Below are 115,343 nucleotides of genomic sequence, written 5' to 3' on the forward strand. Positions count from 1 at the left end.
CTGCCGCGCGAGGTGGCACTTCGTGACAGGGGAGCTCTGCTGGTAGGTGGTGCACCGGGGGCGCGGGGGGTCCGCGTTCGCGGCCGGGGGTTTGGGGCGAAGCCCCATCCGGCACGGCATCCCACGCCCCCGGTGGGTCGGGGGCCGGGGCTACGCCCCCCAGCCGGCCTGCGTGCCGCCGACGCGGTCGGCGGCGATCTGCTGCTGGTAGCCGGATGCCGCGTAGGCGGCCATCGGGTCGGCCGCGAGTCCGCGCGACTCGCGCCACTCGGCGAGCGCGGGACGTACGTCGGTGTAGAACGCGTCCATGAAGACGGCGTTCGCGGCCAGCACGTCGTTCGCCTGCTGCGCCGCCGAGAGGGCGTCGCGGTCGACGAGGAGGGCGCGGGCCGTCATCTCCTGGACGTTGAGCACCGAGCGGATCTGGCCGGGGATCTTGTCCTCGACGTTGTGGCACTGGTCGAGCATGAAGGCGACGTCGGGGTTGTTCAGGCCCCCGCCGCGCACGACCTCGAAGATGATGCGGAACAGCTGGAAAGGGTCGGCCGCGCCCACGATGAGGTCGTCGTCGGCGTAGAAGCGCGAGTTGAAGTCGAACGAGCCGAGCTTTCCGAGGCGCAGCAGCTGCATCACGATGAACTCGATGTTCGTGCCCGGGGCGTGGTGGCCGGTGTCGAGGCAGACCATCGCCTTGTCGCCGAGGCTCGCGACCTGCGCGTAGGACGTGCCCCAGTCCGGAACGTCGGTGTGGTAGAACGCGGGCTCGAAGAACTTGTACTCGAGCACGAGACGCTGCTCTTCCGACAGGCGGTCGTAGATCTTCTGCAGGGAGTCCTGCAGGCGGTCCTGGCGGGCGCGGATGTCGGCCTGCCCCGGGTAGTTCGAGCCCTCGGCGAGCCAGATCTTGAGGTCGCGCGAGCCGGTCGCGTCCATGATGTCGATGCACTCGAGGTGGTGGTCGATCGCCTTGTTGCGGATGCGGTCGTCGTGGTGCGTGAGCGCACCGAACTTGTAGTCCTCGTCCTGGAAGGTGTTCGAGTTGATCGTGCCGAGGCTCACGCCGAGGTCCTCCGCGTGACGGCGCAGGTCGGAGTAGTCGTCGACCTTGTCCCACGGGATGTGCAGGGCGACGCTCGGCGCGAGCTTCGTGTACGCGTTGACCTGCGCGGCGTCCGCGATCTTCTCGTACGGGTCGCGCGGCGTGCCGGGCGTCGTGAACACGCGGAAGCGCGTGCCGGAGTTGCCGAACGCCCAGCTGGGAAGCTCGATGCCCTGGCCCTCGAGCGTGGACTGGATGTCGGGTGACAGCGTCGTCATGATGCGGTGCTTTCGTTGTCGGATGCCTCGGCCTGCGCCGCGGTCAGTTGGTCGTGGAGGTTGAAGACTTCGGTGAGGGGAGTGGCGGCCTGGTCGGGCCGGCCCTCGAGGCCGATGAAGAACCTGCCCATCTCGGCCTCCCAGCGGGCGGCGACCTCGGAGCTCGCGAGGTAGGCCTGCGCTGCCTCGTCGTCGTCGGTCTCGTAGTAGCCGATGAGCCGCCCGCCCCCGCCGAGGAAGAGCGAATAGTTTCGGCGGCCGGACGCGGCGATCTCGGCCAGCATGTCGGGCCACACGGGGGTGTGGCGGGCGATGTACTCGTCGAGCAGCTCGGGCCTCACCATCAGCTGGAAGCAGACGCGCTTCGTCGCGGTCGCGCTGGTCATGGGCGGGGCACCCCTCCGGTGGTGGTCGGGAACGGCTGATGCGGGCATCGCCGAGCAATGAATCGTTTCAACGATAAGGCCATCGGACGCGCTCCGCAAGTGGGAGAGCGTTTTCCGTCGAATCGTACGCGGTCGACGTCCTGGTGTCGATAGCGTGAGGAGCGATTCGAGGCGAGGGAGCACGAGTGGAGCATCAGGAGCGGGCGCTGGCCGCCTACGTGGACTCGGTGAGGGATCAGCCCGGCGCACTGGGCGTGGTGCTCGTGGGCTCTGTCGCCCAGGGCAGGGAGCGCGAGGACTCCGACGTCGACGTGTACCTCGTCGTCGACGAGGAGCGCTTCGCCGCGGAGACCGCGCAGGGCCGATTCGCGTGGGTCGAGCGCAGGGATCTCGACTACCCCGGCTCGTACATCGACATCAAGCTCGTGAGCCCGTCCTACCTCGCCACGGCCGTCGACCGGGCCGACGACCCGACGCGCGCCTCGTTCCTCGGCGCCCGCGTCGCGTGGAGCGTGCTCCCCGGACTCGGCGACACCGTGGCCCGCATCGTGGAGCTGCCCGACGACGTATGGGACGACCGCGTGCGCTCCTTCGTCGCGCAGGCGCAGCTCTACGGTGGCTACTTCCTTCGTCAGGCTGTCGAGCGTGGCGACGGATTCCTCCGCCGCCACGCCGGACTGCACCTGACCCTCGCCGCTGCCCGCGCGGCGCTGGCGGCGAACCGTGTGATGCTCCCCGGTCCCAAGTACGTCTCGAAGCTCGTGCGCTCGGTGCCGACGCCCGCCGGCTTCGTGGATGCCTGGGATCAGGTCGTGGACGACCCCGACGTCGAGTCGGGAACAGAGCTGCTGCGCATCCTCGACGAATGGGTCGGCGGCGGCATCACCCCCGACGAGGCGCTGTCGACGTTCATCCGCGACAACGAACTCGCCTGGCTCCGGGGGACCGTCCCCGCGGAGTTCTGGTGAACGCACCGCGCATCACCCCTTGACTGCTCCGCTGGTCAGGCCTGCCACGATCTGCCGGTTGAAGAAGATGTACATGACCAGCGGCGGGATCGTGATCAGCAGGATGTCCATGAACAGCAGGTTCCACTGGCTGAGGTTCTGGCTCTGGAAGTTGTAGAGCGTCAGCTGCACGGTGGCGTTCGCATCGCCGGGCAGGAAGTACAGCGGGCCGGTGAAGTCGTTGAACACGCGCACAGCCTGGACCACGATGATCGTGATCATGACGGGTCGCAGGAGCGGCATCACGACGGAGAAGAACAGGCGCATCGGCCCGGCTCCGTCGATGATCGCCGCCTCGTCGAGCTCCCGCGGGATCGTCGAGACGAAGGCGCGGAAAAGCAGGATGCAGAACGACAGGCCGAAGGCCGCTTCGATGAGGATCATGCCCGGCATCGTCTTGAACAAACCCAGGCCCTGCAGCACCCAGATCGTCGGTACCACGGCCGGCGGCACGATCAGCCCCGCGAACACGAAGAAGTACACGATGCCGTTCCAACGCGACTTCCGGCGCTGCAGCACGTAGCCGACCGCGGCCGAGAAGACCACCATGATGGCGACGCTGACGACGGTCAGGACCGTGCTGTTGAAGAAGGCCCGCAGGATGATGTAGTCCCGTGTCTGCAGGACGGCAAGGAAGTTCTCCCACAGATACCAGCCCTGCTGGGGGAGTGAGAACTCGAAGAGCGACGCCTCTTGTGGGTTCTTCGCAGCGGTGAGGAAGATGAACGCGAACGGGACGATGAAGACCACGATCGAAACGAAGATCGCGATGACCCCGACGACGTACTTCCGCAGGAACTTACGCAGTGTGAGCGGGCGGCGATCCTCGCGAGCGGCGCGACGAGCCGAGCGGGCGTCTGCCGTGGTGATGGTGCGGGTGACGGTCATGATTCCACCTGCCGACGGTTGATGAAGTAGAAGATCGGCACGACGATCGCCGTGACGATGACGAAGAGCACCACGTTGCCCGCCGTCGACAGGCCGAAGAAGCCCGCCTGGTACTGCTTGTAGATGACCGATGCCATGACGTCGCTGGAGAACCCGGGGCCGCCACGAGTCATGGCCCAGATCAGCTCGAACGACCTCAGCCCGCCGATCAGCGAGAGAAGTACGACTGTCCCCGTCGCGGGTGTCACCAAGGGCAGCGTGATGTTGCGGAAGACCTTCCAGGCGCCGGCGCCGTCGACGCGCGCGGCTTCGAAGTACTCCTGCGGGATGGCGACGATGCCCGCGATGTAGATGAGGGTCGCGATGCCGACGCCCTGCCAGACGTCGACCAGTGAGACCGAGTACAGCGCGAGAGCCGGATCGGTCAGCCAGGCGGGGCCCTCGATGCCGAACACTGCCAGCGTCTTGTTGATGAGTCCGTCGAACGGATCCATCAGGATCTTGAAGGTGATGCCGACGCCGATCGTCGACACGAGCACGGGGAAGAAGATCGTCGCGCGCAGATAGCCGCGGCCGAGGATCGAGCCGGTCAGCAGCAGAGCGAGGGCGAGGCCCAGCACGACCTTCAGTCCGGAGGTGATGAAGCCGTAGATGAAGGTGTTGATGAGGCTCTGGTAGAGCATCGGCTCCGTGAAGAACGTCACGAAGTTCTGGAGGCCGACGAACTCGACATCGAACAGCGACCAGCGTGTGAGGCTGAAGTAGAACGACGCGAAGGTCGGTACGGCGAAGAGCACGATGAAGAGGATCCCCGCGGGCAGGTAGAACCAGAGCGGGTACATGCTCCTCATCGAGCGCTGCTTGTGCGGTGGGGGCGCGGCGGTCTCCGGTGGGGCGGGTGCGAGCGTCGTCATTTCATCTCCATTGATGTGAGGAGGGGGTCGCGTCGCGGACGACGCGACCCCCGGATCAGATGCGGTCAGGTCCGCTGACCCGTCACCAGCCCTCGAGGCCCAGCTGCTGCGCCTGCTTGACCACGTCCTCGTCGTACAGTGCGGCACCCTCCTCGGCGGAGTTGATGCCCGAGCCGACCTGGACCGTGATGTTCTCGAGGTTCGGTCCCTTGATCGGGGAGAGGAACTCGAGCGCGGGGTTCGTGTTGCCCTCGTCGAAGTACACCTGCATGTCCTTCAGGAGGCCCGGCACGTCGTCCGGCAGCACGCAGGCATTGGCGTAAGGGCCGCTGGGAACCATGGCGGTGTTCTGGACCTCGCAGCCGGCCTCGCTCTGCGTGAACGCGACGAACTTCTTCGCGGCTTCGAGCTTGTCGCCCTCGGTCGTCTTCGGGATGTAGATCGCGTTCGGCAGCCAGACCGTCAGCTTGGTGTCCGCGGCATCGTGAGCAGGCAACGGGAAGACGCCGACGTTCTCGAGGTCGTCGGGGTAGTTCTGCGCGATCGTCGACACGATGCCCGTGAGGATGGGGTAGTGCGCGCCTTCGCCGGTCGCGATCATGCGTGCGCCGTCGTCGAAGAGCGCCGAGCCGAAGTCCTCATTCCACCAGCCAGCGTCGAACCCGGCCTGCTGGTTGGCGAAGCCCTCGAGCGCAGGCTCATCCACGTACTTGCGGTTGTTCGCCGTGTACTCATCGGCCCAGTCGGGGTCTGCCGCCAGTACGTTGCCGAAGTCGCCCAGGACGAACAGCTGGCTCGTCCACGTGTCGCCGTACGTCTGGATGACCGGGGTGATGCCTGCGGCCTTGATCGCCTCGTTGTTGGCGGCGAACTCGTCCCATGTCGTGGGGATCTCAAGACCGAGGTCGGCATAGATCTGCTTGTTGTAGACCACCGCGCCAGCCTGCGTCGCGCCCCATGGCGCGCCGTAGACGCCGTTGTCGGTGGAGACGACGGCCGTCATGGTGTCGATGAGGTCGTTGGTCCAGTCCTCGTCGTCGAGCGGCACGAGGTTCTGGTCGGGGTTGAGTGCCTGGAAGAGCGAGCCCGAGTTGTAGTGGAAGACGTCCTCCATCTCGCCGGTCGCGAGCTTCGTCTTCATCAGGTTGTCGCCCTCGGTGCCGGCGGGCTGTGTCTCGAGCTTGACCGAGATGTCCGGGTTCTCGGCCTCGAACGCCTCGATGAGCGCCTCGGCAGCCGCGACGTTCGCCTCGGCGTTCTGCGTCAGATACGTGATCTCGACGGTGCCGTCGTCTGAACCGCCGCCCGCGCTGCACGCCGCCAACGGCACCGCGAGTGCCACGATGCCAGCGCCTGCGACGAGCACTCTCCTGGTCGGGGAGCTCTTCATCTTTACCTCCTTGTAAAGCTGAGCGGAATGTCCGCCCACATTGCCGGATTCCCTGGTGCCTGCCGAGTGGTCGTCGCCGCCGTTCGGGCATTGAAACCATTCAACCCTCGTAAGGTACGTCCCGGGCGGCGTGGAGGTCAACCATCGGGTTGATACGGTGCATCACGATCGTGTAACGGTCTACACTTTCGTTGACAGCGCATCGTGAATCGTTTCACGATGGTCACGCGGGCGGCGACGCGGCCGACCGCCGAAAGGACACAGCCATGACGGCTCTTCCCTCTCCCACCGCAGTCGACGTCGCCGTTCGCGCTGTCGGACTGCGCACCCAGCACGGCGACGGACTGCTCGGGGTGCCGCGCACCGGCCTGCGCCTGAGCTGGCGTGCCGAGAGCGACGACCCCGATGCCCGCCTCGTCGGCTACCAGCTCCGCGAGGGCGCCGAGGGTGCCGAGCCGGCCGTGGCGGAGCCCGTCGCCGACCCCCGCACCGCCGGCATCGCCGTCGACGGCGAGCTCGCCGCCCGCGAGCGCCGCGCCTTCTCGGTGCGCGTCGCGACGCCGCGCGGGTGGAGCGCGTGGAGCGAGCCGCTCGTGGTCGAAGCCGGCGTCGACGGACCGGGGCTCGCAGCATCCGTCATCGGCACAGACACCCCCGCCGACGGACCCGTCCCGCTGCTGCGCACCGAGTTCGTCCTCGAGACCGCGCCCACGACCGCCCGCCTGCGCCTGAGCGCTCTCGGCCTCGTCGACGCGTGGATCAACGGCGTCCGCGCGACCGACGCCCTCCTCACCCCGGGCTGGACGTCGTACCAGGAGCGCATCCTCGTCGACACGCTCGACGTCGCGTCCCTCCTGCGCCCCGGCGTGAACGTCATCGTGCTCGCGGTCGCCGACGGCTGGTACCGCGGCAGCTTCGGCTTCGCCCGGCGTCAGGCCATCTACGGCGACCGCACCGGCGCTCTCGCGCAGGTCGAAGCCGACGGCGAGATCGTCGCGAAGACGGATGCCTCGTGGCAGGCCGGCTTCGGACCCGTCCGCAGCGCCGGCATCTACGACGGCACCGTGACCGACCTGCGCCTCCACGACCCCGCCGTGCACGAACCGGGGTTCGCGGCCGAGGGCTGGGTCGCAGCATCCGTCGTCGACGTCGACGCATCGCGGTTCGAACCCCGGTCCGCCCCGCCGGTGCGGGTGGTGGCAGAGCTGCCGATGGCGCCCACCCCGCATGACGGCCGCACGCGCCTGGACGGCGGCCAGAACCTGTCGGGCTGGGTGCGACTCGTGGTGCGCGGCCGGGCGGGCGACGTCGTCACCGTGCGCCACGCCGAGGTGCTCGAGCCGTCGGGCGACCTGCACCTCAAGGCGCTGCGCTCGGCCAAGGCCACCGACGTGTACACCCTCGACCGCGACGGCGAGCACACGCTCGAGCCGGCCTTCACCTTCCACGGCTTCCGCTACGCCGACGTCGAGGGCGCGGAGGTCGTCTCGGCCACTGCCCTCGCGATCTCGAGCGATCTCGCGCCGCGCAGCACCTTCGCCTCGTCGCACGAGGCGCTCGACCGGTTCCACTCGAACGTCTTCTGGTCGCAGCGCGACAACTTCGTGTCGGTGCCGACCGACTGCCCGCAGCGCGACGAGCGCCTCGGCTGGACGGGCGACGCCCAGGCGTTCGCCGCAACGGCGAACACCCTCATGGACACCGAGTCCTTCTGGATGTCGTGGCTGCGCGACGTCGAGATCGACCAGACCGACGAGGGCGGCGTCCCCGCGGTCGTGCCCGACATCATCCGCCCGCAGGACATGCTCATGGGCGGCGTGCCGACCGAGAACATGGGCAGGGCCGGATGGGCGGATGCTGCCACCATCGTGCCGCTCGCGGTCTACGAGTCGTACGGCTCGACGGAGGTGCTCGCGCGTCAGCGCAGCAGCATGCGGCGCTGGGTCGAGCACCTGCGCCGCCGCGCCGGTGACGGCGTCGTGCTGCCCGGCGGCGACTTCCAGTTCGGGGACTGGCTCGACCCGGACGCTCCTGGCGAGCGTCCGTGGGAGGCGAAGGTCTCGAGCGAATTCGTGTCGAACGCGTTCTACTCCTGGTCGGCGCGCCTGCTCTCGCGGGCGGAACGGATCCTCGACGACGCCGAGAGTGCCGACGAGTACGCGGCCCTCGCCGACCGCGTCGGGGCGGCGACCTTCGAGCGCTGGGGCGAGGAGGCCGTCCTCACCCAGAGCGGCGCAGCGATCGCCCTCGAGTTCGCCCTCGCGCCCGCCGGCCGCCGCGCCGAGATCGCGGACGCGCTCGCCGAGAACGTGCGCCGCGAGAACGGCCGCATCGCCACGGGCTTCCTCGGCACGCCGCTCGTGCTGTTCGCGCTGTCGAAGTCGGGCCACCTCGACGAGGCGTACCTCATGCTGCTGCGCCGTGACGCCCCGTCGTGGCTGTACCAGGTGGACCGCGGCGCGACCACCGTTTGGGAGCGCTGGGACGCGATCCTCCCCGACGGCAGCATCCACTCGGGCGCCATGGACGCCCTCCCCACCGAGGACGCCTCCGAAGCGGACACCGGAATGCTGTCCTTCAACCACTACGCGTACGGCGCGATGATCGACTGGGTCTACCGGACCGTGGCGGGCCTCGCCCCGGACCCCGACGACCCGGGCTATCGGACCGTGCACGTGGCTCCGCGTCCCGCCGTGGGGCTCGAGCACGCGTCCGCGTCCATCCAGACGCCTCAAGGGCGCCTGGCGATCGACTGGCGCGTCGACGGCGAGGTGTTCGAAGCCACTCTCGAGGTGCCCTTCGGATCGCGCGCCGTGCTCGACCTCCCGGTGACCGCCGACTCGGCGGCGACCGTCGACGGCGCTCCCGCCCCCGCCGAGCTCGGTCACGGCACGCACCGCATCGCGGTCACGGCGCCCGCCGTCGCGACGCCCGGCGCCGTCGTGCCGGCCTGATCGCGGCATCCGTCAGCAGAACACCGATATCCCCAGATCCGAGGAGTGCCATGAGCGACCCCGTCCCCCACATCGTCATCGACGCGCCCTACCGCAGCGACGTCGTCGCCTCGCCCGCCCCCGAGATCGGGTGGCGCACCGAGACGTCGGCGTCCGACTGGCTGCAGTCGTCCGCCGAGATCGAGGTCACGCGCGGGGGTGAGACGGCGACGCACCGCGTCGACGGTCGCGCCTCGACGCGGGTCGCCTGGCCGTTCGATCCCCTCGCACCGCGCGAGGAGGTCTCGCTGCGTGTGCGGGTCACGGGCACCGACGGCGGCGAGGGCGCCTGGAGCGAGCCGCGGCGGGTGGTGGCAGGGTTCCTGGGCGAGGGGGAGTGGCAGGCCACGACGATCGGCCTCGCTGCGCCGACCGGGTACGCGCAGCCCGCGTACCTGCGCACCGAGTTCGACATCGCCGGCCCGCTCGCCCGCGCCACGCTCTACGCGACGGCCCTCGGCGTGTACCAGGTGGCGATCGACGGCGTCGACGTGGACGACCAGGTCATGAAGCCCGGCTGGACTCCGTACGAGCAGCGGACCATCCACGAGACCACCGACGTCACCGGCCTCCTCCGCGAAGGACGCAACGCGATCGCCGTGCGTCTGGCCGGAGCATGGGCGACCGAGCGCTACGGCTTCCGCGAGAACGCCCGGCCCCTCTACGCGGACCAGCCCCGCTTCGCGGGGCAGCTGCTCATCGAATATGCCGACGGGTCGAGCGAGTGGGTGCGGACGGATGCCTCGTGGCAGGCGTCGACGGGACCGATCACGGCCAGCGGGCTCTACGCGGGCGAGGACTACGACGCCCGACGCGCGCTCGTCGACGGGGAGGGCCGCGGCTTCGCGGAGGCCGGCTACGCCGGTGAGGGCTGGGCGCCGGCGGCCGTGTTCGAGGCTCTGCGCACGCCCGAGGCCCGGGTGTCGCCGTTCGTGCGCCGCCTCGATGACCTCGAGGTCCGCGAGGTCGTCACCACTCCGAGCGGGAAGACGGTCCTCGACTTCGGTCAGAACCTGGTCGGGCGACTCCGGATCCGCGTGTCGGGTCCGGCAGGCACCGAGATCACGCTGAAGCACGCCGAGGTGCTCGAGCACGGCGAGCTCGGCACCCGGCCGCTGCGCGCCGCCGCGGCGACCGACCACTACACGCTGTCGGGCGAGGGGATCGAGGAATGGGAGCCGGAGTTCACCTTCCACGGCTTCCGCTACGCCGAGATCGACGGGTGGCCGGGGGAGTTCGACCCGTCCGCCGTCACCGCGGTCGTCATCCACAGCGACATGGAGCGCACCGGCTGGTTCGAGGCATCCCATCCCCTCGTCAACCAGCTGCACGAGAACATCGTGTGGGGCCTGCGCGGCAACTTCCTCTACCTGCCGACCGACTGCCCCCAGCGCGACGAGCGCCTGGGATGGACGGGCGACATCCAGGTGTTCGCGCCGACGGCGTCGTTCCTGTACGACGTGCGCGGGTTCCTCGACTCGTGGCTGCGGGATCTCGCGCTCGAGCAGGTCGACGGCGTCGTGCCGTTCGTGGTGCCGAACGCGCTCGGAACCGCCCGCCCCGCCGCCGCGTGGGGCGACGCCGCGACGATCGTGCCGTGGGTGCTGCACGAGCGCTACGCCGACGTCGCCACCGTCGAGCGCCAGTACCCGAGCATGAAGGGCTGGGCGGATGCGCTCATCGAGCGCGCGGGTCCGCGCCGCCTGTGGGAGGGCATGTTCCAGTTCGGCGACTGGCTCGACCCCGACGCTCCGCCCCACCTGCCTGCGCGTGCGAAGGCCGATGCCGACATCGTCGCGTCGGCGTACCTCTTCCGGTCGGCGGACGCCGTGGCCCGCGCCGCGGCGCTCCTCGGCAAGGACGACGAGGCGAGGCAGTACGCCGAGATCGCGGAGGAGGTGCGCGCGGCGTTCCTCGCCGAGTACGTGACACCCGCCGGACGCATGATGTCGGACGCGCAGACGGCCTACGCCATGGCCATCGTGTTCGACATCGCGCCGTCCGACCAGCACGAGGTGCTGGGCGCGCGGCTCGCCGAGCTCACACGCCTGTCGGGGTACCGCATCAGCACCGGATTCGTCGGCACGCCGATCATCCAGGACGCGCTGACGCGTACGGGGCACCTCGAGACCGCGCGCCGCCTGCTGGTGCAGACCGAGAACCCGTCGTGGCTGTACCCCGTCACCATGGGGGCGACCACCATCTGGGAGCGGTGGGACTCGATGCTCCCCGACGGATCGATCAACCCTGGCGAGATGACGTCGTTCAACCACTACGCGCTCGGCGCCGTGGGGGACTGGCTGCACCGCGTGGTCGCGGGTCTGGCACCCGACGCCCCCGCGTACGAGCGGATCCGCATCCAGCCGCGTCCGCTCGCGGACTTCGACCACGCGAGGGCCGAGCATCTCACGCCGTACGGCACCGCGCGCGCCGGGTGGGTGCGCGAGGACGGCGTCATCCGCGTCGAGGCGACCGTGCCGCCGAACACGACCGCCGTGGTCGTGCTGCCCGACGGGCGCGAGCTCGAGGTCGGCTCCGGAACCCACGAGTGGGAGGTGGCCGACACGGCCCCGGCGGTCCCTGCATCGCGCATCGGCATGGACTCGACCCTCGCCGCCGTCATCGACGACCTCGAGGCCTACGAGGCCATCGTCCAGGTGCTCGAAGCATCGAGCCCGGCGGGAGCACACGGCTTCCGCACGCAGACGAAGTGGTCGGACGCCCGCGAGCTCGGCGAGGCGCTGTTCATGCACGCCGGTCCCGAAACGCAGCAGGAGATCGCCGCGGCGCTCGCCGCGCTGTCGGCGGAGCGCGAGGGGGCGACGGCAGATGCGTGAGCGGCGATGCCTGCCGGGGCTTCGCCCCAGACCCCCGGGCGCTGGCGCGCACCCGGGGGAGCGGGCGACCGCTTCCCCAGCCGTGCCCTACACTCGCGGACAGCGGAAGGAACTCCTGGGGGTGTCATGGTGGTGAGCGTGCGGGATGTCGCGGCGGCGGCATCCGTCTCCGTCGGCACGGTCTCGAACGTGCTCAATCGTCCTGAGAAGGTGTCGCCCGCGACCGTCGAGCGCGTCACGCAGGCGATCGAGGAGCTCGGCTTCGTGCGCAACGATGCCGCCCGCCAGCTGCGGGCGGGCCGCAGCCGCAGCATCGCGCTCATCGTGCTGGACGCCGGCAACCCGTTCTTCGCCGAGGTCGCCCGCGGGGCGGAGGACCGCGCCGCCGAGGCCGGCATGAGCGTGCTGCTGGGCAACAGCGACGAGCGCTCCGACCGCGAGGACGCCTACCTCGAGCTCTTCCGCGAGCAGCGCGTGAACGGCGTGCTCGTGACCCCCGTCGACGGCGACCTCGCGGGGCTCGCACGCCTGCACGCGGGAGGGGTGCCCGTGGTGCTCGTGGACCACGAGGACTCCGGCCAGGCCTTCGGCTCGGTCTCGGTCGACGATGTCGAAGGCGGCTACCTCGCGGCGTCGCACCTGCTGTCGACCGGCCGTCGCCGCATCGCCTTCATCGGCGGTCCGCGCACGATCCGCCAGGTTGCCGACCGCCTCGAGGGGGCGCGCCGCGCCGTCGCCGAAGTGGACGGGGCGACCCTCGAGGTCGTCGAGATGTCTGCGCTGTCGGTGCTGCAGGGGCGGGAGGCGGGGGAGCTCCTCCGCGGACGCGCCCCGGCAGACCGGCCCGACGCCGTGTTCGCGGCGAACGATCTGCTCGCGGTCGGCGCACTGCAGGCGTTCACGCTGATGTCCGACCTGCAGGTGCCGCGCGACATCGCGCTCATCGGCTACGACGACATCGACTTCGCCTCGGCGACCGTCGTGCCGCTGAGCTCGATCCGCCAGCCCGCGCACCTCATCGGCTACACCGCCGTGGACCTGCTCCTCAAAGACCTCGAAGAGCCCGGCGGTGACCACGAACGCACCGTGCGCTTCCAGCCGGAGCTCGTCGTGCGGGAGTCCACCGCGGGCTGAGCCCGCGGTCCGGCACCAGCCCCGCCAGCTGCCCCGATCCCGTTCGAGTCGCCAAGACACGCCGTGTGCCGACAGGCGCGATCGGCGTGTTCTGGCGACTCCCGTGGCGCGCGGCGAGGCCGCACTGATTCCCTGGCTACGAGGTGTCGGTGAATCGCCGGGCGATCTCCCGGAACGACGGGTGCACCTCGTGGTAGCTGACCAGGCGGACGTCCAGTCCCGCGTGCTCGACGATGCCGAGCGCGCGGACGATGGCGTCGTCGATCCACGCGTCGTCGTTTCCGAAGACGCCCCCGCCGACGCGGGTCAGCAGGACCGTCCGGCCGCGTTCGGCGGCGGCGAGCAGCGTCGCCTCGTACGTCGCCTCCAGGATCAGCCGGGCGAACGCCTCCCACTCCGACGGGTGGCCCGCACCGTAGGCCACCGGCAGTGCCGAGCAGAACGCCTGCGACACGATGCGCCGCCGGTCCTCCCGGACGTCCGTGACCTCGACGTCGCGATGCAGGCCGATCGCGAGCAGTCCGCGCAGCTCGTCGGCCTCGGCGGTCGACAGGTCGGCGACCGCCGTGAGCGCTTCCGGCGTGCACAGCGCGTAGCCGTTGCGCATCGTCCACAGTGCGTCGACCGTGGTGTTCCGCTTCTCGGCGAGCGCGGCGCCGACGCGGCTCAGGCCGTCGATCTGCCGCTCGCTCGTCTGACCCTGCTGACCGTCGACCTCGGCGAAGTAGTTGCGGTAGATGGTCGCGGCGCCCGCTGCGATCGCGCACGCGGGGCCCTGCGTGTGGTCGTGGGCGTACCGCGCGACCCCGTCCTCCGGCGTGACGCTCGGCCCCGCCATCTCCAGCAGGTTGAACTGCGATGCCACCTGGAACAGCGCGCCGGCGAGGCCGGGATCGGCATGCATGGCGCGCGCGTCGCCGGTGACGCAGCGCACGGTGGTGCGACCGCCGGTGGCGATGGTCGTGCGTCGGCGCAGGTCCTCCAGCGTCGGCACTTCGAGCGCGCCGATGCCGTACCGCCGGCCGTCGACGGTAGAGACGAGTTCGTCGCCGTCGACGCGCAGCTTCTCACGCGTGGCGTCGTAGCCCTCGGGGCCGGTCTCCTCGCGGAAGCCGGTGAGCCGTTCGAACCAGTCCATGTCGCGCCCCTCTCGCTGGGACGACGATAGCGCCGGGGCCGCGTCCTGAAGGAACGGGGGCAGTGGCCGGCGCGGCCTCAGACCGCGGCGCGCGGCCGGGTCGCCTCCTCGAGCAGCTCGAGCACGTGGCGGTAGTCCGACCCCGTGGCACGCGTCATGCCCAGCTCGCACGTCCGGTTGCATGACGCGTGCGCGTCGGCGCCGAGCGCCCGGACCTCGGCCGCCTCGGCCGCCGTGGCGGAGGCGGTGAGCTCGGGATGCAGCATCCCGCGGTCGCCGGCGAAGCCGCAGCACGACCACGCGTCCGGAACGACGACCTCAGCCGCGACGGCCTCGGCGACTCGGCGCAGGGCCGGATCGAGGCCGAGCTGCGACGACGAGCAGGTGGGATGCAGTGCCAGGGATCCGACGAGCGGCGTCACCGCGCCCAGGCGGGGGAGGAGCACGCGTTCGGCGAACGCGACGGCGTCCTCGACGCGGGCGTCGACGCCGGCATCCGCGAGCAGGTGGATGAAGCCCTCGGTGCAGCTCGCAGCATCCGTCACGATCGTGAGCTCGCCGTCGCGCGACGCGTTCGCGATCGACGCGGCCACCCGGCGAGCCATCACGTCGCGCCCGCCCGCGTACCCCTTCGAGGTCCAGGGCGTGCTGCAGCACAGCGCATCGACGCCGTCGGGCACCGCGAGGCGCACGCCCGCGCGCTCGGCGAGCCGGCGGAACGCCTCGGTCACGCCGATCCCGTCGCCCGCCGGCCCGAACATGGTGTTGACGCACGCGGGGAGGTAGACGGCGACCGGGGCTCCGTCACCCGCGCCGACGCTCGCGCCCAGCTGGGAGCGCACGCGGCCGCCTCGCGGAAGGTCGTCGGAGTAGCGCGGCACGGTGTCGGCGCCGAGCACGGCGCGACCGACGTCGGTCACCGCCGTGACGGCCGCGGCCGGCAGCTTGTCGGCCACCGTGAGACCGAGACTCGCGACCCGGGTGGCGCCGCCCCATGCTTTCGCGGCGCCCTTCCACGCAGCACTCGCGACGGGATTCGCGCTCTCGCGGCGCAGGCGCTTCACGAGGCTGCCGGTGTTGATCAGCACGGGGCAGGCGGTCTGGCACATGCCGTCGACGGCGCACGTGTCGACCCCCGCGTAGTCGTAGTCGCGCTCCAGCTCGCGCACGAGTGCGTGATCGCCGGATGCCTCGGCCCGGGCGATCGCGCGCCGCGTGACGATGCGCTGGCGAGGGGTGAGGGTGAGGTCGCGGCTCGGGCACGCCGGCTCGCAGTACCCGCACTCCACGCACCGATCGGCCTCCGCCTCGATCGGGTCGGCGAGCTTGATGTTGCGCAGGTGCGCGTCGGGGTCGTCGTCGATGATGACACCGGGGCTGAGGATCCCGGCGGGGTCGCAGAGCCGCTTGAGCTCGCGCATCACGTCGTAGAGCTCGTCGCCGTACTGCCGGCGCACGTACGGTGCCATGGCGCGGCCGGTGCCGTGTTCGGCCTTGAGGTTGCCGCCGGCGTCGAGCACCAGCTCGACCATGTCTTCGGTGAACGCGCGGAAGCGGGCCAGCTGGTCGGCCGACTCGAAGCGGTCGGTCAGCATGAAATGGATGTTGCCGTCCTTCGCGTGCCCGAAGATGACGCTGTCGTCGTAGGCGTACCGCTCGAACAGCGCCTGCAGCGTCGCGCACGTCGGCGCGAGGCGGTCGACCGGCACGACGACGTCTTCGAGCAGCGCCGTCGTGCCGCTCGGGCGGGCACCGGCGACCGACGCGTACAGGCCCTTGCGCAGCTTCCACGCGGCGGCGCGCGCCACCGGATCGGACGAGAAGGATGCTGCGGTCTCGAGCGGCTGTGCCGCGAGGGTCTGCGCGCCCCGCGCGACGAGCCCGGCGACCTCGTCGTCGTCGTGGGCGTGGAACTCCACGAGGAGCGCGGCCTGGTCGCGCACGGTGAGCCCGGTGATCTCGCGCGGAGCGCCGGCGAGCGACTGCCCGACGCGAAGCGACGTGGCATCCATCAGCTCGAGGGTCGCCGCGCCCGTCGCGACCAGGTCGGGGAGCGCGCGGGTGGCGGCGGCGAGGTCGGGGAAGACGGTGAGCGCCGTCGATACGCGCGGCAGGATCGGCACCGTGCGGTACGTCGCCTCCGCGACGAACGCCAGCGTCCCTTCGCTGCCGACGACCAGGTGCGCGAGCAGCTGCGCCGGGCTGTCGAAGTCGAGGAACGCGTTGACGGCGTACCCCATCGTGTTCTTCATCGCGAACTGCCGGCGGATAATCTCGACCGACCGCGGGTTCGACACAACCCGCGCGCGCAGCCGCATCAGACCGTCGACGAGGTAGGGCTCGGCCGCGCGCAGCGCTGCGTCGGCGTCGGGCGCGCCCGAGTCGACGACCGTGCCCGAGGGCAGCACGAACACGAGCGACTCGAGCGTCTGATAGGTGTTCTCGGTGATGCCGCAGGCCATGCCGCTGGAGTTGTTGTTGACGACGCCGCCGATCGTGCAGGCGAGCTCGCTCGCCGGATCGGGGCCGAGCCGGAAGCCGTGCCGGGCGAGCCGCGCGTTGACCTGGCGCACCGTCGCGCCCGGCTGCACGCGCACGCGGCGGCCGTCGTCGAGCACGTCGATGCGGCGGAAGCGCTGCCGCACGTCGACGAGCAGCCCGTCGGTCGATGCCTGACCGGAGAGGCTGGTGCCGCCGGAGCGGAACGTGAGCCGCGAGCGGCTGCGGCCGGCTTCGCGCATGACGCGGCCGACCTCCGCGGCATCGGCGGCGACGAGCACCGCCTCGGGCGTGAGGAGGAAGTGCGAGGCGTCGCTCGCATACGCGACACGGTCGATGGGGCGGGTCCGCAGGCGGGACGGCTCGGCCACGGCGTGCGCGATCGCCTCGGGAACGGCGGCGGGCGGCAGGGTCGCGGGGGCAGCGCTTCTTGCCATGGGAACTCCTTGCTGAGCTAGACTGCAATCACATTCAAGAGAGAATGGATATGCAAGCTCCTATGGACATGCAGACTAGCGGATCCTCCACCGTCATCTCCACCGAGCTCGACATCCTCGTCGCCGGCAGCTCGCCGTACTGGGAGAGCACCGCGCCGGGGGCGGGACGACGGATGCCGCGGGCCGACGCCGTCGGCGACGCCCCGGCCCTGAGTCTCAACCGGGTGTGGCGCTTCCGCCTCTCGCCGACGGCCGCGGGCACGGGGCCGGGCTGGACCACCGACGACTTCGACGACTCCGGCTGGGACGCCATGCCCGTGCCGTCGCACTGGGTGCTCGAGGAGTTCACGCCGCTCGGGGGTGGCCAGGCGCGCCGCATGGTGGGCACCGAGGAGGGGCCGCTCTACACGAACACGGCATACCCGATCCCGCTCGACCCGCCCCGCATCCCGACCGAGAACCCGACGGGCGACTACCGGCTCGTGTTCGATGTCCCCGACGACTTCGGGCCGGCGGTGCTGCGCTTCCAGGCCGTCGACTCGTGCGCGATGGTGTGGCTCAACGGCGAGGAGCTCGGCTGGTCGATGGGCAGCCGCCTCCCTTTCGAGTTCGACGCGCCGGTCCGGGCGGGCCGCAACGTCCTGTGCGTGCGCGTGCACCGCTGGTCGGCGGGCACGTACCTCGAGGACCAGGACATGTGGTGGCTGCCCGGCATCTTCCGGGACGTCGAGCTGCTCGCGCGACCCGCCGGCGCGATCGACGACCACTTCGTGCACGCCGATTACGACGCTGCGACCGGGCGGGGCACGCTGCGGGTGGATGCCTCGACCCCGGCGATCGTCGAGATCCCGGAACTCGGCATCCGTACGCCGGCCGGTGAGACGGTGACCGTCGCCGTCGAGCCGTGGAGCGCGGAGCGGCCCCGCCTGTACCGCGGCACGCTGCGCTCGAGCGGCGAGACCATCGAGCTCGCGGTCGGCTTCCGGCGCGTGGAGATCGTCGACGGCGTGCTCACGGTGAACGGGCGGCCCGTCACCTTCCGCGGCGTCAACCGCCACGAGCATCACCCCGACACCGGGCGCACGCTCGACCGCGCCACGATGGTCAAGGACGTCGTGATGATGAAGCGCGCGAACATCGATGCCGTGCGCACCAGCCACTACCCGCCGCATCCGGAGTTCCTGCGCCTGTGCGACGAGTACGGCCTGTGGGTGATCGTCGAGGCCGACCTCGAGACGCACGGCTTCATCTACGAGGGGTGGGCGCACAACCCGCCGGCGCTGCCCGAGTGGCGCGACGCGATCATGGACCGCCTGCTCCGCACGGTCGAGCCGCACAAGAACCACCCGAGCATCGTGGTCTGGTCGCTCGCGAACGAGAGCATGACCGGCGACGGCTTCGCCGAGATGCGCCGCTGGCTCGATGAGCGCGATCCGTCGCGCGCCGTGCTCTACGAGCGCGATCCCAGCTACCGCGACTCCGACTTCTACTCGCTCATGTACCCGTCGCTCGAACTGCTCGAGCAGATCGGCCGGCACGAAGAGCCGCGCGGCGGCCGGCTCAGCATGCACGGCATGGTGTTCGCCGAATCCGGCGGCGCCGCGCCGCTGCCGGAAGGTGTCGCCGAGGCCGACGAGGAGCGTCGCCGCGGCCTCCCATTCCTGCTCGTCGAATACGCCCACGCGCAAGGCAACGGACCCGGATCGCTGCAGGACTACTGGCGCATCATCCGCGCGCACGACCGCCTCTGCGGCGCGTTCGTGTGGGAGTGGATCGACCATGGCTTGAACGCCGTCACGGAGGACGGGGTGCCGTTCGTCATGCACGGCGACGACGTCGACTACGAGCCGCGCGGCGGGCGCTTCGGTCTCCACGGACTCGTGTTCAGCGACCGCACGCCGACCCCGGTCTCCTCGAGCTCACGAAGGCGCACGAGACGATCGGGATCACGGTGGGCCGCGACACGGTGCGCATCGCGAGCGACCGCCACAGCGCCGACACAGCCGACCTCGCGTTCCGGTGGTCGGTCGAGGCCGACGGCGAGATCGCCGTGAGCGGCGCGCTGTCCGTTCCCGTGCTCGCGCCGGGCGAGTCGGCCGAGGTGCCGATTCCGGATGCTGCCGCCACCGCGCTCGCGTCGGGCACCCGCGACACCGTGCTCACGGTAGAGGCGGCGCTCGCCGCAGACGAGGTCTGGGCGCCGGCGGGGCACGTGGTCGCGTGGGGGCAGCGGGTGGTCCCACCCGCCGCTGCCGAGAAACCTCAGTCCGATCGAGACACCACGCCGCGCGCGGTTTCCTCGCGAGGCGACGGTTTCCCGCGCTCGCAGGCGGAGATCGCCCTCGGCCCCGGGGTTTTCGATGCGGCGACCGGCCGCCTGGTGCGGCTCGGCGATCTCGAGCTCGACGGCCCGGTGCTCGACCTGTATCGCGCGCCCACCGAGAACGACCACGGCCAGGGTGAGACGAACAACATCGCCGGAGTATGGCGCAAGACGATGCTGCATCGGCTGCTGCATCGCATCGACGAGGTCGACGCGGGCGACGGGCGGCTGCGGGTCAGCGGCCGCACGGCCCCGCGCACCCACCCGCACGGTGTGGCGTGGACGATGACGTGGACGCCGGACGGCGACGGCGTCGTGCTCGAGGTCGACGCCGACTTCGTCGGGCCGTGGTCCGACACGCCCTATATGCATCGCGACATCCTCGTTCCGCGCCTCGGGCTGCTGTTCGGGCTTCCCGGAGCCGCCGAGCGGGTCACGTGGTTCGGCCGCGGCCCGGGCGAGACCTACGTCGACTCGTTCGAGGCCTCGCGAGTCGGGCGCTTCGCCGCCTCGATCGACGACCTCCAGGTGCCGTACCCCGTGCCCCAGGAGAACGGCAACCACGTGCAGACACGGTGGCTGGAGGTCGCCGGCGCAGGCATCCCGTCGCTCCGCGTCGACGGTCGTCCCGAGTTCGACTTCACCGCCCGCCGCTGGAGCTCGCACGACCTCGATCGTGCGGCCAAGCCGCACGAGCTCGTCGACTCGGGTCGGGTCTGGCTCAACCTCGATCACGCGCAGCAGGGTGTGGGCTCAGCATCCGTCGGTCCTGCCCTTCCGGAGCAGTACCGCATCCCGCGCGAGCGCACGACGTGGAGCCTCCGGCTCGAGGCGCGCTGACCGCTCCGCCCTCCGCCGCACTGCCCGTCGCCGGCTCCCGTCGGTCCGCTCGGATGTACGCGGGAGGGTATTGAATATCCGGTTCGCACGGCCCGGGAACCCCCGCCGCCCCGCACGACGCCGTCACAGCGCGCGCTTGATCCCGTGTGAGCCGGAAGTTCAATGGTGTTCTCGGCAGTCGCCGCTCCGGGGGGCGGATGTCTCGGTGTCGGGTCGCGTCGCTAGCCTCAGAGGGGTGTTCTCTGCCGCTTCCGTCCTCGACCGGATCGTCACCGCCATCGACGACGAGAAGCTCGGCGCCTACGGGGTCCACGTGCTCGTCGCCGAGGACGAGGCTCAGCATCGCTGGCGCAGCGATGATCGCGTGAACCTCTACTCCGTGTCGAAGGGCATGAGCGCGCTCGCGGCGGGCATCGCCGTCGATGAGGGGCTGCTCTCGCTCGATACCACCGTGGCCGAGGCGTTGCCGGAGATGCGGCTCGGCGACGGCGGCGAGTCCGTCACCTTGCGGCACCTCCTCACCATGACGAGTGGGATCGACTTCGCGTGGTTCGGCAGCCAGGCCGCGCCCTGGCCGGATCTCGCGCAGGAGATGCTGCGCCGCCCCACCCGTGGCGCCGGCGAGGTGTACCAGTACTCCGATGCGAGCACGTACGTCGCGATGCGGATGCTGGGCGCCAGGGTCGGCGATGTGCGCGACTGGCTCCTTCCTCGGCTGTTCGAGCCGCTCGACATCCACAACCCGCAGTGGCATCGGTGTCCGCAAGGATGGATCGTCGGCGGCAGTGGGCTCGAGCTGCGCACCGAGGAGCTCGCCCGGATCGGTCGCGTGCTCCGCGACCGCGGGGAATGGAAGGGGCGGCGCATCGTGAGCGCCCCGTGGATCGATGCCATGCACGCGGAGTGGGTCGTCACGGGATGGGACGGGGACTCAGCGCGCTACGGCATTGCCGCGTGGGCAGGGCCTCGTGACGGCTGGCGACTCGACGGACTCTACGGCCAGTACGTCTACGTCGCCGGCGAGCGCGATGCCGTCGTCACGATCACGGCGCACGAAGAGACCCGCGACCATCGGCTCGTTCAGATCGCTGCGGACGCCGTCGCCGGCTGAACCGTTCCCGGCCCGCCGCGGGCCGTCAGAAGCCGTGAGCCAGGAGGGTCGCGGCGGCGCCGGCGCGCAGCGCGACGAGCGCCTCGCGCTCGTACTGCGGCATGCGGTCGGGGAGCGCGTCGAGGTCGAACCAGGCGAGCTCGGCGCACTTGCGGGGCTCGAGGATCTCGGGCTCGCCCTCCCACTCGTCGCATACGAAGAACCAGTCGACGCGCTGCTCGATCGGGTCGTCGGTGCCGTCCGTGCGCTGCATGACCGCGACCGGTGTCAGCGCGGTGGGCGCGAGCGTCAGCCCGAGCTCTTCGCGGACCTCGCGGATCGCGGCGTCCGCCGCGGTCTCGCCGAGCTCGACGTGTCCGGCGGCGCCGGCGGCCCAGCATCCGTCCATGTAGCCGGTGTTCTGGCGCAGCTGCAGCAGCACCGCCCCGCCGCGGCGGAGATAGACGTACGACGAGGGGACGACCGAGAAGCGGGGCACGGCGACCCAACCTACCGTCAGCCGAGCGCGGCGACGTCGGTGAACAGCGTGTCGGCACCCACCTGACCGCCCTTGAGCAGCAGCTCCAGGCCGTCGATGGCGGGGTCGGCGGCGTGCGCCCGCAGCAGCACGACGTTGTCCCACGGGTTCGCGGCGATCGAGAGCGACTCGACGCCGAGCAGGCGCGTGACACGGCTGGAGGTGTCGCCCCCGCACACGATCACGCGGCGTGCCGCTGCGTCGCGGGCGACGGTGGAGATGACGGATGCTGCCGCCTCCGCGATCGCCTCGAGCACGGGGCGGCCCCCGGCCGAGGTCGCGTCGGCGTCGGCGTCGGCGTCGTCCGACGTGAGCACGACGCCGCGTCCCGAGCCCAGGGCGGCGAGGAGGTCCGGCAGAGCGGCGGCGACCCCGGCATCGTCGAGCGGAAGCGGCCGCACCAGCCAGCCCGCGCCGGCGGCGGCATCCGCCTGCCGGCGCGTCTGCGCCGAGCGGCTGCCCGAGACCACGAGGACAGGACCCGTCGACGGCGTCGACACCGGGATGGCGGGGCCGCTGCGCGGGTTCGCCGCGGCGATGCCGTGGGAGAGGCCGCCCGAGCCGATGGCGAACACCGGAGCGGGGAGAGCCGTGACCGCCGCGCCGATGCTGACGAGGTGCTCGTCGGTGAGGGCGTCGAGCACCAGCGCGGCCTCGGGGGCGCCACGCAGCAGCGGCTCGAGGTCGTCGTACGCCACAAGCGGAATCGCGCCGATCGGCAGGTCGGTCTGGCGGCCGAGGTGCACCGCGAGGTCGGCCTCGGTCATCGGGGTCGAGGGGTGGTGCGACATGGTCGGCTGCCGATCGAGGCGGTACACCGTGCCCTGCTCGGCCGCGAAATGCTGGCCGAACATCGTGTAGCGCCCGAAGTCGGGCTGGGCGAAGAGCATCGGAACGGGGCGCTCGCCGAACGCCTCCCGCGCGAGCTCGATGACGTGGCCGAGGCTCCCCACGTGGGGCGCCGAATCCGCGGTCGAGCACGCCTTGTACTGCACGATCGCCGGCTCGAGCGCCGAGAAAGCCGCGAACACCGGCCGCAGCTCGGCGTCCATCTCGTCGGGCGAGAGCGAACGCGAGATGCCGGCCACGCCGACCACGTCCACCTCGTCCGCGGCGCGGCCCAGGACCGCAGCATCCGGGAGTCCCGTGAAGAGCCGCCCCGTCCAGCCGCGCCGCGCGAACTGCAGGAGCGCATCGACGCTTCCGGTGAAGTCGTCGCCGTAGAAGACGACGGCGCCGTCCCTACGCACGGACCGGCCCGAAAAGCTCTGCCGCCCGGCGGAGGGCCGACGAGCTCTCGTACGCCTCGTCGATGCTCTCGCCGCGTGCCGCCGACGCCCATGCGTCGCGCATGCTCGCCACTCCGGCCGCCGCACCGTCGGGATGACCGTGGATGCCGCCACCGGCGAGCACGAGGAGGTCGGTCGTGCCGACCGCGGCGTAGGTGGCGTGCGCGAGCCCGCCCCACTGACCCGACGACAGCACGGGCACCGTGGGCGTCAGCCCCAGCAGCGGTTCACGCACCGCGGCGATGGAGTCGAGCACCTGGGCGTCCGTCTCGTAGAACTTGTTGCTGATGCCGTTCGTGTGCAGGTGATCGGCGCCGGCGAGCCGCGCGAGCTTCTGCCACGCACGGAACCCTATCCCGACCTGCTCCGAGCGCCCGAATGAGCCGAACATCGCACGGTGGCCGTGGATCGGCACGCTGCTGTGGCGGCGGAGGAACTCGAGGCCCGGCAGGCCGATGAGATTGATGCACGCCATCACGCACGTGCCACCGGCGGCCACGACGAGGTCGTGGTTCGCCTCGAGCTGCCCGATGTCGTCGGTGATGTTGAACGCGTACATGGGCTTGCGACCGGTGCGGTCGGCGTAGCGCTCGAGCACCGGCATGACCGCGGCGACCCGCTCGGCGAGCGGCGCGGTCGGTCCGTTGCCCTGCAGCTCGTCGTCCTTGATGAAGTCGATGCCCGACTCGGCGAGCTGTGAGACGACCTCGGCGAGGTCTTGCGGGGACAGGCCGATGCTGGGCTTGACGATCGTGCCGATCATGGCGCCCTCGGGCCGGCCCACGAGCCGGCGCGTGCCCTCCACCCCGAACGCGGGACCGGGGTAGCGCTCGGCGAACGCCGGCGGCAGCTCGAGGTCGACCAGGCGGATCGCCGCGAGCTCCTTGATCTCGAAGAGGTTGCCCGCCACGGCGGCGAGCAGGTTCGGGAGGGACGGGCCGAAGTTGTCGAGCGGGAAGCGCAGCCGCAGCCGCGCGCGCCGCCGGAGCGCCGGATCGCCGACCGCGCCGGGCAGCGGCGAGGCGCCCGTGAGCGGCAGCTCGTCGATCGACTCCACCTGGGCGGCGAAGCGCGCGCGCAGGTCGTCGGACTCGCGCTCGACGCGGACGAAGGTGCCGGTGGACTGCTCTCCGGCGAGCACCTCAGCGGCCTGCCGCAGCGGCAGGGAGGTCTCGATGATGTACGTCGCGACGACGTGCGGGGTCGTGAGAAGTGAGGAGGACATGCGCGTCACCACACCAGCGGGAGCCAGACCGACATCTCGCCGGCACCGCGGTTGCCCCACGCGAAGTAGGGGACCAATCGCACAGGCGCGGTCTCGAGCGCGGTGTCGGCCAGGTCGTCGTACAGTGCGTCCTCGTCGGCGCCGGGAAGGACGACCGCCTCGGCGTCGAGTGCGATCACGCGGTGCCCCGCGACCTCGGCCTCGACGGGCCTGAACGTCGTGCCGCGCCGCAGCGCGACCTGCTCGAGCACGGCCCCCTCAGGAAGGTCGGCGCTCTCGACGCAGTAGACGACCGGCCCGCGGCGGACGGCGACCTGGTTGGTCGCCTCCTCGGCGAGGCGGTGGGCGCGGAGCACCCGCACCGGCATCGGGAGCGTCAGCGCGACGACGTCGCCCTCCTGCCACTCGCGCTCGATGCGGGTGTACGTGCCGGGCTCGCTCACGGGCACCTCGGACCCGTTGACCGTGAGCGTCGCGCCCGACGACCAGCCGGGAACGCGGAGGTGGAGCGGGAGACCCCCGGCGGCAGCATCCGTCACGGTGAACGTGATCTGCTCGCTCCAGGGGTAGTCGCCGTCCTCGCGCAGGGCGAGGCGGCGCCCGTCGTCGGTCGTCACGTCGAGCGTGCTGCCGCCGTACAGGTGGACGAACAGGCCCTCGTCGCCCAGCGACGCGACGCGCTCGTGGAACCGCGCGAGCGTGCGGGCGATGTTCGGCGGGCAGCAGAAGCAGCTGAGGTAGGGCTCGCGGAGGCGCTCGTCCGACGGCGGCGGCGACGGCACCGGGTGGATGGCCGTGTCGCCCGGGCGCCGGAGCGGGTAGGGGAGGTCCCGCACCTGGCGCAGCGCGTTCGTGTAGAAATACTCCGAGCCCGCGAGGCTGATGCTCGAGAGGAGGCTGTTGAAGGCCACCTGCTCGATGACGTCGGCGTAGGCCGCGTCGCCCGTGAGCGCCAGCATGCGCTCGCCCCACAGGATCAGGCCGATGTTCGCGCACGACTCGTTGTGCGCGGTCGTGTGGGGCAGCTGGTACGCGCGGCCGTACGCCTGATGCACGCGGCTGATCTGGTGCTGCCACGGCGAGCCGTCGGGGGAGGCGCCGTCGTAGAGCGCGCCGGCGCCGCCGGTGATGTAGAGCTTGGTGTCGACGACGTCGCGCCACAGGTGCTCGAGAACCGCCTCGAGCTGCGCGTCACCGGTCTCGGTGACGAGATCGGCGAGGCCGGCGTACAGGTAGTTGGCGCGCACCGCGTGGCCGGCGACGACAGTCTGCTCGCGCACGGGCACGCGGTCCTGGTTGTCGTCGCCGCCTGCGAAGTCGTCGCGGACGCGGATGAACGCCTCCGACAGGCGCAGGTACTGCTCGTCGCCGGTCGCGCGGTAGAGGTCGATCACCGCCATGTAGTGCGACGGGCAGATGGCGCTGCGGGCGAGCTCCAGAGGCTTGGTCGTCGCGAGGTCCTCGAGGAAGCCCGCCGCCTTGCGTGCGGCGTCCAGCAGCGTGCTCGACCCGGTCACCTCGTAGTGGCGGACGCCGGCCGTGATGAGGTGCCCGAGGTTGTACGTCTCGAAGTTGAAACGGTCGGCGAGGGCGATCGCGTCCTCGTGATTGCGCGTCGAGATGATGGTCGGCGTGTGGAGGTAGCCGTCCTCGCGCTGCACCGACGCGATGAGCCGTGCGATCTCCTCGATGCGCGCGGCCAGCTCGGGGTCGGGATCGGTCTCGAGGCGCGCGACGGCCGCCTCGAACCACTTGTAGAAGTCGCCGTCCATGAAGGGCGGTCCGGCGTGCGCGCCCTCCTCGAGGCCGGCGGCGATGCGGAAGTTCGTGAGCCCGGCGCTGATGGCGGGGTCGCTCAGGGAGGACCAGATCTGGGGGATGGTGACGTCGCGCGTCCGATCGTGGACGTCTCCCCAGAAGCCGCTCGCCCATCGCGCGCTGTCGGCGCCGAGGGGTCGCAGCCGGGCGTGAGCCCGCGTCGCGGTCGTGGCGGTCATGCTGTTCCTTCCGAGTGGCGTTCAGTCTCGTGCTCGTCGTCGTCTTGCGGCAAGCCGGGTCTGTTGCGGGGTCAGACTAGACAGCGCTGAAAGTTCTCGCAACGCTGCATGGAAATGCAGTCTAACCCCTGAATCGTCTCAAAGTGAATAGAATTTCAGTACTGACTGTTGACACACGTCGAAATCGTGCCTACTGTCGTGGTCGTACCTTTCACCCGCATGGTCGTCGTCAAGGAGGACGCTATGAACACACGCAGCAACCGCCGCCGCATCGCGGCGCTGGGGATCGCACTGGCCGCGGTGCTTCCGCTGGCCGCCTGCGCCGGCAGCGACAGCCCCGACACCGGATCGTCGGAGGGTGGCGCCGGTGCCGGCGGCACCGACCCCGAAACCTTCACCGTCATGACGGCGAACGAGAACCCGGTGCTCGAGGAGCAGCTCACCGCCCTCTCGGAGGGCGCGTGCAAGGCCGAGAACGAGGCACTGCCGCTCGAGCACCAGAAGGTGGCACAGGCCGACACCGTGCAGAAGGTGACGCTGCTCGCCAGCCAGGGCGCGCTGCCCACCCACACCATCGCGGGCACCGCTCTCATCCGGCCCGATGGCGACCTCAACGCCGCCGGCCTGGTCGGCGACCTCAAGGCCGCGCTCGAAGGCGCCGGCACGTGGGACAACGTGCTGCCCGCCGCCGCCTCCACCGTCGAGCAGGTCTACGGCGGCATGTTCTCGATGCCGTACCAGTACAACATCGAAGGCATCTTCTACAACAAGGAGATCCTCGCCGACAACGGCATCGAGGAGCCGCAGACCTGGGACGAGCTCGTCGACGCGGCCGACACGCTGGCCGACGCGGGCGTCGTCCCGATGACCGAGGCCGGCGCCAACGGCTGGCCGCTGACGCGCATCATGGGCATGTACATCTTCCGCAACGTCGGCCCCGAGGCCATGGCCGCGGTGCGCGACGGCGACGCGAAGCTGACCGACCCGGAGTACGTCGAGGGCGCGCAGGCGCTCGCCGACTTCGCCGAGGCCGGCTACTTCGGCGAGGGCTTCTCGACGCGTGACGGCGACACGTCGTCGAACATGTTCCTCACCGGCCAGGCCGCGATGACCTACGACGGCTCGTGGCTGCTCAGCGCCATCAACGACCCGGAGCGCAACCAGATCGGCGGCGAGAACGTCGGCTTCATGCCGTTCCCCGAGGTCGACGGCGGCAAGGGCTCGATCGACCAGTACGCCGCCAACGCCGGCGCCCCGATGATCATCAACGCGGAGCAGTTCGGCCCGAAGGTCGTCGACTGGGTGAGCTGCATCGCCGAGAACTACGGCCAGCAGGCGCTGCAGGACGCCGGCGTGATCTCGGGCTTCAAGGTCAACGGCGACGTGACCGACATCTCGGAGAACACCGCGGAGATCCAGGAGCGCATCGCGGGCATCAACGAGACCGTACTGTGGTTCGAGGCCCTCATGGACTCGAAGAGCAACTCGCTCGCCTCGACGAACGCCACGCTGCTGACGACCGGTCAGATGACCGCCGAGGAGTACATGACCCAGCTCCAGGCGAGCATCGACGCCAACGGCTGAGACCCCGTACCGGCTCCCCGGGCCCACGCCCGGGGAGCCGGCTCTTCGAGAGAGAAAGCAGTTCGCAGATGAACTCGATCTTCGGAGATCGGAAGACGATCTTCATCCTGCTGGCACCGGCCCTGGTGCTGTACACCCTGCTGAAGGTGGTGCCGGTCGGCTGGTCCCTCGGCCTCTCGTTCTTCGAGGGCAACTCGCTCCGCGGGTTCGACTGGGTGGGTCTGCAGAACTTCGCCACCTTCTTCACCGACCCGAACGCGCTCCAGTCGATGTGGGTCAGCGTGTTCTTCGCGATCGTCGCCACGATCGGCCAGGTCGCCCTGGGCTACGGCCTCGCCCTCCTCTACGTCTTCGTCCTGCGCAAGGGCTCGACGCTCGTGCGGACGTTCGTGTTCTTCCCGACCGTGCTCCCGACCGTCGCCGTGGCGCTGCTGTTCCGCAGCTTCGTCGCCGTCGGCGACAACCAGGGACCGGTCAACGACATCATCAACTTCTTCGGCGGCGAGAGCGTCGAGGTGCTCGCCTCCACGGTCGGCACCATGACCCTGGCGATCCTCATGACGCTGTGGAGCTCGATGGGCTTCTACGCCGTCCTTCTCTACGCGGGGCTGCTCGACATCCCCGAAGAGGTGATCGAGTCCGCACGCCTCGACGGCGCGAACGGCCTCAAGCTCGTGCGCCACATCGTGGTGCCCCTCTCGCTTCCCATCCTCCTGTCATCGATCATCTTCAGCCTCAACGCGACGCTCAAGGTCTTCGACAGCCTGCTCGCGCTCAACGGCGGCGGACCCGGAACGTCCACCGCGCCGATGACCCTGTACATGTACCGCACCGCGTTCGAGTACGCCGAGTACGGGTACGGCTCGACGATCGCCGTCCTCCTCACCGCGCTCTGCCTGGTGTTCACCCTCGCGATCTTCCGATCGTCGCGTCGCAAGGCGGAGGTCTGACATGACTCTGACGCACACTGATACGCCGGCCTACACCGTCGCAACCCCGACGGTCCGCAAGCCCGGCCCGGGCCGCGCTCGCCGCACCTTCGTGAAGGCGCTCCGGCGCCTGCCGGTGTGGATCCTCGTCGCCGTCCTGATGGTCGTGGTGCTCTACCCGCAGGTCTGGATGGTGCTGGGCTCGTTCAAGACGCAGTCCGAGTTCCTCTCGAACCCCGCGCTGTCGCTGCCCGAGACGTGGAACTTCGACAACTACGTCACCGCCCTCACCAACGGCAACGTGGCGCGCAACTGGCTCAACAGCGTGCTCGTCACGATCCCATCCGTCGTCTTCATCGTCTTCATCGGCGTCGCCGCCGGCTATGCGCTCGAGGTGATGATCTGGAAGGGCCGCAACGGGGTCCTCCTCTACATCCTCGCGGGCATCATGGTGCCCGGTCAGATGATCCTCGTCCCGCTGTTCATCACCTACTTCCGCATCGGGATCACCGACACGCTGTGGCCGCTCATCATCACGTACACCGTGATGGGACTGCCGCTGACGACCTTCCTCATGGCGACCTACTTCCGGTCGGTGCCTCGCGAGATCTTCGAGGCCGCGACCGTCGACGGCTCGGGCCCGCTGCGCTCGTTCTTCGTGATCGGCATCCCGATGATGAAGAATGCCATCCTCACCATCGGTCTCGTGCAGTTCTTCAGCGTGTGGAACGACCTGCTCATCGCGCTGACGTTCACGACGCGCCCCGAGCTGGCGACGATCCAGGTGGGCCTGTTGAGCCTCAGCGACGAGTACGGGTCGACGCAGTACGGCCCGCTGTTCGCGGCCGTGAGCATCAACATCGTGGTGCTGCTGATCCTGTTCCTGACGCTCAACAAGAAGATCATGGCCGGCATGTCCGGCGGCGCCCTCAAGGGCTGAGAAGCTGAGAGGCTGGTCCTGTGACATCGCCCGCACCGCGCATCGCGTTCCTCCACACCGGAGCCGTCAACATCGCCCCGTTCGGCGCGCTGGCGGCGGAGTTCCTCCCGGGCGCGACCGTCGTGAACTATCTCGACGACCGGATCGTCGCCGACCTCGGCGATGAGGCGCGGGCGGGCTCGGTGCCCGAGCGCATCGACGACCTCGTGCGCGCCGCCGCGGCAGGGGGAGCGGATGCCGTGATGTTCACGTGCTCGTCGATCTCCGAGCTCGCCGCACCCGCCGCTGCGGCGGCGGGCGTGCCCGTCCTCCGCGTGGATGAGGCGATGGCGGATGCTGCGGTCCAGAGCGGTCGCCGCATCCGCGTTCTCGCGACCCTGCCGACGACGTGCCGCCCCACCCTGGGGCTGCTCCGGGAGCGCGCGGCCCTCGCCGGCGTCGAGCCGGAGTTCACGAGCGAGGTCATCGAGGGCGCGTTCGCGGCCGTCGCGGGCGGCGACCGCCCGACTCATGACCGTCTCGTCGCCGCCGCCATCGAGCGCGGCGCCGCCGAGGCCGACGTGATCGTGCTGGCTCAGGCGTCGATGGCGTCGGCCGCCGACGCCGTGTCCGTCGACGTGCCGGTGCTCACGAGCCCGCGCCTCGGCGTCGAGCGCCTCGCGGAGTCCCTCTCCGCCCGCTGACCGTCCCCACCGACGTCTCCGCCGCGTTCGAGGCGTTTCGTCCCGCTCGCTCAACGACTGGTCGCCGCGGTCAGCGCTCCGCGAGGGCCTCGGCCGAGCGCAGGTCGGTCACGAGCGCCGTGACCCAGTCGCCGGCCAGGGCGCCGTGGATCGCCTCGAGCTTGCGCTCGCCGCCGGCGATGCCGACGCGGCGAGGGATGCGCCGGAGGTTCTCGACGGTGATCGCGATGATCCGGTCGTCGAGGGCGCCGCGCACGAGCGAACCGTCGGCGCGGAAGATGCGGTGGCAGATGTCGCCGACGGCGCCCTGGTCCAGCAGCGCCTGGCGCTCCTCGGCCGCGAACGCGTTGCCGCTGGCGGCGAGGGCGTCGGACGGCTCGATGCTGCCGATGCCCATGATCGCCATCGTGAGCTCGTTCCAGTGGCGCGCGACCTCCTGCATCGAGGGGTCCTGCAGCAGGCTGTCACGGATCGCCGGATCGCCGACGACGCCCGGAGCCTGCACGTACACGGGCTCCGCGCCCAGCGTGCGCGCCAGCTCGCCGAGCAGGCGGTTCGAGTGGCTCTGGGCCTCGGGGGCGCCGACGCCGCCGAGCAGCTGCACGACCTCGGTCGCGCCGCGCACGGTGAACGGGCGCATGCGGTCGACCATCGCGAGGATCGTCTGGCTCCACGATGAGACGCCGATGCGGTCGGCGCCCGAGAGGGTCGCCTCGAGGTACGCGGCGGCCCCCGCTCCGAGCGAGGCGAGCAGCTCGCCCTCGTCGGCCTCCGGGTCGACGTCGACGATGACGGCCTCGGCGAGGCCGTACTTCTCCTCGAGCTGCTCCTCGAGCTCGGCGTACACGCCCGGGGCGACCGTGACGATCGTGCGCACGATGCCCACGGATTCCGCGCGCTTGAGCAGACGCGAGACCTTCGCCTGTGAGATATTGAGCGCGGCCGCGATGTCGGCCTGGCGGACGCCGCGCTCGTGGTACATGCGGGCGACCTTCGTGAGCAGGCGCACCTGTCCGTCCGCGGGCCGGGTGTAGGGCGTCAGGGGCACGGTGTCTCCGATCGTGGCGATCCGAAGGGGTGTATTCGGATTCGCTAACGAAAGGATATTCACTCTCCGCGCATTACGCCAGTGCCGAGGCACGCGGATTCACACAGGGACCGGGGATTTCGGATGCTGCGGCCCGCAGCATCCGTATCGAGAAGCGTTCAGCTCGTCCTCAGCGAGAGCACACGCACACCCACGCGCAGGTCGCCAAGACACGCCGGTCGCGAGCGCGGCCGTTCGGCGTGTCTTGGCGACTCGGCGATCTGGCTACGGCGGGTCAGGCCGGAACCGAGACCCCCGCAGGCACGGGTACCGCACGGGTGTGCGTGCCGTGGGTGAGCGTCTCGGCGTCGACGCCCTCGAGGTCGAGCACGGCCTCCGCGCCCACGGGCACCGTCAGCTCGATGTGCAGCTGCCCGTCCTCGATGCGCCACGAGATCGCCGCCTCGCCGTACGCCGTGCGCTGGCGCGCCGACGCCGACGTGAGCCCGCCGCCGGGACGCGGCGCGAACCGGATCCTCCGGTACCCCGGGGCATCGGGCGCGAGCCCGCCGATGACGCGATGCATCCAGTCGGCGACGGCTCCGAGCGCGTAGTGGTTGAACGACGTCATCTGGCCCGGGTTGACCGTTCCGTCCGGCAGCAGCGAGTCCCAGCGCTCCCATACCGTGGTCGCGCCCTGCTCGACCTGGTAGAGCCACGACGGGCACTCGCGCTCGAGCAGCAGGTCGTAGGCGGCCGGCACCTGGCCGCCCGAGCTCAGCGCGTCGGAGACGAGCGGCGTGCCGACGAAGCCCGTCGCGATGCGGTTGCCCGCCGCGTGCACGAGGTCGGCGAGGCGGGTGGCCGCAGCATCCCGTCGCTCGGGATCGGTGATGAGATCGAACTGCAGGCCGAGCGCGTACGCCGTCTGCGCGTCGCTGGTCATCGTGCCGTCGTCGTTCACGTACGCCGCCTCGAACGCCGCGACCACCTCGTCGGCGAGCGCGTCGTAGTGCGCGTGCTCATCGGCGAGCCCGAGCACCTCGGCCATGCGCGCCACCGTGCGCGCCGACTTCGCGAAGTACGCGGTCGCCACGAGGTAGCGGTCGGTGAGGGCGTCGGCGGGGTCGTCCGGCGGGGCGGCCGGGTCGAGCCAGTCGCCCAGCTGGAAGCCGGAATCCCAGAGGCGTGAGGGACCCGAGAGGCGCTCGAGGAGGTCGACCCACCGGCGTGCACTGTCGAACTGCGCCTGCAGCACGCCGAGGTCGCCGAACCGCTCGTACAGCGTCCACGGCAGGAGTGTCGCGACGTCGCCCCAGGCGGCGCCGGGGCGCAGCGGCGTCCACTTGTCGACCGCCGGGATGACCGGCACGTACCAGGGCACCGTGCCGTCGGGAAGCTGCTCGAGTGCGACGTCGCGCAGCCAGCCCGACAGCATGCCCGACACGTCGAACAGGGTCGAGGCGGTGGGGCCGAAGACCTGGATGTCGCCCGTCCAGCCGATGCGCTCGTCGCGCTGCGGGCAGTCGGTCGGGATGTCGACGAAGTTGCCGCGCATGCCCCACACCACGTTCTCGTGGAGGCGGTTGAGCGCGGAGTCGGAGGATTCGAACCACCCGGTGCGCTCGAGGTCGGTGTGGTAGACCTTCGCGACCAGGGCGCCGGCGGCGGCGTCGGCGTCGAGGTCGCCCGGCCAGCCGGTCACCTCGACGTACCGGAAGCCGTGGAACGTGAAGCGGGGCTCCCACTCCTCGACATCGCGGCCGGCGAGCGTGTAGTTGTCGGTCGACCGCGCGGCCCGCAGCGGCCGCGTGTAGATCTCCCCGTCCTGCATGACCTCGGCGGTGCGCAGCGTCACGGTCGTGCCCGCCTCGCCGGATACCCGGATGCGCACGCGGCCGACGAGGTTCTGGCCGAAGTCGAGGATGCGCGAGCCGCTCGGGCCGGTGAGCACCTCGACGGGCCGCAGCTCCTGGGTCGCGCGCACGGGGGGAGCCGTCGGCGCGACGAGCGTGGCGGGATCGCGATGCCGTTCCTGCACGCCATCCCAGGCGGAGTCGTCGAAGTCGGCCGTCGACCAGCCCCGGAGCTCCTCGCGGGCGTCGTAGTCCTCACCGTCGTAGAGGCCGCTGTGGAGGATCGGGCTCGGCGCGGACGTCCAGGACGGGTCGGTCGCGACGACCTCGCGCGTGCCGTCGGCGTAGGTCAGCTCGAGCTGGCCGAGGAACGACTGGTCGTATCCGTAGACGTTGCGGAAGCCGCCGCGCCAGCCGAGGCGGCCGCGGTACCATCCGTCACCGAGCCATGCGCCGAGTGCGTTCGCCCCCGGCGTCACGAGGTCGGTCACGTCGTAGGTGTAATACCGCAGACGCTTGCCGTACACGGTCCAGCCGGGCGAGAGGGTGTCGTCGCCGACGCGCGCGCCGTTGAGCTCGGCCTCGTACACGCCGTGCGCCGTCGCATAGAGGCGGGCGCGCACGAGTCCGTCGCCCACGTCGAAGCCGCGGCGCACGAGCGACGGCCGGCGCTCGTCGGAGTGCGGGTTCTCGTTGCGGAAGGCGCCGACCGGCCGCGCGGTCCAGTCCGAGGGCTCGAGCAGTCCCGCTTCGAGAACCGTGGGGACGGATGCTGCGGACCACGCGCCGTCCTGCCCCCGCACCGCGACGCGCACCGTGACGATCTCGCGCGAGCCCAGCGGGTCGGCGGGCCACGGGACGAGGACCTGCTCGGGGGAGTCGACGACGTAGGTCGTGACGTCGCCGCCGCGGTCGAGCTCGACCGAGTACGAGGTCTGACGCCAGCCCGACGGCGCCGAGGCGACGCGCCACGAGAGCCGCGGCATCCGTTCCCCGATACCGAGGGGGTCGCGATGGTGTTCGATGCGGGGTGCGTCGACGATGACGGACATCGGTGTCCTCTCTTCTCACCGCTCGCCTGTCACGATGTGCGCGGCAAGGCGGCGCATCGTGGCAGGGGAAGCAAGTTCGAAACGTTTCAGTGTTTGCGTGTACAGTGAGTGTCGCACGGAGATCGAAACGTTTCAAGCGGCGATCGAAGCGAATGTACAGGGAGGTACGGCATGCGGATCGGCGTCACCGGCAGCGGAGGCAAGCTCGGGCGGGCCACGGTGGAGCGGCTGCGCGCCGACGGTCACGACGTCATCGGGTTCGATCTCGCAGGGACGCCGGGCCCGGGCTTCACACGCGTCGACCTCGCCGACTTCGGGCAGACCCTCGACGCGTTCCTCTCGGTCACCGCGCGCCATGACGGACTCGACGCGCTCGTGCACCTCGCGGCGATCCCGGTGAACGGACTGGTGCCGGACGCCGCCACCTTCCAGAACAACGTCACGGTCTCGTTCAACGCGCTGTTCGCCGCGCATCGTGCCGGCATCCGCACCATCGTGCTGGCCTCGAGCATCACGGCCATGGGCTTCCCGTTCGACGAGGCTCCGCCGACGCTGCCGGTCGACGAGACCTACACCAGCGCCAACAACACGTACGGGCTCGGCAAGGTCGCGGAGGAGGCGATCGCCGCGCAGCTGGTGCGGTGGGCCCCCGAGACGTCGATCACCGCGCTGCGGTTCACCAACGTGGTGGCGCCCGACGAATACGGGACGTTCGAGCGGGCCCCCGAGCCGGGCTACCGCCGCGACCTCGTGGGCTCATGGGTGGACGCGCGCGACGGGGCGCTCGCGGTCGCCCTCGCGCTCGAAGCCGCAGAGCCCGGGTTCGAGGTGTACAACGTCGCCGCGCCCGAGTCCGGCAACGCGCACCCCTCCCGCGAGGTCGCCGAGCGCTGGTTCCCGGGCACCCCGGTCGCCGAAGACCTCGGCGAGTTCGAGTCGCTCATGTCGACCCGCAAGATCCGCGACCGGCTCGGCTTCGCCGCCGAGCACGACTGGCGCTGACATGTCTCGCCCGGGCATCCGTCAGGTGGCCGCTCGCGCCGGCGTCGCGGTGGGCACGGTCTCGGCGTACCTCAACCACCCCGACCGGGTGTCGGCCGAGCGGGCGGGGCGCATCGCCGAGGCGATCGACGAGCTCGGCTTCGTGCCGTCGAGCGCCGGCCGCCAGCTGCGCCTCGGCGTCAGCAGCCTCATCGGCTACCTCTCGCCCGACGTCAGCAACCCGCACTTCAGCGAGATCGCGCAGGAGGTCGAGTACCGCGCCGAGCGCCTCGGAATGACCGTGTTCTTCGCACACTCGCACGGAGACCGCGAGCGCGAGGACGCCTACCTCGAGGCGTTCGAGCAGCGCCAGGTGCGCGGCATCCTGGTGTCCTCGTTCCAGCCGATCGAGGCGAGACTCGCGGCGATGCGCGAGCGCGGCACGCCATCGGTCCTCGTGGGCCGGCGGGCGTGCGAGGAGCTCCAGCCGTCCGTGTCGATCGACGACGTCTCGGGCGGACGGCAGGCGGCCGAGCACCTCATCGCGAACGGATGCCGCCGCCTCGCCTTCGTCGGCGGCCCGCTGCCCGTGCAGCAGGTGGCGGACCGCCTCGAGGGCGTGCGGAGTGCCGCGGCGGCAGCATCCGTCGACGCTCCCGAGGTGATCGAGGTCGCCGAGCGGTCGATCGCCGTCGGGCGAGCGGTCGGCGCAGCCCTGGCCGCCCGCCCCGCCGAGGACCGCCCGGATGGCGTGTTCGCCGCCAACGACGTGCTGGCGCTCGGCGTGCTGCAGGCCCTCGTGGCCGGCGGCGTCTCGGTGCCCGCCGAGGTCGCGCTCGTCGGCTATGACGACAACGAGTTCGCCGAGGCATCCCTCATCCCGCTCACGAGCGTGCGCGCGCGCCACGACGACTTCGGCGCGGCCGCGGTCGACCTGCTGTTCGAGGCGATCGAGCGGGGCTCCGCCGCGGGAGCGGCGGGTGCCGGCGTGCATCGCGTGTTCGAGCCCGAGCTGATCGTGCGCGAGAGCTCGCGCCGCGCCCACTGACCCACACCGCCACGACATCGAAGGAGAATCCCCGTGTCCTCTGAGCATCGCGCTCCCCAGTCGCCAGAGCTGTACCGCCCCGTCGAGCTGGCGTTCGCCGGCACAGACGTGATCCCCGCCGACCGGACGCCGCTGACGGTCCGCGCGCGTCACGAGGGATCGGGCGCGGAACGCGTCGTGCCCGGATTCTGGGACGGCGGCACCACGTACCGCGCGCGGTTCGCGCCGGACCTCGAGGGGGAGTGGTCGTGGACGAGCGAGAGCACGGATGCTGCGCTCTCGGGCAGGTCGGGCATGTTCGAGGTGACGCGCGGCACGGACCGCGGGCCGGTGCGCGTGGCGCACCGCTTCCACTTCGCGCACGCCGACGGCACGCCGTTCCGGCCGGTCGGAGCGACCGCCTACAACTGGCTGCACCAGGACGAACCGCTGTTCTCGTCGACGGTCGACGCGATCGCGGAGGCGGGCTTCAACAAGTTCCGCTTCATGGTGTTCCCGCAGGGCGGCGGGTACATCGAGCACGTCCCGACGCTCATGCCGTTCGAGAAGACCGACGGCAGGTGGGACGTCACCAAGCCCGTGCCGGAGTTCTTCCAGCGACTCGACCGCGCGGTCGAGGTGCTCGGGGAGCGCGGCATCCAGGCGGACGTGCTCATCTACAACGCGTACGACCGCGGCCAGTTCGGGCTGAACGAGCTCACGGAGGAGGAGGACGCGATCTACCTGCGCTACCTCGTCGCGCGGCTCGCGGCCCACCCGCACGTGTGGTGGTCGCTGTGCAACGAGTTCGACCAGCTCGAGCGACCGGACGACCGCTGGGATCGCACCGGCGCACTCCTCGCCGAGATCGATCCGTACGACCACCTCCGCTCGATCCACAACTGGATCGAGCTGTACGACAACAACCAGCCCTGGGTCACGCACGCCTCGATCCAGAACGGCTCGGTCACCACGGACTTCGGCCGCGCGAACCTCTACCGTGACGTCTACGGCAAGCCGGTGGTGCTCGACGAGATCAAGTACGAGGGCGACATCCCCGACCGCTGGGGTCACCTGGACGCCGAGCAGCTCGTGCACCAGTTCTGGATCGCCACGGTCGCCGGCACGTACGCGTCGCACGGCGAGAGCTTCGCGACCGACTCGGGGAGCCTCCACATGGTCGAGGGCGGTCCGCTCCGCGGCGACTCGCCCGCACGGCTGGCGTTCCTCCGCGGGATCCTCGAGCGGGTCGACGGGGCGGGCCTCGACCCGATCGACAAGTGGGACGACCCGGCGCATGTCGCCGGCATCCCGCGCCGCCTCTACGTGCAGTACCTCGGCGCCTCGGCCCCCGCGACGTGGGAGTTCCGCCTGCCGATCGGCTTCCCCGGAGAACGGCCGGAGCCGGGCGATCGGTTCGAGGTCGATGTCATCGACACATGGAACATGACCGTCACCCCCGTCGGCCGCGTCTTCACGCTCGACGACGTGCAGCGCAACGACGCCTACGACCGCGCATCTGGGCCGGTCGAGCTGCCCGAGGGCGAGGCGCTCGCGCTGCGCATCACGCGCGTCGAGGGCTGACCCGTGGGGCTCGAGCGGGAGCCGGGCGCACCCGAGCCGCACCCGAAGCCGCGGGACGCAGCATCCGTCGATCGCCTGAAGGCCTGGCGGGGCGGCCCGCGGCTCGGCACGGCGTACTACAACGAGTACCTGCCCGATCCGACCCGGCTCGAGACCGACCTGCGACTGATGACCGAGGCGGGGATCACGTGCATCCGCGTCGGCGAGTCGGTGTGGTCGACGTGGGAGCCGCGTGACGGCGAGTTCGACCTCGAGTGGATGACGCCGATCCTCGACGCCGCCGCCCGGCACGGCATCGGGGTCGTCCTCGGCACCCCGACGTACGCCGTGCCGCCGTGGCTGGCGCGCGCCCACCCCGAGCTCGCGGTCGTGCGCCGCGACGGCTCATCGGTGCCGTGGGGCGGGCGCCAGGAGGCCGACTACACGTCGGAGGTGTTCCGCGGGTACGCCGAGCGCGTGATCCGCGCGGTCATCGGCCGCCACGGCCGGCACCCCGCCGTGATCGGCGTGCAGCTCGACAACGAGGCGGGGCTGCACCTCATCCACAACGCCGAGGTCGTCGAGCGGTTCCGCGAGTGGGTCGCTGAGCGCTACGGCGACGTCGAGACGCTCAACCGCGCGTGGGGCCTGACGTACTGGTCGCACCGCATCGCCGACTGGGACGAGCTGTGGGCGCCTGCGGGCAACACGACGCCCGCGTACGACCTCGCGTGGCGGAGGTTCCAGGCCGAGCTCACGGCGGACTTCATCGGCTGGCAGGCCGGCATCGTCCGCGAGCTCGTCGCCGACGGCACCTTCCTGACCACGTGCATCGCCTACCAGCGCCCCGCGATGGACGACGTCGCGGTCGGCGCGCAACTCGACATCGCGAGCGGCAACGCCTACTACCTCGCGCAGGACGCGCTCGACCTCGACCGCGAGGGTGCCGGCGGCCAGTGGTACGCCGACGACGTGCCGCAGCTCGTGCTCATGGCCGATCGCATGCGGGCGACGAAGCAGGGGCCGTTCCTCGTCACCGAGACGGGCGCCGCGTCGATCGGCCCCGCCTGGCTCACCCGCCCGCCGTACGACGGCCAGCTCGCCCAGGCGGCCTGGCTGCTCGTCGCCCGCGGCGCGCGACTCGTCTCGTACTGGCACTGGCACACGCTGCACTCGGGTGCCGAGGTGAACTGGGGCGGCGTTCTCGCGCACGACCTGTCACCGGGTCGCATCTACGGCGAGATCGCCGCGATCGGCCGGCAGTTCGCCGCGGCGGCGGAATGGCTGACGGATGCTGAGCCCGACGCCGACCTCGGCCTCGTGTACGCGCACGACAGCGAGTGGATGACGGCCTTCGAGCCGCCGCTTGCCGCCGGATCCGAGGGGGACCGCGGGTCGTACGCGCGGATCGTCGGAGCGTTCGGCCGCGCCGCGATCGACGCCGGCCTGCAGGTCGGCTATGTCAACGAGCGTCAGCTGCCCGAGGCCGACGAGCTCGTCCGCCGCTACCCGGTGCTCGTGGTCGCGGGGCTGGTCGCAGCATCCGATCCGACGCTCGAGACGCTCGTCGAGTACGCGCGTCTCGGCGGCCGGCTCGTGCTGGGTCCGCGTACGGGATACGGCGACGACGAGGGGCGGATGCGCGCGGCGCTCGCCCCGGCGATCGCAGGCCCCGCGGCGGGCGTGGGGTACCGGGAGTCCGCCTCCCTGGCCGCGCCGGTCGACGTCATGCGCGACGGCGAGGTCGTCGGGAGCGCCCACGGCTGGGTCGACGGGCTCGAGCCCGACGGCGCCGAGGTCGTGCTGGGGTACCGGCACGAGCTGTTCGGCCGGTGGGCCGCCGTCACGCGACGCGAGGTCGGCGCGGGCTCGATCACCGTGGTCGGCACGCTTCTCGACCGCGTCACCGTGGCCGAGGTGATCACCGGTGTGGCGGGGGCACCCGAGGGGATCCTCTCGGTGCGGCCGAGCTCCGTCACCGCGCACTCCCTCACCGGCCTGCGAGGGCGCGTGTGGGTCGTGCACAACTGGTCCCCCGAGCCTCGGGCCGTCGTCCTGGCGCGGGGCGCAGCATCCGTCGTCGACGACACGGCGCACGCGGCGGGCGCCGAAGTGACGCTCGCCCCCTGGGGCGTCCGCGTCTGGCGCGAGGCCTGAACAGCGCTCGGGCCGGGTTGGCCCGATGTGCCGGATCGTCCGCCGGTAGCGACAGGTCTGGCCGACTCGGCGCCGGCAGGGGGAGGTCGAGTCGGCCCTCGACGCCGCGCCCCGCGCGCGCATCGACGTCTTCGGCCGACTCGGCGCCGGCCGCGTGGAGGGTTTCGGACGTCAGAGACGCGTGAAGGTGCCGGGCGCGACGTCGGCGCGGCGGAACCCGCCGCCGGGGAGTTCGACCTCGACCGTCCGGACGCGGTCGTCGAGGTTCGCGGCGAGCACCACGTCGCCGTCGGCGGTGCGGGCGCCGATCGCCCACACGAGTCCGTCGGGGGAGTCGCCCCGCAGCCCCGGCTCGCCCGCCAGGCCCGCGAGGGCCTCGACGGCGTCGAAGACAGGCAGGGCCTCGCCGTCCGCGGTGCGCACCCCGCGCGGGCCCCATTCCTCGAAGTAGGCGAGGGTCGCGACGCCGGGAACCGCGAAGGCGGCGGCGCTGGCGACGGTCCACGCGGCGAGCTCGGGCGCGGCCTGGCGCGGGTCGACGGCGTCGGTGAGCGCCGAGCCGTAGCCGACGCGCAGGTCGTCGTGCTCCGGCATCGGCGGCGGGGTCGTGGCCACGTCATTGAAATGCGGGCGCAGCGAGATCGGCCCGATGTGCACCGGCAGCCCGCCCGCCATGGTCGCGGCCTGCCGCGCCGCGACCCGCTGGATGCCGACCGCCTCGACCAGCTGGGCGGTGCTGAGGCTGTGGAACAGCGGCGTGCTGCTGAACACGATCCCGTCGAGGCCGCGCGGGAGGCGGTGGTGCTCGCGGTTGAGCTCGGTGAAATGCGAGCGCGCACCGCCGACCACCTCGGCGTCGATCCCCGCCTCGGTGAGAGCGTGGCGCAGGGCGGCGATCGCGTCGAGGTCGGAGACGTGGCGTGCCGGACCGGTCGGCGGGAACGCGGTGACCCGCGCGAGCGGCAGGTCGCGCAGCGCCGGCGCGGCGTGGTCGATGGCCGTCGGATCGTCATCGGCGAGCACGAACCTCACATCGAGCGGAGATCCGGATGCTGCCGCCCTGTCGAGTGCGGCACGCCAGTTGCGGCTCGCGAGGTCGAGCTCGACGAGCACCGCGGCGGGCCACGCGCCCCCGGCGTCCCGGCGCTCGGCGGGGGCCGGATCCGGCGCCGTCGACGCTGACACGGCGATCCCGGGGAGGGGCGGCCCCTCCGCGAGGCGGATGCGGGTCACCGGGTCGTCGACGCCGGCGGCGGGCGTTCCCGACACCCCGATCTCGACCGACTGGACCACGCGCTCACCTGTGGCGAGCGGGTAAGGGAAGGGCAGCGCGAGGGGACGGCTGTACGTCTTGAACGAGGCATCCGTCCAATTGCGCTGGTCCTCCATCTCGAACACGTCGCCCGTGAAGCGCACGTCGACGTCGAGGCCGTCGTGCGTCCACGCGAGGCCCGCGATGTCGAACGCCGGCTGGTGGGGGCTGATGCCCGCGGGGAACCGGGAGCGCACCACCGAGCCGTCGGAGTGTCGGACGTGCAGCGTGGATCCGGCGAGCTGCGGCGGGTGGAGCACGACGAGCCCGGTGCGGTTCGTCTCGAAGTCGGAGGCGGACTCGAGGTCGGCGAGCACCCGCAGCCGGCCGGCGCCGCGCACTTCGGCGCGCACGACGCCGTGGAGGTCGGAGCCGAGGCCCGTCGAGTGCACGTGGAGGGTCAGCGCGATCCCGGACGAGTCGACGCGGTCGACCACGAGGCCGGCGGTGTCCCAGTTGCGGTCGCGGATCACCGCGCGCACCGAACGGAGCACGACGCGGCCCTCGTAGGCGATGTCGGCGAACTCGTCGTCACGCAGCTCGAGCGACCAGGGGCCGCTCCGCCACTCGCGCGCCGGCTCACCGTTCCACAGGTCCGTCATCGTCCCATCCTCGCTTCACCTGTCACGGTGTGCCACGGGTGGCGGCAGTTCGTGACGGGCGAGCAGTTCGTGTTCGTCCGGAGATGTTGCTCACCTGTCACGATGTGCCACGGGTGGCGGCAGTTCGTGACGGGCGAGCAGTCGGTGATCGGGGTCAGAGCGAGGTCATGCCGCCGTCGACCTGGAAGGTCGCACCCGTGGCGAAGGCGCCGTCGTCGCTCGCGAGGTACACCATGATCCCCGCGACGTCGTCGGGGGTGCCGGCACGACCGATCGGGATGCGGCTGATGATCGCGGCGCGCGACGCGGGGTCCTCGCTGATCGCGGCCACCAGCGGCGTCTCGGTGTACGCCGGCTGCACCGTGTTGACACGGATTCCCTTGTCGGCGTATGCCGCGGCGACCGTGCGGCCGAGGCCGTGCATGCCGGCCTTCGACGCGCTGTACGCGGTGAAGTCCTTGCCTTCGCCGTTGACCGCCGTCGGGCTGCCGGTGAGGATGATCGACCCGCCGCCGCGCGGCACCATGGAGCGCAGCGCGTGCTTGACCGTCAGGAACGTGCCCGTGAGGTTGATGTCGATCGTGCGGCGCCAGACATCGAGGTCGAGGTCTGCCGCTGGCGCGTCCTGCCCGAAGAGCTGCACGCCGGCGTTGGCCACGACGACGTCGGGCGCCCAGCCCGCCGCCTCCACCTCGGCGAAGGCCGCGGCGACCGCGGCCTCGTCCGAGATGTCCATCGTCACCGCGCGGGCGTTGTCGCCGATCTCGGCGGCGGCGGCCGCCGCCCCCTCGCCGTTGCGGTCGGCGAGGATCACCCGTGCGCCCTCACGGGCGAAGCGCTGGGCGACGGCGAGGCCGATGCCGAGCGCCGCCCCCGTGACGAGCGCGGTCTTGCCCTCGAGCTGACCCATGGGTCAGCGCTCGATGTGGTCGAGGTGCAGCATCCGCGCGAGGTTCTTGTCGAGCTCGTCGTCGCGGAAGATCTTCTTCCAGTCGTCCTTGATGATCGACTCGCGGCCGTAGTCCATCGCGATGAGGCAGGCGTCCGAGAACGGGTTGTCGCCGCGCAGGCCGTTGGCGAGCGCCACCTGGGTGTGGCCGTACAGGATGCTGCGCGCCGCCGCTTCGGGAACACCCATGGTGTTGATCGCCTCGTCGAGCGCCTCGTTGAGGAGCGCGCCGATCATGCAGGCGACCGTCTCGACCAGCGTCGGCTCGAGCTGGGCGAGCTGCTTGACGGTCACGAAGTGCACGTCGATGACGGGGGCGTAGATCGCGCGGACCGTCGCCTCGACGATCGCCTTGTGCGCGGGGTCGTCGCTCTCGACGGCGGCGATGGCGTCCTGCGGGGCCGCGATGCCGCCGAACGTGTCGGCCCACTCCTCCTTGGTGGTGCGCTCGAGGAAGACCGACGGATGGCAGGGGTGCGCGACGGCCTGGACGACGTCCTCGCGGGTGGTGAGGAGGCCCGCGTAGGCGGCGGCCGGGTCGAGCGTCAGCACGATCGCGCCGGACTTCAGCTGCGGCACGAGGTCGGCGGTGACGGGGCCGAGCGCGAGGTCGGGCACGGCCAGGACGACGATGTCGGCGTGGGCGACGGCGGTGGCGGCATCCGTCAGCTCACGACCCGCGTCCAGCGTGCGCTGCTGTCCGGCGGGCGAGTTCTCGACGTACCAGACGGTGTGGTCGGTCTTGACGAGGTTGTTGGACACGCGCATGCCCATCTTCCCGCCGGCGCCGACGACGGCGATCTTGTACGTGTCGGTGGTGGTGCTCATGTCGTGCTCCTCAGATATTCGATGGTGCGGCGGGTCCATTCCCGCTCGGTGCGGACGGTGGTCTCGGCATCCCCCTGCCAGGAGAGCCAGTGCTCGACGACCTCGTTGATCCCGCGCTCGCGCGGGCGGACGGTCTCGAGCAGGTGGGGGTAGTCGTGGAGGCCGTCGCCCATGGGCACGCCCCCGTAGGTGAAGCCGACCCAGCCCGGCTGGCGGGCGAAGGCGAAGTCCTTGACGTGCACGTTCTTGACGTGCGGGGCGGTCTGCTCGACGCAGTCGCGCGGACGCTCCAGGCGGGCGACGACGTTCGCGGGATCGAGGCAGATGCCGAGGCGGTCGTTGCCGATGCGCGCGACGAGGTCGACGAGGTCTGCGGTGGCGACCTGCTCGTACGTCTCGAGGGCGAGATCGACTCCGGCGGCCTCGAAGGACGGGAGCGTGGCGCGGAGCCATTCCTCCGCCTGATCGAGGGTGGGACGCGTGTCGGCGGAGTAGAGCATGCTGCGCACCAGGGTGGTGCCGAACGCGCTCGCGAGGTCGAGGAACCGCGTGAGCCGGTCCGGCTCGATCCCCTTCGTGCCGAGCTCGACGGTGAGGTCGAGGTCGCGCGCGGCGGACGCCGCATCTGCGAGCTCCGCGCCGGTCATGGCCTCGAGGGGTGCGTAGTCGCAGATCTGGAACAGATCGACGCCGAGCTCCTTCGTGGCCTCGAACGCCCCGACGAGCGACAGCGGTTCGGGCACCTGGTCGGAGTGCTGCCAGAAGAAGGCGTACGTGCCGAGGCCGATCATGCGTCGACCCCCGTCGTCTTCTCGCGAGACTCCAGCGGAGCGCCGAGACTTCCGATGGAGCCCGCCGTCTCGGCGCTCCGGTGAAGTCTCGGGGTGGGGTGGAGGAGACGGGAGGAGGCGAGGACGGATGCCTCGTCCCAGACCGCGACGAGTGCGTCGGGGTCGTGCGCGAAGCGGCCGAGGAAGAGGCCGTCGACGGCTTCGCCGAGGCGGGTGAGCAGGCCGGGGCCGGCCGAGCCGCCGTAGATGACGACGCTGCCGGTGCGGGCGGGGTCGGCGTCGACCGCGGCGCGCAGCGCGCGGGTGACGGTGGCGATGTGGTCGTCGGGCGCGGGCTGGGCGGCGCCGATGGCCCACACCGGCTCGTAGGCGACGATGACGGGTCCGGCGGGCACGTTCTCGAGGTTCGCGGCGAGCTGCTCGACGTTCGCGAGCGCGGCGGAGGGGGCGCCGAGGTGTTCGGCTTCGCCGATGCACAGCACCGGGGTGATGCCGTGGGTGAGGGCGGCGGCGGCTTTGGCGGCGGTGACGGTGTCGGTCTCGTCGAACAGGCGGCGCCGTTCGGCGTGGCCGATCTCGGCGACCTGGACGCCGACTTCGGCGAGCTCGTCGGCGGCGACCTCGCCGGTGTAGGCGCCGGGAGGGTAGGCGGAGATGTCCTGCGCGCCGACCAGCACCGGGGTGCCGGCGAACGCGGCGAGGGCGGCGGGGATCTGCAGGTAGGTGGGGATCACGAAGAACCGCACGGAGCCGTCGGCCACGGCGGGGTGGTCGGCCGCGCGGGCGGCGACGTCGGCGAACCACGCGCGCGCCCGCTCGTGCCCGAAGTACGTCTTCAGGCTCACCCCGACCGTGACCGCGGCGTGCACGAACTCCGCCTGATCTCGCGCGACGCGCAGGTTCGGCGCGGAATCCTGCGAGCTCGGTGCGATTCTGCGGAGTTCGTGCTCGGTCATCAGCAGGATCCGGTGGTCTCGAACTCGTCGATGACGGCGACCTTGTCGGCCGACGCGGAGGTGGTGTCGAAACGGTAGGTGAGCCACTCGCGGACGAGGCGGCGCGCGAGCTCGATGCCGACCACGCGCTGGCCCATGGTGAGCACCTGCGCGTTGTTGGACAGCACGCCGCGCTCGACCGAGAACGAGTCGTGGGCGGTGACGGCGCGGATGCCGGGTACCTTGTTCGCGGCGATCGCGACGCCCAGGCCCGTGCCGCAGATCAGCAGCGCCCGGTCGGCGGTGCCGGCCGCGACCTGCTGGGCGGCCTCGATCGCGACCTTCGGGTACGGGGTGTGGCCGTCGGCGTCCACCCCCACGTCGATCACCTCGACGACACCGGGGTTCTGCTCGAGGTCCTTCTTGAGGATCTCCTTGTAGTCGAAGCCGGCGTCGTCGGCGCCGATCACGATGCGCAGGGGCTCAGGCATTCGCGTTCTCCTTCTGGTTCTCGGCCGCGAGCGTCTCACCCACGGCGGTCACGATGAGCGCGAGCGAGATCGCGCCCGGGTCGGGGGTGCCCACGCTGTTCTGGCCGTGCGTGCGGGCGCGGCCCATGCGGGGGAGGAGCTCGGCGGTCGCCGCAGCGGCGCGGGTGGCAGCATCCGCCGCAGTCCGCCACGCGTCGGTGAGACCGGCGCCGGCGTCCACCGCGCCGGTGAGGGTGGTGCTGAACGGCACGAGCGCGTCGACGAGGGTCTTGTCGCCGACCTCGGCCTTGCCGTAGTCGGTGACGCCGCGTGACCCGGCGGCGACGCCTGCGGCGACCGCGGCGGGCTCGGGGCGGCCGGTGTCGCCGAGCTTCGCGGCGACGGCGTTCAGGATGACGCCCCACAGCGCGCCCGAGGTGCCGCCGGCCTTGTCGGCCCAGGCGTCGGCGGCGTGCGCGAGGGTGGTGCGGGCGCCGGCTCCGGCGTCGACGGCGGCGGTCGCGGCGGCGAGGGCCGCGTGCGAGCCGCGCTGCATGCCGATGCCGTGGTCGCCGTCCCCGGCGATCGCGTCGATGCGGCCCAGCTCGTCGACGTGGGCGTCCACGGTCACCGCGATCGTGCGGACCGCAGCGAGCACCGTCTGGGCGGCGGCACGGGATGCCTCGTCCCCGGGCTCGATGGCCTCGGCGACGGCCGCGGTGGTGTCGGCGGCGACGAGGCGCTGCTGCGGGGCGACGGAGCCGCGCCGGTACGCGGGGGTGTCGACCGGGGCGTCCCACAGGGCGGCGAGCTCGTCGTCCAGCCAGAACAGGGTGAGCGACGTGCCGGCCATGTCGAAGCTCGTGCAGTACTCGCCCACGTGCGGGTCCACCAGCTCCAGACCCGCATCCCGCAGCAGCTGGGCGATGCGCCGGTAGACGACGAACATCTCCTCGTACTTCAGCGAGCCCAGGCCGTTGAGGATCGGCACGACACGCGCACCCACCACTTCGATCCCCTCGGGCACCTCGGCCAAGAGTCGCGAGACGAGCAGCTCGGCGAGGCCGTCGGCGGTGGGGATGTCGGTCTCGTCGATGCCCGGCTCGCCGTGGATGCCGAGACCGATCGCCATCCGCCCCTCCGGGACGGTGAACAGCGGCTGCTCGGCACCGGGCAGCGTGCAGCCGGTGAACGCGACGCCGAACGACCGGGTGCGCTCGTTCGCGTGACGGGCGAGGCGGGTGACCTCGGCGAGGTCGGCGCCCGCCTCGGCCGCGGCGCCCGCGATGCGGAACACCGTCAGATCGCCGGCGATGCCGCGGCGCTTGTGCTTCTCGTCGGCGGTGGCGCTGACGATGTCGTCGGTGACCGTGACCGTCTCGCACGCGATGCCCTCGGCCCGCAGCCGCTCCTGCGCCGCGTCGAAGTTCAGCACGTCGCCCGCGTAATTGCCGTAGGAGAAGAACACCCCGCCACCGTTGTCGGCCGCCTTCGCGACCGCGAACACCTGCTGCGTCGACGGCGACGCGAACAGGTTGCCCATCGCCGCGCCGTGCGCCAGCCCCGGACCCACCAGCCCGCCGAACGCGGGGTAGTGGCCAGAGCCGCCACCCACGACGACCGCGACCTGGCCGGCCGGCGACACCGTCGAACGCACCACGCCGCCCGGCACCCGGCGGACGTACCGCTCGTTCGCCGCGACGAAGCCGTCGATCATCTCGTCGGCGAAGTCCGCCGGCTCATTCCACAGTCGGGTCATCGCGCGTCACCCTTGGGGTCGGCGGCGGCGCTCAGCGCCTCCGCGTCCACGGCGGGGTCATCGGTCGACGTCTCATCCACGGTCACCGGGTTGATGCGGTTGCTGCGGGCGAGCAGCACCATCAGCACCGCCGAGACGAGCATGACGAGGCCGACGATGAACATCGGGATCTCGTAGCCGCCGGTCCAGTCGTGCACGAAGCCCGTGACGAACGGCGCCGAGAACCCGGCCAGGTTGCCGATCGTGTTGATCAGTGCGACACCGGCCGCCGCCGCGGCACCCGTGAGGAAGCGCGTGGGAAGCGTCCAGAAGTTCGGCAGGGCGGCGAAGATCGCGGACGCCGTGATCGTGATGACCGCGATGGTGGCGGCGGGCGATCCCATGAACAGGGCGAGCGGGATGCTGATGGCCCCGGCGATCGCCGGACCCGCGATGTGCCACGTCTTGAGGCCGCGCTTGGAGGCGTCGCGCGACCAGAAGTACATGACGATGGCGGCCGGCAGGTACGGGATCGCGGTGATGAGGCCCTTCTGCAGCGTGTCGAAGGTCTGACCCGTCTGCGCCTGGAAGCCCTCGATGATCGTGGGGAGGAAGAACGCGAGCGCGTACAGGCCGTAGATGAACCCGAAGTAGATGAAGGAGAGCACCCACACCCGACCGCTCTTGAAGGCGAAGCGCGCCGACACGTGGCCGTGCTCCTTCTTCTGCGTCGCCGCCTTCTCGCGGTCGAGGGCGTCCGTCAGCCAGACCTGCTCGTCGCGCGTCAGCCACTTGGCGTCCGCCGGGCGGTCCTTCAAGTAGAACCACGCGATGACACCGACGACGATCGCCGGGATCGCGACGCCGAAGAACATGAAGCGCCAGCCCTCGAGCCCGAAGAAGACCTCGTGCTGCTGGATGAGCCAGCCGGCCAGCGGGGCGCCGATGACGGTGGTGAGCGGCTGCGCCAGGTAGAAGAGCATGAGGATGCGGCCGCGGTACTGCGCGGGCACCCAGAGGCTGAGGAAGAGGATGGCGCCGGGGAAGAAGCCGGCCTCGGCGACGCCGAGGAGGAAGCGCAGCACGACGAGCTGCTCGAAGTTCTGCACCCACGTGAACAGCAGCGCGACGATGCCCCAGCTGACCATGATGCGCGAGAGCCAGCGGCGGGCGCCGAACTTGTGCAGAGCCAGGTTCGAGGGCACCTCGAGCAGGATGTAGCCGATGAAGAAGACGCCCGACGCGAAGCCGAACTGAGCGGCGCTGAGCGCGAGGTCGTCGTTCATGCCGTTGGGGGCGGCGAAGCCGATCGCGGTGCGGTCGAGGTAGTTGATGAAGAACATCAGCGCGACGAACGGCACGAGGCGGATCGACACCTTGCGGATGGCGGATCGCGCGACGGGCGGCGCGACCGCGACGGTCTGGTTCTGGTCCACAGTGACTCCTGCTCATCGACGGTGATCGAGGTGGTTTCCGGGACCCATTGTGACAAACCGGTTGACCAATTGCAAGCGCGAGCGGATGCGGCCTCCCCCCGTCGCGTCGGGGGAGTGGGCGTTCGCGACTCGGGGTACGAGGCGCTCGGAGCTCAGGCGATGCGGCGGGCCGCAGCATCCGTGATCTCGAAATCGAGCGTCTCGCCGCCGGGTTCCGTCGCGCGGATGCGCAGCTCGACGTCGCCGAAGCGCTGCGTCCAGACGTCGGGCGCGCCGGCGTGCGCGGCGATCGCCTCCTGCGCGTCGGGGTCGTCGAGCGTCTCGTAGACGATCCATCGCCCATGGCCGACCCGCGCCGATCGCGAGCGCTCGGCGTCGCACAGCCACGAGGCGATGAGAACGGTCGCCCCGGCGGCCGCGCGGGTGCGCAGAGCGTCGAGGGTGGTGCGGGGAAGACGGCTGCCCGCGACCACGACGAGACCCGCGTCGGCGAGCTGCTCGGCGCCCACGTGCTCGTCGAACGCGAGCACGCTGCGGGTCGGCTGGAACAGTCCGTGCATGCGCGTCGGCTCGGGCGCTCCCGCGGCGAGCGGGAATCGCGGACGGGGGATGTCGTTGAGCTGGTGGCGCGGGAAGTCGTACCCGGGGATGTGCAGGCAGGTGCCGTGGTCGGGGAGCTGTCCATGGCTGAGCGCTCGCCATGCCTCGAAGACGCTGCGCGAGGTGCCCGGCGCAGTCGCCGAGCGGTTGCCGAACGGCCGTGCGCCGCGCCCGAAGTCGCTGTCGTCGGCGTGCACGAGGGCGACGTCGGCGCGCGCCTCGCGATGGCTCCAGCGAAGCGGATGCCGCGGCACGAAGTCGCGCACGAACTCCCGCCACACCTCGCCGTGGGCGGTGCGCTCGAACGCTCCGGAGCCGCGGTGGCGCACCAGCACATCGATGTTCTCGACGAACAGCCGCGTCGGAGCGAACAGGTAGGCGAGTCGCAGCGCCGACGCGAACTCGGCGGGAGAGTGCCCGGGGAAGCCCGGGGCCCGCGTGAGCCAGGGGCCGATGTCAGGGCCCCAGAGGTCGGCGCAGATCCACAGCTCGCGCCCGTACTGCAGCGCCGCGCCCAGCGCGGTGCCGAGCTGCAGCGGCTGGAAGGACTCCTTCATCACCTTGGGCGCCGGGGTCATGCCGGCACGGGCGAGCGTGTGGAACATCACGGGGAACACGTGCTCGGCGAGGACGGGCACGGCCGGGGCGCCCGCCTGCGCCGTCGCGGTCTCGACGTCGCGCACGATGCCGCGCGCCGTGTCGTCGATCACGGCGATCGCCTGCTCGGCGGAGAGGCCCTCGGTCTGCCCGAAGTGCGGCAGGTGGGCGTCGTGGCGGTACTGATCGGCGTGGATCTGCAGGTGCTCGGGCTCGTCGTACAGCACGCCGGCCAGCACGCCGGCGGCCGCGGCATCCCGGATGAGGTTCTGCGGCAGGTCGTACCGGTTCGTGCCCGCGACGAACGGGCCGTTGATGTTGCCGTACTCGTTGCCCAGGACCACGTCGATCCCGGCCTCGGCGAGATCGGCGATCAGCGCACCGTGGTCGGCGTGGGTCGGGATCACGTGGTGCACGTAGAAGTCGGCGCCGAGGTCGCGCAGCGCGGCGACGAATTCGCCTGCCGTCGGCGCGGGATCCTGCGACGGGATCGGGATGCCTGTCCCCGTGCGCATGATCTCGTCGGAGGAGGCTCCCGCCCAAGGGTCCTGGAACGCGACGACCGGGCCCTGGATGCCCAGCGACGGCCGCGTCGGGGCCGGCGCGGATGAAGCGGTGGCGGGTACGTCGATGGGCACGGCGGAGTCTCCTCGGAAGCGGGCGGGCGAGGGCGGCGGCCGGCGCCCCCTGGAGCCGGCCGCCGCGGGGACGGGCTACTGGGTCAGCACCACGTCCATCTCGGCGAAGAACTGGTCCACCGCCTGGTCGACCGTGATCGTGCCGAAGTTCAGCTCCTCGCCCAGCTCGCGGAACTTCTCGTGGAGCGAGCCGTAGCCGACGATCGGCACCGGCGGCGCGTCGCCCAGGCGGTCCGAGATCGACGCCTCGTAGTCGGCGATCGTCTGGCTGAGCTCGTCGAGGTCGGCCGCGTCGCGCGCGGTCTCGGACGCCGGGAGCCCCCGGTTGGTGCCGAAGATCTCACCCGACTCGGGCGAGTTGATGAGGAAGTCGATGAGCGTCGCCGCCGCCGCGGGATGGTCGGAGTTCGACGCGATCGAGTACATCTGCGAAGCCTTGAGGTACAGGTCCTTGCCGCCGTCGACCGACAGCGGGGGAGCCAGCAGCTCGATCTCGTAGCCCTCGCCGAGGCCGGCGAGGAAGCCGGCGCCGGAGTTGTCCCACGTGGTGTCGCTCGCGCTCAGCGCGGCGTCGAACGCCGTCTTCGGCTGCACTTCGGCGATCCGCTGCTGCGGCACGAGCTCGCCCGCCTCGCGCAGCGACTGGTTCGACTCCCAGAACTCGGCGAGGCGCTCCTTGTCGAAGCCGGGCTCGCCCTCGTCGTCGAACAGGTACGACCCCTCCGCGCGCAGCTGCAGCTCGAAGTTCGTGAACCGCGTGTTGGGGTCGACACCGCCCCAGACGTCCTTGCCGGCCGCCTTCGCCGCGGCGGTCACCTCGGCGATCCACTCGTAGTAGTCGTCCCAGGTGCCGTCGGTGAACGGCTCGACGTCCAGCTCGTCCAGGATCGTGGTGTTGAGGAACATGCCCCACGAGTTCGTGGAGAGCGGCACGGCGGTCGTGACGCCGTCGACGACGCCCGCCTGGAGCACCTGCGGGTCGATCGGGTCGGTCTGGATGATCGTGCCGAGGTACGGCTCGAGGTCGAGCAGCGTGCCGTTCTGCGAGTACTGGCGCAGATACGCCAGGTCCATCGTCACGACGTCCGGCAGGCCGCCGCCGGCCGCCTCGATCTGGCGCTTCTCCCAGTACTCGGTGGGCGCCAGGAAGATGATGTCGACGTCGATGTTGGGGTGCTGCTCCTCGAAGGCGGCGATCGCCTCGTTGTAGAGCTCCGCGCGCACATCGTTGCCCCAGAAGGTGAAGGTGATCGACACCTCCTCGTCGGGGTCGAGGGTCGGCTGCGAGCTGGACGGCGCGGCCGAGGCGCATCCCGTCAATCCGACGAGGGCCGCCAGGGCCACCCCCGCCGTGCCCGCCATCAGCTTCCTGCTCCGGAACTTCATCGTTGATTCGCCTCTCGTCGTCGAGCTCAGGAAACGTTTTCTCGCTCAGCCGCGAGAAAGGCGACTGACGTCGCCGGTCCACAGTCTGACAAACCGGTTGACCGAAAGCAATCCCGGAATCGGTTCGACTGCCGTAAGTTGTTCGCATGCCCGCCTATCCCGACGACCGCTCGGCCGAGATCACGGCAGCCCTGGGCGCCCTGCCCACCGGCACGCCGGTGTCGGAGGTCGCCCGCCGGCTGATGGACCTCTTCACGGGCGGCGACCTCGAAGCGGGGACGCGCCTTCCGCCCGAACGGCAGCTCGCCGCCACGCTCGGCGTCGGCCGCTCGGCGGTGCGGGAGGCCCTCGCCGCGCTCGAGATCCTCGGCATCGTCGACGTGCGTCCAGGGTCGGGGACCTACCTCCGCGGCACCGCGAGCGAGCTGCTGCCGCAGACGCTGCGCTGGGGGCTGCTGATCGGGCGGAAGAACACCGCCGAGCTGCTCGAACTGCGCTCGGGGCTCGAGATCTACGTCGCCCGTCTGGCCGCCGGCCGGGCCGCAGCATCCGATCTGCGTGCCATCTCGGGCTCGCTCGAACGCATGCGGGGCGGCGTGGGCGACCTCAAGGCGTTCGCGCGGGCGGACCTCGACTTCCACAACGCGCTGGCCGCGGCCGCGGGCAACGACACCCTCGTCGACCTGCTGCACGTCGTGCGATCGCTGCTGCAGGTGTACGCCGACCGGGCGGTGCACGACGAGGACGAGGCGCGCACCGCCATCGACGAGCACGGCGCCGTCTTCCGCGCGATCGATGCGGGGGATGAGGATGCCGCCGCCTCCGCGATGGCGCTGCACATGGCGACCGCCTCGCAACGACTCGCGGCGGAAGCCGCGCACTGACCCGCATCGTCCGAGACCGGACGGCATCGTCTGAGAAGGAGGCGCGATGGCGCGCAACTGGGCTGGAACCTACGAATACGCAGCGCCGCGGATCGTCGAGGCGACCTCGCTAGACGACGTCGTGCGCGCCGTCCGGCAGCCCGGGCGCGTGCGGGCTCTCGGCACGCGGCATTCGTTCACCGACCTGCCCGACACCACCGGCACGCTCATCGACGTGACGGGGTTCCCCGCCGAGTTCGAGCTCGACGAGACCGCGCAGACCGTCACCGTGCCCGCCGGCATCCGCTACGGCGTGCTCGCGGTCTGGCTCGACGACCGCGGGTGGGCCCTGCGCAACATGGGCTCGCTCCCGCACATCAACGTGGGCGGCGCGACGGCCACGGGTACACACGGGTCGGGCGATGCGAATCCGGTGCTCTCGGCATCCGTCCGCGCGCTCCGCTATGTCGGCGCCGACGCCGAGGTGCATGAGGTGCGCCGTGGGGATGCCGACTTCGACGCCCTGGTGGTCGGGCTCGGCGCCTACGGCATCGTGGTGTCGCTGACCCTCGACGTACAGCCGGCGTTCCGCGTCCGCCAGGACATCTACACGGGCGTCACCTGGGCTGCCGCGCTCGCCGACTACGACGCGCTCACGTCGGCGGGCTACAGCGTGTCGGTGTTCTCGCGCTGGGAGGAGCCGACGGTCGGGTACGTGTGGCTCAAGACCCGGCTCGACGCCGACGACGACCCCGTGCCCGACACGATCCTCGACGGCGTGCGGGCGACGGCGGGAGATTCGCCCCTGGGCGTGGAGGACAACATCACCGAGCTGGCCGGCGTGCCGGGACCGTGGATGCTGCGGCTCCCGCACTTCCGCCTCGACGCCGAGCCTTCCTTCGGCGACGAGATCCAGAGCGAGTACTTCGTCGCCCGCGCCGACGCCCCCGCGGCCCTGGAGGCGGTGCGGGCGCTGGGCGACAGCATCCGTCCGCATCTGATCTGGACCGAGCTGCGCACCGCCGCGGCCGACGAGCTGTGGCTGAGCCCGGCGTACCGGCGCGACGTCGTGATCATCCACTTCACCTGGTTCAACCATCCCGACGACGTCGGGGCCGCCGTCGCCCGTGTCGAGGCGGCGCTCGAGCCGTTCGGCGCACGACCGCACTGGGGCAAGCTCCACGGCTTCGACCGCGCCGCGATCGAGCGCGTGCACCCGCGGCTCGCCGATGCGCGCGCGGTGTTCGAGCGGCTCGACCCGGAAGGCCGGTTCTCGAACGCGCACCTCGAGCGCGTCGGGGTGCGCGAGCCCCGCTGACCGCGCGTCCGCGCGCGCTCCGGTGGGCGCCTCACCTCAAGTTCGATCGCCACAGATGTACGCGGATCGGGCCGGAGCGCGTACATCTGTGGCGAACGAAACATCGAGGGTGTGACGATGTGCGCGCCACGACCGGGGGGCGGGTCAGTCGGCGACGCGGATCGCGCGCACGGCCATGAACTGCCGCCCGGGCAGCGGCACGCGGACCGTCGCGCGGTGAGTGCCGTCGAGGCGGTCCACGGTCATGTTCCAGGTGTCGATGACGTCGATCGCCCACTCGCCGTCGGGCAGGACGACGTGACGGAAGCGCGGGCGGCTGAACCCGAAGTACCCGATACGGTGGGTCTCGGTCCCACCCCAGGGCACGTCCCAGTCGGAGGGGAGCGGGTCCCACACGCCGCCGGGCGCGTCGGCCTGCAGATCGCGCAGGAATCGGATGCGGTCGGGTGACGTTCCGTGCAGCTTGCCGCCCTTCGACCACCACAGCACTTCGTCGCCGTCCGGCTCGGGGAGATAGGTCTCGCCGTGGCCGACGTACCCGCCGCGGACGGCGCCCTCCCAGAAGCGACGCGTCATCTCCTCGCCGGTGATGTTGCCCCACCCCTGGTCGATGTCGCCCTCGTACGCGCACTCGTCGATGACGACGGGCTTGCCCCACCTCTCGCGCCACTCGTCGGTGTTCTCGGCGGTGCGGTAGACGTCGACGCGCTGCACGCTCACGTGGGTGATCCACGGCTCGGAGTAGTCGTAGAACGGGCGGCAGTTGTGGATCGAGTTGAGATGGCCGAACGCGTCCTCCTCGCCGACGACGGCGGCGAGGCGCTCCCAGTCCTCGATCTCGTTCGACCACATCAGGTCGTATTCGTTGGCCATCGACCACCACACGTTCGCGAACGCCGACAGCCGTCGTACGACGTACCGCAGGTACCGCTCGTCGACGGCGGGGCCGAGATCGGCGAAGCCCCAGCGGTCGTACGCGTGGAACAGGATGAGATCCGCCTCGATGCCGAGCTCGGCGAGCTGCGCGATGCGCCGCTCGAGGCGACGGAAGTGGGCGGGATCGAAACGCTCGAGGTCGAATCCGTCCTCCAGCGAGCCGGGGAAGACGAAGTCCACGGGCTCGTTGGCGTTGAACAGGTACGACTTCGGGAAGAGGCACATGCGGATCTTCGTGAAGGGGGATCCGGCGAGCGTCGCGAGTGTCTGCTCCTGGAGGGCGTCGTCCTGGTGCGTCCACGCGTAGGCCGTCGTCCCGAGCGGGAGATGGCGGGTGCCGTCGGCGTGGCGGAAGTGGAAGCCGTCCACGCGCACCGGGCCGTGCGCGCCTTCGCGGGAGCCGCCGACCGTCGCGGAGCCGACGATGCCGTCGAGGGAGCGCGCCGTCGAGCGCGTGAGGAAGCTCCACTCGCCCTCGGCGTCGGTCAGCGCACGGACGCGGTACACGCCGTCGCCGTCGTAGAAGCCGCCGACGCGCACTTCCGAGCCGTCGGGTCGCGTGAAGACGGCGTCGACTTCGACGTCGACGAAGGGGTTTCCGTGCGCCGGGCCGTCGAGCCTCAGTTCGAGGACGTCCCACTTGGCGACCGTCGGGGGCGTCGTCAGGCGCGCCGAGCCGCGCTCGACGTCGTCGGTCTCGTAGCCGGGGTCGGGCGCGATCGCCGGCGCGTACTCGCGCCGGGCGTGCGTGCCGTCGCCGATGGCGGCGAGGTCGTCCCACAGCCGCTGGCGTGCGGCGGGGTCCTCGAGCTCCTGCGCGAGCGCGACGAGCTGGCCGAGGCGCGCCCCGCGGAACTGCGCCGCCATCGGCGAGGCCGCGATGCCGGGCAGGTGCTTCTCGAGCACGGCGCGGCCGTCCGGGTGGTCGAGCGTCTCTCCGAACGTGGAGGCGCGGTCGAACATGGGAGTCCCTTTCTGTCAGACGGAGGTGGCGTCGCGCACGGCGCGATCGACGTCGGCGAGCACGGGCGGAGGCGTGAAGAGGAGCGCCGATTCGAGGGTGCGCCCCGCGCCCCACACGGTGTCGGTGCGCACGGCCTCGGCACGGTCGGCGTCGAACGCGGCGAGCGTCTCGAGCACCGCCCGGTACGCGCGCGGGTCGTCGATCACGTCGGCGAGCGAGGACTTCAGCCCGGGCAGTGCCGGGCGGGCGGCGGCGGGCTCCGCCGGCACGCGCCACTCGTGCGTCCCCGAGCCGACCTCGACGATCTCCGCGGTGCGTCCCGGCAGATCCACGATCGCTGTGGTGTTCGCCGGCACGACGGCATTCACGACGATCTCGCCGGCATCGCGCCGCCAGGAGACGGATGCCTCGCCATAGGGCGTGATGTGACGCGCCGACGCGTGCGACAGCGAGGTGAGCGGCCGCGGCGCGACACGCAGGCGCCGGTAGCCGGGGGCGTCCGGGGCGAGGCCCGCCACCGACCGGTGGAGCCAGTCGGCGACCGCGCCGAGCGCGTAGTGGTTGAACGACGTCATCTCGCCGGGGTTGACCGAGCCGTCGGGCAGGAGGCTGTCCCATCGCTCCCACACCGTCGTCGCGCCCATCGTGACCGGGTAGAGCCACGACGGGCACTCGGTCTGGGTCAGCAGGCGCTCCGCGGCGTCGAGGTGGCCGCCGCCGGTGAGGGCGTCGGTCACGAGCGGCGTGCCGACGAAGCCCGTGGCGATGCGGTAGCCGCCGTCGCGGACGAGCGTCGCCAGGCGGTCGGCGAGCGCCTGCTGCAGCGCCGGGTCGGTGACGAGGTCGAACTCGAGTGCGAGTGCGTACGCGGTCGGCGCGTCGCTGACCATGCGGCCCGCCGGGGTCACGTAGTGCGATTCGAACGCCGCGCGGGTCCGCTCCGCGAATGCGCCGTAGGTCTGGGCGTCGTCGTCCCGGCCGAGCAGGCGCGCGGCATCGGCGACCTGGCGGAGGGACTGCGCCAGGTAGGCGGTCGCGACGATGTCGCCGTGCACCTTGGCGTCGCCGGGCTTGTCGGGCGGGGCGGAGGGGTCCAGCCAGTCGCCGAGCTGCATGCGGCCCTCCCACGGGCCGTGGTGTCCGGCGTCGCGCAGCACCGCGTCGGCCCACGCGCGCATGCTCGCGTACTGCGCCTCCAGCACCCCCACGTCGCCGAAGCGGGCGTGCAGCACGGTCGGCACGGCGGTCGCGGCATCCCCCCAGGCCGCCGTCGGCCCCAGGCCGCCGAACGCGGGGAGGGCCGCCGGCACGACGAGCGGCACCTCGCCGTCGTTGCGCGTCTGCTCGTGGGCGAGGTCGCGCAGCCACGACGTGAGGAAGCCGTCGCAGTCGTACAGGAAGCTCGCCGTCGGCGCGAACACCTGGATGTCGCCGGTCCACCCGAGGCGCTCGTCGCGCTGCGGGCAGTCGGTGGGGATCGATAGGAAGTTGCCTCGCATGCCCCACACGACGTTCTCGTGCAGGCGGGAGAGGAGGGGATCGGATGCTGCGAACCAGCCGGTCCGCGTCATATCGGTGTGCAGCACCACGGCCTCGACCGCCGACGGGTCGAGGTTGACGCCGTCGATCTGCGCGTAGCGGAAGCCGTAGAAGCTGAAGCGCGACTCCAGGGTCTCCTCGCCGTCGCCGGCGGTGTCGAACGTCGCCGTAGCGGCCGCGTTGCGCAGCGGCCGGAGTGCCAGTTCGCCGTCCTCGAGCACCTCGGCGTGGCGGACGGTGACGCGGGTGCCCGTCGGCGCTGCGACGCGCACGCGGAGTCGTCCGACGAGGTTCTGGCCGAAGTCGAGGATCGTGCCGCCCGACGCCGAGGAGAGGACCCCGGCGACGGGGAGCGACTCGATGCGCCGGACGGGCGCCGCGATGCGCGCCTCGGGCACGGGGACGTTCTCGTACCCGACGTTCGCCGCCGCGCCGATGCGGGCCGCAGCCCACGCACCGTCGTCGAACCCGGGCGTCGACCATCCGGGGATGGCGCGCCGCAGGTCCTGGTGCTCGCCCGGGTAGATGCCGCTGTCGACGACGGGGCCGTCGCCGCTCGCGCGCCAGCCGTCGCCGGTCGCGGCGACGGTCTCGACGGAGCCGTCGTCGTACTCGACGCGCAGCTGGGCGAGCAGCGACGGCTGCGTGCCGTACAGGCGGTTCGTGAAGGTGAAGAACCCGTACTTCTCGGTGTACCAGGCGCCCGCGATCGTCGCGCCGAGCACGTTGTCGCCCTCGCGCAGCAGACGCGTGACATCGACCGTCTCGTGCACGAGTCGGTCGCGGTACGCCGTCCAACCGGGCGACAGCACGTCGTCCGACACGGCTTCACCGTTGATCTCGGGCTCGGCGACGCCGAGCGCGGTCCAGAACAGGAGCGCACGCCGTGGTGCGCGCTCGAGCCGGAAGTGCGTGCGCAGCAGTGCCGGCTGCGCCTCCCGTTCGGGGTCGGCGAGGCCGACCGGCTGCGCCACCCACTCGCCGTCGGCGAGGAACCCCGCCTCGACCCGCACGGCGGGGCTCCACGACGTCTCGGCGCCCGACGCGGCGCGCACGCGCACCGACACATCGCGCCCTTCGCCGGCCGCGAGGGCGCGGAAGGGCCATGCTGCGAGCACGCTCTCGGCGCCATCGAGGGTCACCGTTTCGATGCCGTCGCTGATGTCGGCCGATGCCTGCACCCAGTCCCGCTCGCCGGTCTCGACCGTCCAGCTGAGACGAGGCGTCGGCGTCGCGACGAAGGCCGTGTCGTCGCGCAGCTCGGCCCGCAGCGACGCCACGCGCGGGCGTGCGGCCGGGGATGCAGCTGGGCCCACGCGCCCGGAGGCTCCGGGCGACGCGCCGGCGGCGCCTGGAGGGGGCGTGGGGACCGTCATCCGTCATCTCCGTCCGAGACCCAGCGCTGTACGGCGACCTCGCCCGTCACGGCGTACACCCCGATGACGCGGCCGGTGAACGACTCGGCGGTCTCGGAGGAGAGGAATCGCCCATCGACCTGGCCGAGTTCGTGGCGCTCACCGTCGATGGTCGCGGCGAGGTGGAAGACGTCGCTCGTGGCGGGGAAGCCACCCGTGGCGACCGGTTTGCGCGAGTCGACATGGAGATCAAGGATGCCGCCGCCGAACGGCGCGCGCCACTCCTGCACGAGTCCGCCGACGACCGCACGGCCCACGACCTCGCCCCCGCCCGCCTCGACTTCGACGTGGAATCGCTCGTCGTAACGCACGGCGAGTCCGCCGACGCCGGCCGAGGCATCCAGGGTCACGGTCGTCGCGTTGGTGAGGTGCTCCTGGCGGCGACCCACGAACACCGGCCGCGGGTCGTCGAGCGTGGAGCCGTCCCCCCGGAGCGTCAGCCAGCCGGGGCGGGCGGTGAGGTCCGCGTGCGCCGTGGGCAGGGCGCGGACGCCGATCCACTCACCGTCGAGCGCGGTGTCACGCCCGAAGTCGACCTCGACGTGCGTGCCGGGGCGCGGGTTCAGGAGCACGGGGTCGATGGCCGGCCAGCCGTCCTCCTGCCAGCGCACGGGCGTGACGAAGGTCTCGCGGCCGAGCGCCGAGAACGCGCGGGTCATGCTGCGGGGGCGCACGCCGAGCAGCACGCACAGCCAGTCGCCGTCGGGACCGATCACGAGGTCCCCGTGACCGGTGTTCTGGATCGGGCGGATCGTCGATCGCGCCGAGACCAGCGGATTCTGCGGTGCCGTCTCGAAGGGGCCACGGGGCGAGTCGCCGCGCGCGATCGAGATGCCGTGCCCCCGCTCGGTGCCGCCCTCCGCGATCATCAGGTACCACCGGCCGTCCACCTCGTAGAGGTGCGGCGCCTCGGGGAACTGTCCCCCGACGCCCGACCACAGCGAGCGCGGCTCCTCCCGCGCGACGTGGCGCTCGAGGTCGACCTCGACCTGCTGGATGCCCAGGTGCTTCCCGATGTCGCCACCGGAGAGGATCAGCCCCGAGAAGGTGATGTACGCGGTGCCCTCGGCATCCCAGGCGACGTCGGGGTCGATGCCGTTGATCGATTCCGAGCCGTCCGCGGTGAGGATGAGGTCGCCGTCGCTCCACGGCCCCGCCGCGTCCGTCGCGGTGAAGTGCAGCATGCCCCGGCCCATCGCGTCGGTGATGACGAGGTGGAAGACGCCGTCGTGGTGCCGGATCGTCGGCGCCCACGCGCCACCCGCCGTCGGGACCTCCTCGACCGCGAGCTGCCCGGGGCGCGTGGCGACGTGCCCGATCAGCTCCCACGTCTCGAAGTCCGTCGAGCGGTGGATCGGGATCCCGGGGAGGTACTCGAACGTCGAGGTGGCGAGGTAGTAGACCCCGTCGACGGCGACGACGCTGGGGTCGGGATGGAAGCCGTTGAGGAGCGGGTTGAACAGCGTGGTCATGAGGCGACCTGCCAATCGAGCGTCAACGGCAGGTCGGCTACCGACGCCCCGGCCCGGAGTGTGTAGCCGCCGGGCTCGACGACCCATTCGCCGGCCCAATGCGCCAGACGGCGAGGCGGCACGGGGATCGTGGCGGTGACGGTCTCGCCCGGTGCGGCGTGGACGGTCGCGAACCCGACGAGCCAGCGCTCGGCACGCTCCACGGCGGAATCAGGGCGCTCCGCGTACACCTGGACGACCTGCTTGCCGGCGCGGTCTCCGGTGTTCGCGAGGGTCACCTCGACGGTATCGCCGTCGCGCTGCGCGGTGCCCCACGACCAGATCGTGTAGCCGAGACCGTGGCCGAAGGGGAAGGCCGGCTCGGCGTCCGCCTTCAGCCAGGCGCGGTAGCCGATATGCAGGCCCTCCTCGTAGTGGAGCACGCCGTCGCGCGGCGTGACATCGGTCACGGGGACGTCGTCCAGCTGCGAGGGCCACGTCGTCGGCAGGCGCCCGCCGGGCTCCGCGGCGCCCGACAGCACATCGGCGAGCGCGGAGCCGAACTCCTGGCCGCCGAACCACCCCTGAAGGACGGCCGCGACGTCGCCCGCCCACGGCAGGATCACGGGAGCGCCCGCGTTGACGACCACGATGGTGGGCGTGCCGGTAGCGGCGACCGCGCGCACCAGCTCGTCCTGACGGCCGGGCAGGTCGAGGTCGGGCCGGTCGTAGCCCTCGGACTCCACCTTCGAGTTGGTGCCCACGACGACGATCGCGACGTCGGCCGCGGTGGCGGCCTCGACGGCGCGCGCGATGAGTCCGTCCGGCTCGGAGTCGTCGGGCGCGATGCCGATCGTGACCGAGAGCGCACCGGCCAGGGCGCCCTCCTGGACGAGGTCCAGCTCGGTGCGGAAGCGTCGGGGGACGCCGGCCTGCGTCTGCACGGCGGCCGTGAGCGACGGCGGGTTGAGGAAGGCCGCGCCCAGGTCGGTCCCCTCGATGACGGGCGCGTCGTCGAGGACGAGCTCGTCGTCGACATACAGGCGACCGGGATTGGCACCCGCGAAGCCGAGGAGGATCTCGCCCGGCTCCGCGGGAGTGTAGACGCCTTCGATGACCACGCGACGGCTTGCGGCGATCGGCGCGTCGCCGCCGAACCACACGAGCGCGGTCGAGCGGCGGTCCTCTGCGAAGAGCTCGGCGCCGTCGGCGCCGAAGAAGGTGACGCGCACGCCGGGCTCGCCGGTGACGGGGTTGGTGAGCCGGTCGACCGGGATCTCGGCGACGCCCTCCTGCACGACGGTGCCGAGCTCGTAGCGGACATCGGCGCCCGGGAAGGCGCTGCGGATGCCGTCGAGCGGCGACGTGATGCGCTCCGGGAGCACGGTCGCGCTGCCGCCGCCCTGGGTGCGGGCCTCGCGCGCGTTGTGGCCGATGACCGCGATGCTGCCGAGGGATGCGGCATCCAACGGCAGGACGCCGTCGTTCGCGAGCAGGACGGTGCCGGCGATCGAGGCCTCGCGCGTGAACGCGGGGCCGTCCAGCGGTGCCGGCTCGATCGCGGTCGAGCCCTCGAGGGCGCCGACGCGTTCGGCGAGGAGCAGGATGCGCATCACCTTGCGGTCGATGTCGGCCTCGTCCACGACGCCCTCGCGCACGGCATCGACCAGGCCGGCGAACGCGGGCGCGGGTCCCGGCATGGCGAGGTCCTGCGCGGCCGGGATCGCGCCGAGCGAGCGGACGGCGGTCCAGTCGCTGATCACCACGCCGTCGAAGCCCCACACGGAGTTGAGCGGCGACTCGAGAAGGTCGTGCTCGGTCATCGTGGCGCCGTGCACGGAGTTGTAGGCGCTCATGATCGTCCAGGCGCCGGCTTCGACGGCGCGCTCGAACGGGGCCAGGTACAGCTCGTGCAGCGGGCGAGCGTCGACCTGCACGTCGACGGTGAAGCGGTCGGTCTCGGAATCGTTCGCGACGTAGTGCTTGGGAGTGGCGCCGACGCCGTTGTCCTGCAGGCCGCGCACATACGCGGCGGCGAGCTCGGCCGACAGCTCCGGGTCCTCGCTGAAGCACTCGAAGTGACGTCCGCCGAGCGGCGAGCGGTGGAGGTTGATCGTCGGTCCGAGCACGACATCGACGCCCTTGCGACGGGCTTCGGATGCTGCGGCCGCCCCGTACCGGTACGCCAGGTCGACGTCCCACGCGGCGGCGAGGGCCGAGCCCGACGGGAGGTTGAGCGACGGCTCGCGCTCGTCCCATCGGGGGCCGCGGACGCCGGCGGGGCCATCGGACAGCGTCATGGCGCGGAGGCCGATCTCGGGGATTGGCACCGTGGTCCAGAAGTCGGCGCCCTGGATGAGCTCCGCCTTCTGCTCGAGGGTCAGCCGCTCCAGCAGCGGAATGAGGTGCTGGACGGTCGCCGGCTGGGTCGTGGTCGTCACGCGGCTTCTCCTTCGTTCCGGGCGGTGTGCGCGGCCTGCTCCGCCAGCAGCGCGCGGCGCGCTGCGCGCCGCTCGGCCTGGTGGTCGGGGTCGGGCACGGGCGCGGCGAGGAAGAGCCGCTGCGTGTATGGGTGTTCGGGGCGGGAGGTGACCTGGTCGCCGCCGCCCGTCTCCACGAGCTCGCCGTGGTACATCACCGCGACGCGGTGGCTGATGTGCCGGACGACGGCGAGGTCGTGGGAGATGAAGAGGTAGGCGACGCCGGTGCGCTCCTGGATCTCGATGAAGAGGTCGAGCACGCGTGCCTGCGTCGACAGGTCGAGCGCCGACACGGGCTCGTCGCACACGATGAGCTTCGGGTCGAGGGCCAGGGCGCGCGCGATCGCGATGCGCTGGCGCTGACCACCCGAGAACTCGCGGGGGAGGCGGCCCGCGGCGTTCGCGGGCAGCCCGACCCGGTCGAGCAGGTCGCGCACTCGCGCCTTCGCCTCTTTGGCCGCGCCGCCGCGCGCGGTGAGCGGCTCGGACAGGATCTGCTCGATCGTGAGCGACGGGTTCAGCGACGAGTAGGGATCCTGGAAGACGACCTGGATCTCGCTGGACAGGTCGCGGCGCTCGCGCCGGTTCAGGTGGCCGATGTCGCGGCCGCCGTACGTGATCGACCCTCCCGTCACCGGCGCGAGGCCCAGGACGGCGCGGCCGAGCGTCGTCTTGCCCGACCCCGACTCGCCGACGAGACCGACCGTCTCGCCCGGACGGATGTCGAGCGAGACGCCCTTGAGGGCGCGGAACGGCTTGGCGCGGAACCCCTTGCCGGGGTATTCGACCTCGAGATCCTTGACGTCGAGCAGCGTGCTCATGACCGGGCTCCTTCCGAAGCGGTGCCGGGGGTGGCGATCGTGCCGGCCAGGGGCGGCCGGGCGGGGCCCTCGTCGAGGATCGCGCCGAGCAGCGAGTGCGTGTACGGGTGGGCGGGCGAGCCGAGGATCTTGCGGACCGGCCCCTGCTCGACGAACAGACCCTGCTGCATGACCGTGACCCTGTCGCACAGGTCGGCGACGACGCCGAAGTTGTGGGTCACGAGTAGCATCGCCATGTGCCGCTCGCGCTGCAGATCGCGCAGCAGGTCGAGCACCTCGGCCTGCACCGTCACGTCGAGGGCCGTCGTCGGCTCGTCGGCGACGATGAGGTCGGGATCGGTCGAGACGGCGCCGGCGATGAGCACGCGCTGCGCCATACCGCCCGACACCTCGAACGGGTAGGCGTCGAACGTGCGCTTCGGGTTCGGGATGCCGACGCGGTCGAGGAGCGCGAGCGACTTGTCGGTCGCCTCCTTGGTCGACAGGCCGAGGTTCTTGCGCAGCGGCTCGACGAGCTGGTACCCGATCCGGAAGGACGGATCGAGGTTCGACATGGGCTCCTGCGGGATGTACCCGATGCGCTTGCCGCGGATGCCCGCGTACACGCGCTCCGAGGCGTCCGCGAGCTGCGTGCCCTCGTAGTCGATCGAGCCGCCCGAGACGTGTCCCCCGCGGGGCAGGAGGCCCAGGACGGCGAACGCCGTCTGCGTCTTGCCCGAGCCCGACTCACCGATGAGGCCGTGGATCTCGCCCTTGCGCACGTCGAGCGACACGCCGTGAACGACCTCGATGTCGGCGCCCTCGGGCTGCTGGTACGCGACGCGGAGGTCGCGGATCGCGAGCACGACGTCCTGGGGGCCCTGCGCCGTCTTGACGTCGTCCGGGTGGACGATCGTCTCGGCGACGACGGGCAGCTCCGTCGAGTCCTCGATGGGTTCGGCATCGGAGCCGCTCGTCGCGAGCGACGTCGTGACGGCGGCGATCGAGCCCGTCGCGGTCGTGACCGCGCGGCGTCGGCGACGGCGGACGCTCGCGGTCCGCTCGAGCACGTCGCGCATGGCGTTGGCCAGGAGCGTGAGCGCGATACACGTCGTCGCGATCGCGAGCGAAGGCCACAGCATGAGGATCGGCGCGCGGTAGATGTTGGCGAAGCCGTCGTTCAGCATCGAGCCCCAGGTCGGGACGCTCGCGTCGCCGAGGCCGAGGAACTCCAGCCCCGACTGGATGCCGATCGCGATGCCGGCGATGATCGCGGTCTGGATGATGATCGGCGCGCGGACGACCGACAGGATGTGCCGGCCGATGATGCGCATGTCCGAGAGGCCGGAGACGCGGGCTGCGTCGACGTAAAGCTCGCCGCGCACACCGACGACCGTGGCGTAGACGAGACGGTAGTAGGCGGGGGAGAGGATGATGCCGAAGATGAGCATCGACCACCACACCGAGGGGCCGAGGACGGTGCGAGCCGCGATCAGCACGACGATGCCCGGCAGCGCCATGACGAGCGAAGTCACCCACGAGGCGGCGGAGTCGAACCAGCCCTTGTAGTAACCGGCGATGAGGCCGGCGACGACCCCGATGACCAGCGACGTGATGACGGCGACGGATGCTGCGGCCAGCGTCACCGAGGTCGCCCACAGCAGGCGCGACAGGACGTCGCGACCCGCGCTGTCGTTGCCGAGGAGGTGCTCGGGGCTCGGCGGTGCGAGCACGAGCTGCAGCGATGCCTCGTTCGGCGGGTACGGCGCGATGAAGGGGCCGATGACCGCCATGAGGATCACGAAGGCGAGATACGTCAGCGCGATGACCCCGACGGGCTTGCGGAGCAGCCGGCGGAACAACGACGTCTTGACGTGCGGCGTCGGGATCGCGGGAGGTACTTCGATGGCGGTCATGACAGTCGCACCTTCGGGTTGAGCGCAGCCTGCGCGAGATCGATGACGAGATTGACGATGATGACGATGACGGCCGTGGCGACGACGAGCCCCATCATCACCGGGATGTCGTTCTGGAGCCCGGCCTGGACGGTGAGCTGGCCCATGCCGGGGAGGGCGAAGATCGACTCGACGATGACGGCGCCACCCAGCAGTCCGATGAACTGCACGGCGAGGATCGCGAGCGCGGGTCCGCCGGCGTTGCGCAGGACGTGCTTGTAGACGACGCTGCGGGTGTCGAGGCCGCGTGAGCGGAGCGTGCGGACGTAGTCGCGTGAGAGTCCGTCGATCATCGAGCCGCGGATCTGCTGCGTCACGGCGGCGATCGCTCCGAAGGACAGTGCGGCGATCGGGAGAGTCACCGACGACAGCCAGCCGGGGAACGACTCGGCGATCGGCACGTAGCCCGTCGCCTTGAACCACCCCAGGTTGATCGCGAAGATCAGCACGAGGTACAGGGCGATGAGGAAGCCGGGGATGGCGAAGCCCAGCACCGAGATGAACTGCACGGTGCTGTCGACCCAGCCGCCGCGGCGCGCGGCGAGGACGCCCAGGATCACCGCGACGATCGCCGTGACGATCGTCGTGCCGATGACGAGTGAGAGGGTGACCGCGAGGCGCCCGGAGAGACTCACGACGACCAGCTGGCCGTTGAACCACGAACGGCCCAGGTCACCGGTGAGGGCGTTCGTGAGCCAGTCCCAGTACTGCACGACGAGGGGGCGGTCGAGGCCGAGCTCCTGCGCCTTCTGCTGGACCTGCTCCGCGGTGGCGCTCTGGCCCACGAGCCGGCGCGCGATGTTGGCGCTGTCGAGGTAGAGGAGGCTGAAGGCCAGGGCGGAGACGACGAAGAGGAGGACCACGCCGGCGAGGACGCGGCGGATGATGAACGTGAGCATGCTGCGCTCCTGTATCTCAGGGGAGATGGTCCGGCCCGCCCGTCGGGACGGGCGGGCCGGGGGTGGTGTTCTACTGCTTCGGCTGGAAGTCGTAGATGTTCGGGAACGCGTTGGTCGGGAGCATCTCGACGGACGTGTTCGCGTCGGTCCCGACGGAGCCCTGCACGCGGTAGAACGGCGCGAACCACGCCTGCTCGACGATGTAGGTGTTGAGCTCCTTCGCGACCTCGGCCTGCGTCGCCTCGTCGCCGAACTGGATCTGCTCGATGTACTCGTTGACCTGCGGGTCCTCGTAGTGGAACGGGTTGAACACGGCGGTCGGCGCGATCATGAACTGGATGAGCTGCCAGTCGGGATTCTGCTCGAGAGCCATGAACGACGAGCCGTACTTCGGGGCCAGGAGGTCGGCGATGAAGTTGTTCGGCGCGACCTCGACGCCCTCGATCGTGATGCCGACGTCGGCCAGCTGCTGCTGGATGAGCGGGTAGGTCGCACCGCCGAAGGCCTGGACGGTCGGCATCTGCAGCGTCAGCCCGTCCCCGTAGCCGGCCTCCTCGAGCAGCTCCTTCGCCTTGTCGGGGTCGAAGGTGTAGTACTCGTCGAGAGCGGTGTCGTAGGCGTCGCTCGTGGTCGGGAACACCTGCGTCGTGGCGGTGCCCTTGTCGGCAGCGGCCGCCTTCAGCATGCCCTCACGGTCGATCGCGTAGTTGATCGCCTGTCGCACCTTGACATCGGCGAGCTCCGGCTGGATCGTGCCGGCGCGGTCGAGGAGGAGGAGACCCTGGAAGTCGAGCTCGTTGGCGTTGATCGTCCAGCCCGCTCCCTCGACCTCGGCGAGGTTGTCGTTGTTGATCAGCTTCACGCCGTTCGCCTCGCCGGCCTTGATCGCGTTGAGCGCGGCCGTCGGGTCCGTGAAGACATTGATGACGAGGTTGTCGTAGTGCTGGACGTCCGGGTTCCAGTAGTCCTCGTTCTTCGTGTACGCGTAGCTCGTGCTCGTGACGGTCGCGGACGTATCGAGGACGTAGGGGCCCGAGCCGACGGGCGTCGTGTCCAGGTCGGCGCTCTCGAGCGACTCGCTGGCGGCGACGAGACCGGCGGTGCGGGTGAGGTAGCTGAGCAGCGCGGGGTCGGGGGCGCTGAGCGTCAGGACGACCGTCTGAGGATCGGGTGCCTCGATGGTCGCGACGTTGGTGAAGTAGCCCTTGTCGGGTCCGGTGCCGTCCTTCGAGCGCTGCATGGTCGCGACGACATCGGCCGAGTCGAGCTCGGAGCCGTCGCTGAAGGTGACGTCATCGCGGAGCGTGAGGGTGAGGACCGTGTTGTCGTCGTTGTACGACCACTCGGTCGCCAGATAGGGATCGATCGTGCCCTCCGGCGTCGCCAGGAGGAGCGTGTCATACACGGCCTGGTAGAAGGGCGCGCGGTTGCCCCACTCGGAGCCGGCGGGGTCGAACGTGGTCGGCGCGGCGACCGCGCCGAGCGTGAGGGTCCCGCTTCCGTCGCCGTCACCCGAACCGGAGCCGCCGCTCGCGGCGCATCCCGTGAGGGCGATGGCGGCGACCGCGAGAGCGGCTGCTGTGGCCTTCCATCGGAACATCCTTGGTCCCACTTTCGTCGTGGCGATGCCCCTGCGGATCGCCTTGTGCGGGAGACGCTAACACCAATTCCGAATAGACGCTAGGTTTTTGAGATTAATTTCTAGCGATCGCTCGGAATTCGTTGTAGAACCTTTAGAGAAGGGTCGTTCGCCCGATGCCCAACGCGGCCGGCGCGAGCGGATACGGTGAAGCGATGAGCGACACGACGGCCGCGAAAGCGGTGCGCCGCCCGCGGGGCGAGTACGCGAAGAGCGAAGCGAAGAGGCAGGCGATCCTCGATGCCGCCCTCGAGGTCTTCGCCGAGTCGGGGTATCGCGCCGGGTCGCTGCGCGAGGTCGCGCAGCGCGTCGGCATGAGCGAGGCGGGGCTGCTGCACCACTTCCGCAGCAAGAGCGCTCTGCTGATGGCGGTGCTCGATCACCGCGACGACCTCTCGCGGAACGTCGTCGACTTCGAGCAGCCCGACGGCGTCGAGGCGCTGCGCGGTCTCGCCGACCTCGCCGGCCGCAACGCCGCGTCGCCGGGCGTCGTGGAGCTCTACTGCACCCTCTCGGCGGAGGCGACGTCGCCCGACCATCCCGCCCACGAGTACTTCAAGCGCCGCTACGTCTTCGTGCGCGAGAGCATCGCGCGCGCCTTCGGTCGGATCGCCGATGCGGGGCGTCTCCTGCCCGGCGTCGACCCGTATCGCGCCGCCGTCGCGACGACCGCGCTCATGGACGGCCTGCAGGTGCAGTGGCTGCTCGATCGAGAGTCCACCGACATGGCCGAGGCGCTCGCCGAGTTCTTCCGCGGCTTCGTGGCCGGCTACGATCTCGAGTCCCTCGAGCAGGCGCTCGACGCCCGTGCCGCCGATGCCGACGAGGAGAGCCCCGCATGATCCGCGAGCCCTTCCTCGACGGCTGGACCGCCGGCCCGAAGCTCGGTGCGTTCGAGGCGCCGACGCCGGAGTCCGCGCCCCGGTCCGTCCGCCTGCCGCACGACGCCGTGCGGGATCTGCCGCGCTCGGCGGACAGCGACCAGGGCGTGCACACCGGGTACGTCTCCGGCGGTGTCTTCGAGTACGCGAAGACCTTCGACGTTCCGGCCGGGTGGCGCGACAAGACCGTGCGCCTCGAGTTCGAGGGCGTCTATCGGGACGCCGTGGTCTTCCTGAACGGCGACGCCGTCGTCCACGAGCCGAACGGCTACAACTCCTTCGAGGCCGTGCTCGACCCGTATCTGCGTTACGGCGAGCCCAACCGCGTCACCGTCGAGGCGCGTGCGCACCGCGACAGCCGGTGGTATTCCGGTGCGGGCATCTATCGGCCGGTCCACCTCGTGGTCGCCGATCCCGTCCACATCCTCCTCGACGGCACGCGCGTCACCACGCCCGACATCGACGCTGATCGGGCCGTCGTGCAGCTCGCGACGACAGTGCGCAACGATTCCCGCCACTCCCGCACGCTGCGTCTCACCTGGACGGTGTCGGCACCGGACGGCTCCGACGTCGCAACCGGCACGGCTCCCGTGACGGCGCTCCCCGGCTCCGACGCCGTCGCGCGCGTACGCCTGGCCGTCGACGCTCCGGCGCTCTGGAGCGTCGACGTGCCTGCGCTGTACAGCGTGCGGACGAGCCTCGCCGATGAGGGCGGGGAGCTGATCGACACGGATGCTGCGACCTTCGGCATCCGTCGTCTGCAGGTCGATGCGGCGCGCGGACTGCGCATCAACGGCGAGACCGTCAAGCTGCGCGGCGCCTGCGTCCACCACGACAGCGGACCGCTGGGGGCGGCGACGTTCGCCGCCGCTGAGGATCGGCGCGTGAGACTGATGAAGGCCGCGGGCTTCAACGCGCTGCGGAGCTCCCACAACCCCATGAGCCGCGCGATGCTCGACGCGTGCGACCGGCACGGCGTGCTCGTGATGGACGAGCTCACCGACACGTGGACGCGCTCGAAGGTCGCGTTCGACGCCGCCCCGAGCTTCCCCGACCGGTGGCGCCACGACGTCGAGGCGCTCGTCGCGAAGGACGTGAACCACCCCAGCGTCATCATGTACTCGATCGGGAATGAGATCCTCGAGCTCGCGACGCCGGCGGGCTCCGCGTGGAGCCGGCGGCTCGCGGAGGCCTTCCGAGAGGCCGACGACACGCGTCTCGTGACCAACGGCATCAACGGGATCATCGCGAACCTGGACAAGATGGGCCGCCCCGAGGACACCGGTGAGGCCGCGGCGACCGATCCGAACACCATGATGGCGACGATGGGCGACATGATGGCGGCGGCGAACGCGTCCGAGCTCGTGACCGCCTCGACCGAGGAGTCGGCGTCGGTGCTCGACGTCGTCGGGTTCAACTACGCCGAGTCGCGCTACGAGCTCGACCGCGAGCTGTTCCCGAACCGCGTGATCGTAGGGTCCGAGACCTTTCCGTCGCGCATCGAGAAGATGTGGGAGCTCGTCGAGCGCCTCGATCACGTGATCGGCGACTTCACGTGGACGGGCTGGGACTACCTCGGCGAGGCAGGTATCGGCCGCGTCGACTACACCGACGAGCCGGGCTACGCGCCGACCGGCACCGTGGGGCCGTACCCCCATCTGCTCGCCGGCTGCGGCGACATCGACATCACGGGCTTCCGCCGCCCGGTCTCCTACTACCGCGAGATCGTGTTCGGACTGCGCACCGAGCCGTACCTGGCGGTCCATCCGCCCCGTCACCACGGCCGCCCCACCACGACGACGCCGTGGTCGTGGGACGACTCCGTGTCGTCGTGGACCTGGGACGCCGATCCCGGCGCCCCGGTCACGGTCGACGTGTACGCGCCCGCCGAGGAGGTGGAGCTGCAGCTCGACGGCGTCACCGTCGGCGTCGCCGCGGTCGGAACCGAGAAGGCGTTCCGCGCGCGCTTCGAGACCGAGTATCGCCCGGGCGAGCTCGTCGCCGTCGCCCGCAGGGGTGGTGCCGAGGTCGGGCGCGCGACGCTGCGCACGGCCGGTGAGGTGGGGCTCGCAGCATCCGTCGAGCAGTCCGAGATCCCGGTCGACGGGCTCGGGTTCGTCGCGATCGCGCTGGCCGACGCGGACGGCGTCGTCGCGGGCGATGCGGACAGGCTCGTGACGGTGACCGTCGACAGCGACGCGGAGCTCGTCGGACTCGGCACCGGCCGCATCCTCACCGAGGAGTCGTTCGCGGGGCCGTCGGTCACGACCTACGACGGCCGCGCCCTCGCGATCGTGCGGCCGACCGGGCCGGGCGTCGCAACCGTGACGGTCACCGCCGACGGCTTGGCCGCAGCGTCGGCATCGCTGACGATCCGCCCCTAGCTCCGCCGCATCTGCCGAACACCGAGCGGCGGGGAGCGGCGGGTCAGCTCGCGCGGGCGCGGGTCCGGATCTCGTCCTCGTCGCCCGGGAGCACGCGGATCGGCGTGGTGCCGGCGACCTCGTCGCTGAACTCCTCGGGCGCGACGATGGTGAGCGGGCGCGTCTCGTCGAGCGTGAGGCGGAACCGCTTCTGCTCGTGGCGGTGCAGGCGGCCCGACCAGAGCAGCCACGTGGCGCCGATCGCGAAGGCGACGAACGCGGCGACGGCGCCGACGAGGATCGCCATGCGCGGGCCGAACTCGGCCGCGACCCAGCCGACGATGGGCGCGCCGATCGGGGTGCCTCCCATGAGGATCGCCATGTACAGCGCCAGCACGCGGCCGCGGAGGATCGGGTCGGTCGTGGTCTGCACATAGCCGTTCGCGGTGGTCATCATCGTGACGACCGCGAAGCCGGTGAACATGAGCGTGATCGCATACAGCCAGTACGTCGGCATGAACGCCGACACCACCGCGGCGACCCCGAACATCGCGGTGCCGATGATGAGGACGCGCAGCCGCGCGCGGTCGCGGCGAGCGGCCATCAGCGCGCCGGCGACCGAGCCGATCGCGAGGATCGAGCTCAGCAGGCCGAACCCGTCGGCCTCCTTGCCGAACTCGACCGCCATCGTCGACGCGAGGATCGGGAAATTCATGCCGAACGCGCCGATGAGGAACACCATCGCGCACGTGACGATGAGGTCGGGGCGTCCGGCGACGTAGCGGAACCCGTCGGCGAGGCGCGACGACTGCGGCACCTTCACACGGGGCACGAGCTCGTGCGTGCGGATGAGCAGGAGCGCGGCGAGCATCGCGAGGAAGGTCACGGCGTTGGCGACGAAGACCCAGCCCGTGCCCACCGCGACGATCACGATGCCCGCGACCGCCGGACCGATCATGCGGGCGCCGTTGAACGACGCGGCGTTGAGCGCGACCGCGTTCGAGGCGTTCTCGCGGGCGACGAGGTCGGAGACGAAGGCCTGGCGCGCCGGGTTGTCGAACGCCGCGACGACGCCGAGCGCGAGGGCGAAGAGGTACATGATCGGCAGCGTCATCACGCCGGCGAAGATGAGCACGCCGATCGCGAGGCCGAGCACGAGCAGCAGGCTCTGCGTGATCAGCAGCAGCTTGCGGCGGTCGAAGCGGTCGGCCACGAGTCCGGTGACGCCGACGAGCAGCAGCGGCGGGGCGAACTGCAGCGCCATCGTCACGCCCATCGCGGCGGCGTCGTTGTCGGTGAGCTCGGTCAGCACGACCCAGCTGATCGCCGTCGCCTGCATCCAGGCGCCGATGTTCGATACCAGCGCGCCGATGAACCAGACGCGGTAGTTGAAGGCCGAGAACGACCGGAACATCGCGCTCACCGGGCCACCATCCGCTCCATGATCTCGGCGGCGGCGGCGAGGGTGTCGCGCTCGGCCGGCGTGAGCTCGGCCAGGGAGGCCTCGACCCATGCGTCGCGGCGGCGGGCGGTCTCCTCGACGACCGCGATGCCGTCGGGAGTGAGCGAGATGACGACCTTGCGGCCGTCGCGCTCGTCGGCGCCGCGCACGATGTAGCCGGAGTCCTGCAGGCAGTTGACGGTGCGGTTCATCGAGGGGGCCGAGACGCGCTCACGCTCGGCGAGATCGCCGAGCGTGTGGGGGCCGTGCACCTTGAGCGCCGCGAGCACCGCGAACTGCCCGTCGCTCATCGAGTCGACGGCGCGCTGCGTGCGCATGCGCCGCGCGAGGCGGAACGTCGCGATGCGCAGCTGCGAGGCGGCCGGGGAGAGGTCTGCGTAAGCGCCGGCGTCGGGGCCGGTGTCGGTATCTGAAGTCTCGTTGCTGCTCATCCGGTTAGTTAGCATAGCTCATTAGTTTTGCTAAAGAAAGTCGGCGAACGGATGCTGCGGGCCGACGTCGCCCGCGGGGGCGCGGGCAGCGTCGCCCTAGACTTCTGCGCATGCCCGAGTTCATCGACGCGCGTGACATCACGATCTACTACGACGTCCACCCCGCAGAGGGGGAGCCGCGGGCGATCGTCCAGCTGCTCCACGGCGTCGGCGAGCACGCCGGGCGATACGGCGCGCTGATCGCCGCCCTCACCGGGGCCGGGTACATCGTGTACGCCGCCGACCACCGCGGGCACGGCCGTACGGGCATGACGCAGCACGCCGGCGATGTCACCCGTCTCGGCCACCTGGGCCCCGGCGGCCTGCGAGGAGCGCTTGCCACGATGTGGCAGTTCACACAGCAGATCCGCGCCGAGAATCCGGGCCTGCCGCTCGTGCTGCTGGGACACTCCGGGGGCTCGGTGCTCGCCCAGATGCTCGTGAACGAGCATCCCGACGCGTACGACGAGCTCGTGCTGACCGGCACGGCGCTGCGCATGCCGGGCTCGATCCGCACCAGCGGTCTCAACAAGCCGTGGGACGGCCCGGGCGCCATGGGCACCGAGTGGCTCTCGAGCGACCTGTCGGTGGGGCGCGAGTTCCTCGACGACCCCCTCACGACCAGCGAGGACCCGATCAAGCTCATCGGCGTCGTCGACTCCCTGCGCATGTACGGCCTGCCGCGCAAGAACCTCGGTGCCGACATCCCGACCCTTCTCATGGTCGGTCGCGACGACACCGTGGGCGGCCCGCGCAGCGTCCACCGGCTCGCCGACGCCTACCGCACGCGCTCCGGGTTCACCGACGTCACGACGCTCGTCTACCCGGACGCACGGCACGAGATCTTCAACGAGGTCATGCAGGCCGAGGTCCGCGCCGACCTGCTCGCGTGGCTCGACAAGCACATCGCGGACCGCTCCTGAGGTGACGGCCTCGGGGCGCGCACAGCTCGGCGGGGGCCGGGCGCTCCCGTGGGGACGCCCGGCCGCGTCGCGCCCGGGCCAATAGGCTGAAGCCCATGCACGGCGAATACAAGGTGCCCGGCGGGAAGCTCGTGGTGGTCGACCTCGAGGAGCGCGACGGCCGCATCGCGGACTTCCGCCTCGCGGGGGACTTCTTCCTCGAGCCCGACGACGCCCTCGCCGACATCGACGCCGCGATCAACGGGCTGCCGATCGAGTCGGACGTCGCGACCATCGCCGCCGCCGTGCGCTCGGCCCTGCCCCAGGGGGCGCAGCTGCTGGGCTTCACGCCCGAGGCGGTCGGCACGGCGGTGCGCCGCGCCCTGGTCACCGCCCCCGGCTGGCGCGACTTCGACTGGGAGATCGTGCACGACAAGCCGGTCTCCCCGCGCATGAACCTCGCGCTCGACGAGGTGCTCACGGGCCGTGTCGGCGACGGGCGCCGTCGGCCCACGCTGCGCATCTGGGAGTGGGACGAGAACGCCGTGGTGATCGGCTCCTTCCAGTCGCTGCGCAACGAGGTCGACCCCGACGGCGCCGCCGCGCACGGCTACGACGTCGTGCGCCGCATCTCCGGCGGCGGCGCCATGCTCATGGGCGCGAACTCGATCGTCACCTACTCGCTGTATGTGCCGGCATCCCTCGTCCAGGGCCTCACCTTCGCCGACTCCTACGCGTTCCTCGACGACTGGGTGCTGCAGGCGCTGCGTGCCCTCGGCATCGAGGCGACCTACCAGCCGCTCAACGACATCGCCTCGCCCCAGGGCAAGATCGGCGGCGCCGCGCAGAAGCGCCTCGCGAACGGCGGCGTGCTGCACCACGCCACCCTCAGCTACGACATGGACGGCGACGTCATGACCGAGGTGCTGCGCATCGGCCGCGAGAAGCTCAGCGACAAGGGCACGACCTCGGCCGCGAAGCGCGTCGATCCGCTGCGCCGCCAGACGGGGCTGCCGCGCGAGGCCATCATCGCCAAGCTCGAGGAGACCTTCACGAACCTCTACGGCGCCGTCCCCGGCCACATCAGCGACGACGAATACGCCGAGGCCGAGGCTCTCGTGGAGTCCAAGTTCGCGACGGACGCATGGCTTCGCCGGGTTCCCTGATCGGGCAGACGGATGCTGCGCTCCCCGGCTCCGTCGAGATCCACCACGGCGACAACCTCGAGGTGATCCGGCGGCTGCCGGACGCCGCGTTCACGCTCATCTACCTCGACCCGCCCTTCAACACCGGCCGCCCGCAGGAGCGCTCGATCGAGACCGCGAGGTCGCGGCATCCGTCGCCCTCTCCTCCCGAACCTTCCGCGAAACTCCAACCGGGCGCCGAGACGGCAGTCCCGGACGGATGTCTCGGCGCTCCATTGAAGTCTCGCGAGGAAATGGGTGCGGGAGAAGCGATCGTGCGGCGCGGGTTCCACGGGCGCGAGTACGAGCGGATCCGGGGCGACCTGCGCGCGTACGACGACACCTTCGACGACTACTGGGGGTTCCTCGAGCCGCGGCTGCTCGAGGCGTGGCGGCTGCTCGCCGACGACGGCACCCTCTACCTCCACCTCGACTACCGCGAGGCGCACTACGCCAAGGTGCTCATGGACGCGCTCGTCGGGCGCGAGCGATTCCTCAACGAGCTCATCTGGGCGTACGACTACGGCGCGAAGACGCGCAAGCGCTGGCCCACGAAGCACGACACGATCCTGGTGTACGTCAAGGATCCGAAGGCGTACTGGTTCGACTCGGACGCCGTCGACCGCGAGCCGTACATGGCGCCCGGGCTCGTCACCCCTGAGAAGGCCGAGCGCGGCAAGCTCCCCACCGACGTCTGGTGGCACACGATCGTGCCGACGACCGGCCGCGAGAAGACCGGCTACCCGACGCAGAAGCCCGAGGGCATCCTCCGGCGCATCGTGCAGGCCTCGTCGCGGCCCGGCGACCGGGTGCTCGACTTCTTCGCGGGCAGCGGCACGACCGGCGCGGTCGCCTCGGCGCTCGGCCGCAACGCCGTGCTGGTCGACCACAACCCCGCCGCGATCACCGTGATGCGAGAACGGATGCCGCACGCCCGCGTCCTGCCCGACGTCTGACCGCCTGGATCCGCGAAAGTGTATTCCTCCGCAGGCCGCTGCGCCGCGGGGGAGCGGGAATATACCCTTTCGCGGTTCCGACGGCGAGGCCCCCGCGGCGCCGGGCCGCAGCATCCGTCATCGCCATAGGCTGGGGGTCATGCGCTTCGGAACCTTCATCCCCCAGGGCTGGCGATTCGATCTCGTCGGCATCGAGCCTTCAGAGCACTGGGCGGTGATGAAGGGTCTCGCACAGCGTGCCGACGCGGGTCCGTGGGAATCGCTGTGGGTCTACGACCACTTCCACACCACCCCGGTGCCGAGCGAAGAGGCGACCCACGAGGCGTGGACGCTGATGGCCGCCTTCGCGGCCTCGACCGACCGCATCCGTCTCGGCCAGATGTGCACCTGCATGGGGTACCGCAACCCCGCCTACCTCGCCAAGGTCGCCGCGACCGTCGACATCGTCTCGGGCGGACGCACCGAGATGGGCATCGGCGGAGGCTGGTACGAGCACGAGTGGGAGGCGTACGGCTACGGCTTCCCGCCGGTTCCCGAGCGCCTCCGGATGCTGCGAGAGGGCGTGGACATCATGCAGCAGGCGTGGACGACGGGTCGTGCCACGCTCGACGGCACGCACTACCAGGTCGACGGTGCGATCGTGCAGCCGCTTCCCCTGCAGGACGGCGGAATCCCGCTGTGGATCGCCGGCGGCGGCGAGAAGGTGACGCTCAAGATCGCGGCCAAGTACGCCACGTACACGAACTACACCGGCTCGCTCGACGACATCGACCGCAAGAGCGCGATCCTCCGCGACCACTGCGACGCGCTCGGCCGCGACTTCTCCGAGATCACGCGCACGTCGAACTTCAACACGATCGTCGGCGCGACCGAGACCGAGGCGCGCGACCGCCTCGCCGTCGTCAAGGAGCGCCTGGTGCCGCACCTCGGGCAGGAGCGCGCCGACCACATCGAGCACGACTACCTGACCTCGCCCGCCTTCGGCGCGGTGGAACAGGTCGCCGAGCGGCTCGCGGAGCGGGAGCGCCACGGGATCGGCTACGCGATCCACTACTTCCCCGAGGCGGCCTACGACCTGTCGGGCGTGGAGCTGTTCGAGCGCGAGGTCGTCGCCGCGCTCAGCTGACGCGTCGCGGGTTCCTCCCGCGGAGCCGGCGCACGACCCGCCGTCGGGTCTCACACCAGCGCGCGGGCACTCGCGTAGCCGTCAGGTACGACGTCGGGGACGGATGCTGCGCCCCCGAACACGCGTGTGACACCCGGCGAGTCCGCCCACCGCCGCCACCCCGGCTCGTCGTCGCGCACGAATGCCACCGCGGCGCCGTGCATCGCAGCGGCGAGGTCCTTCGGCGGGGCGTCGCCGGCGATCGCCGCGACGTGCGGCTCATCGAGCCGGTCGAACCAGAACGGCACGTCCAGGCAGTGCAGCGACCAGCGCCGAGTCGGCGAGGGCCACGAGAACCGGTAGACCCACGTCGGCGCCGCGCCGCGTGCCTCAGCGACCTTCACCACGGTGGAGCGGAAGACCGTGTCGGTGGCGAACCGGCCCAGGACCGCCGCCGTGCCGAGCCGGCGCTGTGCGCGGTTGCCGGCGAGCCACGCGCGCCGGCGCTCGCGCGGCACGTGGAGTCGCGCCAGCGCGAAGCTCGCCGGCACGAACCGCAGGGCGCCGCGTGCGGAGTCGGTGACCATCGTGAACTCGTCGTCGGTCGCGCCGAGCAGCAGGGGCTTGCCGGAACCCACACCGTCGCGCAGCGCCGCGATGGTGGGCTGCGTGATCAGGTCGCCGTCGATCGCCGGGCCCAGCGAGAGCCCGTCGCCGAGCACCGCGCGCACACCTGCGAGCCGGTCGCGAGACGCAGGGGTCGCTGCCTTCCGCTGCTGGTCGCGGATCGCCTCCTCGGGCAGGGATGCGAACCCCTCGCGGGTCGGCGCGACGCCGAGGAGCTGCGCGAGTCGTGCCGAGAGGGCGCGCGACCTGTCGACCGGGACGTCGGCGAGGGCGGCAGAGAGCGCCCACGCCGAATGGAAGAGGTGCTGGGCCGCGGGCATGGCCAGGAGGCGCAGCGCCGCGCCGCCGCCCGCGGACTGCCCGGCGATCGTGACGCGGGCGGGGTCGCCGCCGAACGCGGCGATGTTCGCCTGCACCCACTCCAGTGCGGCGAGCCAGTCCCGCACCCCGCGGTTGGACGGCGCGCCCTCGATGTGTCCGAAGCCGTCGAACCCGAGGCGGTAGGAGATGGTCACCGTGACGACGCCGTCGCGATTGAAGGTCTGACCGTCGTACCAGGGGCTGGCCGGCGACCCCGAGACGTAGCCGCCGCCGTGGATCCAGACGAGCACCGGGAGCGCGGCATCCGCGTCTCCGGGAACCGGAGTGAAGACGTTCACGTTGAGCGTCGACTCGCCGGGGACCGACGGCTCGGGGATCAAGGTGATCCCGGCGTCGCCCCGTTGTGCCGTCGCCCCGAACGCGAGCGCATCGCGCACCCCGTCCCACGGCTCGACGGGCACGGGGGCGGCGAACCGGAGATCGCCGACCGGAGCCTTCGCGAACGGGATGCCGAGGAACGCGGCGGATCCGCCGGCTCCTGGTTCGCCACGCCAGAAGCCCCGGACTCGCCCGGCGGTGGTCTGGGCCTCGGCGTAGAGCGTGGTGGCCGTCATCGCTTCTCCGGGATGAGCAGCTCGAACAGGGCGCCCACCGTGGCGGCCATGTCGACGTCGGGCTCCAGCATCCATTGCAGCTGCATGCCGTCGGCGACTGCCTGGAAGATGCGCGCCAGGGTGTCGGCGTCGACGCGGTCGGTGATCGCGCCGGCGTCCTGCTGGGCGGCGATCGTCGCCGCGAAGAAGCCCCGCAGGCTCTCGCCTCGCGAGAGGAAGAACTGGTGTGCCGGATGCTCCGGATCGGCCGCGTCGACCGACAGCCGGGCGAACAGGTTCACGAGCCCGGGGACGTCGGCGTTGTGACGGATCACCCCGAGGTAGCCGTCCCGCACGTCGGGGAGTTCGCCGCCGGCCGCAGGCCGCAGTCCGTGCTGGAGGTCGCCGTCGAGGCCCTGGCCGACGGAGTCCAGCTCATCGCGCTTGCGGAGGATCTCGGTGAAGAGCTCCTCCTTGCTGTCGAAGTAGTGGAGGAGTCCGGCCTGGCTGAGCCCGACGGCGTCCGCCAGCTCCTTCACCGATGCGCCGCGATAGCCCTCGCGGGCGATCACGTCGAGCGCGCGCGTGAGGATCTCCTCGCGCTTCGCGACGCCCTTCGCGTAGGAGCCCCGTCGCCCCGTGCCGCTCTCAGTCATAGAAGAAGTAAAGCCGAACAATGCTTGATTTTTCAAAACCAAATATCGTAAGGTTTTCGCGAGCGTGCTCATAGCGGAGCGCTCGTCACACTCAACATGTAAGGAACTCCATGAGCATCCCCGATGTCGCGGACCTCACCCTCGAAGAGAAGGCGTCGCTCACCAGCGGCGTGAGCTTCTGGCACACCAAGCCCGTCGAGCGAGTGGGCGTGCCCGCGGTCATGGTGACCGACGGCCCGCACGGCCTGCGCAAGCAGCGCGAGGGCGGCGACCACCTCGGGATCGGCGACAGCGTGCCGGCCACCTGCTTTCCGCCCGCGGTCGGGCTCGGCTCGTCGTGGGACGTCGACCTCGTCCGTCGCGTGGGCGAGGCACTCGGCACCGAGACCTCGATCGAGAACGTCGCGGTGCTGCTCGGCCCCGGCATCAACATCAAGCGCTCGCCGCTGTGCGGCCGCAACTTCGAGTACCTCTCCGAGGACCCGATCGTCTCCGGCGTGCTCGGCGCGGCGATCGTGCAGGGCATCCAGTCGAAGGGCGTCGGCACGTCCCTCAAGCACTTCGCCGCCAACAACCAGGAGAACGACCGCATGCGGTCGTCGTCGGACGTCGACCCGCGCCCGCTGCGTGAGATCTACTTGCGCGGCTTCCAGCGCGTCGTCGAGGACGCTCAGCCCTGGACCGTCATGTGCTCCTACAACCGCATCAACGGTGTGTACGCGTCGGAGGACCCGTGGCTCCTGACCCGGGTGCTGCGCGACGAGTGGGGCTTCGAGGGTCTCGTCGTCTCCGACTGGGGCGCCGTGAACGAGCGCGTGCCGGGCCTCGCCGCGGGCATGGACCTCGAGATGCCGTCCTCGAACGGCGTCACCGACGCGCAGATCGTCGCCGCCGTGCAGGACGGCTCGCTCGACGAGTCGGTCGTGGATGTCGCTGCCGGCCGCGTGCTGGATCTCGTGCGCAAGGCGACCGCCGGTGCGGGAGCAGTCGCGGGCCCGCTCGACGTCGACGCGCACCACGCCCTCGCCCGTGAGGCCGCCGGCCGCTCGATCGTGCTGCTCAAGAACGACGGCGCCGTGCTGCCGCTGGCGAAGGACGCGAAGATCGCCGTCATCGGCGAATTCGCCGAGAAGCCTCGCTACCAGGGCGCCGGCTCCTCGATGATCAACCCGACGCGGGTCGACACCGCGCTCGACGAGATCCGCTCGCTCGCGACCGGCGACGTCGCGTACGCGCAGGGCTTCAGCAACGCGCTCGAGGTCTCCGACGACGAGGCCTCGGCCCTTCGCGACGAGGCCGTGGGCGCAGCATCCGTCGCCGACGTCGCCGTGTTGTTCCTCGGCCTGCCCGCGCGTCTCGAGTCGGAGGGCTACGACCGCGACGACATCGACCTGCCCCCGGCGCAGCTCGCACTCGTCGACGCGGTGCGCGCTGCGAACCAGAACACCGTCGTGGTGCTCTCGAACGGCGGCGTCGTGGCGCTGCCCTTCGCCGAGCATGTGCCCGCGATCCTCGAGACCTGGCTGCTGGGTCAGGCCGGTGGCGGCGGAACGGCCGACGTGCTGTTCGGCGAGGTCAACCCGTCGGCCAAGCTCACCGAGACGATCCCGGTGCGCCTCGAGGACACCCCCGCGTTCCTCGACTTCCCGGGCGAGTTCTCGCACACGCGCTACGGCGAGGGTCTGTTCGTCGGCTACCGCTGGTACGACGCGCGCCGCCTCGAGGTCGTGTTCCCGTTCGGCCACGGCCTGTCGTACACGACGTTCTCGTACACGGATGCTGCGGCTCAGGTCGACGCCGACGGCGACGTCGAGGTGACCGTCGCCGTCACCAACACCGGCGACCGCGCGGGACGCGAGGTCGTGCAGGTCTACACGTCGCTGGCCGGATCGTCGGTGCAGTGCGCGCCGCGTGAGCTGAAGGCGTTCGCGTCGGTCGCGCTGGAGCCGGGTGAGAGCCAGGTCGTGACGCTGACGGTCCGCCGCCAGGATCTCGCGTACTGGGACATCCGCGCCGACCGCTGGGTCGTCGAGGGTGGCGAGTACACGATCGACGTCGCCGCGTCGAGCCGCGACATCCGTTCCTCCGCCGCCGTCGCCGTCGAGGGCGACGTGCTCACGCTGCCGCTGTCGCGCACGTCATCGATGGGGGAGGTGCTGAGCCACCCGGTCGCCGGCCCCGTCGTGCAGGCCGCGATCGCGCAGATGATGGGCGGCCTCGGCGACAGCGCGGCGTCGATCATGCCTGAGGGCGTCGACATGTCCAAGATGATGGAGTCGTTCCCCATCGGCCGCATCGGAATGATGGGCGCCCTCGCGGGCGACGGCGCCGCAGCCGGCCCCGAGATGATCGACGGCCTGCTCGCCATGGCGAACGCCGGCGGCGCGCCGCAGCAGTAGGGCTCTCACGGCTCCGTCGGGTTGGCATGTGTCGATTTCGTCATTGAACTTCCGGCTCACACGGGTCCTTGGCCCGTGTGAGTCGGAAGTTCATTGAGGTTTCGGTGCCCGGGGCTGTGTGAGCCGGAAGTTCATTGAGGTTTCGGTGCCCGGGGCTGTGTGAGCCGGAAGTTCATTGAGGTTTCGGTGCCCGGGGCTGTGTGAGTCGGAAGTTCATTGAGGTTTTGGAGACACGCCTCCCTGGGGGACACATCGGCACGACGCACGGATGCCTCGGCACCTGGCCCTCGCGGGCGCGGAGCCGAGGCATCCCCGTCTGTCAGCTGTGGAGGAACGCCAGGAGCGCCTCGTTCACCTCGGCGCCGTGCGTCCAGAGGAGGCCGTGCGGCGCGCCCTCGAGCTCGACGTAGGTCGCGTCCGGCAGGAGGTCCTTGAACCGGCGGGCCGTGACGTCGATCGGCAGGATGTTGTCGGCGGTGCCGTGCAGGATGAGCGCGGGCACGTCGATCGCGGGGATGTCGGCGCGGAAGTCCGTCGGCCAGGTCAGCGGCGCCGCGGCCAGCGCCGTGTTGCCGGCATACGTCGCGACCTGGATGCTCGCGTCGAGCGCCTCCTGCGAGATGCGGGAGCCGAGCGTGTCGTCGAGGTTGTAGAAGTCCTTGTAGAACCCGGCGATGAACGCGTACCGGTCCTCGCGCACCGACTGCGCGATGCCGTCGAAGAAGTCCTGCGGGCCGGCGCCCTCGGGGTTGTCGTCGGTCTTGAGCAGATACGGCTCGAGCGACCCGAGGAACGCCGCCTTCGCCACGCGGCCGCTGCCGTAGCGCGACAGGTAGCGCGCGATCTCGCCCGTGCCCATCGAGAAGCCCACGAGCACGGCGTCGTGGAGGTCGAGGTCCTCGATCAGGGCGTGCAGGTCGCCGGCGAACGTGTCGTAGTCGTACCCCGAGCCGACCTTGCTCGACTGCCCGAATCCGCGGCGGTCATACGCGATCACCCGGTAGCCCGCATCCAGCAGCGCCGCCTGCTGCTTGCCCCACGACTCGCCGTTCAGGGGGAAGCCGTGGATCAGCACCACGGGCTGCGCGTCGGACGGCCCCTGGTCCGTGTAGTAGAGGTCGATGTCGACCGAGTTCTCGGTCCCGACGGTGATGTACGCCACGATCGCTCCTTCCGGACCGCGAACGGATGCCGCGGCCCTTCGTCCGACGCTAGGCCGCAGCATCCGTCATCGCCAGCATCTTGCCCTCGCGCGTCACGGACGTTCACGCGGCGTTCAGCCGTGGAATCGCGAAAGGGTGGTTCTCCGCAAGTCCGGCGTGCGGAAACCTGCCCTTTCGCGATTCTGGCGGGGGTCAGTCGCGCGCGGCCCCGGCCGACGGCGTCACGGTGAAGATCGTGGGGGCGGCGAAGCCGGCGGCCGCGAAGGCGGCGGTGGCGGCATCCGTCACCGCGTCGACGAGATCGTGTGCGACCAGTGCGATCGCGGCGCCGCCGAAGCCGCCGCCGGTCATACGGGCGCCCACGGCGCCGGCCGCGAGTGCCGCCTCGACCGCGGTGTCGAGCTCGGGCACCGAGATCTCGAAGTCGTCGCGCATCGACGCGTGCGAGGCGACGAGGAGGTCGCCGATCGCGGTCGGCCCCTGCTCGCGGAGCGTCCGCACCGTGTCGAGCACGCGCTGGTTCTCGGTGACGACGTGGCGCACGCGGCGGAAGGTGACCTCGTCCACGAGCTCCGCGAGGCGCGGGAGGTCGTCGACGCTCACGTCGCGGAGCGCGGGCACGCCGAGCGCCGCGGCACCCCGCTCGCACGCGGCCCGGCGCTCGCCGTAGCCGCCGGTCGCGTGGGAGTGCTTCACGCCGGTGTCGATGACGACGAGCTCGAGGCCCGCTTCCGCGAAGCCGAGGTCGATGACCTGCGCGTCGAGGGAGCGGCAGTCCAGGAAGATGGCGGCGTCGGCGCGGCCGAGCAGCGACGCCATCTGGTCCATGATCCCGGTCGGTGCGCCGACGGCCTCGTTCTCGGCGCGACGGCCGACCTTCGCGAGTGCGACGCGGTCGAGGTCGATGCCCCACGTGTCGGCGAGGGCGACGGCGGTCGCGCCCTCGATCGCGGCCGACGACGACAGGCCCGCACCCACCGGCACGTCGGACGCGAACGCGAGGTCGACGCCGGTGACGGTGGAGGGATCGGTTCCGGATGCTGCGAGCAGCGCCCACGCGACGCCCAGGGGGTAGCGGGCCCACTCGGGGACATCGTCGCGCTGCGCGGGGAAGAGCGCGTCGAGCTCGTCGAGCGCGACCTCGACGGTCGCGTCGTCGAACGTCGAGGCGACGCGCACGCGGAAGACGCCGTCGGCGCGCGGGGCGAGGGCGACGTGGGTGCGGTGCTGGATGGCGAACGGCAGCACGAAGCCGTCGTTGTAGTCCGTGTGCTCGCCGATCAGGTTCACGCGTCCGGGCGCCGACCACGTGCCGACCGGATCTGCGCCGAAGCGGGCGGCGAACAGGGCCCGGGCGATGGCGGCGGTGCGGATGTCGGTGGCGGTCACAGGGTCTCCTCGGGGATGGATGCGACGGCGTCGCGCAGCTTCGCCGCGGCCGTCTCGGGCGGGATGTCGCCGATCCAGGCACCCATGGCGGCCTCGGATCCGGCGAGGAACTTGAGCTTGTCGGCCGCGCGGCGCGGCGACGTGAGCTGCAGGTGCAGGCGCGCGGTGTCGCGGCCGCGGTGCACCGGCGCCTGGTGCCAGGCGGCGATGTAGGGAGTGGGGGAGTCGTAGAGCGCGTCGACGCCGCGGAGCAGCCGCAGGTAGAGCGGTGCCAGCTCGTCGCGCTCGGCGTTCGTCGTCTCGGCGAAGTCCGCGACGTGGCGGTGCGGGAGCAGGTGGATCTCGATCGGCCAGCGCGCCGCGAAGGGCACGAACGCGGTCCAGTGCTCGCCTTCGAGGATCACGCGCTCGCCGGCGCGCTCGAACTCGAGGATGCGGGCGAACAGGTCGGGACCCTCGCGGTCGATCGACGCGAGCAGGCTCGTCGTGCGCGGCGTGAGGTACGGGTACGCGTAGATCTGGCCGTGCGGGTGGGGCAGCGTCACGCCGATCGCCTCGCCGCGGTTCTCGAACGGGAAGACCTGCTCGACGCCGGGCAGCGCCGACAGCGCGGCGGTGCGGTCGGCCCACGCCTCGATCACGGTGCGGGCTCGGGTGGCCGAGAGCGTGCCGAACGAGCCGGAGTGCTCCGGGCTGAAGCACACGACCTCGCAGCGGCCCACGCTCGTGCGGGTGCGGCCGAGGCCGGGGGCGACGAGGTCGTCGAGGTCGCGGGGAGCGTCGACACCGGCGGGGGCGTCGCCGTGTGCGATGGAGAGCGCGGGGCCGAACGACGGCGACTTGTTCTCGAAGACGGCCACGTCGTACAGCGACGGGATCTCCGACGGATTCGTCGGCGCCTGCGGTGCGAGCGGGTCGAGGTGCGCCGGAGGCAGGAAGGCCCGGTTCTGGCGTGCCGCGGCGATCGACACCCAGTCGCCGGTCAGCACGTCGCGGCGCATGGTCGCTGTCTCAGGCCTGGGTGCGAGCTCGCGTGCGTCGACCGCGCGGTCGGGACCGAGCGTCGTCTCAGGGTCGTCGTAGTAGATCAGCTCGCGCCCGTCCGCGAGGCGGGTCGGGCGCTTGACGACGCCGGCGCCGAGGATCTCGGCGGGCAGGTCGCGGGCGGACACCACGGTGTCGTCCTGAGGCGTGTTCACGTCAACACGGTAGCAAGTCGGCTATGTTATCGTCAACACGGATGCTGCATCCCGATGCGACGTCGACGGCATCCGGCGGATCGGGGTGAGGCATGACAGCCAGGCGCGTGTCGATGGCGGACGTCGCGGAGCGCGCGGGCGTATCAGGTCAGACCGTGTCGCGCGTCGTGAACGCGAGCCCCCGCGTCGACCCCGACACCCGCGCGCGCGTCGAGGCGGCGATGAGCGAGCTCGGCTACCGTCCGCATCGCGCGGCCCGGGCCCTGCGCACCGGCCGCACGCAGACCGTCGGACTCGTCGTGTCGACGCTCGCCTCGGTGGGCAACTCCCGCATGCTGCAGGCGGTGGCGGATGCCGCAGCCACCCGCGGCTACGCGCTCACGGTCGTGACGCTCGGCGCCGCCGGCGACGTCGCTGCGGCCTTCGAGCGGCTCGCCGAGCAGGGCGTGGACGGGGCCATCGTGCTGAACGAGGCGACCGAGCGGGTGCGGGAGACGGATGTGCGTGCCGCCGGCCTGCGGCTCGTCGTCGTCGACTCGCCCCGCGACGAGCGGTTCGGGGTGGTCGAGACGGATCACGCCGGAGGCGCGAGGACGGCGGCGGAGCACCTGCTGGCACTCGGCCACACCACCGTGCATCACCTCGCCGGGCCCGAAGGATCTTTCGCCGCTGGCGAGCGCGAACGCGGCTGGCGCGAAGCGCTGACGGCGGCCCAGGCGCCGGTGCCGGCCGTGGTGCGCGGAGACTGGACATCAGCGTCCGGCTTCGCCGCAGCATCCGTCCTTCTCGATGCCGGCGCGACCGCCGTGTTCGCCGCCAACGACCAGATGGCACTGGGCGCGCTGCGCGCCGTCGCCGAATCGGGCCGCTCGGTGCCGGCAGACGTGAGCGTGGTCGGCTTCGACGACGTCGCGGACGCCGCCGACTACCGCCCGCCGCTCACGACGGTGCACCAGGACTTCGACGCCCTCGGCGCCCGTGCGGTGGCCGCGCTCATCGACGGCATCGAGGCCGGCGCGCCCGCGGCGTTCGAGACGGTGCAGACCCGTCTCGTCGTGCGTGAGAGCACCGCGCCCGCTCCGCCCTCCGGTCGTTGAGCGAGCGAAGCGAGACGAAACGCCCCGGACCCGGCGCAGAACGCGGGTTCGAGGCGTGTCGTCTTCGGGCGCCGCAGCGCCCTCCGCTCACCGAGAGGAGCCTGCGGCCTTGCGGGCCTCCCAGCCGGTGCGGACCATCTCGTCGACGGTGTAGCGGTTCTTCCAGTCGAGATCGCGGGCGGCGAGCTCGCCCGTGGCGACGATGCGGTCGGGGTCGCCCGGCCGGCGGGGTGCGATCTCGGGCGTGAAGTCGATGCCCGTGACGCGGGCCATCGCGTCCATGATCTGGCGGACGCTCAGCCCGTTCTGCGAGCCGAGGTTGTACGCGGGCTCGATCGGGCGGTTCGCGAGCAGGCGCTGTGCGGCCGCCACGTGCGCCGCGGCGATGTCGGCGACGTGCACGTAGTCGCGCACGTTGGTCCCGTCGGGGGTGTCATAGTCGTCGCCGTTGATGCGGGGCGTGTTTCCCGCGAGCAGCGCCTCGAACACGAGCGGGAAGAGGTTGTGCGGGCTGCTGTCGTAGACCGACGGGTCGCCCGAGCCCACGACGTTGAAGTAGCGCAGCGCGGTGTAGCGGAGGGCGTGCTCCGACGCGGCCGTCGCGATCGCCTGGTCCCGGATGAGCCACTCGCCGATGAGCTTCGACTCGCCGTAGGGCGAGGCGGGGCGCTTGGGCAGGTCCTCGGTGACGAGCGGCACGTCGGGGGTGCCGTAGACGGCGGCCGACGACGAGAACACGAGGTTCGCGACACCCGCCGCCTGCATCGCGGCGAGGAGCACGCGCGTGCCCTCGACGTTCTGCGCGTAGGTGTGCAGCGGGCGCTGCACCGAGACCCCGGCGTACTTGAAGCCGGCGAGGTGGATGACGCCCACGACCTGGTGCTCGCGGAGGGTGCGCTCGACGAGGTCGGCGTCGAGGATCGAGCCCTGCACGAACGGCACGCCCTCGGGCACGAACGACCGGTGCCCGCTCGAGACGTCGTCGATGACGACGGAGGTCAGGCCCGCGTCTGCGAGCGCACGGACGATGTGGGCGCCGATGTAGCCGGCGCCTCCAGTCACGAGCCAGGACATGTCACTCCGGATTCAGGTGGGGGCGGATGCGCCGAGCGGCGCCGCATCCATTCTGCCCGGTCTGCGCACGCGGCTCAGGCGCGCGCCGCCCAGCGTGCCGCGCGCTGGAGCAGCGCGACGTGTCCCGGTGCGTCGTACGAGCGCTCGTCGTGTCCGAGCGAGCACACGACCGCACGTGTCGGCTGCTCCCGCACCCACACGGCCGGGTGCTCGTCGTCGTCGACGTCGTGCACCGCGAGCACGCGTGCGCGGTCGTCGACCACGAGGTCGCTGTAGCGCTCGTCGAAGACGTCGAGGTGCGGCATCCGTTCGCTCACGGGATGGTCGCCGTCGACGACCCGCACCCGGGCGTGGCCGATCGGCGGGTGCCATGAGACTCCGGGCCGCCATTCGCCTCCGATGGCCTCACGCCAGGCGGGGTGGTCGCGCAGGCTCGAGAGCGCGGCGTGGACGGCGACGAGCCCGATGCCGCGGGCGATCGCGGTGCGCAGGCCGGCGTCGGCGGCGGGGTCCGCGCGGTGACCGAGCTCGGTCGCGCCCTCGCGCCACGGGTCGCCGGCGTTCACCACGAGCAGGTCGAACCCGTCGAGATGCGCGAGAGCGTGGTCGACGTCGTCGTCGACCGTGACCTCCCAGCCGTCGGCGCGCAGCGCGTCGGCGATGCGGGCGGAGGTGGCGGGGAACGGATGCCACGGGTCGGCGTATCTGCCCGTGCCGGTGGCGATCACCGCGCGGGGCGGGGTGGACTCGGCTTCCGGTCGCTCCATGGATACCATGATCTGCAGGATAACGCTTTCCCGCTCGGCTTCGGGTCGGAAACGACAAGACCGCGCATGCCCGAGGAGAATGACGCCATGGCCCACACCGTCGTGATCGCCCCCGATTCGTTCAAGGGGACGATCGGCGCGGCGGCCGCCGCCGAGGCGCTCGCCGCCGGGTGGCGCCGCGAGCTTCCCGCGAGCGAGATCCGCCTGATGCCGATGGCCGACGGCGGTGAGGGCACCGTGGACGCGTTCGCGGCCGCGGTGCCGGGCGCGCGGCGCATGCCGGTGACCGTGACCGGCCCCGAGGACGAGCCCGTCGGGGCGTCCTGGGTCCTGCTGCCGCCGACACCCGACGCACCGCGCGGGACCGCCGTCGTCGAACTCGCGAACACGAGTGGCATCGAGCTGCTCGGCACCCCGCCGCGCCTGCGCGCCTTCGACGCCCACACCCGCGGCTTCGGCGAGGCGATCGCCGCCGCCCTCGGGCACGGAGTGTCACGCCTGGTGCTCGGCATCGGCTCGAGCTCGTCGACAGACGGCGGCACCGGCATGCTCACCGCCCTCGGAGCGCGATTCACGGATGCCGCGGGCCGGCCCGTTGCGGCCGGCGCACGCGGTCTCGGCCCGGTGGCCGCGGCCGACCTGTCCGGGCTCGCGCCGCTTCCGCCCGGCGGTGTGACGGTGCTCAGCGATGTGACGAATCCCCTGCTCGGCCCGCGCGGAGCCGCCGCGGTGTTCGGCCCGCAGAAGGGTGCCCTGCCGGACGACATCGCGGTGCTGGACGCCGGTCTCGCGCGGCTGGCCGGGCTGGTCGACGCCGATCCCGACGCCCCGGGGGCGGGCGCCGCCGGCGGCACCGGGTTCGGGCTGCTCGCGTGGGGCGCGCAGCTGGTGCCCGGCTCGGCGGCGGTCGCGGAGCTCGTGGGTCTCGACGCGGCGGTGGCGGCAGCATCCGTCGTCGTCACGGGCGAGGGCTCGTACGACGGTCAGTCCGCGGCGGGCAAGGTGCCCGCTCATGTCGGCGCCGTGGCGGGGGCATCGGGCGTGCCGGTGGCGCTCGTCGCGGGCCGCATCGCGGCGGACGCCGACACCTCCGGCTTCGCCGCCACGGCCTCGCTCACCGAGCTCGCGGGCTCGGGCCAGGCCGCGATGGCCGAGACCGCGCGGTGGCTCGAGGAGGCCGGCGCGCGGCTCGCCCGCGCGCTCGAGGCCCGCTGACGGCCCCCTCGCCGACGGCAGCCGCCGCCGACGGTGAATCGTTCGTTCGCCACAGATGTACGCGACACCCGCATGCGGGCGTACATCCGTGGCGCACGAACGCGGGTCGTCGGGCCGTCAGCGGCCCGTGTGGAGCACGCCGTTGCGGCGGTGCGGCAGGCGCGCCAGGGACTCGTCGCGCAGCACCTCGGGCAGCAGCGACTCGGGGGCGTCCTGGAACACGACGGGCCGCAGGAAGCGGCGGATCGCGGTCGCTCCGACTGAGGTGTGCAGCGACGTCGTCGCGGGCCACGGACCGCCGTGGTGCTGCGACCACGTCACCGCGACGCCGGTCGGCCAGCCGGCGAAGAGCACGCGTCCGGCCTTGCGGGTGAGCACCTCGAGCACGTCTGCGACATCGTCGCCGGACTCGGAGTGCAGCGTCGCGGTGAGCGAGCCCGGCACGGCCTCGAGGGCGGCGTGCAGCTCCTCGTCGGAGGAGTAGCGCACGAGGAGCGTGACGGGCCCGAAGCATTCCTCGAGCAGGGTCTCGGGGCGCGCGGCGACGGCCGCGGCATCCGCCGACAGCACGACCGGCTGCGCCGACCCGGCCTCGGCAGGAAGGCCGTGGGCGACCACCGACACCGACGGGTCGGCCTCGAGGTGCTCGATGCCCGACGGGAAGGCCGCGGTGATGCGGTCGGTGAGCAGCGGGCCGCCGGCGGCACCGGCCGCGAAGCCGGCGACGAGGTGCTCGAAGCCGGCGCCCTCGGGCACGAACACGACGCCGGGCTTGGTGCAGAACTGGCCCACGCCGAGCGTGAACGATCCGACGAGGCCCTGCGCGAGCGCCTCGCCGCGGGCTGCGACGGCGGCCGGGGTGATGACGACGGGGTTCACCGAGCCGAGCTCGCCGTAGAAGGGGATCGGGTCGGGGCGGCCGGAGGCCAGGTCGAACAGCGCGCGCCCCCCGCCGAGCGAGCCGGTGAAGCCCGCGGCCTGGATGGACGGATGCTGCACCAGCGCGTTGCCCGCCTCGCGACCTTCGACGAGGGCGAGGGAGCCCTCGGGCGCGCCGGCCTCGACGAGCGCCGCGGCGACGATGGCGGCGGTGCGCTCCGACAGGCGCGGGTGGCCCGAGTGCGCCTTCACGATGACGGGGTTGCCGGCCGCGAGGGCCGACGCGGTGTCGCCGCCGGCGACCGAGAACGCGAACGGGAAGTTCGACGCGGAGAAGACCGCGACCGGGCCCACGCCGGTGAGCATGCGGCGCAGCTCGGGGCGGGGAGGGGTCGCCGTCGGGTCGGCGTCGTCGACGGTGAGCTCGAGGTACGAGCCCTCCTCGACGACGGTCGCGAACAGGCGCAGCTGGCCGGTCGTGCGTCCGACCTCGCCGCGCAGGCGCGTCTCGCCGAGGCGGGTCTCCTCGTCGGCGATCGCGACGAGCTCGTCGATGTGCGCATCGAGCGCGTCGGCGGCCGCGCGGAGCCACGACGCGCGGGTCGCAGCATCCGTCGCCCGCCAGATCGGCGCTGCCGCGGCAGCGGCCTGCGCGAGGGCGTCGAGTTCGGTCGTGGTCGTCGTGGTCGTGGTCGTGGTCGTGGTCGTGGTCATGGGTGATCCTTCGAGCCGGAGCGAATACCGCTCACCTGTCACAACCTGCTGGTCGGCGCAGCATTTCGTGACAGGTGAGCAGGGATGGCGGGGTCATGAGGGCGAGGTCAGGAGAAGCGGATGCCGAGGCCGACGTGTGCGACCTCGGTCAGGGTGCCGTCGGCGATGCGGACGGGCGACGGGTCGCGCAGCGCACCGAGTGCGCCGAAGCCCGCGTCCTCGACGTCTTCGACGAGAGGCTCGGGCACGCCCGGCACGGAGCGCAGGCAGAGGGCGAGCTGGCCGGACAGCTCGGGCAACAGGTGCGGGTGCACGGCCGCCCCGTAGGCGCCGGCGATGCCCGTGATGCCGAGGAACGGCGTGATCCCGCCGACGCGCACGATGTTCGGCTGCACGATCTGGGCGGCACCGGTACGCAGGAAGTCGTCGAACCGGTAGACGTTGTGGAGGTTCTCGCCGACGGCGATCGGGATGCCGCTCGACGACGCCAGGCGCTTCGACAGCTCGTAGTGGCCGTACAGGTCGTCGGCGCGAAGCGGCTCCTCGATCCACGCGGGCGAGACCTCGGCGAGCACCTCGAGGTTCCGGGTCGCACGGTCGAGTTCCCACCGCTGGTTCGCGTCGATCATGAGCCGGCGGTCTGGGCCGAGCACGTCGCGCACCGCCTTCATGCGCTCGAGGTCCTCGGCGACGTCGGGCTTGCCGACCTTCACCTTCACCGCGTCGAAGCCGGCGTCGACCCAGCGTCGCACCTGGGCGACGAGCTCGTCGAGCGGGTAGTGCAGGTTCACCCCCGACCCGTAGGCCTGCACCGCGGGGCGCTGCGGGCCGAGCCACTGCGCCACCGACCGATCGTCGGCGCGCGCCGCGGCATCCCAGAGCGCGAGATCGAGCCCGGCCATCGCGATCGTCGTGATCCCGCCGCCGCCGGCCTCGTGCAGGTGCTGCCAGAGCGGCAGCCACTCCTCGCCCGGCTCGGCCGAGCGCCCGATGGCCCACGCGGCGATGTCGTGCGCGAGCAGCGCATGGACGGCCTCGGCGCCGATCTGCGGGGTCCACGAGAAGCCCCAGCCCTCGGCGCCGTCGGAGCGCACCACGTGCGTCGCGACGACGCCCACCGACGTCACGTCGGATGCCCACGGGCGCGTCAGCGGCACGCGCAGCAGGCGCGCGTCGAACGAGGCGATCGTGGTGCGGGGCGACCCGGCGGCGGTGGCGGTGGTCACAGCAGCGCTCGTCCCGCCTCGAGGATCTCGGCCAGGCGCGCCTCCTGCGCGGGGGTCGGGTCGACGAGGGGCGCGCGCACCGAGCCGACGGGCAGCCCGCCCAGACGCAGGCCGGTCTTGATGAGCGAGACGCCGAAGCCCGGAGTCTCGTCGCGCAGCTTCACGAGCGGCGAGTAGAAGCCGTCGAGCAGCGCGGCGCGTCGCGCCTCATCGCCGTCGACGTACGCACGGTAGTACGCGTTCGCGACCTCGGGAATCATGGCGAACGCCGCCGACGAGTACAGCGGGATGCCGATGCCGCGGTACGCGCCCTGCGTCAGCTCGGCCGTGAGCAGCCCGTTGAAGAACGCGAAATCCTCGCGCCCCTCGGCTGCGACGGCGCGCACGATCTGCTGCGCGAGGCCGACGTCGCCGACGCCGTCCTTGAACCCCACGACCTTGGGGTTCTGCGCGAGGCGGCGCACCGAGTCGACCGAGTACTGCGCGGTGCCGCGGTGGTAGATGACGACGGGAAGATCGGATGCTGCCGCCACCGCCTCCACGTAGGCGACGAGTCCGGCCTGCGGGCCGCCGACAAGGTACGGCGGCAGCACGAGCAGTGCGTCGGCTCCGGCGTCGGCGGCGGCGCGGGCGAGCGTCGTCGCGTGGCCGAGCGGGCCGCCGGTGCCGGCGACGACGGGCACGCGGCCGGCGACGGCCTCGGTCGCGATCTGCACGACGCGGGTCGCCTCGTCGGTGGACAGGGCGTGGAACTCGCCGGTGCCGCACGCCGGGAACACGCCGCCGGGGGCGTGGGGGAGGGTCGTGTCGAGGTGCTGTCGCAGCAGTCCTTCGTCGACGCGGCCGTCGGAGTCGAACGGGGTGACGGGGAAGAAGAGGATGCCGTCGAAGTTCACGCCAGCACGTCCTTTCGGGCGGGGTCGGGGGCAGGGGCGGAGTCGTGGCCGATCGCGGGGCCGGCGTCGGCAGCGGGCTCGCCGAGCTCGCCGCGCCACGTGTGGGCGGGCCGCCAGCCCAGCACGCGGCGGGCCTTCGCATTGGAGAACGCGGGGGCGGTGCCGGTGAGATGGGCCGCAAGCTGCTCCGAGCCCGGGACGAACCGCGGCAGCAGCTCGGCGAGCGGCCGGCGGGCGAGCGCGTCCTCGGCGCCGACGAAGAACACCTCGGCGTCGGGGATCTCGGGGAGCGCGACGAGCAGGGTGTCGATGAACGTCGCGACGTCGCGTGCATCCACGTAGTTGAAGAGGGCGGGCGCCGACAGGGCGGGGTCGGCGAGGCGCTCGCGCACCGTGTGGCCCTGCTGGGTGGGAGCGCCCTGCCACTCCTCGGGCGCGATCACGTAGCACGGCCGGAACGCGGCGAACCGGGTGGCGTCGCCGGTCTGGCGGGCCAGCATCGCGATCGTCTGCTCGGCGAGGTGCTTCGACAGCGCGTACGCGTTCCAGGGCTTGGGCGTCGTCTCCTCGTCGAGCGGGAAGCGATCGGGGAGCCAGCCGGTCGGCGAGTTGTAGCCGAGCACGGTGGGGCTCGACGCCGTCACGATCTTCGGGATGCCGGCGGCCACGCCCGCGGACATCACATTGAGCGCCATCGTGGCGTTCGTGCGAAGGATGACGTCCTCGGGCGCACTGAACGGCACGGCGATCGCGGCGAGGTGGATGAGGGCGTCGGCCCGGGTACGGGCGATCGCGCGGGTGGCGGCATCCGTGTCGGTCAGGTCCACCGCGATCTGCTCGACGGCCTCCAGCTCGGCGGCCTCGGACACCGCGCGGTCGAGCGAGACCAGCTCGTGCCCGCCTGCGGCGAGTCCGGCGACCAGACTGCGGCCCAACCGCCCGGCGCCGCCGGTGACCGCGATGCGCGTCATGACCGCACGGCCGCGGCGCTCGCCGCGTCGGCGGCGAGGAAGCGGATGCCGAGTTCGGCGACCTGCACCGGCAGGCCGGTCGCGAGCGAGCGGTTGCCGGCGATGCCGACCGCGATGGAGCGCACGCCGTCGCGCCAGTCGGCGGGGCGGGCGAGCGGGTCGTCGCCCGGTCCTTCGAAGACGTCGGCGAGCAGGAGCGCGTCGCCGCCGCCGTGGCCGTCGCTGTTGCCCTCGAGGGGCACCTCGTAGGCGGCTTCCCAGTGGCGCTGCACGAGGAGCCGCTCGCCCTCGGGGCGGAGGGACCCGGTGGTGCCGGCGTCGCTGGCGGACGGGTCGAGCACCGGGTGCAGTCCCTCGTCGGCGAGCACGGCGCCGCGCTCGACGACCTCGAGCTCGGCGCGGCCCAGGGTTCCGTTGACCGCGACGCGGTAGCCCTCCCACGGGGAGTGGGCGTTGAGGGAGTAGCTCAGGGTCGCACCGGACGCGTAGTCGACGACGAGCGCGAGGTTGTCCTCGATGGTGATGCCCCCGCCGAACACGTCCCGGTCGCGCAGATAGCCGTCGTGCTGCTCGGCATCGAGGTACAGGGCCTTCAAACGCTCGTCGTCGCGCAGGTCGAGCTCGAACGCATCGCCGCCGTCGTGGGTGCCGCGGGCCGGGCGCTCGCCCAGGCCGCGCGCGGCGGCGTTGTCGGCGCCGTAGAAGCGCAGCGCGCCGGACGCGTACACGCGGCGGGGGACGGAGCGGATCCACCAGTTCACGAGATCGAAGTGGTGACTGGCCTTGTGCACGAGCAGGCCGCCGGAGTGCTCCTTCTCGCGGTGCCAGCGGCGGAAGTAGTCGGCGCCGTGCTTGGTGTCGAGCACCCACGAGAAGTCGACGGAGGTGACCTCGCCGATCGTGCCGTCCTGGATGACCTGGCGCAGGGCCGAGTTGCGCGGCGAGTAGCGGTAGTTGAAGGTGATGACGACCTCGCGGCCGGTGCGGTCGATCGCGTCCTCGATGGCCGCCGCGGAGGGCCCGTCGATGGTCAGCGGCTTCTCGACCACGACGTCGGCGCCGGCATCCAGCGCGCGCACGATCAGCGGCGCGTGCAGGTCGTCGCGGGCGCAGATCACGACGCGGTCGACCTGCTGCTCGCGGACCATCGTCTCGAGATCGTCGGGCCCGTAGACCGCGGGAGCGGGGAAACCCGCCTCGACCACGCGGTCGACGTAGTACTGCGCGCGCACCGGGTTCGGCTCGCAGATGGCAACCAGGGCGGCGTCGTCGGAGTAGCGCCCGATGATCGCGTCGACGTACATCTGGGCGCGGTGTCCCGCACCGACGAGGGCATACCGGCGGTGACTCATCTCACTCCTTCAGGAAACGTTTTCTCAGGATAGCACGCGAGAAATGGGAAAGCGCTCGCCGCGGGCGGATCCCGGAGCGTGGACTACTGGTTCAGCGTCACAAAAGCCCCGAATTCGCCGCTGTTGTCCGCAAGGTCGGTGTCGTTGACCCCCAGCAGAAGACCGCCCTGCGCCGGACACGGATACGTCGTTCCGGTGCCGACGGGGAAGATCTCCGGCGTGGTGTCGAGCTTCCCGATGACCGCCCCGGTGTTCGCGCCGGCGATCACCCGGTCTTCCGGCCTCTCGCCCGACGTCAGGCCCTCGGGACCGATCTGCGAATCCGCCGTCTCGTCGAGCCAGCCGCGTCCGCTCACCTCGATGACGAACTCGTCGCCGAGGGTGCAGTACAGCCCGACGTCGACCCAGTCCAGGTTGAGCGGGACCGCGAGCTCCGCCGTGCTCCCTTGGTCGTCGGACCCGCCGGTGCCGTCGCCGAACAGCGTCGGGCCCAGCCATGCCGCCACGGCGATGCCTGCCCCGATCGCCAGCGCCCCTGCCGCGCCGGCGATGATCCACGCTCGCCGTCGCGATGATCGCGAGGCGGCATCTCCGTCGGGGGAGGCCTCGGCGTGCGCCGGCGCGACCACGTCGACCGGCGCGGCAGCGGCGACCGGCGCGGCAGCGGCGACCTCGGGGTGATCCTGCTCCTGGGCGGCGTCCGGCCGCCCGTCGCCCGCGTGAGGGGGTTCGGGCGGGTGTGCCGCCGGCTCACGGGGTGCCGGCACCGGTCCGAGGTCGAACAGATGCGCGTCACCGCGCAGGTAGAGCACCGGCGTGACCCACTCGAGGGTGCCGCGACCTGCGCCGAGGATGCCGATCCGGCCGCTGCGCACGGCCTCGTCGATTCCCCGGTTGCGGGCCAGCGCCGTGTAGAACCCGCGCGAGAACGCCAGGGCGGCGGTGTCGCTGATCGAGAACTGCATGGCGGCCACGGCGCGGATGCCGCTGCGCGCGAGCGCTGCGGCGGTGCCGGAGAACAGGTCGGTCGGTCCGCCGGCGCCCGACTGGCACGAGTTGAGCACCACGAGACGCGGGGTCGGCTCGGCCTCGTCGAGCAGATCGGCGAGCGCCGAGGCGGTCACGTGGTCGGCACGGCCGTCGCGACCCACGAACGCCAGCACGCCCTCATCGGTCGAGGTGTCGTAGGCGCCGTGGCCGATGAAGTGCAGCACGTGCCAGGAACCCTCGAGCAGCTTGGCGTGCAGGCCGTCCCAGGTGAGGTCATCGAGCCAGCTCAGCTCGACCCGCCCCGCGTCGATGTGGGGGCCGAGCGCCTGTTCGAGCCGATCGCGCTCCTGCTCGACATCGAGCAGCGGAAGGCCGCGCGGCGACGAGATCATGCCGAGCACCCGCAGCGGCGGCGTGATCTGAAGGACCGGGGTGTGCGCGGCGGGAACGTTCCGCACCAGAGGCTCCTTGCGGCAGAGGTACCGCTCGGTGTCGGCGTCGTAGAGCGCCTCCCACGGCAGGGCGGCGAGCCCCGGCGCGGTGAGCCGCAGTGAGACCTGCACGCTGAGGCCGCGCTCCGAGGCGACGGCGATGCTGGTGCGGTAGGCCGTGCCGACGCTTCCCGTGAACGCCGCGTCGAACAGGCGCCGCCCGACGTCCTGCAGGACCGCTTCGGCATCCGACATCACGCGGCGGGCCGACACCGCCGACGACAGCACGCTCGCTTCGAGCAGGGGGCGGCGATCCACGAGTTCGTCGAGATCGAGGCGGAAGGTCTCGCTCGGCTCGCCCCCTCCCACCGAGCGCAGCACGCGCGCGACGTACGAGCCCGGCTCGGGTCCGGACCCGATCTCCAGCTCCAGCACTGCGGGGTCCATTTGCGCTCATTGTCCCGCCGCGCTCACCGCTGCAACAGTGGGTTCAGGCGGGGGCGGGGCCCGTCGTGCCGCGCACGGTCAGCTCGGGCAGCACGGTGAGCGGGGCGCCGGGCTCCGCGCCCTCGAGCAGTTCGCGCATGCGCGCCCATGCCTGGATCCCAAGCTCCGTCGCGGGCACGGCGGCGGTCGTGAGCGGGGGAGTCGTGTACTGGGCGAAGGGGATGTCGTCGAACCCCACGATGGAGAGGTCGTCGGGAACGCGGGATCCGCTCGCCTGCACGGCGCTCAGGAGTCCCGTCGCGACCAGGTCGTTGAAGGCGAGCGCAGCCGTCGCTCCGGAGGCGAGCACCGCGGCACCCGCGGCCGCACCCGCCTCGAAGTCGACGCCGCACGGGATCTCGGTGACCTCCGTGTCGGGGTGCTCGGCGACGAACGACGCGATCGCCTGGAGTCGCGCCGTGTTCGCGACGCTGCCCGGGGCTCCCGCGAGGAAGACGACGCGCCGGTGACCGAGTTCGTGCAGGTGCGCGAGCTCGGCGGCGAGAGCGGTCCGGTAGTCCGCGCGCACGTGCGGCACGCCGCCCGAGGCCCGGTTGATGAGCACCACCGGTCGGAGCCCGCCGACCAGGCGGTCGAGCTCGTCCTGCGGCAGGCGCGGCGCGCAGAGGATCACGCCGTCCGTGCGGCGGCGCGTCGTCCCGGCCAGCACGCGCTCCTCCTCGACCGACTCCGCCGAGTCGGCGACCAGCACGTGGTAGTCGTCGGCGGCGGCGGCGTGACTGAGCCCGCGCAGGATCGCCTGGAAGGTGGGGTTGCCGAGGTCGGGCACCACGACCGCGACGGTCTGGGTGCGACCGAGCACGAGGCTGCGCGCCACGGGGCTCGCGGTGTAGTCGAGTTCGGCCGCGGCATCCTTCACCCGCTCGGCGAGGACCGGGTCGACCGTGGGATTGCCGTTCAGCGCGCGCGACACGGTCGACAGCGACACTCCCGCCCGCGCGGCGACGTCGGCGATCGTCACGCGCGTCGCGCGGTCGGCGCGGGGCGGTCGAGGCATCCGTGTCTCCCTGGGTCTCGGCGCGCTCAGCCTACCCGGAAGCGTTTCCCGACCCGCGCACCGCGGCCCGGCGCGGGTGTCACGCCCGCGGCGGTGTGCTGCCGCGCACGATCACCTCGAGCGGGAGCTGCGGCTCGGCGGCATCCCATTCCGGGTCGGTGGCGGCGTGCAGCGCGCGGTAGCCCAGATCCTCCAGGGGGACGCGCACCGTCGTCAGACCGGGACGGATGTCGCGGCCCGTGGCGATGTCGTCGAAGCCGGCGACCGCGATGTCGGCGCCGACCTGGCGTCCGGCGTCGCGGACGGCGGACATGATGCCGATCGCGACGACGTCGCTGATGCCGAAGATGAGGGTGCCCGCCGGCACGTCGCCGCCCTCGAGCAGCTCGGATGCGGCCGCGTAGCCGGCATCGCGCGTGAAGCCGGCGCGGCGCACCTCGCGCACGCTGCCGCCCGCACCGGTGAATCCCTCGGTGAACCCGTCCACACGGTCGTCGGACGTTCGGATGCCCTCGGATGCTGCGAGCACGATCGCGTCGCGATAACCCAGGCCCGCGAGCTGTGCGCCGAGTGCCGCCGCGCCACCGCGGTTGTCGACCGCCACCGAGCGGGCTGTGCCCCCGCCGGGACCGACGACCACGACGCGGCCGCCCATGTTCGAGAACGCCTCGAGCTCGCCCTCCAGGCCGACGGCGTCCGGGCCTTCGACCCTCGATGCCGCGAGGATGAGGCCGCGGGGCCGTTGTCCGCGGAGGGCCCGCACCAGTTTGACCTCGCGCTGCGGATCGCGCTCGGTGATCGCGATCGTGACGACGAGGCCCGCCTCGTCGGCGCCGCGCGCGACGCCGGAGGCGAGCTGACCGAAATAGGGGTCGGCGATGTCGGCGACCAGGAGGGCGACGATGGCGGCGGTGCCTCGCGCGGTCGCCTGGGCGGAGAGATTGGCCGTGTAGCCGAGCTTCTCGGCGGCGGTCTCGACGCGCTCGCGGTAGCTCTCGGCCACCTTCCGCGTCGAGCCGTTGAGCACCCGCGACGCGGTCGCGAGCGAGACGCCTGCCTCGCGCGCGACATCGTGAAGGGTGGCGGCGCCTCGGGTAGGCGCGATCATGTCGCTCACAGCCGAGATTCTAGAGCCTGTGTCCGGTTCCGGCGATAGATTGGGAAGCGATTTCCGCACCGTTTTCCCCAGTTGGGGGGCGACACGCGCCCACACGAAGGAGCTCCATGCCTCCGATCGCCGAGCCGTGCTCCGCGCCGTCCGCCGAGCTGCGCTTCGCATCCGCAGCCGACGTGCGCCTGGCCGGCACCGACCTCGATGCGCAGCGCACCGTTTCCGCGTCGCTCCAGCGCCTCGATCCCGAGCGGCTGCTCGCGCCGTTCCGCCGCGAAGCGGGGCTCGCCCCGATCGCGCAGAGCTACGGCGGGTGGGAGTCCGACGGCCTCGGCGGGCACACCGCCGGGCACGTGCTGTCGGCGGCGAGCACGCTGGCCGCGGCCGGGGACGCGGCGGCCGCGGACCTCGCGCGGACGCTGGTGCGCAGCATCCGTGACTGTCAGCTCGCCCGGGGGACGGGCTACGTCGGCGGCGTGCCCGACGGCGAGGCCCTGTGGGACGAACTGCGCGCCGGGCGTGTCGAGGCGGGCGCTTTCCACCTCAACGGCCGGTGGGTGCCGCTGTACAACCTGCACAAGATCCTCGCGGGGCTCGTCGACGCCGTCGAGCTGACCGGCGACCCGACCGCGCGCGAGACGCTCGAGCACCTCGGCGCATGGTGGCTGGGCACCGCAGGCGACCTCGACGACGAGGCGTTCGAGCGCATCCTCGCGTGCGAGTTCGGCGGCATGACCGAGGCGTTCGCGCGACTCGCGCTGTTGCTGCAGGACGCCGCCTACCTCCGCCTCGCGCGCCGGTTCGCGCGCCGGGAGCTCGTCGAGCCGCTCGCCGCGGGCCGCGACGAGCTCGACGGACTGCACGCGAACACGCAGATCCCGGTGGTCGTCGGCTTCGCGACGATCGAGCGGGCGGCCCGCGCGCTCGCGCCCGAGCTGCTGCCCGACATCGAGGAGCGGGAGGGCGCGGCGGCGCGCTTCTTCTTCGACCGCGTGGCGCGCCACCGCAGCACCGCGATCGGCGGCGACAGCGTGCGCGAGCACTTCCCGCAGGGCTTCGCCGGCATGTTCACCGCGCGCGAAGGCCCCGAGACGTGCAATACGCACAACATGGTCAAGCTCGCCGCCGAGCTCCACCTGCTCACGGGCGACGACGACTATCTCCTGTGGGCCGAGCGGGCGCGGGCCAACCACCTGCGCTCGGCGCAGCACCCCGAACACGGCGGCCTCGTCTACTTCACGCCGCAGCGCCCGGCCCACTACCGGGTCTTCTCGCCGGAGGCCGAGGGGTTCTGGTGCTGCATGGGCTCGGGCTTCGAGGCGCAGTCGCGTCACGGCGCTCTCGTGTTCTCGTTCGCCGGCGTCGGCGTCGGCGCCGACGCCGGGGCCGACGTGAACGTGAACGCCCTCGTGCCGTCACGGCTCGAGGCCGACGGGCTCGAGGTCGCGATCGAGGTCGACGACCTCTCCGATCCCGCCGTCGTGCACGCGGCGCTCGAGGTGCACGCCGAGCGCCCGACGCGCCTCGCCGTGCTCGTTCCCGACTGGGCCGGCGATGTCGGCATCCGGACCGATGGCGCCGCGACGACGGATGCTGCGACCGCCGCGACGGGGACGCGCCTGCGCATCGACCTCGGCGCCGGGGCGTCGGTGGTGCGCCTCGCGCTGCCGCGCCGGCTCCGGTTCGAGCGCCCGACCGACGGCTCGGACTGGGCGTGGATCGTCGACGGACCCGACGTGCTGGCGCTGCGCGTGCCCGACGACACGGTCGCGTACCGCGGGTCGGGCGCCCGCATGGGGCACATCGCCGTCGGCGCGCTGCGCCCGCTCGCCGAGACGCCGGTGCTCGCCGCCGACGCGCTCGCACACGGCGTGCGACTCGGGGACGCCCGCCTGCGCGTGCCCACCGCCGACGGCGGCAGCGTCGACCTCGAGCCCTTCGCCGGCATCCATGACGCGCGCTACACGCTGTCGTGGCCGCTCGCCGAGGGGACCGATGCCGGGTCCGTCACCGCCCGGCGCGCAGCGCTCGAGCGGATCGACGCCGCGTCGCTCGGCCTCGAGGCGCGGACGCGCGACCTCGTGACGTTCGGTGAACAGCAGCCGGAGTCGGACCACGGACTGACCGCGTCCGACGAGGAGATCGGCGTCGAGGTCGATGCCCGCTGGCGTCGCACGCGGGGCGTGATCACCCTGACGCTCCGCGACTGGAGCGGCACCGCCGACGCACTGCGCCTGTCGTGGCTCGCGCCGGACGAGCACGCTCATGTCCGCGTGACGGTGGGGGAAGCCGTCGTGATCGACGAGCCCGTGCCGGCCGGTGCGGACGCGCTCATGCGTGAGGTGCCGCTCGGCACCGCGACAGGCGCGGTGGAGCTGCCGGTGCGCATCGAGGCGCAGGGGACGGCGACCCCGCGCCTGCGGGAGCTGCGGCTGCTGTCCGCGGCCTCCGACCGCTGACAGGAGCGGACGACGAAGCGCCCGCGGGGGCCAAGAACCCGCGGGCGCTTCGAGACGACGGGCGCGTCAGTTCGCGACGCGAGCCCGCAGGTGGGGTGAGACGGATGCCGCGAACCCGGCTGCCGTGCGCTGCACGGCGACGAGCGGGTCGGTGGCCCAGATCTCCTCGTTGAAGATCTCGACCTCGATGTCGCGGTCGTAGCCGGTCGCCTCGACGGCGTCGGTCAGCGACGCGAAGTCGATGACGCCGTCGCCCGGGTAGTGACGGCTGAGGAGCACGTCGGCGGGCAGCGGCGTCTTCCAGTCGCACACCTGGTACGTGGCGATGCGGCCTTCGCGGCCCGCGCGCTCGATCGAGGCGAGCACGTCGGGGTCCCACCAGATGTGGAACGTGTCGACGGTCGCGCCGACGACGGCCGGGTCGAAGTCCGCGGCGATGTCGAGCGCCTGGCCGAGCGTCGAGACGACGCAGCGGTCGGAGGCGTACATCGGATGCAGCGGCTCGATGGCGAGCGTCACGCCCGCGGCCGCGGCATCCGGAGCAAGCTCGCCGATGGCGTCGCGCACGCGCTCGCGCGCGCCCACGAGGTCGCGCGACCCCTCGGGCAGCCCGCCCGCGACGAGCACGAGGATCGCGGTCGACCCCTCGGCGCCTGCGGCGGCGAGCGTCGCCGCCTCTTCGATCGCGACGCGGTTGTCGTCGATCGAGGCGCGGCGCGCGGGGCCCTCGGGCATCGTGAAGAAGCCCGAGCGGCAGTGCGTGGTGAAGCGCAGACCGGAGTCCGTCAGCATCGAGGCCGCGGTGGCGAGGCCGACCTCCTGCACGGGCTCGCGCCACAGGCCGATCGCCTGCACGCCCGCCTCGGCGGTCACGCGGAGCGCCGTCGCCAGGTCGGCGTACTTGATCGTGGCCTGGTTGATCGACAGCCGAGGGTCGACGGTGCCGTGGGACGAGAAGCTCATGAGATGACTCCCGGGACGTCGATGCCGTTGTGGCGCAGCATCCCGTGCCAGCGGATGGCCGCCAGCTCGGGCTTCTCGAGCGCGAGCGACGAGTTCGCGAGCTCGACGATGCGCGACAGGTGCGGGAGGCTCCGGGCGGAGTGCAGGCCGCCGACCATCTGGAAGGCCGGCTGGTGGCCGTTCAGCCACGACAGGAACGCGACGCCGGTCTTGTAGTAGAACGTCGGCGCGGCGAACACCTGGCGGCTGAGCTCCTCGGTCGGGCCGAGGATCTCGAGGTACCGGGCGGGGTCGCCGGCGTCGAGCGCCTGGATCGCCGCGGAGGCGACCGGCGTGATCGCGGCGAAGGCGCCCAGCAGCGCGTCGGAGTGCTGCCGCGGGCTCTCGGGGTCGCGCTCGGGCTGCGTCGCATCCGGCACGTCCTGCCCGCCGATGAGGCCGACGTAGTTGAAGTCGTCGCCGGTGAACATGCGCACGCCGTCGGGAAGGCGCTCGCGCACCGACACCTCGGAGGCGGCATCGAGCAGGCTCATCTTGACGCCCGCGACCCTGTCGGCGTTCTCCTCGATGATCTCGAGCAGCACCGCCGATGCCTCGCGCCAGTCGGAGGAGCCGAAGTAGCCCTCGAGCACCGGGTCGAACGCCGTGCCCAGCCAGTGGAGCACCACGGGCACGGTCGCCGACTGCAGCACCTCGCGGTACACGTGGCGGTAGTCGTCGGCCGACTCCGCGACGCGCGCCAGGTGGCGCGACGCCATGAGCACCGGGCCTGCGCCCTGCTCCTCCGTGAAGTGGAGCTGCTCCTTGTAGGCGTCGGTGACCTCCTGCAGCGAGATGCGCTCGGCCTCGACGTGGTCGGTGTTGACCCCGACCACGACCGAGCCGCCCTCTTCGCGGGCGACCTCAGCCGAACGCGCGATGAGGTCGCGCGTCGCGGCGGCGTCGAGCCCCATGTTGCGCTGGGCGGTGTCCATGGCGTCGGCGACGCCCAGGCCCCACGAGTACACGGCGCGGCGGAAGTCCAGCGTCGCGTCCCAGTCGACCTCGGCCGGCTGTCCGGGGGTGTTGTCGGCCCAGGTCTTCGGCACGACGTGGGCGGCGGCGTACGCCACGCGGCTGCGGAGCGGGCCCTCGGGCCTGATGTAGCCCGGGGACTCGTTCAGCTCGACCGCCGAGAAGACCCCGGCGTCGGAGAGAAGGGTGAGCTTCGGCATCCGTGCTCCCGATCAGTCCAGCGACAGCGTCGGCAGCTCGACCTTGCGGCCCTCGCGGCTCGACTGCAAGCCGGCCTCGGCGAGCAGCACACCGCGCGCGCCCGACAGCAGGTCGAACTCGTAGTCGGTGCCCTCGACGTACGAGACGAGGAACTCCTCCCACTGCTGGCGGAAGCCGTTCTGGAACACGTCGTTGGTGGGGACCTCGGCCCAGTCGGCGTCGTAGTCGTGGTCGTCGGCCAGGTCGGGGTTCCACACCGGCTTGGGGGTCGCGTTGCGGTGCTGGATCTTCGCACCGAACAGTCCCACGACGGCGGAGCCGTGCGTGCCGTCGACGTGGAACTCGACGAGCTCGTCGCGGTTCACGCGCACCGTCCACGACGAGTTGATCTGCGCGACGATGTCGCCCTCGAGCTCGAAGATGCCGTACGCGGCATCCTCGGCCGTGGCGGTGTAGTGCTCGCCCTTCTCGTCCCAGCGGTCCTGGATGTGCACGGCGGCCTGCGCGTAGACGGTCTTGACCTCGCCGAACAGGTTCTCGAGCACGTAGTTCCAGTGCGGGAACATGTCGACGATGATGCCGCCGCCGTCCTCGGCACGGTAGTTCCACGACGGGCGCTGCGCGGGCTGCCAGTCGCCCTCGAACACCCAGTACCCGAACTCGCCCCGCACCGAGAGGATGCGGCCGAAGAAGCCCGAGTCGATGAGGCGCTTGAGCTTCTGCAGGCCGGGCAGGTACAGCTTGTCGTGCACGACGCCGGTCTTGACGCCGGCCTCGTCGGCGAGCTTGGCGAGCTCGAGGGCCTCGGCGACGGTCTCGGCCGTGGGCTTCTCGGTGTAGATGGTCTTGCCGGCGGCGATCGCCTTGCGCAGGGCCGAGGCGCGCGCCTTGGTCACGAGGAAGTCGGCGTAGATCTCCCACCGCGGGTCGGCGAGGGCGGCGTCGAGGTCGGTCGTGTAGTCCTCGATGCCGTGCTTGGCGGCGAGCTCGGCGAGCTTCGCCTCGCTGCGGCCCACGAGCAGCGGCTTGACGGTGACCTTGGTGCCGTCGGGCAGCTCGATGCCGCCCTGCTCGCGGATCGCGAGGATCGAGCGCACCAGGTGCTGGCGGTAGCCCATGCGTCCCGAGACGCCGTTCATGATGATGCCGATCTCACGCACGGTGGGACGGCCGGAGGCCTCGGCCGGGGCCGGGGCGAGAGTCGTGTCGGTCACGGGGTCCTGCTTTCTGCTCTGAAGGCTTGTGGGTACCCGGCCCCAGCAACGGGACTGGAGTGTCGGGTAAACGCTTTCCAATAGTGTGCCACGCGATCGGATGGTGCGCAAGCGCTTTCCCAGCAGCATCCGATCACCGTCCGCTCAGGCGCGCAAGAGCCTGCACCCGTGCGGCTCGAGCGAAAGCCGCACGACCGAGCTGCCGGGCGCGACGCTGCGCGCAGCATCCGACTGCTCGTGAACGGCTTCGACGGAAACGGATGCCCCGTCCCACACGTCCACGACGGCGGCCGGCGCGGGTCCCAGCCCGAGCGAGCGGGTGTCGAACGGCACCTCGCGCGCTTCGTCCGCGGTGTTGAAGACGGCGACCCAGCGCATGTCGCCCCGCTCGGCGGCCCAGACCACGAGGTCGCGCTCGCGGAGCAGCTCGCGGTTGCCGGCGGAGTCGCGCAGGATCTCGAGCACGTCGTCGTTCGTGAACAGCGCGATCGTCTCGGGAGCGCTCTTCGGCAGGTCCCCGCCGATCATGAGCGGCGAGCGGGCCATGACCCACAGCGTGACGAGAGACCTGCGCTCGGGGAGTGTGAGCGCGCCCTCGCGCTGCTCGCCGCGCTCGGCGCGGATGCCGATGCGGCCGAGAGGCAGCATGTCGGCGTCGGGCCAGCCGTCGGGCCCCGCGAACGGAGCCCAGCGCGCGAGGCGCGCGAAGTTGGGCTCGACGTCTTCCCAGCGGTCCCACACGTCGTCGCACACGCGCCACATCGTCGCGTGCGCGCGGAGGTGGTCCAGGTGCGCGGCCGACAGGTCGCGACCGGGCGACAGCGACAGCGCGATGTCGCGGTCGGCGCGGTCGACGGCCCGCGAGTACGCCTCGATGTCGGGCACCTGGTAGGGCCACAGCATGTCGTCGGCCTTGACGAAGTCGACACCCCATTCGGCGTACTGCGCGACGCACGAGTCGTAGTACGCCTGGGCGGCCGGGTTCGCGTGGTCGAGACCCACGTAGTGCGGGTTCCACTCGCACACGTTCGCGGGGTCGGCGACCTGGGCGGCCGTGGCATCCGTCCCGAGAATCTCGGTGTCGGCGGCGACCGCGACCCTCGGGATGCCGCGCATCACGTGGATGCCGAGTTTCAGCCCGAGGTCGTGCAGGCGCGCGGCGAGCGGACCGAACCCGGCGCCGTCGGCGGAGCTCGGGAAGCGCGCGGGATCGGGCTGGAGGCGCCCGAACCCGTCGATCGTCAGGGCTGCAGCATCCGTGTAGCCGTGCGATCTGGCCTGCGGATCCGACCAGTCGGCGTCGATCACGATCGTGTCCCACCCGTGCGGCAGCAGGTGCTCGGCCATGAACCGGGCGTTCGCGAGCACCTCGGCCTCGGTGATCGTGGTGCCGTAGCTGTCCCAGCTGTTCCAGCCCATGGGCGGGGTCGGGGTCTTGCGCAGCGTCATCGCCGTCTCGTCTTCCTGTCGTCGTCGATAGGTCGGAAAGGTGCGGGGAGCGGAGGAGAGACGCCCGGCCGAAGGCCCCGCCGGGCGTATCGCCTCCGCTCGTCGCGATGTCAGGCGAGCCGGATCGCCGCCCACGACACCGCGGGCAGCGCGACCGACAGCTCTTCGCCGTCGACGGATGCCTCGGCCACGCGCACGCCGACCCGCTCGGGGTCCTCGAGGGTGTTGGCCGCGTAGAGGTCGTCGTCGTGCAGCAGGTGCGACTCGACGACCGCGACCTCGCGGCCGAGGGCGCGCACCAGCGGAGCGAGGTCGACGCGCAGGTCCGCAGCATCCGTCGTCGAACGATTCACGACGAAGAGCGACACGCCGTCGTCGTCGACGGTGGCGACCGCGTTCACGGCCGCGACCTCACCGAGCTTCTCAGTCGTGAACGTGCCCGCCGACACGGGCACGCGCACGGCGCGGCCGTGGGCGAGGCGCGAGGTGATCGAGAACGGGAAGAACGTGGTCTGGCGCCAGGCGGGACCGCCGGGCTCGGTCATGATCGGGGCGATCACGTTGACGAGCTGCGCGAGCGACGCGGAGCGCACGCGATCGGCGTGCTGCAGCAGCGTGATCAGGAGGTCGCCGAAGACGACGGCGTCGAGCGCGCTGTACTTGTCCTCCAGCAGGCGCGGCGCGATCGGCCAGCCCTGCTCCTCGGGCTTGTCGTTCTGTCCGCCCTGGTCGTCGTGGAGGTACCAGACGTTCCACTCGTCGAACGAGATCATGATGCGCTTGTCGCTCTTCTTGGTGGCGGCGACCGTGTCGGCGATCGCGACCACCGACTCGATGAAGCGCGCCATGTCGACGCCCGAGGCGAGGAAGTCCTGCGCGTTCCCGCCCTGCTCCTGGTAGTAGGAGTGGCACGAGATGAAGTCGACGTCGTCGAAGGTGTGCTCGAGCACGGTGCGCTCCCACGAGCCGAAGGTCGGCATCGAGCGGGCGGACGAGCCGCACACCACGAGCTCGACACCCGGGTCGAGCATGCGCATCGCCTTCGCGGTGCGCGAGGCGAGCTTGCCGTAATCGTCCGCATTGCGGTGCCCGACCTGCCACGGGCCGTCCATCTCGTTGCCGAGGCACCACATCTTCACGCCGAACGGCGTCTCGCGGCCGTTCGCGCCGCGCCGGTCGGTCCACGCGGTCTGCGTGTCGGCGTTGGCGTACTCGAGCAGGTCGAGGGCTTCCTGCGTGCCTCGCGTGCCGAGGTTGACGGCGAGCATGAGCTCGCTGCCGACGCGGTCGAGCCAGGCCTGGAACTCGTGCAGCCCGACCTCGTTGGTCTCGGTCGAGTGCCACGCCAGGTCGAGGCGGCGCGGCCGTTCGGCCACCGGGCCGATGCCGTCCTCCCACTTGTACCCCGAGACGAAGTTGCCGCCCGGGTAGCGGATGGTCGAGACGCCGAGCTCCTTCACGAGGTCCACCACGTCGGCGCGGAAGCCCTCGGCATCGGCGGACGGATGCCCCGGCTCGAAGATGCCGTCGTAGATGTGGCGCCCGAGGTGCTCGACGAAGCCGCCGAACAGGCGCCGGTCGATGTCGGCGATCTCGTAGTGCGGGTCGAGCCGTGCGGTGGTGTCGGTCATGGTGTCCTCTCGGGAGTGTGACGGGAGGAACGGATGCCGCGGCACGGGGCCGTGCCGCGGCATCCGCCGTGTGCTGTCAGGGGACGCTGACGTGGTCCGCGGGTGCGGGCGTCTCGCGGGCGGCGACGGGTGCCGTGACGAACGCGACGCCCTGGGAGTCGAGCACCACGCGGTCGACGGCGACGCCGGTCTCGGCGTCGGTCCCGGCGATCGCGATCTCGACGCGCACGTCGCCGTGGTTGATGAGCGTGACGAGGTCTCCCCGGCGTGCGGCCTCGACGCCGGCGGGCAGGCCCGCCACGACGGGGCGGACACCGGATGCGGCGACCACCGCCGCCACGACGGCGTCGAGCGCCGCGGCCGACTGTCCACCGGCCGCCGCGCCGCTGCCCACCGGCTGAGTCGCGGTGTACCAGGCCTCGCCCGCGCCGAAGCGGTGGCGCGTGAGCGCCGGCGAGCCGGACTGCGCCCCCGAGGCGAACGCGGCGACCACGGTCGCGCCGGTCGTGTGGACGGCCTCGGCGACGAGGCGGCCGGCCTGCTCCACGCCGTCCAGGTCGAACGTGACGGTGCCGCGGGCCGCCGCGCCGCGGGCCGCCTGCGCCGCGTCAGCGGTCAGGGCGCCTACGCCGGCGGCGCCTGCCGCGGAGCCCGCGAGGGCTCCGAAGTCCTCGAAGCGCAGGCCCAGCACGGGGCCGAGGCGCGTCAGGAACCCGCCGTCGCGGAACTGGTCGTGCTGGTCGACGATGTCGGTGAACGGGCCGGTGAGGAGCGTCCCGCCGTCGTCGACGAAGCGGGCGAGCGCCTCCGCGCCCTCATCGCGCAGCAGGTAGAGCGCCGGCGCGACGACGAGGTCGTAATCGCGGTCGACCTCCTCGGGGCCGACGATGTCGACCTGGATGTTGCGCGCGTGGAACGCGCCGTACCACTCGAGGACGAGGGCGAGGTAGTCGATCTCGGTGGGGTGGTCGCGCTCCTCGACGGCCCACCAGTTCTCCCAGTCGAACACCAGCGCGACCTGGGCGTCGCGCCCGGGGGCGGGCAGCTCCGGCAGCGCGGCGAGGCGCGCGCCGAGCTCGGTCACCGCGTCCCACGTGCGGGTCTCCGTGCCGGCATGGGGGAGCATCGCCGAGTGGAACTTCTCGCTGCCGGCGCGGGACTGCCGCCACTGGAAGAACATGATGCCGTCGGCGCCGCGCGCCACCGACTGGGCGGTCTCGGCCATCAGGGCACCCGGACGCTTGCCGGCGTTCGCGGGACGCCAGTTGACGGCATCCGTCGCCTGCTCCCACAGGAGCCACGGCACGCCCGGCTTGAGCGAACGGACGAGATCGCGCTGGAAGGCGGCGTCGCGCACGCGGTTCGGGTTGGCCGGGTCGGGATAGCAGTCGTCGGCGATGACGTCCATGAACGGCGCCCACCGGCGGTAGTCCGCCGGCTTGAACGGCCCCATGAAGTTCGTCGTGATCGGCTGCGTCGCACCCGCCTCGAGCAGGATCTCGCGCTCCATGAGGTAGCACTCGAGCAGCATGTCGCTCGTGAACCGGCGCCAGTCGAGCATCGACGACGGGTTGTGGCTGTAGGGGGCGAGCCGCGGCGGGAAGATCTCGTCGAACGAGCCGTAGCGCTGCGACCAGAAGCTCGTGCCCCACGCGTCGTTGAGCGCCTCGACGGTGGCGTAGCGCTTGTGGAGCCAGTCGCGGTACGCGTCGCGCGCAGCATCCGAGAAGTCCATCGGGAGGTGGCAGCCGAACTCGTTGCCGACGTGCCACATCACCACGGCGGGGTGATGCGCGTAGCGCTCCGCGAGCCGGCGCACCACCTCGGCGGCAAGGCGGCGGTAGGTCGGCGACGAGGGGGCGAAGTGCTGGCGGCTGCCCGGCCAGTACGACGCGCCGGACTCGTCCTGGGGGAGCGTCTCGGGGTAGGTCGCACTGACCCACGGCGGCGGCGAGGCGGTCGCGGTCGCGAGGTTCACCGCGATGCCGCCGGCGTGCAGCTTCTCGATCACGGTGTCGAGCCACGCGAAGTCCCACACGTCCTCGGCCGGCTGGATGCGCGACCACGCGAAGATGCCGAGGCTGACGATGTTGACGCCGGCCTCCTGCATCAGGCGGACATCGTCGTCCCACACCTCCTCGGGCCACTGGTCGGGGTTGTAGTCGGCGCCGTACAGCACGTCGAGCAGCTCCTTCTGACGAGGGTGTCGGATCGGGGAGGGGTGAGGGTCAGCGGCGGCCGCGGCGGGCGGGCACGGCGACGACGGCGAAGGCGGCGCAGCCGAGCCCCGCGATGAGGAGGGGGACGAGCATCCATGTCATGACGCCGACGAGCACCGCGGCGGCCGCGAGGTACGCGGCGCCGATCGGATCGGAGGCGAGGGACGACGGGATGCTGCGCACCGCCTCGCGCCAGCCGCGCTCAGGCGTCCACGCACCGGCGGCGACGAGCAGCGCGACGGCGCCGACGACGAGTCCGGCCCAGCCGACGATCGAGATGAGGCCGCCGCCGGGCAGGGCGCCGGAGTTCGCCAGGTCGATGTCGAGCATCAGCACGAGAGCGAGTGCGACACCGGCGACGCCCACGACGAGGCCGCCCGGGAGTGCGCGGCGCCAGTCCTGCCAGAACGTCCGCGCGTGCGACTGCTCCGCGTTGACGTAGCGGCGGAGATGACGGATGCCGGCGGCCAGCGCCGCGGGCAGCGTCACGACGAGCAGTCCCGCCGCGGTGACGAGCAGTCCGGTCAGCAGCACCTCGCCGAACAGGGCGAAGGCGCCCTTCGCTCCCGGGTAGCGGGCAGGCTCGCGCTCTTCGAGCGTGGGCCCGGCGCCCGACGCGTCGGCACGGCGTGCGGCGCGGAGTTCTCGGCGGTCCATGACGCTATCCCTTGAGGCCCTGGGTGGCGACGCCGTCGACGAGGAAGCGCTGGAACACCAGGAAGAAGAGCAGCACGGGGACGAGCGCGACGAACGACGCGGCGACGGTGGCCCCGTAGTCGCTGGCGCTGGTCTGGTCGTTGTAGAGGCGCAGCGCGATGGGCAGCGGGTAGTTCTCGGGGCTCGTCAGGTAGAGGAGGGGCCCGAGGAAGTCGTTCCAGGCCCAGATGAACGCGAAGATCGAGCAGGTGATCAGGGCGGGCTTGATCAGCGGCAGGATGATCGACCAGAAGATCCGCAGGTGGCCGGCGCCGTCGATGCGGGCGGCTTCGTCCATGTCGCGGGGCATCTGGCGGATGAACTGCACGAGGAGGAAGACGAAGAACGCTTCGGTGGCGAGGAACTTCGGCAGCAGCAGCGGAACGAAGGTGTCGATGAGATCGAGGCGCTGGAAGATGATGTACTGCGGGATGATCACGACGTGGAACGGCAGCAGCAGCGTGCCGATCATCGCGGCGAACAGGATGCCGAGGCCCTTGAACTGGATGCGGGCGAACGCATAGGCCGCCAGCGCCGAGGAGAGCACGGTGCCGATGACCGAGCCGACGGCGATGATGAGGCTGTTGGTGAAGAAGCGCCACAGCGGGACACCGGCGATGCCCTCGAGCACCTTGACGTAGTTGTCGATGGTGGGGTTGTTGGGCAGCAGGCCCATGTTGGAGCCGAACTCGCTGTTGGGCTTGAAGGTCGCGAACAGCAGCCACACCAGCGGGTAGAGCACGACCGCGGTGACGACGATGAGCACGACGAACCAGATCACGGTCTGCCACGTCTTGCGCTTGACACCGCGACGCGGCTGCGGCGACGGACTGGTCTTCTGGTCGGGGTCGACCTGGTTCTCGGTGAGGACGAGGGCGTTCTCGCCGAACGAGGATGTGGTGCTCATCGGTTGTCTCCGGCGTAGTGGACCCAGGAGCGCTGGGTGCGGAAGAGGATGAAGGCGATGATCGCGACGACGACCAGCAGCACCCACGCGATCGCGGCGGCGTAGCCCATCTGGCCGTCCGAGAAGCCCCGCTTGTACAGGTACAGCGTGATGAAGTTCGTCATGCCGGCGGGACCGCCGGTGCCGTTGGAGATGACATACGCCGCGGTGAACACCTGGAACGCGCCGATCAGGCCGAGCAGCAGGTTGAAGAAGATCACCGGGCTGAGCATCGGCAGGGTGACCGCGCGGAAGCGGTGCCAGGGGCCGGCGCCGTCCATCTCGGCGGCCTCGTACAGCTCCTTGGGGATCTGCTTCAGGCCGGCCAGGAAGATGACCATGGTGGCACCGAACATCCACACCGCGAGGAGGATCATCATCGGGCCGACCAGGGCGGGGTTGCCCACCCAGCCGCCGAGGTCGATGCCGATCGCGGAGAGGCCGTTGTCGACCGGTCCGTCGGCGGCGAACATCGCGCGCCACACGATCGCGACCGACACGGACCCGCCGATCAGCGAGGGGGCGTAGAACGCGGAGCGGAAGAAGCCGGCGCCCTTGTCGCGGTAGTTCAGCAGCATCGCCACGCCGAGGGCGGCGGCGAGCATGATCGGGGTGCCGACCAGCACGTAGACCAGCGTGATCTGCGCGGACTGGATGAACGCCGGGTCGGTGGTGAACATCCGGATGTAGTTGTCCAGCCCGATCCACTTCGGCGGGCTGAAGATGTTGTAGCTGGTGAACGACAGGTACAGCGAGTACGCCATCGGGATCAGCGTGAGACCGAAGAACCCGAGCAGCCACGGGATGAGGAAGCCGTACCCGGCCAGTGTCTCCCGAACGGCGCGCCGCCGGATGCCGGGACGGTCCTCGTGCTCCGGGCGGGACTTGCGGAACAGGGACCGGCGCGATGCCTTCTCACCGGTCACGATGACTCTGGTCGCTGTGGTGCTCACGAGGACTCTCCGATACGGGTTTGCTGGAGTGGTGTTCCGGGCCCGGGCGCATCGTACGCCCGGACCCGGAAGACTGTCACTGGTTGAGGACGACGTCCATCTCGGCGAAGAACTGCGTGACCGCCTCATCGACGGTGACGGTGCCGAAGTTCAGCTCGGTGCCGAGCTGGCGGAACTTCTCCTCCAGGGTGCCGTAGCCGACGATCGGCACGGGCGGGGCGTCGCCGAGGCGGTCGGCGATCGACGCCTCGTAGTCCTTGACCTGCTGGCTCAGCGGGTCGAGCTCGGCCGCGTCGAGGGCGGTCTCCGACGCGGGCAGGCCGCGGTTGGTGCCGAAGATCTCACCGGACTGCGGCGAGTTCACCAGGAAGTTGACGAGCGTGGCCGCCGCCTCCGGGTGCTCGGTGTTGGCCGAGATGGTGTGGAGCATCGAGGGCTTGAGGTACAGGTCCTTCGTGCCCTCCTCCGTGACCGGAGGAGCGATGAGGCCGAGCTCGGTGTAGCCCTCGCCGAGACCGGCGAGGTAGCCCGCGCCGAAGTTGTCCCACGTGAGCTCGCTCGCGGTCAGGGCGCTGTCGAAGCCGCCCTTCGGGGCGACCTCCTCGACGCGCTGCTGCGGGATGCCGATGCCGTCGCGGATGTCCTGGCCGGACTCCCAGAACTCGGTGAGGCGCTCCTCGTCGAAGCCGGGCTCGCCGTCCTCGCTGAACAGGTACGAGCCCTCCGAGCGCAGCTGCAGCTCGAAGTTCTGGATGCGGCCCGTGAAGTCGCCGCCACCCCAGAACTCGCCGCCGGAGCCGTCGGTGACCTCACCCATCCACTCGGTGTAGTCCTCCCAGCTGCCGCCCTCGAACTCGTCGACGCCGGCCTTCTCGAGCAGAACCGGGTTGGTGAACAGGCCCCATGCGTTCGTCGAGGTCGGGATGCCGGTGGTCACACCGCCGACGACGCCGATGTCGAGGATGTTCTGCGGAAGCGGCTCGGTCTCGATGATGTTGCCGAGGTACGGGTCGAGGTCGAGAAGCAGGTTGTTCTCGGAGTACTGACGCAGGTACGAGTAGTCGAACTGCATCACGTCGGGCAGGTTGCCGCCGGCAGCCTCGGTCTGACGCTTCTCCC

The 115,343-nt window shown here is 71.5% G+C and carries 85 protein-coding genes (1 of these 85 only partly in view); 27 read left to right on the plus strand and 58 right to left on the minus strand.

From position 1 onward, the window contains the following. Nucleotides 1-150: 150 nt before the first annotated feature. Both rhaI and ACFQ7C_RS09020 read right to left on the minus strand, forming a co-directional pair. Nucleotides 151-1,317, minus strand: coding sequence for an L-rhamnose isomerase (gene rhaI, locus ACFQ7C_RS09015; protein WP_378899311.1), 1,167 nt, complete (start codon nt 1,315-1,317; stop codon nt 151-153). After that, nucleotides 1,314-1,703, minus strand: coding sequence for an L-rhamnose mutarotase (locus ACFQ7C_RS09020; RefSeq protein ID WP_378899313.1), 390 nt, complete (start codon nt 1,701-1,703; stop codon nt 1,314-1,316). Before ACFQ7C_RS09020 ends, rhaI begins: the two co-directional genes overlap by 4 nt. Before the next feature lie 185 nt (nt 1,704-1,888). On the opposite strand from ACFQ7C_RS09020, the gene ACFQ7C_RS09025 reads away from it, so the two are divergent. Further along, nucleotides 1,889-2,671, plus strand: a complete 783-nt coding sequence (locus ACFQ7C_RS09025) for a nucleotidyltransferase domain-containing protein (RefSeq protein ID WP_378899315.1) — start codon at nt 1,889-1,891, stop codon at nt 2,669-2,671. Nucleotides 2,672-2,683: 12 nt separating this feature from the next. Here ACFQ7C_RS09025 and ACFQ7C_RS09030 read toward each other — a convergent pair whose 3' ends face one another. The 3 genes from ACFQ7C_RS09030 to ACFQ7C_RS09040 form a co-directional block, all read right to left on the minus strand. Beyond that, nucleotides 2,684-3,598: a carbohydrate ABC transporter permease gene (locus ACFQ7C_RS09030; RefSeq protein ID WP_378899317.1), complete on the minus strand. Its 915-nt coding sequence runs from the start codon at nt 3,596-3,598 to the stop codon at nt 2,684-2,686. Next, on the minus strand, nt 3,595-4,512 hold the full coding sequence (locus tag ACFQ7C_RS09035) for a carbohydrate ABC transporter permease (protein ID WP_378899320.1): 918 nt from the start codon (nt 4,510-4,512) through the stop codon (nt 3,595-3,597). The genes ACFQ7C_RS09030 and ACFQ7C_RS09035 overlap by 4 nt, the downstream gene beginning before the upstream one ends. A gap of 82 nt (nt 4,513-4,594) precedes the next feature. Continuing rightward, nucleotides 4,595-5,902, minus strand: a complete 1,308-nt coding sequence (locus ACFQ7C_RS09040; protein WP_378899322.1) for an ABC transporter substrate-binding protein — start codon at nt 5,900-5,902, stop codon at nt 4,595-4,597. A gap of 266 nt (nt 5,903-6,168) precedes the next feature. Here ACFQ7C_RS09040 and ACFQ7C_RS09045 point away from each other — a divergent pair, with 266 nt between their 5' ends. The 3 genes from ACFQ7C_RS09045 (at nt 6,169) to ACFQ7C_RS09055 (ending at nt 12,866) form a co-directional block, all read left to right on the plus strand. Next, a complete protein-coding gene (locus ACFQ7C_RS09045; protein ID WP_378899324.1) occupies nt 6,169-8,856 on the plus strand; it encodes a family 78 glycoside hydrolase catalytic domain in 2,688 nt (895 codons plus the stop codon). A 50-nt stretch (nt 8,857-8,906) separates the two neighbouring features. Continuing rightward, nucleotides 8,907-11,732 carry a family 78 glycoside hydrolase catalytic domain gene (locus tag ACFQ7C_RS09050; protein WP_378899326.1) on the plus strand — a complete coding sequence of 942 codons (2,826 nt, stop codon included), beginning with the start codon at nt 8,907-8,909 and terminating at the stop codon, nt 11,730-11,732. A 126-nt stretch (nt 11,733-11,858) separates the two neighbouring features. Continuing rightward, nucleotides 11,859-12,866, plus strand: coding sequence for a LacI family DNA-binding transcriptional regulator (locus ACFQ7C_RS09055; RefSeq protein WP_378899328.1), 1,008 nt, complete (start codon nt 11,859-11,861; stop codon nt 12,864-12,866). 136 nt (nt 12,867-13,002) lie between these two features. Here the strand turns inward: ACFQ7C_RS09055 and ACFQ7C_RS09060 are convergent, their stop codons facing one another. Both ACFQ7C_RS09060 and ACFQ7C_RS09065 read right to left on the minus strand, forming a co-directional pair. Beyond that, entirely contained in the window at nt 13,003-14,004 is a 1,002-nt protein-coding gene (locus ACFQ7C_RS09060; RefSeq protein WP_378899330.1) for a hypothetical protein, read from the minus strand. A 77-nt stretch (nt 14,005-14,081) separates the two neighbouring features. Continuing rightward, nucleotides 14,082-16,940, minus strand: coding sequence for an FAD-binding and (Fe-S)-binding domain-containing protein (locus tag ACFQ7C_RS09065; protein ID WP_378899332.1), 2,859 nt, complete (start codon nt 16,938-16,940; stop codon nt 14,082-14,084). A gap of 62 nt (nt 16,941-17,002) precedes the next feature. Between ACFQ7C_RS09065 and ACFQ7C_RS09070 the strand changes: the two genes are divergently transcribed. The 3 genes from ACFQ7C_RS09070 to ACFQ7C_RS09080 all read left to right on the plus strand — a co-directional run bounded on the left by ACFQ7C_RS09070 (nt 17,003) and on the right by ACFQ7C_RS09080 (nt 21,214). Then, a complete protein-coding gene (locus ACFQ7C_RS09070) occupies nt 17,003-18,994 on the plus strand; it encodes a glycoside hydrolase family 2 TIM barrel-domain containing protein (protein ID WP_378899334.1) in 1,992 nt (663 codons plus the stop codon). Continuing rightward, nucleotides 18,892-20,103: a beta-galactosidase domain 4-containing protein gene (locus ACFQ7C_RS09075; RefSeq protein WP_378899336.1), complete on the plus strand. Its 1,212-nt coding sequence runs from the start codon at nt 18,892-18,894 to the stop codon at nt 20,101-20,103. The genes ACFQ7C_RS09070 and ACFQ7C_RS09075 overlap by 103 nt, the downstream gene beginning before the upstream one ends. Before the next feature lie 235 nt (nt 20,104-20,338). Next, nucleotides 20,339-21,214, plus strand: coding sequence for a serine hydrolase domain-containing protein (locus ACFQ7C_RS09080; RefSeq protein ID WP_378899338.1), 876 nt, complete (start codon nt 20,339-20,341; stop codon nt 21,212-21,214). Between the two features lie 25 nt (nt 21,215-21,239). On the opposite strand, the gene ACFQ7C_RS09085 is transcribed toward ACFQ7C_RS09080, so the two are convergent. The 4 genes from ACFQ7C_RS09085 to ACFQ7C_RS09100 are packed head-to-tail and all read right to left on the minus strand — an operon-like array spanning nt 21,240 to nt 26,242. Then, nucleotides 21,240-21,692, minus strand: a complete 453-nt coding sequence (locus tag ACFQ7C_RS09085) for an NUDIX domain-containing protein (RefSeq protein WP_378899340.1) — start codon at nt 21,690-21,692, stop codon at nt 21,240-21,242. Nucleotides 21,693-21,709: 17 nt separating this feature from the next. Continuing rightward, nucleotides 21,710-22,981 (minus strand): four-carbon acid sugar kinase family protein, encoded by a 1,272-nt coding sequence (locus tag ACFQ7C_RS09090; RefSeq protein ID WP_378899342.1) that lies wholly within the window; start codon nt 22,979-22,981, stop codon nt 21,710-21,712. Continuing rightward, nucleotides 22,974-24,245, minus strand: a complete 1,272-nt coding sequence (locus tag ACFQ7C_RS09095; protein WP_378899345.1) for a RuBisCO large subunit C-terminal-like domain-containing protein — start codon at nt 24,243-24,245, stop codon at nt 22,974-22,976. The genes ACFQ7C_RS09090 and ACFQ7C_RS09095 overlap by 8 nt, the downstream gene beginning before the upstream one ends. Before the next feature lie 5 nt (nt 24,246-24,250). Beyond that, complete coding sequence (locus ACFQ7C_RS09100; protein WP_378899348.1) at nt 24,251-26,242, minus strand: glycoside hydrolase family 127 protein; 1,992 nt, start codon at nt 26,240-26,242, stop codon at nt 24,251-24,253. 243 nt (nt 26,243-26,485) lie between these two features. Between ACFQ7C_RS09100 and ACFQ7C_RS09105 the strand changes: the two genes are divergently transcribed. From ACFQ7C_RS09105 to ACFQ7C_RS09120, 4 genes are all read left to right on the plus strand, one after another. Next, entirely contained in the window at nt 26,486-27,826 is a 1,341-nt protein-coding gene (locus tag ACFQ7C_RS09105; RefSeq protein WP_378899352.1) for an ABC transporter substrate-binding protein, read from the plus strand. A gap of 68 nt (nt 27,827-27,894) precedes the next feature. Next, nucleotides 27,895-28,776, plus strand: a complete 882-nt coding sequence (locus tag ACFQ7C_RS09110) for a carbohydrate ABC transporter permease (protein ID WP_378899355.1) — start codon at nt 27,895-27,897, stop codon at nt 28,774-28,776. 1 nt (nt 28,777) lies between these two features. Continuing rightward, the gene (locus ACFQ7C_RS09115) at nt 28,778-29,695 is read left to right on the plus strand and encodes a carbohydrate ABC transporter permease (RefSeq protein ID WP_378899358.1); all 918 of its coding nucleotides are present in this window, start codon (nt 28,778-28,780) and stop codon (nt 29,693-29,695) included. A 20-nt stretch (nt 29,696-29,715) separates the two neighbouring features. Next, entirely contained in the window at nt 29,716-30,378 is a 663-nt protein-coding gene (locus ACFQ7C_RS09120; protein WP_378899361.1) for an aspartate/glutamate racemase family protein, read from the plus strand. Nucleotides 30,379-30,448: 70 nt separating this feature from the next. On the opposite strand, the gene ACFQ7C_RS09125 is transcribed toward ACFQ7C_RS09120, so the two are convergent. Next, nucleotides 30,449-31,426 carry a sugar-binding transcriptional regulator gene (locus ACFQ7C_RS09125; protein ID WP_378899364.1) on the minus strand — a complete coding sequence of 326 codons (978 nt, stop codon included), beginning with the start codon at nt 31,424-31,426 and terminating at the stop codon, nt 30,449-30,451. A 274-nt stretch (nt 31,427-31,700) separates the two neighbouring features. Next, a complete protein-coding gene (locus tag ACFQ7C_RS09130) occupies nt 31,701-34,313 on the minus strand; it encodes a family 78 glycoside hydrolase catalytic domain (RefSeq protein ID WP_378899367.1) in 2,613 nt (870 codons plus the stop codon). 171 nt (nt 34,314-34,484) lie between these two features. On the opposite strand from ACFQ7C_RS09130, the gene ACFQ7C_RS09135 reads away from it, so the two are divergent. Genes ACFQ7C_RS09135 through ACFQ7C_RS09150 form a run of 4 tightly spaced genes read left to right on the plus strand, consistent with a single transcriptional unit; the run spans nt 34,485 to nt 40,041 of the window. Beyond that, nucleotides 34,485-35,315: an NAD-dependent epimerase/dehydratase family protein gene (locus tag ACFQ7C_RS09135; protein ID WP_378899370.1), complete on the plus strand. Its 831-nt coding sequence runs from the start codon at nt 34,485-34,487 to the stop codon at nt 35,313-35,315. A gap of 1 nt (nt 35,316) precedes the next feature. Beyond that, nucleotides 35,317-36,342: a LacI family DNA-binding transcriptional regulator gene (locus ACFQ7C_RS09140; RefSeq protein WP_378899373.1), complete on the plus strand. Its 1,026-nt coding sequence runs from the start codon at nt 35,317-35,319 to the stop codon at nt 36,340-36,342. Between the two features lie 33 nt (nt 36,343-36,375). Further along, nucleotides 36,376-37,905 (plus strand): DUF4038 domain-containing protein, encoded by a 1,530-nt coding sequence (locus ACFQ7C_RS09145; RefSeq protein ID WP_378899376.1) that lies wholly within the window; start codon nt 36,376-36,378, stop codon nt 37,903-37,905. Between the two features lie 3 nt (nt 37,906-37,908). Next, complete coding sequence (locus ACFQ7C_RS09150; RefSeq protein WP_378899379.1) at nt 37,909-40,041, plus strand: beta-galactosidase; 2,133 nt, start codon at nt 37,909-37,911, stop codon at nt 40,039-40,041. Between the two features lie 171 nt (nt 40,042-40,212). Here the strand turns inward: ACFQ7C_RS09150 and ACFQ7C_RS09155 are convergent, their stop codons facing one another. The 10 genes from ACFQ7C_RS09155 to ACFQ7C_RS09200 all read right to left on the minus strand — a co-directional run bounded on the left by ACFQ7C_RS09155 (nt 40,213) and on the right by ACFQ7C_RS09200 (nt 52,323). Next, a complete protein-coding gene (locus tag ACFQ7C_RS09155; protein WP_378899382.1) occupies nt 40,213-41,955 on the minus strand; it encodes a hypothetical protein in 1,743 nt (580 codons plus the stop codon). 154 nt (nt 41,956-42,109) lie between these two features. Next, complete coding sequence (locus ACFQ7C_RS09160) at nt 42,110-42,865, minus strand: SDR family NAD(P)-dependent oxidoreductase (protein ID WP_378899385.1); 756 nt, start codon at nt 42,863-42,865, stop codon at nt 42,110-42,112. A gap of 3 nt (nt 42,866-42,868) precedes the next feature. After that, nucleotides 42,869-43,732, minus strand: a complete 864-nt coding sequence (locus ACFQ7C_RS09165) for a phosphogluconate dehydrogenase C-terminal domain-containing protein (protein ID WP_378899388.1) — start codon at nt 43,730-43,732, stop codon at nt 42,869-42,871. Continuing rightward, on the minus strand, nt 43,729-44,523 hold the full coding sequence (locus ACFQ7C_RS09170; protein ID WP_378899392.1) for a sugar phosphate isomerase/epimerase family protein: 795 nt from the start codon (nt 44,521-44,523) through the stop codon (nt 43,729-43,731). The genes ACFQ7C_RS09165 and ACFQ7C_RS09170 overlap by 4 nt, the downstream gene beginning before the upstream one ends. Continuing rightward, nucleotides 44,520-45,479, minus strand: a complete 960-nt coding sequence (locus tag ACFQ7C_RS09175; RefSeq protein ID WP_378899395.1) for a triose-phosphate isomerase family protein — start codon at nt 45,477-45,479, stop codon at nt 44,520-44,522. The genes ACFQ7C_RS09170 and ACFQ7C_RS09175 overlap by 4 nt, the downstream gene beginning before the upstream one ends. Continuing rightward, on the minus strand, nt 45,479-45,949 hold the full coding sequence (locus ACFQ7C_RS09180; protein ID WP_378899398.1) for a ribose-5-phosphate isomerase: 471 nt from the start codon (nt 45,947-45,949) through the stop codon (nt 45,479-45,481). Before ACFQ7C_RS09180 ends, ACFQ7C_RS09175 begins: the two co-directional genes overlap by 1 nt. Continuing rightward, entirely contained in the window at nt 45,942-47,687 is a 1,746-nt protein-coding gene (locus ACFQ7C_RS09185; protein ID WP_378899401.1) for a dihydroxyacetone kinase family protein, read from the minus strand. The genes ACFQ7C_RS09180 and ACFQ7C_RS09185 overlap by 8 nt, the downstream gene beginning before the upstream one ends. Further along, complete coding sequence (locus tag ACFQ7C_RS09190; protein ID WP_378899404.1) at nt 47,684-49,102, minus strand: MFS transporter; 1,419 nt, start codon at nt 49,100-49,102, stop codon at nt 47,684-47,686. The genes ACFQ7C_RS09185 and ACFQ7C_RS09190 overlap by 4 nt, the downstream gene beginning before the upstream one ends. Nucleotides 49,103-49,254: 152 nt before the next feature. Beyond that, on the minus strand, nt 49,255-50,937 hold the full coding sequence (locus ACFQ7C_RS09195) for a hypothetical protein (protein WP_378899407.1): 1,683 nt from the start codon (nt 50,935-50,937) through the stop codon (nt 49,255-49,257). Nucleotides 50,938-51,012: 75 nt separating this feature from the next. Further along, a complete protein-coding gene (locus tag ACFQ7C_RS09200; protein ID WP_378899410.1) occupies nt 51,013-52,323 on the minus strand; it encodes an ABC transporter substrate-binding protein in 1,311 nt (436 codons plus the stop codon). Between the two features lie 146 nt (nt 52,324-52,469). Here ACFQ7C_RS09200 and ACFQ7C_RS09205 point away from each other — a divergent pair, with 146 nt between their 5' ends. Both ACFQ7C_RS09205 and ACFQ7C_RS09210 read left to right on the plus strand, forming a co-directional pair. Further along, nucleotides 52,470-53,207 carry a FadR/GntR family transcriptional regulator gene (locus tag ACFQ7C_RS09205; protein WP_378899413.1) on the plus strand — a complete coding sequence of 246 codons (738 nt, stop codon included), beginning with the start codon at nt 52,470-52,472 and terminating at the stop codon, nt 53,205-53,207. A gap of 46 nt (nt 53,208-53,253) precedes the next feature. Continuing rightward, a complete protein-coding gene (locus tag ACFQ7C_RS09210; RefSeq protein WP_378899416.1) occupies nt 53,254-54,504 on the plus strand; it encodes a D-arabinono-1,4-lactone oxidase in 1,251 nt (416 codons plus the stop codon). Nucleotides 54,505-54,648: 144 nt separating this feature from the next. Here the strand turns inward: ACFQ7C_RS09210 and ACFQ7C_RS09215 are convergent, their stop codons facing one another. The 8 genes from ACFQ7C_RS09215 to ACFQ7C_RS09250 form a co-directional block, all read right to left on the minus strand. Beyond that, on the minus strand, nt 54,649-56,403 hold the full coding sequence (locus ACFQ7C_RS09215; protein WP_378899419.1) for a DUF5605 domain-containing protein: 1,755 nt from the start codon (nt 56,401-56,403) through the stop codon (nt 54,649-54,651). Nucleotides 56,404-56,418: 15 nt separating this feature from the next. Next, nucleotides 56,419-59,319: a family 78 glycoside hydrolase catalytic domain gene (locus ACFQ7C_RS09220; protein WP_378899422.1), complete on the minus strand. Its 2,901-nt coding sequence runs from the start codon at nt 59,317-59,319 to the stop codon at nt 56,419-56,421. Continuing rightward, complete coding sequence (locus ACFQ7C_RS09225; RefSeq protein WP_378899425.1) at nt 59,316-60,830, minus strand: family 43 glycosylhydrolase; 1,515 nt, start codon at nt 60,828-60,830, stop codon at nt 59,316-59,318. Before ACFQ7C_RS09225 ends, ACFQ7C_RS09220 begins: the two co-directional genes overlap by 4 nt. After that, nucleotides 60,827-63,109: a glycoside hydrolase family 3 protein gene (locus ACFQ7C_RS09230; RefSeq protein WP_378899595.1), complete on the minus strand. Its 2,283-nt coding sequence runs from the start codon at nt 63,107-63,109 to the stop codon at nt 60,827-60,829. The genes ACFQ7C_RS09225 and ACFQ7C_RS09230 overlap by 4 nt, the downstream gene beginning before the upstream one ends. 137 nt (nt 63,110-63,246) lie before the next feature. After that, nucleotides 63,247-64,110, minus strand: coding sequence for an ATP-binding cassette domain-containing protein (locus tag ACFQ7C_RS09235; RefSeq protein ID WP_378899428.1), 864 nt, complete (start codon nt 64,108-64,110; stop codon nt 63,247-63,249). Next, nucleotides 64,107-66,005 (minus strand): dipeptide/oligopeptide/nickel ABC transporter permease/ATP-binding protein, encoded by a 1,899-nt coding sequence (locus tag ACFQ7C_RS09240; protein ID WP_378899431.1) that lies wholly within the window; start codon nt 66,003-66,005, stop codon nt 64,107-64,109. Before ACFQ7C_RS09240 ends, ACFQ7C_RS09235 begins: the two co-directional genes overlap by 4 nt. After that, nucleotides 66,002-66,943 (minus strand): ABC transporter permease, encoded by a 942-nt coding sequence (locus ACFQ7C_RS09245; protein WP_378899434.1) that lies wholly within the window; start codon nt 66,941-66,943, stop codon nt 66,002-66,004. Before ACFQ7C_RS09245 ends, ACFQ7C_RS09240 begins: the two co-directional genes overlap by 4 nt. A gap of 70 nt (nt 66,944-67,013) precedes the next feature. Next, nucleotides 67,014-68,543 carry an ABC transporter substrate-binding protein gene (locus ACFQ7C_RS09250; RefSeq protein ID WP_378899437.1) on the minus strand — a complete coding sequence of 510 codons (1,530 nt, stop codon included), beginning with the start codon at nt 68,541-68,543 and terminating at the stop codon, nt 67,014-67,016. Nucleotides 68,544-68,737: 194 nt separating this feature from the next. On the opposite strand from ACFQ7C_RS09250, the gene ACFQ7C_RS09255 reads away from it, so the two are divergent. Next, the gene (locus ACFQ7C_RS09255) at nt 68,738-69,424 is read left to right on the plus strand and encodes a TetR/AcrR family transcriptional regulator (protein ID WP_378899440.1); all 687 of its coding nucleotides are present in this window, start codon (nt 68,738-68,740) and stop codon (nt 69,422-69,424) included. Beyond that, nucleotides 69,421-71,847: a glycoside hydrolase family 2 TIM barrel-domain containing protein gene (locus ACFQ7C_RS09260; RefSeq protein ID WP_378899443.1), complete on the plus strand. Its 2,427-nt coding sequence runs from the start codon at nt 69,421-69,423 to the stop codon at nt 71,845-71,847. Before ACFQ7C_RS09255 ends, ACFQ7C_RS09260 begins: the two co-directional genes overlap by 4 nt. Nucleotides 71,848-71,890: 43 nt before the next feature. On the opposite strand, the gene ACFQ7C_RS09265 is transcribed toward ACFQ7C_RS09260, so the two are convergent. Both ACFQ7C_RS09265 and ACFQ7C_RS09270 read right to left on the minus strand, forming a co-directional pair. Continuing rightward, nucleotides 71,891-73,240: an MFS transporter gene (locus ACFQ7C_RS09265; protein WP_378899598.1), complete on the minus strand. Its 1,350-nt coding sequence runs from the start codon at nt 73,238-73,240 to the stop codon at nt 71,891-71,893. A gap of 5 nt (nt 73,241-73,245) precedes the next feature. After that, nucleotides 73,246-73,719, minus strand: a complete 474-nt coding sequence (locus ACFQ7C_RS09270) for a MarR family winged helix-turn-helix transcriptional regulator (RefSeq protein ID WP_378899446.1) — start codon at nt 73,717-73,719, stop codon at nt 73,246-73,248. Nucleotides 73,720-73,829: 110 nt separating this feature from the next. On the opposite strand from ACFQ7C_RS09270, the gene ACFQ7C_RS09275 reads away from it, so the two are divergent. The 4 genes from ACFQ7C_RS09275 to ACFQ7C_RS09290 all read left to right on the plus strand — a co-directional run bounded on the left by ACFQ7C_RS09275 (nt 73,830) and on the right by ACFQ7C_RS09290 (nt 77,926). Further along, nucleotides 73,830-74,681: an alpha/beta hydrolase gene (locus ACFQ7C_RS09275; RefSeq protein WP_378899448.1), complete on the plus strand. Its 852-nt coding sequence runs from the start codon at nt 73,830-73,832 to the stop codon at nt 74,679-74,681. Between the two features lie 95 nt (nt 74,682-74,776). Beyond that, nucleotides 74,777-75,826: a biotin/lipoate A/B protein ligase family protein gene (locus ACFQ7C_RS09280; protein WP_378899450.1), complete on the plus strand. Its 1,050-nt coding sequence runs from the start codon at nt 74,777-74,779 to the stop codon at nt 75,824-75,826. Then, nucleotides 75,805-76,800 carry a DNA-methyltransferase gene (locus ACFQ7C_RS09285; protein WP_378899452.1) on the plus strand — a complete coding sequence of 332 codons (996 nt, stop codon included), beginning with the start codon at nt 75,805-75,807 and terminating at the stop codon, nt 76,798-76,800. Before ACFQ7C_RS09280 ends, ACFQ7C_RS09285 begins: the two co-directional genes overlap by 22 nt. A 139-nt stretch (nt 76,801-76,939) precedes the next feature. After that, nucleotides 76,940-77,926, plus strand: a complete 987-nt coding sequence (locus ACFQ7C_RS09290; RefSeq protein WP_378899455.1) for an LLM class F420-dependent oxidoreductase — start codon at nt 76,940-76,942, stop codon at nt 77,924-77,926. Nucleotides 77,927-77,976: 50 nt separating this feature from the next. Here the strand turns inward: ACFQ7C_RS09290 and ACFQ7C_RS09295 are convergent, their stop codons facing one another. Both ACFQ7C_RS09295 and ACFQ7C_RS09300 read right to left on the minus strand, forming a co-directional pair. Further along, the gene (locus tag ACFQ7C_RS09295; protein WP_378899458.1) at nt 77,977-79,467 is read right to left on the minus strand and encodes a carboxylesterase family protein; all 1,491 of its coding nucleotides are present in this window, start codon (nt 79,465-79,467) and stop codon (nt 77,977-77,979) included. Then, entirely contained in the window at nt 79,464-80,102 is a 639-nt protein-coding gene (locus ACFQ7C_RS09300) for a TetR/AcrR family transcriptional regulator (protein ID WP_378899461.1), read from the minus strand. The genes ACFQ7C_RS09295 and ACFQ7C_RS09300 overlap by 4 nt, the downstream gene beginning before the upstream one ends. A 110-nt stretch (nt 80,103-80,212) precedes the next feature. On the opposite strand from ACFQ7C_RS09300, the gene ACFQ7C_RS09305 reads away from it, so the two are divergent. Beyond that, nucleotides 80,213-82,501, plus strand: a complete 2,289-nt coding sequence (locus ACFQ7C_RS09305) for a glycoside hydrolase family 3 C-terminal domain-containing protein (RefSeq protein ID WP_378899464.1) — start codon at nt 80,213-80,215, stop codon at nt 82,499-82,501. 319 nt (nt 82,502-82,820) lie between these two features. Here the strand turns inward: ACFQ7C_RS09305 and ACFQ7C_RS09310 are convergent, their stop codons facing one another. The 3 genes from ACFQ7C_RS09310 to galT all read right to left on the minus strand — a co-directional run bounded on the left by ACFQ7C_RS09310 (nt 82,821) and on the right by galT (nt 86,210). After that, nucleotides 82,821-83,663, minus strand: a complete 843-nt coding sequence (locus ACFQ7C_RS09310; RefSeq protein ID WP_378899467.1) for an alpha/beta fold hydrolase — start codon at nt 83,661-83,663, stop codon at nt 82,821-82,823. A 193-nt stretch (nt 83,664-83,856) separates the two neighbouring features. Beyond that, nucleotides 83,857-85,053, minus strand: a complete 1,197-nt coding sequence (gene galK / locus ACFQ7C_RS09315) for a galactokinase (protein WP_378899470.1) — start codon at nt 85,051-85,053, stop codon at nt 83,857-83,859. Next, on the minus strand, nt 85,050-86,210 hold the full coding sequence (galT, locus tag ACFQ7C_RS09320) for a galactose-1-phosphate uridylyltransferase (RefSeq protein WP_378899600.1): 1,161 nt from the start codon (nt 86,208-86,210) through the stop codon (nt 85,050-85,052). Before galT ends, galK begins: the two co-directional genes overlap by 4 nt. 134 nt (nt 86,211-86,344) lie before the next feature. Here galT and ACFQ7C_RS09325 point away from each other — a divergent pair, with 134 nt between their 5' ends. Beyond that, entirely contained in the window at nt 86,345-87,349 is a 1,005-nt protein-coding gene (locus ACFQ7C_RS09325) for a LacI family DNA-binding transcriptional regulator (RefSeq protein ID WP_378899473.1), read from the plus strand. Nucleotides 87,350-87,436: 87 nt separating this feature from the next. On the opposite strand, the gene galE is transcribed toward ACFQ7C_RS09325, so the two are convergent. Together galE and ACFQ7C_RS09335 are read right to left on the minus strand one after the other, a co-directional pair. Then, nucleotides 87,437-88,423: a UDP-glucose 4-epimerase GalE gene (galE, locus tag ACFQ7C_RS09330; protein WP_378899476.1), complete on the minus strand. Its 987-nt coding sequence runs from the start codon at nt 88,421-88,423 to the stop codon at nt 87,437-87,439. Nucleotides 88,424-88,497: 74 nt separating this feature from the next. Then, entirely contained in the window at nt 88,498-89,190 is a 693-nt protein-coding gene (locus ACFQ7C_RS09335; RefSeq protein WP_378899479.1) for a ThuA domain-containing protein, read from the minus strand. A gap of 87 nt (nt 89,191-89,277) precedes the next feature. Here ACFQ7C_RS09335 and ACFQ7C_RS09340 point away from each other — a divergent pair, with 87 nt between their 5' ends. Beyond that, nucleotides 89,278-90,405 carry a glycerate kinase gene (locus ACFQ7C_RS09340; protein ID WP_378899482.1) on the plus strand — a complete coding sequence of 376 codons (1,128 nt, stop codon included), beginning with the start codon at nt 89,278-89,280 and terminating at the stop codon, nt 90,403-90,405. Nucleotides 90,406-90,522: 117 nt separating this feature from the next. Here ACFQ7C_RS09340 and ACFQ7C_RS09345 read toward each other — a convergent pair whose 3' ends face one another. The 8 genes from ACFQ7C_RS09345 to ACFQ7C_RS09380 form a co-directional block, all read right to left on the minus strand. Further along, nucleotides 90,523-91,998 (minus strand): aldehyde dehydrogenase (NADP(+)), encoded by a 1,476-nt coding sequence (locus tag ACFQ7C_RS09345; protein WP_378899485.1) that lies wholly within the window; start codon nt 91,996-91,998, stop codon nt 90,523-90,525. Between the two features lie 107 nt (nt 91,999-92,105). Beyond that, a complete protein-coding gene (locus tag ACFQ7C_RS09350; protein ID WP_378899488.1) occupies nt 92,106-93,224 on the minus strand; it encodes a mandelate racemase/muconate lactonizing enzyme family protein in 1,119 nt (372 codons plus the stop codon). Next, on the minus strand, nt 93,221-94,120 hold the full coding sequence (locus ACFQ7C_RS09355) for a 5-dehydro-4-deoxyglucarate dehydratase (protein WP_378899491.1): 900 nt from the start codon (nt 94,118-94,120) through the stop codon (nt 93,221-93,223). Before ACFQ7C_RS09355 ends, ACFQ7C_RS09350 begins: the two co-directional genes overlap by 4 nt. Beyond that, nucleotides 94,117-95,091, minus strand: a complete 975-nt coding sequence (locus tag ACFQ7C_RS09360) for an NAD-dependent epimerase/dehydratase family protein (protein WP_378899494.1) — start codon at nt 95,089-95,091, stop codon at nt 94,117-94,119. The genes ACFQ7C_RS09355 and ACFQ7C_RS09360 overlap by 4 nt, the downstream gene beginning before the upstream one ends. Next, the gene (locus ACFQ7C_RS09365) at nt 95,088-96,443 is read right to left on the minus strand and encodes a Gfo/Idh/MocA family protein (RefSeq protein WP_378899497.1); all 1,356 of its coding nucleotides are present in this window, start codon (nt 96,441-96,443) and stop codon (nt 95,088-95,090) included. Before ACFQ7C_RS09365 ends, ACFQ7C_RS09360 begins: the two co-directional genes overlap by 4 nt. Nucleotides 96,444-96,526: 83 nt before the next feature. Next, nucleotides 96,527-98,311: a CHAT domain-containing protein gene (locus tag ACFQ7C_RS09370; protein ID WP_378899500.1), complete on the minus strand. Its 1,785-nt coding sequence runs from the start codon at nt 98,309-98,311 to the stop codon at nt 96,527-96,529. Nucleotides 98,312-98,354: 43 nt separating this feature from the next. After that, the gene (locus tag ACFQ7C_RS09375; RefSeq protein WP_378899503.1) at nt 98,355-99,368 is read right to left on the minus strand and encodes a LacI family DNA-binding transcriptional regulator; all 1,014 of its coding nucleotides are present in this window, start codon (nt 99,366-99,368) and stop codon (nt 98,355-98,357) included. A gap of 79 nt (nt 99,369-99,447) precedes the next feature. Further along, complete coding sequence (locus ACFQ7C_RS09380; protein WP_378899507.1) at nt 99,448-100,485, minus strand: LacI family DNA-binding transcriptional regulator; 1,038 nt, start codon at nt 100,483-100,485, stop codon at nt 99,448-99,450. Between the two features lie 107 nt (nt 100,486-100,592). On the opposite strand from ACFQ7C_RS09380, the gene ACFQ7C_RS09385 reads away from it, so the two are divergent. After that, on the plus strand, nt 100,593-102,938 hold the full coding sequence (locus ACFQ7C_RS09385) for a beta-L-arabinofuranosidase domain-containing protein (RefSeq protein WP_378899510.1): 2,346 nt from the start codon (nt 100,593-100,595) through the stop codon (nt 102,936-102,938). A 66-nt stretch (nt 102,939-103,004) separates the two neighbouring features. Here the strand turns inward: ACFQ7C_RS09385 and ACFQ7C_RS09390 are convergent, their stop codons facing one another. The 10 genes from ACFQ7C_RS09390 to ACFQ7C_RS09435 form a co-directional block, all read right to left on the minus strand. Continuing rightward, entirely contained in the window at nt 103,005-103,901 is an 897-nt protein-coding gene (locus ACFQ7C_RS09390) for a sugar phosphate isomerase/epimerase family protein (protein ID WP_378899512.1), read from the minus strand. Beyond that, nucleotides 103,898-105,115 carry a dihydrodipicolinate synthase family protein gene (locus tag ACFQ7C_RS09395; RefSeq protein WP_378899515.1) on the minus strand — a complete coding sequence of 406 codons (1,218 nt, stop codon included), beginning with the start codon at nt 105,113-105,115 and terminating at the stop codon, nt 103,898-103,900. The genes ACFQ7C_RS09390 and ACFQ7C_RS09395 overlap by 4 nt, the downstream gene beginning before the upstream one ends. 12 nt (nt 105,116-105,127) lie before the next feature. Next, the gene (locus ACFQ7C_RS09400) at nt 105,128-106,330 is read right to left on the minus strand and encodes a Gfo/Idh/MocA family protein (RefSeq protein WP_378899518.1); all 1,203 of its coding nucleotides are present in this window, start codon (nt 106,328-106,330) and stop codon (nt 105,128-105,130) included. A 144-nt stretch (nt 106,331-106,474) separates the two neighbouring features. Continuing rightward, nucleotides 106,475-107,779, minus strand: a complete 1,305-nt coding sequence (locus ACFQ7C_RS09405) for an alpha-galactosidase (RefSeq protein ID WP_378899521.1) — start codon at nt 107,777-107,779, stop codon at nt 106,475-106,477. Nucleotides 107,780-107,889: 110 nt separating this feature from the next. Beyond that, a complete protein-coding gene (locus ACFQ7C_RS09410) occupies nt 107,890-109,410 on the minus strand; it encodes an alpha-N-arabinofuranosidase (protein WP_378899524.1) in 1,521 nt (506 codons plus the stop codon). 76 nt (nt 109,411-109,486) lie between these two features. Further along, nucleotides 109,487-111,589: a beta-galactosidase gene (locus ACFQ7C_RS09415; protein WP_378899527.1), complete on the minus strand. Its 2,103-nt coding sequence runs from the start codon at nt 111,587-111,589 to the stop codon at nt 109,487-109,489. A 49-nt stretch (nt 111,590-111,638) separates the two neighbouring features. After that, entirely contained in the window at nt 111,639-112,286 is a 648-nt protein-coding gene (locus ACFQ7C_RS09420; RefSeq protein WP_378899530.1) for a DUF624 domain-containing protein, read from the minus strand. Nucleotides 112,287-112,290: 4 nt separating this feature from the next. Next, the gene (locus ACFQ7C_RS09425) at nt 112,291-113,232 is read right to left on the minus strand and encodes a carbohydrate ABC transporter permease (RefSeq protein ID WP_378899533.1); all 942 of its coding nucleotides are present in this window, start codon (nt 113,230-113,232) and stop codon (nt 112,291-112,293) included. Further along, nucleotides 113,229-114,224, minus strand: a complete 996-nt coding sequence (locus tag ACFQ7C_RS09430; protein WP_378899536.1) for a carbohydrate ABC transporter permease — start codon at nt 114,222-114,224, stop codon at nt 113,229-113,231. Before ACFQ7C_RS09430 ends, ACFQ7C_RS09425 begins: the two co-directional genes overlap by 4 nt. Nucleotides 114,225-114,300: 76 nt before the next feature. Further along, a protein-coding gene (locus ACFQ7C_RS09435) for an ABC transporter substrate-binding protein (RefSeq protein WP_378899540.1) crosses the window boundary here: on the minus strand, nt 114,301-115,343 show its 3' portion. Its footprint extends 259 nt past the window's final position; only the last 1,043 of its 1,302 coding nucleotides appear in the window; its start codon lies off the right edge, out of view; it ends in the stop codon at nt 114,301-114,303.

It is taken from the genome of Microbacterium sp. NPDC056569 (genome assembly GCF_042793475.1).
Taxonomy (GTDB): Bacteria; Actinomycetota; Actinomycetes; order Actinomycetales; family Microbacteriaceae; genus Microbacterium.

Bases quoted from the DNA above. Each gene is read 5' to 3' on its own strand.
- rhaI (WP_378899311.1), bottom strand. From the start codon at position 1,317: ATGACGACGCTGTCACCCGACATCCAGTCCACGCTCGAGGGCCAGGGC.
- ACFQ7C_RS09020 (WP_378899313.1), bottom strand. From the start codon at position 1,703: ATGACCAGCGCGACCGCGACGAAGCGCGTCTGCTTCCAGCTGATGGTG.
- ACFQ7C_RS09030 (WP_378899317.1), bottom strand. From the start codon at position 3,598: ATGACCGTCACCCGCACCATCACCACGGCAGACGCCCGCTCGGCTCGT.
- ACFQ7C_RS09035 (WP_378899320.1), bottom strand. From the start codon at position 4,512: ATGACGACGCTCGCACCCGCCCCACCGGAGACCGCCGCGCCCCCACCG.
- ACFQ7C_RS09040 (WP_378899322.1), bottom strand. From the start codon at position 5,902: ATGAAGAGCTCCCCGACCAGGAGAGTGCTCGTCGCAGGCGCTGGCATC.
- ACFQ7C_RS09045 (WP_378899324.1), top strand. From the start codon at position 6,169: ATGACGGCTCTTCCCTCTCCCACCGCAGTCGACGTCGCCGTTCGCGCT.
- ACFQ7C_RS09050 (WP_378899326.1), top strand. From the start codon at position 8,907: ATGAGCGACCCCGTCCCCCACATCGTCATCGACGCGCCCTACCGCAGC.
- ACFQ7C_RS09055 (WP_378899328.1), top strand. From the start codon at position 11,859: ATGGTGGTGAGCGTGCGGGATGTCGCGGCGGCGGCATCCGTCTCCGTC.
- ACFQ7C_RS09060 (WP_378899330.1), bottom strand. From the start codon at position 14,004: ATGGACTGGTTCGAACGGCTCACCGGCTTCCGCGAGGAGACCGGCCCC.
- ACFQ7C_RS09065 (WP_378899332.1), bottom strand. From the start codon at position 16,940: ATGGCAAGAAGCGCTGCCCCCGCGACCCTGCCGCCCGCCGCCGTTCCC.
- ACFQ7C_RS09070 (WP_378899334.1), top strand. From the start codon at position 17,003: ATGGACATGCAGACTAGCGGATCCTCCACCGTCATCTCCACCGAGCTC.
- ACFQ7C_RS09095 (WP_378899345.1), bottom strand. From the start codon at position 24,245: ATGTCCTCCTCACTTCTCACGACCCCGCACGTCGTCGCGACGTACATC.
- ACFQ7C_RS09100 (WP_378899348.1), bottom strand. From the start codon at position 26,242: ATGACCGCCACGACCGCGACGCGGGCTCACGCCCGGCTGCGACCCCTC.
- ACFQ7C_RS09105 (WP_378899352.1), top strand. From the start codon at position 26,486: ATGAACACACGCAGCAACCGCCGCCGCATCGCGGCGCTGGGGATCGCA.
- ACFQ7C_RS09110 (WP_378899355.1), top strand. From the start codon at position 27,895: ATGAACTCGATCTTCGGAGATCGGAAGACGATCTTCATCCTGCTGGCA.
- ACFQ7C_RS09115 (WP_378899358.1), top strand. From the start codon at position 28,778: ATGACTCTGACGCACACTGATACGCCGGCCTACACCGTCGCAACCCCG.
- ACFQ7C_RS09130 (WP_378899367.1), bottom strand. From the start codon at position 34,313: ATGTCCGTCATCGTCGACGCACCCCGCATCGAACACCATCGCGACCCC.
- ACFQ7C_RS09135 (WP_378899370.1), top strand. From the start codon at position 34,485: ATGCGGATCGGCGTCACCGGCAGCGGAGGCAAGCTCGGGCGGGCCACG.
- ACFQ7C_RS09140 (WP_378899373.1), top strand. From the start codon at position 35,317: ATGTCTCGCCCGGGCATCCGTCAGGTGGCCGCTCGCGCCGGCGTCGCG.
- ACFQ7C_RS09155 (WP_378899382.1), bottom strand. From the start codon at position 41,955: ATGACGGACCTGTGGAACGGTGAGCCGGCGCGCGAGTGGCGGAGCGGC.
- ACFQ7C_RS09160 (WP_378899385.1), bottom strand. From the start codon at position 42,865: ATGGGTCAGCTCGAGGGCAAGACCGCGCTCGTCACGGGGGCGGCGCTC.
- ACFQ7C_RS09165 (WP_378899388.1), bottom strand. From the start codon at position 43,732: ATGAGCACCACCACCGACACGTACAAGATCGCCGTCGTCGGCGCCGGC.
- ACFQ7C_RS09170 (WP_378899392.1), bottom strand. From the start codon at position 44,523: ATGATCGGCCTCGGCACGTACGCCTTCTTCTGGCAGCACTCCGACCAG.
- ACFQ7C_RS09175 (WP_378899395.1), bottom strand. From the start codon at position 45,479: ATGACCGAGCACGAACTCCGCAGAATCGCACCGAGCTCGCAGGATTCC.
- ACFQ7C_RS09180 (WP_378899398.1), bottom strand. From the start codon at position 45,949: ATGCCTGAGCCCCTGCGCATCGTGATCGGCGCCGACGACGCCGGCTTC.
- ACFQ7C_RS09185 (WP_378899401.1), bottom strand. From the start codon at position 47,687: ATGACCCGACTGTGGAATGAGCCGGCGGACTTCGCCGACGAGATGATC.
- ACFQ7C_RS09200 (WP_378899410.1), bottom strand. From the start codon at position 52,323: ATGAAGTTCCGGAGCAGGAAGCTGATGGCGGGCACGGCGGGGGTGGCC.
- ACFQ7C_RS09205 (WP_378899413.1), top strand. From the start codon at position 52,470: ATGCCCGCCTATCCCGACGACCGCTCGGCCGAGATCACGGCAGCCCTG.
- ACFQ7C_RS09210 (WP_378899416.1), top strand. From the start codon at position 53,254: ATGGCGCGCAACTGGGCTGGAACCTACGAATACGCAGCGCCGCGGATC.
- ACFQ7C_RS09215 (WP_378899419.1), bottom strand. From the start codon at position 56,403: ATGTTCGACCGCGCCTCCACGTTCGGAGAGACGCTCGACCACCCGGAC.
- ACFQ7C_RS09220 (WP_378899422.1), bottom strand. From the start codon at position 59,319: ATGACGGTCCCCACGCCCCCTCCAGGCGCCGCCGGCGCGTCGCCCGGA.
- ACFQ7C_RS09225 (WP_378899425.1), bottom strand. From the start codon at position 60,830: ATGACCACGCTGTTCAACCCGCTCCTCAACGGCTTCCATCCCGACCCC.
- ACFQ7C_RS09230 (WP_378899595.1), bottom strand. From the start codon at position 63,109: ATGACGCTGTCCGATGGCCCCGCCGGCGTCCGCGGCCCCCGATGGGAC.
- ACFQ7C_RS09235 (WP_378899428.1), bottom strand. From the start codon at position 64,110: ATGAGCACGCTGCTCGACGTCAAGGATCTCGAGGTCGAATACCCCGGC.
- ACFQ7C_RS09240 (WP_378899431.1), bottom strand. From the start codon at position 66,005: ATGACCGCCATCGAAGTACCTCCCGCGATCCCGACGCCGCACGTCAAG.
- ACFQ7C_RS09245 (WP_378899434.1), bottom strand. From the start codon at position 66,943: ATGCTCACGTTCATCATCCGCCGCGTCCTCGCCGGCGTGGTCCTCCTC.
- ACFQ7C_RS09250 (WP_378899437.1), bottom strand. From the start codon at position 68,543: ATGTTCCGATGGAAGGCCACAGCAGCCGCTCTCGCGGTCGCCGCCATC.
- ACFQ7C_RS09255 (WP_378899440.1), top strand. From the start codon at position 68,738: ATGAGCGACACGACGGCCGCGAAAGCGGTGCGCCGCCCGCGGGGCGAG.
- ACFQ7C_RS09260 (WP_378899443.1), top strand. From the start codon at position 69,421: ATGATCCGCGAGCCCTTCCTCGACGGCTGGACCGCCGGCCCGAAGCTC.
- ACFQ7C_RS09265 (WP_378899598.1), bottom strand. From the start codon at position 73,240: ATGTTCCGGTCGTTCTCGGCCTTCAACTACCGCGTCTGGTTCATCGGC.
- ACFQ7C_RS09270 (WP_378899446.1), bottom strand. From the start codon at position 73,719: ATGAGCAGCAACGAGACTTCAGATACCGACACCGGCCCCGACGCCGGC.
- ACFQ7C_RS09275 (WP_378899448.1), top strand. From the start codon at position 73,830: ATGCCCGAGTTCATCGACGCGCGTGACATCACGATCTACTACGACGTC.
- ACFQ7C_RS09280 (WP_378899450.1), top strand. From the start codon at position 74,777: ATGCACGGCGAATACAAGGTGCCCGGCGGGAAGCTCGTGGTGGTCGAC.
- ACFQ7C_RS09285 (WP_378899452.1), top strand. From the start codon at position 75,805: ATGGCTTCGCCGGGTTCCCTGATCGGGCAGACGGATGCTGCGCTCCCC.
- ACFQ7C_RS09290 (WP_378899455.1), top strand. From the start codon at position 76,940: ATGCGCTTCGGAACCTTCATCCCCCAGGGCTGGCGATTCGATCTCGTC.
- ACFQ7C_RS09295 (WP_378899458.1), bottom strand. From the start codon at position 79,467: ATGACGGCCACCACGCTCTACGCCGAGGCCCAGACCACCGCCGGGCGA.
- ACFQ7C_RS09300 (WP_378899461.1), bottom strand. From the start codon at position 80,102: ATGACTGAGAGCGGCACGGGGCGACGGGGCTCCTACGCGAAGGGCGTC.
- ACFQ7C_RS09305 (WP_378899464.1), top strand. From the start codon at position 80,213: ATGAGCATCCCCGATGTCGCGGACCTCACCCTCGAAGAGAAGGCGTCG.
- ACFQ7C_RS09325 (WP_378899473.1), top strand. From the start codon at position 86,345: ATGACAGCCAGGCGCGTGTCGATGGCGGACGTCGCGGAGCGCGCGGGC.
- galE (WP_378899476.1), bottom strand. From the start codon at position 88,423: ATGTCCTGGCTCGTGACTGGAGGCGCCGGCTACATCGGCGCCCACATC.
- ACFQ7C_RS09335 (WP_378899479.1), bottom strand. From the start codon at position 89,190: ATGGAGCGACCGGAAGCCGAGTCCACCCCGCCCCGCGCGGTGATCGCC.
- ACFQ7C_RS09340 (WP_378899482.1), top strand. From the start codon at position 89,278: ATGGCCCACACCGTCGTGATCGCCCCCGATTCGTTCAAGGGGACGATC.
- ACFQ7C_RS09345 (WP_378899485.1), bottom strand. From the start codon at position 91,998: ATGACCACGACCACGACCACGACCACGACCACGACGACCACGACCGAA.
- ACFQ7C_RS09360 (WP_378899494.1), bottom strand. From the start codon at position 95,091: ATGACGCGCATCGCGGTCACCGGCGGCGCCGGGCGGTTGGGCCGCAGT.
- ACFQ7C_RS09365 (WP_378899497.1), bottom strand. From the start codon at position 96,443: ATGAGTCACCGCCGGTATGCCCTCGTCGGTGCGGGACACCGCGCCCAG.
- ACFQ7C_RS09370 (WP_378899500.1), bottom strand. From the start codon at position 98,311: ATGGACCCCGCAGTGCTGGAGCTGGAGATCGGGTCCGGACCCGAGCCG.
- ACFQ7C_RS09375 (WP_378899503.1), bottom strand. From the start codon at position 99,368: ATGCCTCGACCGCCCCGCGCCGACCGCGCGACGCGCGTGACGATCGCC.
- ACFQ7C_RS09385 (WP_378899510.1), top strand. From the start codon at position 100,593: ATGCCTCCGATCGCCGAGCCGTGCTCCGCGCCGTCCGCCGAGCTGCGC.
- ACFQ7C_RS09390 (WP_378899512.1), bottom strand. From the start codon at position 103,901: ATGAGCTTCTCGTCCCACGGCACCGTCGACCCTCGGCTGTCGATCAAC.
- ACFQ7C_RS09395 (WP_378899515.1), bottom strand. From the start codon at position 105,115: ATGCCGAAGCTCACCCTTCTCTCCGACGCCGGGGTCTTCTCGGCGGTC.
- ACFQ7C_RS09405 (WP_378899521.1), bottom strand. From the start codon at position 107,779: ATGACGCTGCGCAAGACCCCGACCCCGCCCATGGGCTGGAACAGCTGG.
- ACFQ7C_RS09410 (WP_378899524.1), bottom strand. From the start codon at position 109,410: ATGACCGACACCACCGCACGGCTCGACCCGCACTACGAGATCGCCGAC.
- ACFQ7C_RS09420 (WP_378899530.1), bottom strand. From the start codon at position 112,286: ATGGACCGCCGAGAACTCCGCGCCGCACGCCGTGCCGACGCGTCGGGC.
- ACFQ7C_RS09425 (WP_378899533.1), bottom strand. From the start codon at position 113,232: ATGAGCACCACATCCTCGTTCGGCGAGAACGCCCTCGTCCTCACCGAG.